96 protein-coding genes and 1 tRNA gene (1 of these 97 only partly in view) are annotated in these 115,343 nt (G+C 37.3%); 36 read left to right on the top strand and 61 right to left on the bottom strand.

The window, feature by feature from the left end; genetic code table 11:
- The 7 genes from H1R81_RS04540 to H1R81_RS04510 form a co-directional block, all read right to left on the bottom strand.
- Nucleotides 1–1,278 carry the 5' portion of a heparinase II/III family protein gene (locus tag H1R81_RS04540; RefSeq protein WP_181839477.1) on the bottom strand. It extends 585 nt beyond the left edge of the window, so the window shows 1,278 of its 1,863 coding nt (coding positions 1–1,278); it begins with the start codon at nucleotides 1,276–1,278; its stop codon lies off the left edge, out of view.
- A gap of 219 nt (nucleotides 1,279–1,497) precedes the next feature.
- Nucleotides 1,498–3,114: a RagB/SusD family nutrient uptake outer membrane protein gene (locus H1R81_RS04535; RefSeq protein ID WP_181839476.1), complete on the bottom strand. Its 1,617-nt coding sequence runs from the start codon at nucleotides 3,112–3,114 to the stop codon at nucleotides 1,498–1,500.
- Between the two features lie 40 nt (nucleotides 3,115–3,154).
- Nucleotides 3,155–6,616, bottom strand: coding sequence for a SusC/RagA family TonB-linked outer membrane protein (locus tag H1R81_RS04530; RefSeq protein WP_229251046.1), 3,462 nt, complete (start codon nucleotides 6,614–6,616; stop codon nucleotides 3,155–3,157).
- A gap of 348 nt (nucleotides 6,617–6,964) precedes the next feature.
- Nucleotides 6,965–7,999, bottom strand: coding sequence for a FecR family protein (locus H1R81_RS04525; protein ID WP_181839475.1), 1,035 nt, complete (start codon nucleotides 7,997–7,999; stop codon nucleotides 6,965–6,967).
- 320 nt (nucleotides 8,000–8,319) lie between these two features.
- On the bottom strand, nucleotides 8,320–8,895 hold the full coding sequence (locus H1R81_RS04520; RefSeq protein ID WP_181839474.1) for an RNA polymerase sigma-70 factor: 576 nt from the start codon (nucleotides 8,893–8,895) through the stop codon (nucleotides 8,320–8,322).
- A 153-nt stretch (nucleotides 8,896–9,048) separates the two neighbouring features.
- Nucleotides 9,049–9,567 carry a gamma carbonic anhydrase family protein gene (locus H1R81_RS04515; protein ID WP_181839473.1) on the bottom strand — a complete coding sequence of 173 codons (519 nt, stop codon included), beginning with the start codon at nucleotides 9,565–9,567 and terminating at the stop codon, nucleotides 9,049–9,051.
- 219 nt (nucleotides 9,568–9,786) lie between these two features.
- Nucleotides 9,787–10,788 carry a YitT family protein gene (locus H1R81_RS04510; protein ID WP_181839472.1) on the bottom strand — a complete coding sequence of 334 codons (1,002 nt, stop codon included), beginning with the start codon at nucleotides 10,786–10,788 and terminating at the stop codon, nucleotides 9,787–9,789.
- A gap of 142 nt (nucleotides 10,789–10,930) precedes the next feature.
- Here H1R81_RS04510 and H1R81_RS04505 point away from each other — a divergent pair, with 142 nt between their 5' ends.
- The 9 genes from H1R81_RS04505 (at nucleotide 10,931) to H1R81_RS04465 (ending at nucleotide 21,692) form a co-directional block, all read left to right on the top strand.
- Nucleotides 10,931–11,695, top strand: coding sequence for a ThuA domain-containing protein (locus H1R81_RS04505; protein ID WP_181839471.1), 765 nt, complete (start codon nucleotides 10,931–10,933; stop codon nucleotides 11,693–11,695).
- A 6-nt stretch (nucleotides 11,696–11,701) separates the two neighbouring features.
- Entirely contained in the window at nucleotides 11,702–12,451 is a 750-nt protein-coding gene (locus H1R81_RS04500) for a ThuA domain-containing protein (RefSeq protein WP_181839470.1), read from the top strand.
- Between the two features lie 19 nt (nucleotides 12,452–12,470).
- Nucleotides 12,471–13,814 (top strand): sigma-54 dependent transcriptional regulator, encoded by a 1,344-nt coding sequence (locus tag H1R81_RS04495; protein ID WP_181839469.1) that lies wholly within the window; start codon nucleotides 12,471–12,473, stop codon nucleotides 13,812–13,814.
- A 393-nt stretch (nucleotides 13,815–14,207) separates the two neighbouring features.
- The gene (gene kdpF / locus H1R81_RS04490) at nucleotides 14,208–14,285 is read left to right on the top strand and encodes a K(+)-transporting ATPase subunit F (protein ID WP_181839994.1); all 78 of its coding nucleotides are present in this window, start codon (nucleotides 14,208–14,210) and stop codon (nucleotides 14,283–14,285) included.
- Between the two features lie 4 nt (nucleotides 14,286–14,289).
- Nucleotides 14,290–16,017, top strand: a complete 1,728-nt coding sequence (gene kdpA / locus H1R81_RS04485; protein WP_181839468.1) for a potassium-transporting ATPase subunit KdpA — start codon at nucleotides 14,290–14,292, stop codon at nucleotides 16,015–16,017.
- Between the two features lie 8 nt (nucleotides 16,018–16,025).
- Complete coding sequence (gene kdpB, locus H1R81_RS04480; protein WP_181839467.1) at nucleotides 16,026–18,068, top strand: potassium-transporting ATPase subunit KdpB; 2,043 nt, start codon at nucleotides 16,026–16,028, stop codon at nucleotides 18,066–18,068.
- 7 nt (nucleotides 18,069–18,075) lie between these two features.
- Complete coding sequence (locus H1R81_RS04475; protein WP_181839466.1) at nucleotides 18,076–18,636, top strand: K(+)-transporting ATPase subunit C; 561 nt, start codon at nucleotides 18,076–18,078, stop codon at nucleotides 18,634–18,636.
- A 106-nt stretch (nucleotides 18,637–18,742) separates the two neighbouring features.
- On the top strand, nucleotides 18,743–19,888 hold the full coding sequence (locus H1R81_RS04470) for a sensor protein KdpD (protein ID WP_181839465.1): 1,146 nt from the start codon (nucleotides 18,743–18,745) through the stop codon (nucleotides 19,886–19,888).
- Nucleotides 19,889–19,955: 67 nt separating this feature from the next.
- Nucleotides 19,956–21,692, top strand: coding sequence for an ATP-binding protein (locus H1R81_RS04465; protein WP_181839464.1), 1,737 nt, complete (start codon nucleotides 19,956–19,958; stop codon nucleotides 21,690–21,692).
- A 9-nt stretch (nucleotides 21,693–21,701) separates the two neighbouring features.
- Here the strand turns inward: H1R81_RS04465 and H1R81_RS04460 are convergent, their stop codons facing one another.
- From H1R81_RS04460 to H1R81_RS04435, 6 genes are all read right to left on the bottom strand, one after another.
- Nucleotides 21,702–21,995 (bottom strand): hypothetical protein, encoded by a 294-nt coding sequence (locus tag H1R81_RS04460; protein WP_181839463.1) that lies wholly within the window; start codon nucleotides 21,993–21,995, stop codon nucleotides 21,702–21,704.
- Between the two features lie 54 nt (nucleotides 21,996–22,049).
- On the bottom strand, nucleotides 22,050–22,292 hold the full coding sequence (locus H1R81_RS04455) for a hypothetical protein (protein ID WP_181839462.1): 243 nt from the start codon (nucleotides 22,290–22,292) through the stop codon (nucleotides 22,050–22,052).
- A gap of 137 nt (nucleotides 22,293–22,429) precedes the next feature.
- Nucleotides 22,430–23,062, bottom strand: coding sequence for a hypothetical protein (locus H1R81_RS04450; protein ID WP_181839461.1), 633 nt, complete (start codon nucleotides 23,060–23,062; stop codon nucleotides 22,430–22,432).
- A gap of 128 nt (nucleotides 23,063–23,190) precedes the next feature.
- Complete coding sequence (locus tag H1R81_RS04445; RefSeq protein ID WP_181839460.1) at nucleotides 23,191–23,823, bottom strand: hypothetical protein; 633 nt, start codon at nucleotides 23,821–23,823, stop codon at nucleotides 23,191–23,193.
- Between the two features lie 76 nt (nucleotides 23,824–23,899).
- Nucleotides 23,900–24,526, bottom strand: coding sequence for a hypothetical protein (locus tag H1R81_RS04440; RefSeq protein ID WP_181839459.1), 627 nt, complete (start codon nucleotides 24,524–24,526; stop codon nucleotides 23,900–23,902).
- A complete protein-coding gene (locus tag H1R81_RS04435) occupies nucleotides 24,523–25,419 on the bottom strand; it encodes a DUF6588 family protein (protein WP_181839458.1) in 897 nt (298 codons plus the stop codon). Before H1R81_RS04435 ends, H1R81_RS04440 begins: the two co-directional genes overlap by 4 nt.
- Nucleotides 25,420–25,551: 132 nt before the next feature.
- Between H1R81_RS04435 and H1R81_RS04430 the strand changes: the two genes are divergently transcribed.
- The gene (locus H1R81_RS04430) at nucleotides 25,552–27,459 is read left to right on the top strand and encodes a 7TM-DISM domain-containing protein (RefSeq protein ID WP_181839457.1); all 1,908 of its coding nucleotides are present in this window, start codon (nucleotides 25,552–25,554) and stop codon (nucleotides 27,457–27,459) included.
- On the opposite strand, the gene H1R81_RS04425 is transcribed toward H1R81_RS04430, so the two are convergent.
- Together H1R81_RS04425 and H1R81_RS27580 are read right to left on the bottom strand one after the other, a co-directional pair.
- Nucleotides 27,438–28,076 (bottom strand): response regulator transcription factor, encoded by a 639-nt coding sequence (locus H1R81_RS04425; RefSeq protein ID WP_181839456.1) that lies wholly within the window; start codon nucleotides 28,074–28,076, stop codon nucleotides 27,438–27,440. The two genes, H1R81_RS04430 and H1R81_RS04425, sit on opposite strands and share 22 nt — an antisense overlap.
- Nucleotides 28,060–28,188 carry a hypothetical protein gene (locus tag H1R81_RS27580; protein WP_255463014.1) on the bottom strand — a complete coding sequence of 43 codons (129 nt, stop codon included), beginning with the start codon at nucleotides 28,186–28,188 and terminating at the stop codon, nucleotides 28,060–28,062. The genes H1R81_RS04425 and H1R81_RS27580 overlap by 17 nt, the downstream gene beginning before the upstream one ends.
- A 14-nt stretch (nucleotides 28,189–28,202) precedes the next feature.
- On the opposite strand from H1R81_RS27580, the gene H1R81_RS04420 reads away from it, so the two are divergent.
- Nucleotides 28,203–30,908: an alpha-L-rhamnosidase gene (locus H1R81_RS04420; protein WP_181839455.1), complete on the top strand. Its 2,706-nt coding sequence runs from the start codon at nucleotides 28,203–28,205 to the stop codon at nucleotides 30,906–30,908.
- Nucleotides 30,909–31,066: 158 nt separating this feature from the next.
- Nucleotides 31,067–33,655 (top strand): cation-translocating P-type ATPase, encoded by a 2,589-nt coding sequence (locus tag H1R81_RS04415; protein WP_181839454.1) that lies wholly within the window; start codon nucleotides 31,067–31,069, stop codon nucleotides 33,653–33,655.
- A 106-nt stretch (nucleotides 33,656–33,761) separates the two neighbouring features.
- Here H1R81_RS04415 and H1R81_RS04410 read toward each other — a convergent pair whose 3' ends face one another.
- The 4 genes from H1R81_RS04410 to H1R81_RS04395 form a co-directional block, all read right to left on the bottom strand.
- The gene (locus H1R81_RS04410; RefSeq protein ID WP_181839453.1) at nucleotides 33,762–35,297 is read right to left on the bottom strand and encodes a M20/M25/M40 family metallo-hydrolase; all 1,536 of its coding nucleotides are present in this window, start codon (nucleotides 35,295–35,297) and stop codon (nucleotides 33,762–33,764) included.
- 149 nt (nucleotides 35,298–35,446) lie between these two features.
- Entirely contained in the window at nucleotides 35,447–36,286 is an 840-nt protein-coding gene (locus tag H1R81_RS04405) for a maleylpyruvate isomerase N-terminal domain-containing protein (RefSeq protein WP_181839452.1), read from the bottom strand.
- A gap of 111 nt (nucleotides 36,287–36,397) precedes the next feature.
- Entirely contained in the window at nucleotides 36,398–37,951 is a 1,554-nt protein-coding gene (locus tag H1R81_RS04400; protein ID WP_181839451.1) for a serine hydrolase, read from the bottom strand.
- Between the two features lie 198 nt (nucleotides 37,952–38,149).
- Entirely contained in the window at nucleotides 38,150–41,608 is a 3,459-nt protein-coding gene (locus H1R81_RS04395; RefSeq protein ID WP_181839450.1) for an immunoglobulin domain-containing protein, read from the bottom strand.
- Nucleotides 41,609–42,461: 853 nt separating this feature from the next.
- Between H1R81_RS04395 and H1R81_RS04390 the strand changes: the two genes are divergently transcribed.
- On the top strand, nucleotides 42,462–44,912 hold the full coding sequence (locus tag H1R81_RS04390) for a glutaminase family protein (protein WP_181839449.1): 2,451 nt from the start codon (nucleotides 42,462–42,464) through the stop codon (nucleotides 44,910–44,912).
- Nucleotides 44,913–45,137: 225 nt separating this feature from the next.
- The gene (locus H1R81_RS04385; RefSeq protein WP_181839448.1) at nucleotides 45,138–47,618 is read left to right on the top strand and encodes a DUF5916 domain-containing protein; all 2,481 of its coding nucleotides are present in this window, start codon (nucleotides 45,138–45,140) and stop codon (nucleotides 47,616–47,618) included.
- 56 nt (nucleotides 47,619–47,674) lie between these two features.
- On the opposite strand, the gene H1R81_RS04380 is transcribed toward H1R81_RS04385, so the two are convergent.
- The 14 genes from H1R81_RS04380 to H1R81_RS04315 all read right to left on the bottom strand — a co-directional run bounded on the left by H1R81_RS04380 (nucleotide 47,675) and on the right by H1R81_RS04315 (nucleotide 62,217).
- Nucleotides 47,675–48,025: a hypothetical protein gene (locus H1R81_RS04380; RefSeq protein ID WP_181839447.1), complete on the bottom strand. Its 351-nt coding sequence runs from the start codon at nucleotides 48,023–48,025 to the stop codon at nucleotides 47,675–47,677.
- A gap of 320 nt (nucleotides 48,026–48,345) precedes the next feature.
- Nucleotides 48,346–49,584, bottom strand: a complete 1,239-nt coding sequence (locus H1R81_RS04375; protein WP_181839446.1) for an MFS transporter — start codon at nucleotides 49,582–49,584, stop codon at nucleotides 48,346–48,348.
- A gap of 114 nt (nucleotides 49,585–49,698) precedes the next feature.
- Nucleotides 49,699–50,997: a Gfo/Idh/MocA family protein gene (locus tag H1R81_RS04370; protein ID WP_181839445.1), complete on the bottom strand. Its 1,299-nt coding sequence runs from the start codon at nucleotides 50,995–50,997 to the stop codon at nucleotides 49,699–49,701.
- A 233-nt stretch (nucleotides 50,998–51,230) separates the two neighbouring features.
- Nucleotides 51,231–52,001, bottom strand: a complete 771-nt coding sequence (locus H1R81_RS04365) for a 3-ketoacyl-ACP reductase (protein ID WP_181839444.1) — start codon at nucleotides 51,999–52,001, stop codon at nucleotides 51,231–51,233.
- Nucleotides 51,998–53,449, bottom strand: a complete 1,452-nt coding sequence (locus H1R81_RS04360; protein WP_181839443.1) for an NADH:flavin oxidoreductase — start codon at nucleotides 53,447–53,449, stop codon at nucleotides 51,998–52,000. Before H1R81_RS04360 ends, H1R81_RS04365 begins: the two co-directional genes overlap by 4 nt.
- An 18-nt stretch (nucleotides 53,450–53,467) precedes the next feature.
- Nucleotides 53,468–54,853: a glycoside hydrolase family 88 protein gene (locus tag H1R81_RS04355; RefSeq protein ID WP_181839442.1), complete on the bottom strand. Its 1,386-nt coding sequence runs from the start codon at nucleotides 54,851–54,853 to the stop codon at nucleotides 53,468–53,470.
- A gap of 10 nt (nucleotides 54,854–54,863) precedes the next feature.
- Nucleotides 54,864–55,721, bottom strand: coding sequence for a sugar phosphate isomerase/epimerase (locus H1R81_RS04350; RefSeq protein WP_181839441.1), 858 nt, complete (start codon nucleotides 55,719–55,721; stop codon nucleotides 54,864–54,866).
- A gap of 89 nt (nucleotides 55,722–55,810) precedes the next feature.
- A complete protein-coding gene (locus H1R81_RS04345) occupies nucleotides 55,811–56,740 on the bottom strand; it encodes a sugar phosphate isomerase/epimerase (RefSeq protein WP_181839440.1) in 930 nt (309 codons plus the stop codon).
- 131 nt (nucleotides 56,741–56,871) lie between these two features.
- Nucleotides 56,872–57,360: a CAP domain-containing protein gene (locus H1R81_RS04340; RefSeq protein WP_229251045.1), complete on the bottom strand. Its 489-nt coding sequence runs from the start codon at nucleotides 57,358–57,360 to the stop codon at nucleotides 56,872–56,874.
- A gap of 83 nt (nucleotides 57,361–57,443) precedes the next feature.
- Nucleotides 57,444–58,865 carry a serine hydrolase domain-containing protein gene (locus H1R81_RS04335; RefSeq protein ID WP_181839439.1) on the bottom strand — a complete coding sequence of 474 codons (1,422 nt, stop codon included), beginning with the start codon at nucleotides 58,863–58,865 and terminating at the stop codon, nucleotides 57,444–57,446.
- Nucleotides 58,866–59,129: 264 nt separating this feature from the next.
- On the bottom strand, nucleotides 59,130–59,960 hold the full coding sequence (locus H1R81_RS04330; RefSeq protein ID WP_181839438.1) for a DUF4097 family beta strand repeat-containing protein: 831 nt from the start codon (nucleotides 59,958–59,960) through the stop codon (nucleotides 59,130–59,132).
- Between the two features lie 2 nt (nucleotides 59,961–59,962).
- On the bottom strand, nucleotides 59,963–60,829 hold the full coding sequence (locus H1R81_RS04325; protein ID WP_181839437.1) for a hypothetical protein: 867 nt from the start codon (nucleotides 60,827–60,829) through the stop codon (nucleotides 59,963–59,965).
- A 16-nt stretch (nucleotides 60,830–60,845) separates the two neighbouring features.
- Nucleotides 60,846–61,697 (bottom strand): HEAT repeat domain-containing protein, encoded by an 852-nt coding sequence (locus H1R81_RS04320; protein ID WP_181839436.1) that lies wholly within the window; start codon nucleotides 61,695–61,697, stop codon nucleotides 60,846–60,848.
- The gene (locus H1R81_RS04315) at nucleotides 61,672–62,217 is read right to left on the bottom strand and encodes an RNA polymerase sigma factor (RefSeq protein ID WP_181839992.1); all 546 of its coding nucleotides are present in this window, start codon (nucleotides 62,215–62,217) and stop codon (nucleotides 61,672–61,674) included. Before H1R81_RS04315 ends, H1R81_RS04320 begins: the two co-directional genes overlap by 26 nt.
- 362 nt (nucleotides 62,218–62,579) lie before the next feature.
- On the opposite strand from H1R81_RS04315, the gene H1R81_RS04310 reads away from it, so the two are divergent.
- On the top strand, nucleotides 62,580–63,533 hold the full coding sequence (locus tag H1R81_RS04310) for an aldo/keto reductase (protein WP_181839435.1): 954 nt from the start codon (nucleotides 62,580–62,582) through the stop codon (nucleotides 63,531–63,533).
- A gap of 3 nt (nucleotides 63,534–63,536) precedes the next feature.
- Here H1R81_RS04310 and H1R81_RS04305 read toward each other — a convergent pair whose 3' ends face one another.
- From H1R81_RS04305 to H1R81_RS04280, 6 genes are all read right to left on the bottom strand, one after another.
- Nucleotides 63,537–63,836, bottom strand: coding sequence for a hypothetical protein (locus tag H1R81_RS04305; RefSeq protein WP_181839434.1), 300 nt, complete (start codon nucleotides 63,834–63,836; stop codon nucleotides 63,537–63,539).
- Between the two features lie 46 nt (nucleotides 63,837–63,882).
- A complete protein-coding gene (locus H1R81_RS04300; RefSeq protein WP_181839433.1) occupies nucleotides 63,883–65,205 on the bottom strand; it encodes an acyclic terpene utilization AtuA family protein in 1,323 nt (440 codons plus the stop codon).
- Between the two features lie 10 nt (nucleotides 65,206–65,215).
- Nucleotides 65,216–66,511 (bottom strand): CitMHS family transporter, encoded by a 1,296-nt coding sequence (locus tag H1R81_RS04295; protein ID WP_181839432.1) that lies wholly within the window; start codon nucleotides 66,509–66,511, stop codon nucleotides 65,216–65,218.
- 245 nt (nucleotides 66,512–66,756) lie between these two features.
- Complete coding sequence (locus H1R81_RS04290) at nucleotides 66,757–68,727, bottom strand: alpha/beta hydrolase domain-containing protein (protein ID WP_181839431.1); 1,971 nt, start codon at nucleotides 68,725–68,727, stop codon at nucleotides 66,757–66,759.
- Nucleotides 68,728–69,054: 327 nt separating this feature from the next.
- Nucleotides 69,055–70,659, bottom strand: a complete 1,605-nt coding sequence (locus H1R81_RS04285; RefSeq protein WP_181839430.1) for a carboxylesterase/lipase family protein — start codon at nucleotides 70,657–70,659, stop codon at nucleotides 69,055–69,057.
- 126 nt (nucleotides 70,660–70,785) lie between these two features.
- Nucleotides 70,786–72,423: a carboxylesterase/lipase family protein gene (locus tag H1R81_RS04280; RefSeq protein WP_181839429.1), complete on the bottom strand. Its 1,638-nt coding sequence runs from the start codon at nucleotides 72,421–72,423 to the stop codon at nucleotides 70,786–70,788.
- A gap of 121 nt (nucleotides 72,424–72,544) precedes the next feature.
- On the opposite strand from H1R81_RS04280, the gene H1R81_RS04275 reads away from it, so the two are divergent.
- Nucleotides 72,545–73,249, top strand: a complete 705-nt coding sequence (locus H1R81_RS04275) for an NrtR DNA-binding winged helix domain-containing protein (protein WP_181839428.1) — start codon at nucleotides 72,545–72,547, stop codon at nucleotides 73,247–73,249.
- Between the two features lie 46 nt (nucleotides 73,250–73,295).
- Here H1R81_RS04275 and lepB read toward each other — a convergent pair whose 3' ends face one another.
- Nucleotides 73,296–74,453 (bottom strand): signal peptidase I, encoded by a 1,158-nt coding sequence (lepB, locus tag H1R81_RS04270; RefSeq protein WP_181839427.1) that lies wholly within the window; start codon nucleotides 74,451–74,453, stop codon nucleotides 73,296–73,298.
- Between the two features lie 200 nt (nucleotides 74,454–74,653).
- Between lepB and H1R81_RS04265 the strand changes: the two genes are divergently transcribed.
- Nucleotides 74,654–75,202 (top strand): DNA-3-methyladenine glycosylase I, encoded by a 549-nt coding sequence (locus H1R81_RS04265; RefSeq protein WP_181839426.1) that lies wholly within the window; start codon nucleotides 74,654–74,656, stop codon nucleotides 75,200–75,202.
- A 41-nt stretch (nucleotides 75,203–75,243) separates the two neighbouring features.
- On the opposite strand, the gene H1R81_RS04260 is transcribed toward H1R81_RS04265, so the two are convergent.
- Both H1R81_RS04260 and H1R81_RS04255 read right to left on the bottom strand, forming a co-directional pair.
- Complete coding sequence (locus H1R81_RS04260) at nucleotides 75,244–75,750, bottom strand: SRPBCC domain-containing protein (protein WP_181839425.1); 507 nt, start codon at nucleotides 75,748–75,750, stop codon at nucleotides 75,244–75,246.
- A complete protein-coding gene (locus H1R81_RS04255; protein WP_181839424.1) occupies nucleotides 75,731–76,081 on the bottom strand; it encodes a helix-turn-helix transcriptional regulator in 351 nt (116 codons plus the stop codon). The genes H1R81_RS04260 and H1R81_RS04255 overlap by 20 nt, the downstream gene beginning before the upstream one ends.
- Before the next feature lie 187 nt (nucleotides 76,082–76,268).
- On the opposite strand from H1R81_RS04255, the gene H1R81_RS04250 reads away from it, so the two are divergent.
- Together H1R81_RS04250 and H1R81_RS04245 are read left to right on the top strand one after the other, a co-directional pair.
- The gene (locus tag H1R81_RS04250; protein WP_181839423.1) at nucleotides 76,269–77,291 is read left to right on the top strand and encodes an SDR family NAD(P)-dependent oxidoreductase; all 1,023 of its coding nucleotides are present in this window, start codon (nucleotides 76,269–76,271) and stop codon (nucleotides 77,289–77,291) included.
- A gap of 77 nt (nucleotides 77,292–77,368) precedes the next feature.
- Nucleotides 77,369–78,181, top strand: a complete 813-nt coding sequence (locus H1R81_RS04245; protein WP_181839422.1) for an AraC family transcriptional regulator — start codon at nucleotides 77,369–77,371, stop codon at nucleotides 78,179–78,181.
- A gap of 160 nt (nucleotides 78,182–78,341) precedes the next feature.
- On the opposite strand, the gene H1R81_RS04240 is transcribed toward H1R81_RS04245, so the two are convergent.
- From H1R81_RS04240 to H1R81_RS04225, 4 genes are all read right to left on the bottom strand, one after another.
- Complete coding sequence (locus H1R81_RS04240; protein WP_181839421.1) at nucleotides 78,342–78,680, bottom strand: potassium transporter KefB; 339 nt, start codon at nucleotides 78,678–78,680, stop codon at nucleotides 78,342–78,344.
- Nucleotides 78,681–78,914: 234 nt separating this feature from the next.
- On the bottom strand, nucleotides 78,915–79,121 hold the full coding sequence (locus H1R81_RS04235) for a hypothetical protein (protein WP_181839420.1): 207 nt from the start codon (nucleotides 79,119–79,121) through the stop codon (nucleotides 78,915–78,917).
- A gap of 56 nt (nucleotides 79,122–79,177) precedes the next feature.
- The gene (locus H1R81_RS04230; protein ID WP_181839419.1) at nucleotides 79,178–79,516 is read right to left on the bottom strand and encodes a potassium transporter KefB; all 339 of its coding nucleotides are present in this window, start codon (nucleotides 79,514–79,516) and stop codon (nucleotides 79,178–79,180) included.
- Between the two features lie 125 nt (nucleotides 79,517–79,641).
- Nucleotides 79,642–80,979: a serine hydrolase gene (locus H1R81_RS04225; protein ID WP_181839418.1), complete on the bottom strand. Its 1,338-nt coding sequence runs from the start codon at nucleotides 80,977–80,979 to the stop codon at nucleotides 79,642–79,644.
- A gap of 441 nt (nucleotides 80,980–81,420) precedes the next feature.
- Here H1R81_RS04225 and H1R81_RS04220 point away from each other — a divergent pair, with 441 nt between their 5' ends.
- From H1R81_RS04220 to katG, 3 genes are all read left to right on the top strand, one after another.
- Nucleotides 81,421–81,726, top strand: a complete 306-nt coding sequence (locus H1R81_RS04220) for a hypothetical protein (RefSeq protein WP_181839417.1) — start codon at nucleotides 81,421–81,423, stop codon at nucleotides 81,724–81,726.
- Between the two features lie 24 nt (nucleotides 81,727–81,750).
- Entirely contained in the window at nucleotides 81,751–81,963 is a 213-nt protein-coding gene (locus H1R81_RS04215) for a hypothetical protein (RefSeq protein ID WP_181839416.1), read from the top strand.
- Between the two features lie 324 nt (nucleotides 81,964–82,287).
- Nucleotides 82,288–84,567 carry a catalase/peroxidase HPI gene (gene katG / locus H1R81_RS04210; RefSeq protein ID WP_181839415.1) on the top strand — a complete coding sequence of 760 codons (2,280 nt, stop codon included), beginning with the start codon at nucleotides 82,288–82,290 and terminating at the stop codon, nucleotides 84,565–84,567.
- Nucleotides 84,568–84,640: 73 nt separating this feature from the next.
- Here katG and H1R81_RS04205 read toward each other — a convergent pair whose 3' ends face one another.
- The 3 genes from H1R81_RS04205 to H1R81_RS04195 all read right to left on the bottom strand — a co-directional run bounded on the left by H1R81_RS04205 (nucleotide 84,641) and on the right by H1R81_RS04195 (nucleotide 86,570).
- Complete coding sequence (locus H1R81_RS04205) at nucleotides 84,641–85,696, bottom strand: proline iminopeptidase-family hydrolase (protein ID WP_181839414.1); 1,056 nt, start codon at nucleotides 85,694–85,696, stop codon at nucleotides 84,641–84,643.
- A 175-nt stretch (nucleotides 85,697–85,871) separates the two neighbouring features.
- Nucleotides 85,872–86,369, bottom strand: a complete 498-nt coding sequence (locus tag H1R81_RS04200) for an SRPBCC domain-containing protein (protein WP_181839413.1) — start codon at nucleotides 86,367–86,369, stop codon at nucleotides 85,872–85,874.
- A gap of 127 nt (nucleotides 86,370–86,496) precedes the next feature.
- Nucleotides 86,497–86,570: transfer RNA gene (locus tag H1R81_RS04195), tRNA-Arg, on the bottom strand.
- 183 nt (nucleotides 86,571–86,753) lie between these two features.
- On the opposite strand from H1R81_RS04195, the gene H1R81_RS04190 reads away from it, so the two are divergent.
- The 4 genes from H1R81_RS04190 to nth all read left to right on the top strand — a co-directional run bounded on the left by H1R81_RS04190 (nucleotide 86,754) and on the right by nth (nucleotide 91,157).
- A complete protein-coding gene (locus H1R81_RS04190) occupies nucleotides 86,754–88,163 on the top strand; it encodes an MBOAT family protein (RefSeq protein WP_181839412.1) in 1,410 nt (469 codons plus the stop codon).
- Nucleotides 88,164–88,316: 153 nt separating this feature from the next.
- On the top strand, nucleotides 88,317–89,303 hold the full coding sequence (locus H1R81_RS04185) for a hypothetical protein (protein ID WP_181839411.1): 987 nt from the start codon (nucleotides 88,317–88,319) through the stop codon (nucleotides 89,301–89,303).
- A gap of 80 nt (nucleotides 89,304–89,383) precedes the next feature.
- A complete protein-coding gene (locus H1R81_RS04180; protein ID WP_181839410.1) occupies nucleotides 89,384–90,361 on the top strand; it encodes an NAD-dependent epimerase/dehydratase family protein in 978 nt (325 codons plus the stop codon).
- A gap of 133 nt (nucleotides 90,362–90,494) precedes the next feature.
- On the top strand, nucleotides 90,495–91,157 hold the full coding sequence (nth, locus tag H1R81_RS04175; RefSeq protein WP_181839409.1) for an endonuclease III: 663 nt from the start codon (nucleotides 90,495–90,497) through the stop codon (nucleotides 91,155–91,157).
- Between the two features lie 5 nt (nucleotides 91,158–91,162).
- Here nth and H1R81_RS04170 read toward each other — a convergent pair whose 3' ends face one another.
- From H1R81_RS04170 to H1R81_RS04160, 3 genes are all read right to left on the bottom strand, one after another.
- The gene (locus tag H1R81_RS04170) at nucleotides 91,163–92,347 is read right to left on the bottom strand and encodes a glycosyltransferase (protein WP_181839408.1); all 1,185 of its coding nucleotides are present in this window, start codon (nucleotides 92,345–92,347) and stop codon (nucleotides 91,163–91,165) included.
- A 106-nt stretch (nucleotides 92,348–92,453) separates the two neighbouring features.
- Entirely contained in the window at nucleotides 92,454–93,569 is a 1,116-nt protein-coding gene (locus tag H1R81_RS04165) for a glycosyltransferase family 1 protein (protein ID WP_181839407.1), read from the bottom strand.
- A 226-nt stretch (nucleotides 93,570–93,795) separates the two neighbouring features.
- A complete protein-coding gene (locus tag H1R81_RS04160) occupies nucleotides 93,796–95,112 on the bottom strand; it encodes an MFS transporter (protein WP_181839406.1) in 1,317 nt (438 codons plus the stop codon).
- Between the two features lie 242 nt (nucleotides 95,113–95,354).
- Between H1R81_RS04160 and H1R81_RS04155 the strand changes: the two genes are divergently transcribed.
- Together H1R81_RS04155 and H1R81_RS04150 are read left to right on the top strand one after the other, a co-directional pair.
- On the top strand, nucleotides 95,355–95,717 hold the full coding sequence (locus H1R81_RS04155; RefSeq protein ID WP_181839405.1) for a BlaI/MecI/CopY family transcriptional regulator: 363 nt from the start codon (nucleotides 95,355–95,357) through the stop codon (nucleotides 95,715–95,717).
- Nucleotides 95,714–96,976: a M56 family metallopeptidase gene (locus tag H1R81_RS04150; RefSeq protein ID WP_181839404.1), complete on the top strand. Its 1,263-nt coding sequence runs from the start codon at nucleotides 95,714–95,716 to the stop codon at nucleotides 96,974–96,976. The genes H1R81_RS04155 and H1R81_RS04150 overlap by 4 nt, the downstream gene beginning before the upstream one ends.
- A 142-nt stretch (nucleotides 96,977–97,118) precedes the next feature.
- Here the strand turns inward: H1R81_RS04150 and H1R81_RS04145 are convergent, their stop codons facing one another.
- The 3 genes from H1R81_RS04145 to H1R81_RS04135 form a co-directional block, all read right to left on the bottom strand.
- Nucleotides 97,119–97,877 (bottom strand): LamB/YcsF family protein, encoded by a 759-nt coding sequence (locus H1R81_RS04145; RefSeq protein ID WP_181839403.1) that lies wholly within the window; start codon nucleotides 97,875–97,877, stop codon nucleotides 97,119–97,121.
- An 11-nt stretch (nucleotides 97,878–97,888) separates the two neighbouring features.
- Complete coding sequence (locus H1R81_RS04140) at nucleotides 97,889–98,845, bottom strand: biotin-dependent carboxyltransferase family protein (protein ID WP_181839402.1); 957 nt, start codon at nucleotides 98,843–98,845, stop codon at nucleotides 97,889–97,891.
- 90 nt (nucleotides 98,846–98,935) lie between these two features.
- Nucleotides 98,936–99,742: an alpha/beta hydrolase family protein gene (locus H1R81_RS04135; protein WP_181839401.1), complete on the bottom strand. Its 807-nt coding sequence runs from the start codon at nucleotides 99,740–99,742 to the stop codon at nucleotides 98,936–98,938.
- Between the two features lie 456 nt (nucleotides 99,743–100,198).
- On the opposite strand from H1R81_RS04135, the gene H1R81_RS04130 reads away from it, so the two are divergent.
- Nucleotides 100,199–101,317 (top strand): SulP family inorganic anion transporter, encoded by a 1,119-nt coding sequence (locus tag H1R81_RS04130; RefSeq protein WP_181839400.1) that lies wholly within the window; start codon nucleotides 100,199–100,201, stop codon nucleotides 101,315–101,317.
- Nucleotides 101,299–101,709: a SulP family inorganic anion transporter gene (locus H1R81_RS04125; RefSeq protein ID WP_181839399.1), complete on the top strand. Its 411-nt coding sequence runs from the start codon at nucleotides 101,299–101,301 to the stop codon at nucleotides 101,707–101,709. The genes H1R81_RS04130 and H1R81_RS04125 overlap by 19 nt, the downstream gene beginning before the upstream one ends.
- A gap of 40 nt (nucleotides 101,710–101,749) precedes the next feature.
- On the opposite strand, the gene H1R81_RS04120 is transcribed toward H1R81_RS04125, so the two are convergent.
- From H1R81_RS04120 to H1R81_RS04100, 5 genes are all read right to left on the bottom strand, one after another.
- Nucleotides 101,750–102,856, bottom strand: a complete 1,107-nt coding sequence (locus tag H1R81_RS04120) for an alcohol dehydrogenase catalytic domain-containing protein (RefSeq protein WP_181839398.1) — start codon at nucleotides 102,854–102,856, stop codon at nucleotides 101,750–101,752.
- A gap of 93 nt (nucleotides 102,857–102,949) precedes the next feature.
- Nucleotides 102,950–103,606, bottom strand: a complete 657-nt coding sequence (gene pxpB / locus H1R81_RS04115; protein ID WP_310588055.1) for a 5-oxoprolinase subunit PxpB — start codon at nucleotides 103,604–103,606, stop codon at nucleotides 102,950–102,952.
- Between the two features lie 33 nt (nucleotides 103,607–103,639).
- Nucleotides 103,640–105,652: a thioredoxin domain-containing protein gene (locus H1R81_RS04110; RefSeq protein WP_181839397.1), complete on the bottom strand. Its 2,013-nt coding sequence runs from the start codon at nucleotides 105,650–105,652 to the stop codon at nucleotides 103,640–103,642.
- Between the two features lie 162 nt (nucleotides 105,653–105,814).
- Nucleotides 105,815–107,407: a T9SS type A sorting domain-containing protein gene (locus tag H1R81_RS04105; RefSeq protein WP_181839396.1), complete on the bottom strand. Its 1,593-nt coding sequence runs from the start codon at nucleotides 107,405–107,407 to the stop codon at nucleotides 105,815–105,817.
- A gap of 120 nt (nucleotides 107,408–107,527) precedes the next feature.
- Complete coding sequence (locus H1R81_RS04100) at nucleotides 107,528–108,214, bottom strand: NUDIX hydrolase (protein ID WP_181839395.1); 687 nt, start codon at nucleotides 108,212–108,214, stop codon at nucleotides 107,528–107,530.
- A 172-nt stretch (nucleotides 108,215–108,386) separates the two neighbouring features.
- Between H1R81_RS04100 and H1R81_RS04095 the strand changes: the two genes are divergently transcribed.
- From H1R81_RS04095 to H1R81_RS04070, 6 genes are all read left to right on the top strand, one after another.
- Nucleotides 108,387–109,673 carry a hemolysin family protein gene (locus tag H1R81_RS04095; protein ID WP_181839394.1) on the top strand — a complete coding sequence of 429 codons (1,287 nt, stop codon included), beginning with the start codon at nucleotides 108,387–108,389 and terminating at the stop codon, nucleotides 109,671–109,673.
- 129 nt (nucleotides 109,674–109,802) lie between these two features.
- A complete protein-coding gene (pyrE, locus tag H1R81_RS04090) occupies nucleotides 109,803–110,429 on the top strand; it encodes an orotate phosphoribosyltransferase (protein ID WP_181839393.1) in 627 nt (208 codons plus the stop codon).
- 652 nt (nucleotides 110,430–111,081) lie between these two features.
- A complete protein-coding gene (locus tag H1R81_RS04085) occupies nucleotides 111,082–111,522 on the top strand; it encodes a hypothetical protein (RefSeq protein ID WP_181839392.1) in 441 nt (146 codons plus the stop codon).
- Between the two features lie 258 nt (nucleotides 111,523–111,780).
- Entirely contained in the window at nucleotides 111,781–112,428 is a 648-nt protein-coding gene (locus tag H1R81_RS04080) for a hypothetical protein (protein ID WP_181839391.1), read from the top strand.
- A complete protein-coding gene (locus H1R81_RS04075) occupies nucleotides 112,407–113,210 on the top strand; it encodes a sensor histidine kinase (protein ID WP_181839390.1) in 804 nt (267 codons plus the stop codon). Before H1R81_RS04080 ends, H1R81_RS04075 begins: the two co-directional genes overlap by 22 nt.
- 185 nt (nucleotides 113,211–113,395) lie before the next feature.
- Complete coding sequence (locus tag H1R81_RS04070; RefSeq protein ID WP_181839389.1) at nucleotides 113,396–114,070, top strand: response regulator transcription factor; 675 nt, start codon at nucleotides 113,396–113,398, stop codon at nucleotides 114,068–114,070.
- 74 nt (nucleotides 114,071–114,144) lie between these two features.
- Here the strand turns inward: H1R81_RS04070 and H1R81_RS04065 are convergent, their stop codons facing one another.
- Entirely contained in the window at nucleotides 114,145–115,236 is a 1,092-nt protein-coding gene (locus H1R81_RS04065) for an acyl-CoA desaturase (protein ID WP_181839388.1), read from the bottom strand.
- Between the last annotated feature and the right edge of the window lie 107 nt (nucleotides 115,237–115,343).

The following is a 115,343-nucleotide window of genomic DNA, read 5'->3' as shown; positions in this document are numbered from 1 at the left end:
CTCCAGAGACTCATACTCCTGCATTCCGAAATCCATCGACCAACGTTCGCCATTTGCATCCATTACAAATGAACCAACATCCATATGACCATGGCTCACAGAAGGAGACCCTGTCTTGAAACCCACGTAAATTGCATCAGGGTCTGTCCATGAAGTACGCATCAAAGCTACAGGGTTTCTCCCCTGCCCTACCCAAATGAATTGCTCAGGAGCTTTGGCATTATTAAGCGATAAATCCTTACCCCATATCATCGCAGCCGGAAGCAAACGATCTCTACCAATTGATTTACTGTCATTCACATAGTTATTTTCAGTATATAATAGGCTATTATCCTTATTTCTATCCGCAAACCAGAACATAGCCGGGCTTAAATCTGTACCATTTCCGGCATCCGAATAGTTGAAGTTTTTTCCAGAGGTTCCAACCATGTGCTGAAAGTATCCGGCTGTTTTCAGGAAACCTTCTGTTTCTGACAAAGCAAAATCAGTTTTAAATACCTTCTGAATAGCACTGATAAACATTATATTAAAACTTGTACCATAACCCCAATAACTATATCCTTCAGGATACGCCCCTTCAGGCTTGTAATCACCCATTGGAATTTTGATAGACTCAACAGCTCGATCAATAATTTGTCTGGCTAAGGCCGGGTTTTCTTCGTAGATTGCTAATGCACCGTAACTCATTCCGGCGTTACACACCTGATTCCAGTTATTCGAGTTTTTCAACCAGTAATTATATTTACTATTGAGTGAAGGTTCGATACCTTTTTTTAGGATAGCCTCTTTAATAATTTCTTTTGATGATTGTTGTAAATCTTTAAATAACCAGTCATAACCGATGGCTACACCCATAGTCATCTCTGCAACATCTAAAAAATGGCTTGGATTCCAATCGCTAAACTGTGAAACTTTTACTAATTCTTCCTCTGCTCTGGTCAGATATTTTTTATCATTAGTAATACGGTAGGAATAGGAAAGATAAAATATTCTGCGAAGACACTCTCTTGAAGTAGCCAGGAGCCTGCGACCTATCTGTATTCTTTCTAATACTGGTTGATTGAGAAGACGATCACTTTCAGCAAGAATTACCAGATGAATTTTCTTCCAATTACTGTCAGAAGCAATATTTTTCAGAATAGTTGTTTCCTCACCTTGCAAAAGCAGAATGCGAGGATGATTAGATACTTTTACATCCTCTTTTAGGTGAAGTAACTGTGAGGAGGTATTAAATGCAATGAATATTAGAACCAGAAAAATGAAATACTTTTTCTTCATTAGATTGGTTGATTAGGGTTGAATCGATCAGTTTTGTGTGGCAATTTGAAGAGCAAAATTAACAGACCAGATCGGCATTTAATTAGTTAAATATCAATATACCTGTTATAGAAAACAAATCTACTTTCTTTATTAATTATTTCTAACCACAGTATTAAATATAATTATGCTTTAAAGAATAATCCCGATGAGAGTCGGGATTATTCTAAATATTCTATTTTACCACTTAGGATTTTGCTTTAGATTGGAGTTCAAAGAAATTTCATTGATTGGTAAAGGCCATAAATAATCTTTCTCGGGGTCGAATTTACGGAAGCTGGCTGCTTGCACCAGAATGAAGTTTTCAGGTGTCAGATTTACAGTAACTGAAGTCCCGAACTCAGTTTTGAAGAAATAATTACCCAAAACCGGTTTTGGCAGTTCTACTTCAGCAATTTTCCAACGGATAAGATCCCAATAACGAAAACTTTCTTGTGCTAACTCCACACGTCTTTCTCGTCGGATTTCATCGCGCATATCTAAACCATTTTCCGAAACAAATGCATTAGATAGTTTAGCAATGTTGGCTCTTTTGCGCAATAAGTTGATAGAAATTTCTAAATCTGCATCACTGATTTGATTTTCTAATTCAAATTTAGCTTCTGCATATACCAATAAAACTTCTGCATAACGTAAAACAACACGGTCCATTAAAGAATTTTGGGTTGTCCAGTCATCAATATTAGAGTATTTACGAAAAGTAAATCCGGTTTTATTAAATACTAAAGGAGCGATATCAAATACAGGTTTCGTACCCATATAAGCGTCTCCTCTTTTCATAAAAGTAGCCGACATCCGTTCGTCGCGATTAGCAAATACATCCAAAGAAGCCTCAGGAGTTTTATACAATGGTGATTTTGTAATTGGTAGGCCGTCTTTCATTAGATAGGCATCAGCCAAGCTCTTGGTTGGACTCAGATTACCATTCTCTAAACTTCCTCTGAAATAAGAATGTGTACTTACACGTTCTGTTGCCGAAACACCGTATTGTCTTACTATAATATTTTCACGATTCTGCCGTCCTTCACCTTCATATTGAAATAAATTGAAGTAACTGGCAAACAAATCATGTTGTTTACTATCCATTACGGCTTTGGCGGCTGCCACAGCCACAGTAAGATGTGCGTTCGGGTCTCCATATTTATGAAATTTTGAACGAGTGCCCTCAAAAAGCCCCACTCTTGCTTTGAGTGCTAAAGCAGCAGTATTTGAGATCCGGCCATAATCTGCTGAACCCAAAGCAGTTGGGGTTGGCAATTTGCTTGCAGCAAAGTCTAAATCCTGATAAATCTGAGTATAAATTTCAGCTCTTGAGGTAGCCGTAGCTGTTAATTCAGGAGAGTTGTCTTCCAGAGTTTTTAGAATTAATGGCACATCCCCATATTTCTGAACCAACGAAAAATATGCCCATGCTCTGAAGAATCGGGCTTCGCCAATATAGCGATCAATAACTGCCTGTCCGGCTGATTCTGCTCGGGGAGCTTTTTCGATAATATTATTGGCCGCTCTGATTAACCCGTATGGACTACTATAGTTGCCATCAGTAGCAGGTGCTAAACGAGAGCCATCACTGATATTATTAGAGGCAAGACCTACTGCATCGTCAGACCATACATCTTCAGTATTAAAGCCAGGCAAAAAAGTATATAGATAGTTTGCTGCCGATTTAAGGTCAGCTTCCGAACGCCAGAAAGTGGCATCACTAATGTTTGTTTCAGGAAGTCTGTTTACATCACAAGCGGTTACTCCTACCAAAACAGCTACACCTAAAGTTATATATTTTATGAATGATTTCATATGTAAAAACGAGTTGGATAATTAAAATTAATACCCCTGATTAAAATGAAAGGTTTAAACCAATTGATGCCGTAGCAAAGAATGGATAGTCGTTATCTACATTATCGCGGTTTTCCGGGTCAAATAAGCCTTTGAATTTACCCAATGATGAGATAGTAAGAAGGTCTTGACCAGAGAAGAAAAATCTCGCCCTTGAAATATTAATTTTAGAGGTCCAGGTTACTGGTAATGTATAACCTACCTGAATGTTTTTCAAGCGTGCATAACTCGCATTTAAAACCCATTTGTCAGATGATACATAGTTATGCGTAGCCCCTACATAAGGTCTTGGATACAGCGCATTCGGATTTTCAGGAGTCCAGTAATCTTTATGCACACCCAATGCTTGTTTCCAGGTAACAAGTAATGGAGCTATATTTTCCGTAGTCGGACGGTAATTACGTTTCCCTACCCCTTGCACAAACGCCGAGAAGTCAATATTTTTCCACTGGAAACCAAGCGTAACTCCAAACAAGTAACGGGGTTGGGTGGTACCCAACAATACAAGATCGCCATGATTGTCAATATTACCATTACCGATAGTCAGTCTTCCATCGCCATTTTTGTCAATATACTTTATATCTCCTGCACCTGTGCGGTTATCCTGGAAAGCCCAGGCTTTAACTTCATCAGCACTTGTGAAATAACCCGCCGTTTCATACCCCCATATAGTATTGAGTGGATAACCCTCAATCAATCCGTTAGTACCGGCAGCAATTACTCTGCGGCCTGAGAAATTGATTAATTTGTTCTGGTTGTCAGACAGGTTCGCTGCAACATTATACGAGAAATTACTACCAATTGCTCCTCTGTAACGCGCTTCTAACTCCCATCCCCACGATTTCAGCTCGCCATTGTTTTTACGCGGTGTTCCTATTCCGATCACAGCTGGTAATTGCTGTGGAGTAAGCATATTACGGTTATATTTCACGTAGTAATCGGCAGTGACCTGTAGTTTATTCTGGAAGAAACCGAGATCAGCACCAATATTTGAAGTCTCAATGGTCTCCCACGATAGTTGTGCTGAAGGAATTGAGCTTTGGTAAATATAAGAAGTACGAGAATCACCTAATACTAAATTATTATTTCGGCTTAATTGGTTCAGGTAGTCATAGTAACCCAACGTATTCCCCAAAGCACCCCCTAAACGACCCCACGACGCTCTTAATTTTAATTCAGATATGAATTTTAAGGAATTTGAAAACCATTCTTCACGGTGGATATTCCAGCCCGCTGATGCAGAAGGAAATACCTTTACACGGTAGCCTGGTGCCAGTCTTGAACTTTCATCAGAACGCAACGTACCCTCAATCAAATATTTATCGGCAAAGCTGTAATTTACTCTACCGAATACTGATTGGTAAGCATAGGCATAGATACTCTGGCTATTGCTCTTGGTTTTGTCATCCCCTAAGTTTAGAGTTGGCAAATCGTTACTTACTAAGTTTGAAGCAGAAGTAAAGAACGAAGAAAAGCGAAAGTCTTCCCATTGATACCCTGCAAATAAACCAAGTGTATGCTTACCAAACTTTCTATCATAATTAGCCAGAAACTGTAAGTTTGTATTGGTAGTTAACTCATTTGTTAACTGAAAAGAATTAACCTGATTCAGATAGCTAAGAACTCTTGATTTACCCCAAAGTGGCACAGTACGATAAAAAACTTCTCTGTCGCCTCGGCGATATTGTGTACCTAAAACTGCTCGTAGGTTTAGTCCTTTAATAATCTCAGAGGCTTTTAAAGTAAATACTCCATCAAAATAATTACGTTTGTATTCATTATATCCACCCGACTCCAATGAGGCATAAGCAGTAGCTGCTGACCCGGCACCATTATAGCGCCCTTCTGGTGTAAAGAATGGTGTACGTGTACGCAAACGGTATATCTGATAAATTAACCCTTGTCCGTTCAATCCTGCGGACGAAGCCTCCTGCTTGTCGTTAGTGTAAGAAAGTCGAGAATCAAGAGAGAAAATCTTAGTTAACTGAGCTCCAAGATTCAAACGAAGATTATAACGATTATAGCTATCAGGCCCAACTTTAAATATTCCGTTTTTACCATAGTACCCACCCGAAAGCAAGAAATTAAGTTTTTCAGTTCCGCCTCTTACAGTCAGATTGTGCGTACGCATGGATGAGTATTTTTTTAATATCTGGTCTGCTAATGGTACCTGATTATAGAAAAGATAGGTACTTGTATCAGCGGGATTGACTACATAAGGAATACCATCTTTGATACGTTGAATGTCATCTGCCGAATACTCAGGTCCACTTCCGGAATTAGCACGAGCCAGATTAGCAAATTCAGCTTCTTCCAGTAAAGACATTCTTTCAGGCACATTAATTGACCAGTCTGTGCCTTGTTGCGCCAGATAATCAAAAGTAACTTTTCCGGCTTTTCCCTTCTTGGTTGTAACAAGAATAACCCCACCTGCTGCTTGAGCACCATAGATAGCTGCTGCTGCAGCATCTTTCAGAACACTGATACTCTCAACGTCGTTAGGGTTCATTGTCTGTAGAGTATTGCTTGGCACCGCTACCCCATCTAATACAACCAATGGGCTCACTGAACCATTGGCAGTAGTTGCTCCACGAATCTGGATACCTATATCTTCACTTCCGGGCTGTCCGCTTGTGCGGGTAATAATCAATCCTGGGCTCATTCCCTGCATAGCAGTAGCTAAGTTACTGGCAGGACGATTTTCTATTGCAGCCGCATCAATACTTGACACAGCCCCGGTCATATTTGCTTTTTTCTGAGTACCATACCCAACTACCACAACCTCTTCTAAGGCTTTCATGTCAGAGCCAAGTGTTACATTAATTGTTGTTTGGGCCCCTACAATGATTTCCTGTTTCTCATAACCCAGGAAACTATATACCAGTACCGATTTGTCGTTAGGTACTGCTATTGAATAGTTGCCTTCAGCATCTGTTGTTACTCCGCGAGTTGTCCCCTTAATCGTAACACTGACACCAGGTAAACCCATCCCTCCATCCTTATCGGTCACCTTTCCTTTAACCGGTTGGTCAATTGTCAGCATAAGATTTTCTTTATCAATCATTGAAGGTGCCTCAATTCCGTTCAAAAGGGTCTGTCTGTCTTCCCAATTAAGAATAATCTGTCCGCCAATGACCCTGTAATTTACCTTCATAGGCTTCAATAGCGATTCCAATACATCAGAGAGTTTTCGTTCAGCTGCGGTATAGCTCACTTTACGGTCGGCATGAATAGCTTTTGAGCTATAAACAAACTTCACATCGGTCTGCTCTTCAATCATACTCAACACTGCGCGAAGGCTCTGGTTTTCTGCATTTACTGAAACAGGCTTATTCAAAAACTCCTGAGCTTTTGAATCATAAGCATATGAAACAGTAGCGAAAATCATTGCCAATACAAGCTGAACAGCAGAAATTTTCATAGCAAGTAGCAAGATTTTACTTGTTTGTAATCTTTTTTTCATACATTTGAACAATTTTGTTAGAGGTAAGAATTTGACAAAAGAAGCCCTTGTTTTCACGAGCAGCGAAAATAATCTCAGGGCATATTGGGCTGACAATGCTGGTACCATTGTCAGCTTTTTTTATTTTACATAGATTGAACTTATTTTTTAATCATACTTATACAATTGGGTTTGCGTTAAATAGACCTCAGCTTTTTACTTATATTGCTAAGGTTAAATAGATGGCTTAGTTAATAAGGGAGCATGTTTGCTTGTCTTGATATAACGTTTAAACATACTCCCGGAGCTAAATAGATGGTTAGTTTATTAAGGTTGAATAGATGCTTTATTCAGTAATTAATTATCTCCTTACTCACACCCTTTTCCACTTATCAGAATTGTCGTTCCTTTCACTTCATATCGTCCATTAATTGTTGCACAAATTATATCTAACTTGGTATATAAAGGTTGTCGAGTAATATCAGCCGTAAGTGGGCATGTACTTAATTTTTCATTTTCAAGCTCAATATCAATTCCATATACCCTTTCTAACTTATTCAACACCTCTCCGATGGGTGCATCATCAAATTCAAAAGTTTCAGGTTTATTTTCTATTGTCTGAATCTGAGGTAATGGCTTTTGCACCAGACCCGTGATAAAATGCTTTTCAGCTATAAAAAAAGTAACCTTATGATTCGGAGTCAATACAACACCAGGGTTTTCATTATTTACTTTTTCTTTTTCGTACACTGACACTTTACCTGTCAGTACTTCTACTTCTACTTTTTTTGTAGCTTCGACCGTACGAACATAAAAACTGGTACCTAAAACTTTGGTAACAAGTTTATCAGTTAGGACATAAAATGGTCTTTCCGGGTTTTTACTTACCTCAAACAGGGCCTCACCTGTGAGTTGGACTTCTCTTTTGTTCGCAGCAAAGTGATTGGGATACTGAAGTTGGCTGTGTGGACTTAGTGTTACGGTGCTCCCATCCTCAAGGCCTATTCTGATAGGCTTGGAAGAGGTATTATCTATGAATTTTAATTCGTTTTTTTCTTGTTGTGTGGATAAAATAGTTGATTTTTTTTCATCTTCATTAAGATACCACCACATACCTAAACTTAATAGTATAGTTACAGAAGCAGCAATCCCAACACGATAAGAACGCCAGAAACTAAACATCTGTGACGATTCGGTATAAATATCTGCTGGCTCAAAAGACTTGTCCTCAATTCTCCGCCATAATTTATACTTTATCTCTTCCCATTCTCTGTCAGAGTAATCTTGTCTTGGCTCTTCATCAATTAGTTCATACCACTGCTCAACCAATTGCCTTTCAGACTCACTACATTTTCCCTCTAAGTATTTCTGGAGAAGTCTCCCAAAGGCTTTACGGCTTTTCATCAGATAGTGTCTCTTTTCTTGTCTTTATTTACTATGTCTGATAATGTCATAAAAAACCGCAAATAGTTTTGAAATTTCTTTAAATAATACCAGAATAAATGGCTTTTTATAAAATTTTCTTTAAAAAATACAATAAAAAAGAAAGATTAAACAAAAAGTAAAATGACAAATTCAAAGCCGGAAAAGATATCTATGAATAGAACCTTCGGTTAACAAAATCTGGCAGGATTAAATAGGATTGAATGGCAAAAAATAATTTGAATATTAGCAAGTAGAGGAAGTGTAGATACACCACTCAGGCAATATCTCATCGCCTTTTACTAACGAATAAATAGCAGCATACCCCAGGTAAGAAACTCCTTCAGGTGCTCGCGCATAAATCTGAGAGATTGAGAAATATGATATTCTACCGTGCGCTCGGGAATATTAAGAATCTCTACAATTTCTTTGGTACTTTTACCTTCTAATCGGTTGAGACGAAAAATGTGTTGAGTTTTTTCAGGTAATTGCTCAATTGCCTGTTCTATTGACCGGGTTAAATCATCATAAGCAATTTTTTCTTCAAGGCTATTTTCTTCTTCTTCACTTTCGGCGGTAGTAATTGCAACGAATTTTTCCTTCAATACCTGTTTCTTAATATGAGTAATGATCTGGAATTTGAGTGCTGTAAAAAGATAAGGCTCCAAAGTCTGGATTTTTTGCGAAGCACGCTTTTCCCAAAGAGTCACAAAGAGGTCTTGAACAATTTCTTCAACAACCTCTTTTGCATAGATTTTTCGTTGGGCTTTCTGAAATAATTTACGCCAATATCGACTGTAAATCTCTCCAAAAGCCTCTTTATCTCCCAAACTCATCAGTTTGACTAATATGTCATCTCCTAAACCTGCGTACTCCACCTATTGAGCCTTTTTTAAGGCGCAAATATAGCGTTTCTAAAGAAAAACAGGACAAAAAAAAGGGTGTTTTTATGTAATTTTGGCTATTTTGTATCAGTTTGAGTCAAAATATGCATAGTCAAGCGTTTTAGCAAAAGAGTAAATTTAATACTGTCAATCTGACACTTTAAACCACTCTGCATACATTACATAATTGTTAGCAGTACGCATAAATACCTCTTCTAATTCGGGGGTAACAACTTTGAGAAATTTTGCCGGGTTTCCAGCGTAGATAGAGTTAGGTGGTACAACCATATTCTGGGTTATGATAGCTCCTGCAGCAATAATTGAGCCTGAACCAATTACTGCACCATCCATAATAACAGCCCCCATACCCACTAAAACTTTATCTTCAATAGTACATCCATGAACAATCGCATTATGTGCAATACTGACATTGTGCCCAATAATGGTTCGGGTCTTTTGATAAGTACAGTGAATCACTGCTCCATCCTGAATATTAACTCTATCACCTATAATGATAGAATTTACATCGCCACGAATCACGGCATTAAACCAAACCGTGCAATCTTTTCCCATCGTTACGTCGCCAACAATAGTCGCATTTGGTGAAAACCAACAATTTTCGCCCCAAACTGGGCTAACTCCCTTAACAGGTAAAATAAGAGCCATTTTGATTTGTACTTTTGTGCATCAATTTATTTATGTACAAAAGTACAGAAGAGTTCTGAGATTATATTGAGTAAATCGTCTTGAACTTTGATTTAACCGATTAATAGATTTCACTGAAATTACATTTTAGACACAGCACTCGATGTATAATCAAGACTGATTCAAGACAATTTAGTGTTAGCGAAATCAGGTCAATCAGCTAATTCACAGTTCAGCCAATTAATGCGGTACAGAGCGTTTCTTGATCATTCCACCTTTGGTATCTTTAATACTGGTCATAATCACAAAAGCATTCGGATCAATTTTTTCAATCTCTAAATTCAATTTGCTGACCTCCAGGCGGGTAATCACGGTATAAACAATCTTCACTTCTCCTTCCGAATAACCAGTTTTACCAAATCCTCTTTCACCCTTATAAACAGTTACTCCTCTCCCCATTTCTTCAATTATCATCTTTTTTACTTCCATAGCTTTAAGTGAAATAATAGTAACACCAGTATATTCTTCAATACCCTCAATTACGAAATCAACAGTTTTTGACGCCGACAGATAGGTCAACATAGAATATAAAGCTGTTTCTATAGAAAGCACATAGGCAGCTACCGAAAATATAATTACGTTAATTACTAAAATTACGTCTCCAATTGTCAGCCCCATTCTCCGGCTAAGGGTAATTGCCAGCACCTCCGTTCCATCAATTACTCCCCCACCTCTCATGGCCATTCCTATGCCAAGTCCTAAAAAGAAACCTCCAAAAACTGAAGTAAGTAATTTATCATGAGTAATTTCGGGATAAGGTATGGTCGCCACTGCAATAGCCAATGCGGCAATACCAATAGCTGTTTTAATAGCAAATTCTTTACCTACAACCCTTAAACCTATAATAATAAATGGAATATTAACGATAATCAACATCAATGAAAGCGGATACCCCGTAACGGCCGTAATGAGGAGGGAGATACCAGTAGCACCACCATCTATAAACTCATTAGGCAATAAAAAACCATCCAGCCCAAAGCCAGCTGAAAGTACACCAACAGAAATTAAGAAAAAGTCTTTAATGAGTCTTTTAACCGTAACCTTAACTTCTCTTACCTCTTTGGCAAGCTGGTATTTAGAGCGATCTGTATATTTTTCGTTATCGTCTTTAAGTAGATTTAGTAGTGCATTTAAAATAATTTTAGGTAATCTCAGGAAAACATTTTCTTTTTCTTTTCGCATAAGTTTTATCTTTGGTGGGTAAAAGCGAAAATAATTCTTTTTAAGGACTTTTCCTCGAGCCTTATAATTAATAATTTCTTAAAAAATAGACCTGATATTAAAGATTGTCCTTAAAAAATAGCAAATTTCAATCAAATCGCCTATGAATCGCCTGTTAAAATTGTATTGCTTATTCTCTCTTTCAGGTGCTGTTCTTATAACCCTTTTATCGGCGCATCACAAACCTAAATTTAAAGCTTTGGTTGTAGCTTCGAGGGCTAAAGACCACCTGAAAATGATAGCTGCTGCCAAACCTTTTTTTGAAAAAATGGCTGCAGAAAATAATTTCAATCTTGAATTTACTGACGATACAAGCCTTGTAAATGAAGTAAATCTGATGCAATATAAAGTATTTATTCAATTGCATTTAGCTCCATTCGATATGTCACAGGCTCAACAGGCAGCCCTTCAGCAATATATTGAAAATGGTGGTGGCTGGGTAGGCATTCACGCTGCTGGATTAACAGGAGCCATGTTTAAATCTCCAAAAAGAGAATATTGGCAATGGTTCGAAGATTTTATGGGGGGTATTGAATATTCTCCGCATCCCAAATTTCAGAAAGGAACATTTATTGTTGAAGACAGAAAACATCCAGCCACCAATCATTTGCCAAAGCGAATTGAGGTAGCCGATGAATGGTATGAATTTAACAAAAGTCCAAGAGCAAATGTAAGAGTATTAGCTTCAGCAAATGAATCTACCTATACACAGAATAAACCGATGGGAGACCATCCGCTAATCTGGTGTAATGAAAAATATCCCCACACCATCTATATTGGTATAGGACATGATGCCTCGCTCTGCAACAATAAAAATTATACTACCTTAGTCCGTAATGCAATTTTATGGGCAGGTTCAAATCACTAAAGATTAATGAAAAAAATAGGTTTATCTTACTCTCTTGTTTTTATCTGTTTCATCACTCAGGCTCAGTCTAAATTTAAAGTTTTGGCTATTGCTGAAAACGGAGGGCATCATATTCAATATTCCACACGTGCCAGAATGTGGTTGAATCAACTCGCGGCAGACAGTAGTTTTTCGATTGATTATCTACAGAATACTGATACAATAGATGAGACCTTACTGAATCAATATCAACTTTTTATTCAGTTAGATTATCCCCCATATGGTTGGAAAGAAAAAGCGGCCCAGGCGTTTGTCAAATATATTGAAGGAGGTAAGGGTGGTTGGATTGGTTTTCATCATGCCACTTTATTAGGTGAGTTCGATGGATTTCCGATGTGGCAATGGTTTTCTGATTTTATGGGAGGCATACGATATACCAATTACATAGCCACTTTTGTAGCCGGAACAGTAAAAGTCGAAAACAAACAACACCCGATTATGAAAGGGATACCAACATCATTTATGATTGATAAAGAAGAATGGTACACCTACAATAAAAGTCCCCGATCCGGTATAAGTGTGATAGCCAGTGTTGATGAAAGCACCTACAAACCTGACACCAAAATAAAAATGGGAGACCATCCTGTAGTTTGGTCAAACGAAAAAATGAAAGCACGGAATGTATATATATTCATGGGGCATTCGCCCGAACTATTTGATAATGATGCTTACAAAGCTTTGTTTAAGAATGCTATTTTCTGGGCTGCAGGTAAATAGAAGATATTCAGATTAAGGCATGAAAACAATATTAATTATTGATGACGAAGAAAAACTCAGAACCTTATTGGCTCGTATTTTACAGTCTGAAGGCTTTGAGGTGTTAGAAGCTGCAGATAGCCGATCTGGTTTGAAAAAATTAGAACACTTTGCAATAGATGTAGTACTTTCAGATGTAAAATTGCCTGATGGAAACGGTGTTGATTTACTGTCTAAAATCAAATCAGCACATCCATTAATAGAAGTGATTTTATTGACTGCCTATGGAAACATCAACGATGGGGTTCAAGCCATGAAAAATGGTGCTTTTGACTATTTGGTGAAAGGCGATGATAATGAAAAAATAGTTCCTTTACTCCATCGGGCTCTTGAAAAAGTACAATTGCAGAAGAAAATACAAGACCTTGAAAGGCGAGTAAGTGAAAAGTTCTCATTTGATACCATAATTGGCAAATCAAAAGTTATTCAACAAGCAATAGATTTAGCGAAAAAAGTAGCTCCAATTGATACGACTGTTCTGCTGACTGGCGAAACCGGCACAGGAAAGGAAGTTTTTGCTCAAGGCATTCATCAGGCAAGTTCAAGAGCAGGTAAAAATTTTGTATCGCTCAATTGTAGTACTTTCAGTAAAGATATTTTAGAAAGTGAATTGTTCGGGCACAGGCAGGGGGCATTTACAGGAGCGATAAAAGATAAAAAAGGGTTAATTGAAGAGGCCAATGCTGGAACTTTACTTTTAGACGAAATCGGAGAAATGCCCTTAGAGCTTCAGGCTAAACTATTAAGGGTATTAGAAACGAATGAGTTCATTAAATTAGGTGATACTAAACCCACTAAATCAAATTTCAGGCTGATAGCAGCCACTAACAGAGATTTAAAACAGGAATATGAAGTTAATCATTTCCGTCCTGATCTTTATTTTCGATTGAGTGTATTTGAGATTCATTTACCACCTCTAAGAGAACGCATAAAAGACATTGAATCTCTAACTTATTATTTCATGCAACAGTTTTCGGCAAAAACTAACAAACGAATTGAAAAAATTGAAGAAGATTGTCTTGAAAAATTAGAGAGCTATAAATGGGTTGGAAATATCCGTGAATTGAAAAATATCATTGAAAGAGCAGTAATTTTAGCTGATACCAATACTTTAACTACTGATTTGTTACCATTTGATATCCAACATCCCGAGCGTGGATCAAACAAAAGTACTCTATCTGCATTTTCTTTGGCAAGCGTAGAGAAGCTACACATTCAGAAAGTACTTAACTACACAAAAGGCAATAAAGCTGAAACAGCCAGATTACTCGAGATTGGAATTGCTACTTTGTATAGAAAGATTGAAGAGTATGGGTTGTTATAAATCATTTCAACAATTAAAAATCATTTGCCTCAATTAAATTAGTCTCAAGTTTTACAAAGTTATTTTTATCATTTATGTTAAATTCCTTACCAGCCTCATAGCCTCCACGTCATTCAATTCTATATCGTTTAATTGATTGTCCTACCCTGCTATTTTGAGAAAAGCTTATCATTTTGATAGGCTTTTTTTTATACCTGCAATTTTACAAACCCAAATAACAGACTGACAATCAATTACTTATCAAAAACAACATCAAATCGGCATAAACATTGGCATATACCTGCCAGAACTAAATTTTAAAAACGATGGTAACACTCATTTTAATCATTCTTGGTGCAGTCTTATTTGGAGTCTGTTATAAATCAATTCAGTTTTTTGAAAAAATATAGAACCATGACAACATTGTTAATTTTATCAATTCTGGTTTTCGGATACCTGGTATATGTATTACTGAAACCTGAAAAATTCTAAATTTATGAACACTGAAATCTTAGGCATTTTGGCCATGTTTGTGGCTACGCTAATAGTGGCAGTTCCACTCGGAAAATATATTGCCAGGGTTTATGCAGGGGAAAAGACTTTTTTAGACCCTTTATGTAATCCTGTAGAAAAGTTTGTTTTTCGAATCTGCAGTATTGATGCCACTTTGGAAATGAACTGGAAAAAACATTTAACTACCTTATTAGGAATTAACTTTATCTGGTTCTTACTGAGTATGTTTATTCTATTGAACCAGGGTTGGCTACCTCTGAATCCTGACAATAACCCTTCTATGTCACCTGACCTGGCATTTAATACAGCTATCTCATTTATAGTTAATTGCAACTTACAACATTATTCAGGCGAAACCGGAGTGTCTTATCTGACACAACTAACCTGTCTTATGTACCTCCACTTTGTTTCAGCGGCTACTGGTATGGCAGCTTGTGCCATTGTTTTCAATGCGCTAAGCAGACGGCAAACTCAAAAATTAGGTAATTTTTACAATTATTTTCTTAAAAGTTGTACTCGTATCCTCCTTCCTCTTTCTTTTTTAGTGTCAGTCATTCTATCATTTAATGGCATTCCTATGACATTTAATGGCAAAGATACTGTCACTACATTAGAAGGAAATTCCGTTCAGATTTCAAGAGGTCCGGCAGCGGCCTTCGTGGCTATCAAGCATTTGGGCACAAATGGTGGAGGTTTTTTTGGCGCAAACTCTACTCATCCATTTGAAAATCCCAGCTATTTTACCAACATGGTAGAAATGATTTCTCAGATGATTATTCCTTTTGCTTTCATTTTCGCATTAGGGTATTATCTGAAACGCAGGAAATTAGCCTGGACAAATTTTGGAGTTATGACAGCCGGTTTTTTATGCCTTGTTATTCCAACCATTTTTTCAGAAATTAATGGAAGCCCTACCATCCAGCACTTGGGCATTGCACAGCCCACCGGAAGTATGGAAGGTAAAGAAACAAGATTTGGCACGGTTGCATCAGCATATTGGAGTATCGCTACAACCGTTATTTCAACAGGTTCGGTCAATAGTATGCACGATAGCAGCATGCCTCTTTCAGGTGCCATGCAACTATTATCAATGATGATAAATGCTTTTTATGGCGGATGTGGCGTAGGCATTCTCAACTATTTCATTTTCATAGTTCTGGCTGTATTCATCTCCGGGTTGATGGTAGGCCGTACACCAGAATTCCTGGGTAAAAAAATTGAAGCAAGAGAAGTAAAAATTGCGGCAGTTATTGCCATTTTTCACCCATTCCTGATTTTAGTTGGTGCTGCTTTATCATCTTACTTAACAGCTAAAGATGCGCAGATGGGTTGGTGGTTTAATGGAAACGCTACCGGATGGTTGAATAATTCTGGCTATCATGGTTTTTCTGAAATGCTTTATGAATACACCTCAGCCTCTGCAAATAATGGAAGCGGTTTTGAAGGATTAGTGGATAATAATCCATTCTGGAATATCACCACAGGTATCATACTTTTATTAAGCCGTTATTTACCAATTATTGGTCCGGTAGCCATCGCGGGTTTGCTGGCGGGTAAAAAGTATATTCCTGAAAGTGCCGGAACACTAAAAACAGATACTTCAACTTTTGCTATCATGACCTTCGCTGTAATAGCCATTATTGCTGCCCTATCGTTTTTTCCTGCTTTGGCCTTGGGTCCATTAGCAGAATATTTTACTCTCTCTAAATAAGTATTCATATGACCCGAAATAATCATATCCCATTATTTGACAGACTATTGGTAAAAGAGGCTATTGGCCAATCTTTCATCAAACTTAACCCTTGGCTAATGTTTCGAAATCCTGTCATGTTTACAGTCGAAATCGGAACGGTTATTATGTTAATTGTCTGTATTGCTATTTTTTCAGGTGCTGCTAATCAGGGCAGCCTGACTTATAATAGCATTGTATTTTTCATTCTTTTATGTACATTGCTCTTTGCCAACTTTGCAGAAGCCCTCGCAGAGGCACGTGGTAAAGCTCAGGCCAACAGTTTGCGTAAAACCCGTGAAGAAACACCTGCTAAAGTGATTCGAACAGTAGGTGAAATGTATCTGAATGAGATTCAGGTAATATCTTCTTCCGAACTAAAAAAAGGTGACGTATTTATTTGTGAACCAGGAGACATTATCCCTGCAGATGGTGAAATAACTGAAGGTTTAGCAACTATCGATGAAAGTGCTATTACTGGAGAATCAGCACCGGTAATCCGGGAGTCAGGGGGCGATAAGAGCAGTGTTACCGGCGGTACTAAGGTGTTATCAGACAAAATAAAAGTAATTGTTACTACTCAGCCTGGCGAAAGTTTTTTAGATAAAATGATTGCATTGGTTGAAGGAGCAAGCCGTCAGAAAACACCTAATGAAATTGCTTTAACAATCTTATTAGCTGCTTTTACCATTATCTTTATTATAGTCTGCATAACACTCAAGCCTTTTGCTGATTATGCTCAAACACCAATCACAATTGCAGCCTTTATTTCACTTTTCGTATGTCTTATACCAACAACAATCGGGGGGCTTTTATCTGCCATAGGAATAGCCGGTATGGATAGAGCTTTGCGTGCAAATGTCATTACTAAATCAGGAAAAGCTGTTGAAACTGCCGGAGACATTGATGTGCTCCTATTAGACAAAACCGGAACAATTACTATCGGAAACCGAAAGGCTACCCGCTTTTATCCGGTCAAAGGTATCAATGAGAAAGATTTTATAAAGGCTGCGGTTTTAAGCTCAATGGCAGATGAAACACCAGAAGGCAAATCAATTATTGAGCTGGCGAATGTGAACCCGTTAATATACAACGTCAATAAGCCTGTTTTTATAAGGTTTACAGCAGAAACCCGTAGTTCAGGAATTGACTTTGAAGGCTTACGCATACGCAAAGGAGCTTACGATGCCATTATGAAGATGGTAGAAAAAGCCGGAAATGTATTTCCGGCAGACATAACCGAGATGGTAAAAGGCATTTCGAGCAACGGCGGCACACCACTGGTTGTTTCAGAAAATGAAAAGGTCTTAGGAGTAATCGAATTACAGGACATTATCAAAACAGGCATTCAGGAACGTTTTGAACGTTTACGCAAAATGGGCGTAAAAACCGTAATGGTAACTGGTGACAACCCATTAACGGCCAGATACATTGCCGAAAAAGCAGGTGTGGATGATTTTATTGCAGAAGCCAGACCCGAAGACAAAATGCAGTATATCAGGAACGAACAACATTCGGGCAAATTGGTAGCTATGATGGGTGATGGCACCAACGATGCCCCTGCCCTTGCACAAGCAGACGTAGGTGTTGCCATGAATAGTGGTACACAAGCAGCTAAAGAGGCCGGAAATATGGTCGATTTAGATAATGACCCCACCAAGTTGATTGAAATTGTTGAAATTGGTAAACAGTTGCTTATGACACGTGGTACACTCACTACTTTTTCAATCGCTAATGACGTAGCCAAGTATTTTGCCATTGTGCCTGCTTTATTTATTGCAACAATTCCGGCTTTGCAGGGTTTGAATATCATGAATTTACATAGCCCTGAAAGTGCAATCTTATCAGCCGTTATTTTCAATGCAATCATAATTCCACTATTAATTCCATTGGCATTAAAAGGCGTTTCTTATAAACCTATTGGTGCAAGTGCTATTCTTCGCCGTAACCTATTAATCTATGGTTTAGGGGGCATTGTTATACCATTTATTGGCATTAAAATTATTGATATGGCCGTTTCACTTTTTATTTGATACAATCATGAAAAACATATTTTCATCAATCAAACTTACTATCGTAAGTATGGTACTATTTGCAGTTATTTATCCGCTAATTATCACAGTTGTAGCACAGTTTTCTCCGAATCGCGGAAAAGGGGAAATTATTCTGACAAGGGGTAAAGTAGTTGGCTATAAAACAATAGGGCAATCATTTACTGATAATAAATATTTCTGGAGTCGTCCGTCAGCAGTAGGCTATAATGCAACCACATCAGGCGGAAGTAACAAAGGCCCTGCCAATGCTGAATATCTGACAACCTTACAAGCAAGAATTGACACTTTTATGGTGCATAATCCGTCAATACCAGAATCACAAATTACTGCCGAAATGGTAACTGCTTCTGGTAGTGGCTTAGACCCTGATATTTCTCCTGAATCTGCTAAAATTCAGATAAAACGAATTGCTGATGCAAGAAATATCCCAGAAGATAAAATCCTATCCCTTGTTGAATCACAGATAAAAAAACCAGTTTTGGGGTTATTTGGCCCTGAAACAATTAATGTCCTTGAATTGAATATCAGGCTTGATGAATTAAAATAATTAGCAGTCTGTTGAGGTCTGCTAATAATATACCTTAAAGAAGCATTTAAAATCTTTATCACTTTAGCCGATTGAAATAATCCTGCAAAATCGTTTCATTGCTATTATGTCAACAACCGATAACAAAGAAGAAAACGTACAGCATTTCCTGGATTTAATCAGGAAATCAAGACAAGGGAAGTTTAAAATCTATATTGGCATGAGTGCCGGGGTGGGTAAAACTTTTCGTATGTTACAGGAAGCACATTCTTTGCTACGGAATGGCATTGATATAAAAATAGGGTATATTGAAACTCATTTCCGTAAAGAAACCCATGATTTACTCGATGGGCTACCAATTATTCCTCGTCGTAAGATTTTTTACAGAGGCAAAGAATTAGAAGAGTTAGATGTCCAGGCAGTAATTAATCTAAGACCAGAAGTAGTGATTATTGATGAGTTAGCTCATACAAATATTGAAGGCAGCAAGAATGAAAAACGATGGCAAGATGTATTAGAGATTCTGGAAGCGGGAATTAATGTAATCAGTGCGGTAAATATTCAGCACATCGAAAGCCTCAACGAAGATATAAAAGAAATTACAGGCATTGAGGTAAAAGAACGAATACCTGATCGCATTGTAGGAATTGCCGATGAGGTGGTGAATATAGACCTCACAGCAGATGAATTAATAACACGTTTGAAAGAGGGTAAAATATATACACCCGAAAAGATTCAGATGGCTTTAAATAATTTCTTTAAATCAGAACAGATTCTCCAGTTAAGAGAATTAGCTTTAAAAGAGGTTGCCAGCCAGGTTGAAAGAAAGGTTGAGACTGAAATATCCAAAAATACAACCATCAGACATGAAAGATTCTTGGCCTGTATAAGTAGTAATGAACAAACTGCTAAAACAGTCATCAGGAAAACTGCACGTCTGGCGAGTTATTACAACAGCAAATGGTTCGTACTATATGTACAGACCCCTGATGAAAAACCTGATAAAATTGCATTAGATAAGCAACGACACCTGATTAATAATTTCAAATTAGCTACGCAATTAGGAGCTGAAATCATAAGAGTAGAGAACAAAAATATATCAAAAAGCATTATAGATGTGGCCGAGCAAAGACAAATCACCACTCTGTGTATTGGCAAACCCCATTTGAATCTATTTAATGTGATATTATCGACCAATATATTTAATGAGTTATTAAAGAAATTGTCTTTTACTGATATTGATGTGGTGATTTTGTCGGCTCCCGTTATCTGAAAGAAATTACGCAAAAACTCATCTCCAGTCTCTACCTTTGATGGAGTCAAGTAAATAAACTACTTAAATGAAAATCCGGACTAAACTGACCTTAGGAGTAGGTCTGCTTTTTATGCTTATTACTTTACTTACGTATGTAGGTGCAAAGTCTATCAATGCCTTGAAAAATGATACCGATAATATATTGGTGGCAAATTACAACACACTTGAGTATTCTCGTAATATCTTAATGGCCCTCGATGAATTAGTTACTGATAAAAGTGCCATGAATAAAATTGAAGAGAACCTGCTTAAACAAGAAAGTAATATTACTGAGATTGGTGAACGAGAAGCGACCCAACAACTCCGCCAGCATTTTACAATCCTGAAAATCAACAATTTCGACAGAACAACTCATTTTATAATAAGAAAGGATATTGCTGAAATTATGCGGTTGAATATGGAATCCATCCAGCGCAAAAGCAATGTAGCTAAACAAACAGCTGCATCGGCCACTATATGGATCGCTCTTAGTGGAACACTCTGTTTTGTAATTGCTTTTACTTTACTGATTAACTTGCCAGGCAACATCGCCAGCCCGATCAGAAAACTTACAGAAAGTATTAAACGAATAGCTGCAAATGATTATTCACAAAGAGTTTATTTTCAGGATCATAGCGAGTTCGGTGAATTAGCAAGGTCTTTTAATAGAATGGCCGAGAAATTAGAAGAGTACAACAATAGTAATTTATCTCAGCTACTTTTTGAGAAAAGGCGAATCGAAACGCTAATCAATAATATGCACGATCCGGTGATAGGATTAGACGAAAATAAAAAAATAATATTTGTTAACAACCAAGCACTGAAAGTAATAGGGTTAAAACCTGAACAATTGATAAATCAACAGGCACAAAATGTATCATTAATCAATGATTTGATTCGTTCCTTGGTGAAAGACCTCATAATGCCCGAATCTATCGTTATTGAAGACAAAAAAAAACCAGTCAAGATTTTTGCTGATAATAAAGAAAGTTATTTTGAAAAAGACATAATTGATATTGCCTTTGTCCCTACTGGTGAAAAAGAACTACAACACATTGGTCATGTAATAATACTCAAAAACATTACCCCATTTAAAGAATTGGATTTTGCCAGAACCAATTTCATTGCCACAATTTCTCATGAACTGAAGACCCCCATCTCTTCAATCAAAATGAGCATACAATTGTTGGAAAAACAACAAACAGGGACTATCAACGAAGAGCAAAAACAATTGATTGACAGCATAAAAGAGGATAGCCAAAGGTTATTGAAGATAACAAGCGAATTATTGAATCTTTCACAGGTTGAAACAGGTAATATTCAACTGAATATTCAGAAAAGTACTCCCTACCAGATTCTGAAATTTGCCACGGAAGCAGTAAAAGTTCAGGCGGAGCAAAAACAGATTAAAATTCTAAGTGAGATAGATGAAAACCTGCCCTTGGTAAAAGCAGATACCGAAAAAACAGCATGGGTACTAATCAATTTCCTGACTAATGCTATCAATTACTCTCCAGAACAAAGCAAAATCAATATCAGAATCTCACTGCAAGACCAATTGGTTAATTTTTCAGTTAGCGACCAGGGAAAAGGCATTGAGAAAAGATACAAGGATAAAATCTTTGACAAATATTTTCAGGTGCCCGGTAGTGTAAAAACCGGCACCGGATTAGGCCTTGCTATCAGTAAGGAATTTATTGAAGCACAAAATGGTACTATTGGCGTTGAGAGCGAAATCGGTATGGGTAGTACCTTTTACTTTAAATTGGGTATAGTGAGCTAAGAATTTTGCTTACTCACTTTCTTCGTCTACAAAGTCTAAAAATATAGGAACATACGATTGTTCGCAATACCAGTACTCAATATTACATTTAATATTCAGTTTTAAATCTGCTATTATCTTGGCAGATTCCGGAGACGTGAAGCCGGCTATTGTCACACTTAATAAACCGTTAAATCCTTTATTGTTAATAGTTTCTTTCAGAAATCCGTTCATCACATTAACTCCTTCTATTGCGAGATGTGTATTTACAAGAATATTTCCGTCTCCTTCCCCAACACCTATTACCTGATCTCTGAGAAGCATCGTCTGGCTGGTGGCATTTTCTCTTGATACGGTTGATGTTAAAGTTCTTAAACCCTAAGCACCATTTCCAGCCTTAGGAATCAGAGTAAGCTCAATACTCTGAATAGTTATTGTATAGCCAAAACGATCTCCCTGAAATTCTTTATTATTGGTTAATGTCTCAATTAATTGCCTTGAATTTATTTTTCCAATTTCTAATATGATTCTGGTTTTATCTACATGATAAATTAATTCTGTTGATTTGCTAAAGCTTTTCTCCACCCTCATGTATGTAAGTTCCTCATCGCACGAAAACATAGTAAGAGAAAGTCTTCATTTCTTTAGATTGATTTATTTATAAACCTGCAACCTTCATCCTTAATTTGATATGATAGAAATATATTTGTTCAACAAGCACTTTTTATCAGAAATCCGAAATCACAAACCATAAAATATTATCTTTTACACCCATCCTCCTCAATATCTACTAACAAGGGTATAATCGACTCCTGGCAATACCAGTACTCTAAATTAAAATTAAGCTTTAGTTTTAAATCTGCAACTGCCTTTGCATTTGTTGGCACTGTATTACCTGTAACTTGTACGAATAGTGTTTTTAGCCCTTCATCACCGATAGCACCTTTTAAAAAGTTGTTTAGTCTTTCTACACCGGCAATAAGAAGGTGAGAATTGATAAGTTCATTGGCACCTTCCCCCATGCCTATAGGCTCGTCACTAAGAAGCATTGCTTCGCTATCCAATGTCACATAACTTGCTAATGCCGTAGTAGTATTTAAACCCGAAGCGGTATTTCCTGCCTTGGGCAATAGAGTTACTTCAAGAGATTCAACAGTCAATCGTGTTATTGTATAATCGTCGGTAAAAAACTCCTTGTCATCAGTTAATTCATCAATCAATGCTTTAGCACTTATACTTGCTACTTCGTTAATATGTCCGGCCGTATTAAAATGATAGATTAACTCCTTTGATTTGCTTAAATTTTTCTCAACCTTAATTGAAGTTGAGCCCTCCTCGCATGAGAACATGGCAATAGTCGGTAGAATAAGGGCTAAAAGTATTTTTTTCATCGGTTCATTTATTTTCACTCATGTAAAAATGGTAAACTTTAGAATTTGCAAGAGGTAAATCGACAATAATTGAATTATATCAACTTATTAGATAAGCCCTCTTGCCATCTCCGAATCAAATGAGCTTATTACATAACGCATTCATCCAACGGGTTTATTAATAAAGGAAAAACAAATTCACAATAATAATACTCCATTACAAAAGTAATATTCAAGGTCAATGTAACCGCAACTCTCGTATTAGCCGGAGATGGGTTCCCTTTAATCGTAACATCTATTACAGGCTTGCCCTCGCTTTTTCGGATTGCTTCATCCAATGCGGTATTGATTTCTTGTACTCCTCCTAAAGTCAGATAACCAGTTAATGCTTTTGGAGCAAATACATCATCAATAGTTTCATTATGTGCATTTATTAAAGAGACTGAACCCGGACCAGAAGTTTTTGTAACAAATGATTCCAGACTGAAGCTTGCAGCAGTATTAGGTGAGGCCTTGTGAATATTTGCACTTATCCAACTGATTTTCAAAGATCTTATTGTATAATCTTTTACTCCCTCGTTTTTTACTTCACTGCTTAATGTATTTATAAGATCATTTGTTGATAAACTGGACGTTGAATTAATAGACCCAGTTGTATTAATAACATAGGTCAAGGTTTTAGTTCCTTTCGCTACTTTCTCAACTGCGGCGTACTGTGATTGATCTTTACACGAGAAAACACCTATCGAACAAATGAATAATAGAAATAATATCCTTTTCATGATTTTTTAGTTTAACATTAGTAAGAGTTCAAAACTTGTGAAACAAAAATTCGCTTTTAAACATGTCAAACGAATTTTACTTACCACATTTAGGGCCATCAATGACAAACAAAGATTCTTCGCAGTAACTGTAAACCAGATTAAAAACAATTTTTAATTTCACGGTAATATTTATTCTCGAATTAAGTGGTGTCCCTCTTCCCCTGATATCGACACTCCAAACAGTATTATCATCTCGGTTTTTAACAGCAGCTGCCAATGATTTATTAATAGCATCAACGCCTGGGAAAAGTAAATTTGCACTTTGCGGTACAATTGAAGTCAATCCAATAGGAATACTCGTTTCCTGCATAAACGGAATTGGTGCGGCAGTATAGGCAGGCTTTACTACTACCGATGAAATATATAAAGTATTAGATAAGTTACCTTGGTTAGCTATCACTTCAAAGTTGGCTGACTGGATACTTAATTCCTTAATCGTATAGTCTTTCTTTTGCAATTGACCGTCCTTATTTGCGGATAGTTCATTAACTATACTTATTACACCTACAAATGCTGTTTCATTAATTCCACCTGCTGTATTGATATTATAGACAAGGGTCTTATTTCCGCTTACACTCTTCTCCACATATATGAAAGGTATTTCATCACAGGAAAGCATCACTATGGATATAATAATGGCTAAAATCAACCACTTTGTCATGGTTTCACTGGTTTTGATTTTGACTGAAACCTGAATCCGATATTGCCGAAAGCTATGATAGGCTTTACACCGCCTACCCCCAGCGTAAGAGAAAGAAAGCCTAATTGAATATGGGTACCTACACCTACCAAAACAGGGAACTGGTTTTTAAGGTTAACTGTCTCTGTTTTATTATCCTCACCTGTATAAGACACATCAAAATTGCCCATCTGATACCCCCCGTAAACAAACGCCCCGATATTTTTATTGCCTACTCCTGCCTGAAGAAAGGCATAATTACTTTGTAGTTTAATGTATTTACCAATATCTGCTTTATTGAACTGATAGCCGATATTAATATCGAAAGGACTGTCTTTTTTCAGGAAGTACTGGCTGATTGAATGACGCAACCCTACTCCTAACTGGCTGAACTTACCAAAATCGGTATCGGCATTACCGAATGTCATAAAACGAAGTGAAATTTCAGAACCGAAAAAACCGCCGAAACTTAGCTGAGGAGTTACCCAACTGAGTCTGGTTATTCCATATCCTCCTGAAAATGCGTAGGAAGTACCATTTACACCTGCTACTCGTACATTTTTAGGGTCACCAATAATAGTCGGTACTTCAGTGGTGGTTTTTGGAGTAAATTCATCCGGAGTTACGCCCATAAAAGTTTTTTGTGATTTATCCGGGAACATACTTACAGTATTTAGTGTAAGCCGGACATTGAATCTGTCCCCTATCCTGATAGAGGGCTGTATCCCTGTGTTTAACCCACCAATGGTTAAATCTGCCAATGGCTGTAAGTAGCCTTGCGCATTTGTACCAATATACGCGTCAAAAAAATTGTTTACGTTCTGGCAACGAGCGGAATAATTGAGTAAGGATAAAAATAAGATCAGGTATTTCATAATAGGAGTGTTTTTACAAAAATATCCCCTAAAAAAAGTAGAATCAATCCCCTTATGAGGGGATTTTTTTATATATTTGAGAAGAGTATGCTCGTTAATTACTCTAAGCCAACCCACCTATTATTCCTTAAAATGAAGCTATTTCTTAAATATTACTGTATTTGGGTTTTTATATCTATTCCATTCAATTTACGAGCCCAGGAAACTGTAGTTGACAGGAATTTTATTTTAACAAATCTGGCCAGACATACTGAAGTGTTCGAGGATAAAAGTAAAAAAATAAGTTTTGAAGAGGCTACAAGACAGAAATATTCCCTTCATACCAACGAATCAATCAATTATGGATTTACTAATGCCTTTTACTGGATCCGGTTCCGATTAAAAAACACAGATAGCATTCCGCTTAAATTATTGGTAGAAATACCAAATGCCCACATTAACAAACTTAGGTTTTACAGTAAAGATCAATCCGGCAAATGGCAATCATCTCTCACCGGCGATCATTACCCTTTCAGGCAAAGACCTATTAATCATCCTCATTTTGTTTTTCCAATAATCTTACAAGCAAAGGAAACCGCTGAATATTATTTATGGGCCGATAAACACGGAGAACAAATACAGGTACCCATGCACTTGTATTCTGAGGCTGGATTTCAGGATTACTCCAATAAAGTCTTTATTTTTTATGGAGTGATGCTTGGTATTACTGGTCTGTTTGTGATAGTAGGTTGTTTCCTGTTCCTGTTTTTCCGTCAAAAGATCATCCTTTATTACTGGCTTTATACGACTTCAATCTGGATTTTTATGCTGGCACAACCTGGTATAGGGTTTCAGTATATCTGGTCCGAATCCAGTTGGTGGGCAAGTTCTGTCCGGCCTGTATCACTCACATCCTTTTATCTTTTCTCATTATTGTTTACCCGGCAGTTTTATCCTGATATAAGTAAAGCCAGATTTCTGGACATAACCATCAAGATATTTATGGTATTGCTACTTATTTATCAGGTTCTCTTTTTTTCTCAGAATCCTGCATTTGGTTTATTTAAGAATCCATGGTATAATCCGGTTTATTATGAAGGTAATGATCTGATTGTAGTTATACAATCGCTAACCATTTTTGCATTGATTATTCTATGGTCAATTATCGGTATTGGGATTTACTTCTATATTCGTACCAGAAAGGCTGAAAACCTTTGGTTTGTCTTTGCCTTTTCAATGATACTCGTCGGAGGCACAACAGGGATTTTTGTTTTTTTAGGGATATTCCCCGACAATTTCATTACTCACAATCTCGTTTTTATAGCCAATCCTGTCGAAATCATCATTATGTCAGTACTTTTAGCCAACCGCTATCGTAACGTACACAAAGAAAATATCCGTATTACTTCCGAATTAGCCTCTCAAAGACAAAAAAATGCAATTCAGCTATTGGAGGGACAAATGATTGAACGCAGACGTTTGTCACAAGAGCTACACGATGGAATCAGTCTGATATTAGCCAATATCCGTCTCAAACTTTCTATATTAACTCAAAAAAATCCGATGCCTGAAATGTCCGAATTAGTTGATAAATTAGGAGAAGTAGGTCAGGATATAAGACAGTTCTCTCAGGCATTATCTCCCGTTATTTTAGAAAAATATGGGCTGACACAAGCCATCGAAGAATTAATACAGGCAACAAAAAATAGTCAGTCAAAAGTCAATGTTGAATTTTCTCATCATATAAGTAATGAAAATCTTTTACCAGCTTTAATATCGCAGACACTTTATCAGATTACCTTAGAATTATTGAATAATATACTGAAACACGCCCATGCTACTCATGCTCAGATTTCAATCATTGAAAATAAGAACCTGATTGTTTTGAAAGTAGCTGACGACGGGCAAGGCTATGAATCAACAGGTAAGTCAGGGGGCATTGGCATTCAGAACATCAAAGCTCGAACTCAGTCATTAAATGGTAAATTTAGCATTTCCCATCAGAAAAAAGGCATGATCCACACAGTTCAACTTCCGGTTCATACTAAATTGTTTTCATAAACAAAACGTACTAAATCTGCATTTGTATGTAGATTTAATTTTTTTAGTATGTTCTTTTTGTGAGAGTGCACCGTATGCTTACTAATATGAAGTGTCTCCGCAATCTGCTTTTCAATCATTCCATTTACAATCAGATTCATTACACGTTTTTCCTGTTCCGAAAGCGTAGCCAACTGTGAAAAACTATCAGTCTCAAAGGCTGTATCTTTATGATTTTTTCTGATAGATTTGCTTAAATAAATATTTCCTTCGGCAATAGCACCCAACGCATCCGACCAATCAATTAAAGTAGCATCTTTCAATAAATAACCATCAATACCCATTTCAATAGCTTTTTTTACCAGTATTGGAGTTTGATAGGAAGAAAAAATAAGAATTTTCATATACTCGAACCTGCTTTTTAATTCGGGCACACTATCAAGACTATTCTTACCACCTAAATTCAAATCTAAAATCAGCACATCAGGGTGCATTTGTGTGCAAACCGAAATAATTTCTTTCTCTGAAATGGCCACTCCAACAATTTCATAATCAGACAGTTGGCTAAAAAGCAATTTCACCCCATCAAATACAACCGGGTGGTCATCAGCAATCACAATTTTAATAGTCTTCGGCATGAAAAGTATCTGATATAAGTATTTTATTATTCCTTCTGACATTTCCGGAAAAAACTCCCGAACATTCTTTTACATTCTTTATTTTTACACCAATATAGATAGAATTTCTCATTCAACCTTCTACTTATGAAATATACGCTGACTTTTCTCTGCTTTATTTTTACCACCTCAATCTTACATAGTTTTGCTCTTCCTCTGGTTCAATCTGATAATCTTAGATGCGAATATCTAACAAATCCTTTGGGTATTGATAACCCTGCACCACGTCTGACATGGCTAATGATTGATAGCCGCAAAGGAGCAAAACAGACAGCATATCAGGTTTTGGTCGATTCCGATTCTATGAAAATAGCCAACGAAACCGGTACCGGCTGGAATACAGGTAAAGTAATTTCGGGCAATAATTTAATAGTCTATAAAGGCAAAGCATTACAGCCTTTCACCAAATACTATTGGAAAGTCATTATATGGGATAAAGATGGGATAAAATCTATTCTGGCACCAATAAACAGTTTTGAAATGGGCATGATGAATATGCGCAATTGGAAGGGGGCATGGATAAGTGACAGTCATGATATAAACATAAAACCTGCACCTTATTTCAGAAAGGGTTTTTCGGCTGAGAAAAAAATAAAATCTGCCAGAGCATATATAGCGGCGGCAGGTTTATACGAATTATATATCAATGGACAGAAAATCGGTAATCACCGCTTAGACCCCATGTACACCCGTTTTGACCGCCGGACTTTATATGTTACCTATGATGTAACAGCATCGTTACAAAATGGAAAAAATGCCATAGGTGTATTATTGGGTAATGGATGGTATAACCATCAGTCCACAGCTGTGTGGTACTTTCATGATGCTCCCTGGAGAAATCGTCCTACGTTTTGTCTCGATTTGCGAATTACTTATGAAGATGATACTCAGGAGGTAATCTCAACTGGCAAAGGTTGGAAAACAGAACTTAGTCCTATTATTTTTAATAGTATTTATACAGCAGAGCATCAGGATGCCCGTCTGATAAAAGAGGGCTGGAATACACCAGAATACGACGATAAAGACTGGAATGATGTTATTTTCAGAGCCTCGCCTTCTCAGAATATTGTAGCTCAGGCAATGACTCCAGTCAGAAATGTAGAAGAAATTCAAACAAAAAGTATGAAACAAATCAATGATACTACCTACATTTTTGATTTGGGGAGAAACATTTCAGGGGTAAGCCAGCTAAAAGTAAAAGGAGCTTCAGGAACAGTAGTAAGATTAAAACACGCCGAACACTTATACCCAAACGGTTTGGCTGATATGTCAAATATTGATATTCACTATCGTCCTACCGACAATCAAGACCCTTTTCAGGTAGATATTTATACATTAAGTGGCAAAGGTGAAGAAACCTTTATGCCTCACTTTAATTATAAAGGTTTTCAATATGTAGAATTAACTTGTCAACAACCACTTGAGCTATCTGAAGAAAGTCTGAAAGGTTACTTCATGCACAGCGATGTAACACCTGTCGGACAGGTTACTACATCAAATCCAACGATGAACCAAATCTGGTGGGCAACAAATAATTCATATTTATCCAACCTGTTCGGCTACCCTACCGATTGCCCACAACGTGAGAAGAACGGTTGGACTGGTGATGCTCACATAGCCAGCGAAACAGGTTTATATAATTTTGATGCGATTACCGTATATGAGAAATGGCTCGCTGACCACCGGGACGAACAACAAGCAAATGGGGTTTTACCATCAATTATTCCAACTGGTGGATGGGGCTATGAATGGGGTAATGGCCCTGACTGGACAAGCACAATTGCTATTATCCCATGGAATGTATATATGTTTTATGGAGACACCAAAATATTGGCTGATAACTATGACAACATGAAACGTTATGTAGATTATATACAGACCATTGCGCCAGAATACCTTACAACCTGGGGCTTGGGCGATTGGGTTCCCGTAAAATCAAAAACTCCTGTGGAATTTACTTCGTCTGTCTATTATTTTGTAGATGCCACTATTGTTGCTAAAACAGCCAGACTTTTAGGTAAAACAGCTGATGCAAAAGTGTATGCAACTTTAGCACAAAAAATTAAAAACGCTATCAACGAGAAATATTTAGACAAAGAAAAAGGTATTTATGGAGAAGGTTTCCAGACTGAACTGAGTGTGCCATTACAATGGGGCATTGTGCCCGATGATATGAAAACCAAAGTAGCGGCAGCACTTGCTGAAAAAGTAAAGAATGATAATAATCATATTGACGTGGGCTTATTAGGAACAAAAGCTATTCTGAATGCACTAAGTGAAAATGGCTATGCTGATTTAGCCTATACCGTGGCCTCGCAGGAAACTTTTCCTTCCTGGGGCTGGTGGATTAAAAATGGGGCAACAACCCTTTATGAAAACTGGCCGATTGATGCAAAATCAGATATTTCAATGAATCATATCATGTTTGGTGAGATCGGTGCATGGATTTACAAAGCATTAGGAGGAATTAAGCCAGACGAAAAATTACCGGGCTTTAAAAATGTACTATTAGAACCTCATTTTGTGAGAGACTTATCAGGTTTTGAAGCGAAACATGAGAGTCCTTATGGTACAGTTGTATCAGCATGGAAAAGACTTGAAAATACAATTAATTATAATTTTACTATTCCTGCAAATACAACAGCTACTTTACGTTTAAATATTGCGGCAAATCAGCTGGTATATGAAAATGGAAAAGAACTGAGAGGAAGTGTAATTAAGAGTGACGATGAGAACTTGAAAACAATAGTTTTTATTTTACCTGCCGGTAGCTATCAGTTTGAAGTAAGATAAAATCTCTCTTTTGAATTAATTAAATGAATAATTGACAAATTACCCTAACATTTCAGCCTCATTCATGGTATATATACTATATTCAATATTATTATGTTGAAAACACACCTCACGACACTGCTGTTGACGTAAATCCAATTAAAGCACAATAAACTTTCATGAAAAAAACCAACAAAGTTCTCTTCTATCAGGAGAGCATTGATTCACTGTTCAAACAATTTAACACCTCAAACGCTGGATTATCAACCGCTGAATCTGGTAATCGATTAAAGGTGGACGGTTATAATGAATTAGCAGAAAAAAAGAAGAAACCTCTCCTTATACTATTTCTGAATCAGTTCAAAGATTTTATGATATTAGTGCTGGCTGGTGCGGCAATCCTATCGGGCATTTTTGGTGATTTAGCAGATACAATTATAATCTTTATCATTATAATTCTTAATGCAGTTGTGAGTTTTATACAGGAATTCAGGGCCGAAAAAGCTATGGAAGCCTTAAAGAAAATGAGTATCACCAAAACACAGGTAATAAGAGATAACAAACCCCATGAAATTGAATCCAAAGAATTAGTACCTGGTGATATTGTAATACTTGAAGCAGGAAATGTAGTTCCTGCTGACCTCCGTCTTTATGAAGTAAATGCCTTACGAATTGATGAATCGTCTCTGACAGGTGAATCAGTTCCTGTCGATAAATCGCCTCATACTTTAGAAGAAAATAACATTCCCTTAGGTGACCAACTGAATATGGCATTCAAAGGCACATTGGTAACTAATGGTAAAGCTGAAGGTTTGGTAGTAAGCACAGGTATGAATACCGAATTAGGTAAAATAGCCGGACTTTTGCAGGAAAAAGAAGCAATTACTCCTCTGCAAGCCCGAATGACTAAATTTGGCAAAAATCTTTCCTATATTATTTTGGGCATCTGCCTGGTACTTTTTATTTCAGGTCTGGTAAGAGGCGAAGATACTTTTAAAATCCTCCTTTTATCTGTAAGTCTGGCAGTAGCTGCTATCCCGGAAGCATTACCAGCGCTGATCACCATAGCACTTTCAAGAGGAGCGTCAAGATTAGCAAAACAAAATGTTTTGGTAAGAAAATTACCTGTAGTTGAAACTTTAGGCTCCGTAACCTATATATGTAGTGATAAAACAGGCACATTGACGCAGAACCAAATGCATCTCGTAGAAATCCATGAACAAGAAATAGAAACTTTAGAAGAAGGGTTATCAATGTTAAAATTAGGAATGCTATTGAACCACGAGGTAAAGTTTGAAAAGAAAGATAAACCCATTGGAGAAGCAACCGAATTAGCTTTAATTAAGCATATCACAGAACAATTATCCTATAAGAAGTATGATACTCTTTTTAAGAAATACAAACGAATTAGTGTCGTCCCGTTTGATTCAGAGCGCAAGCTCATGACTACAGTGCATCAATATGATAAAAAATATCTGGTTATTAGTAAGGGAGCAAGTGAAGCAATTGCTGAAATTATTAATGATAAAAACGATGAAAAAACGCTTAAGGATATTTCAGAAAAATGGGCAAAAAAAGGGATTAGAGTCTTGGCCTATGCCTATCAGTTATTAGACAAATTGCCTGAAAAAATCACACCTCAAAATACAGAGAAAAACCTGGTTTTTGCTGGATTAGCCGGACTCATTGATCCACCACGCGAAGAGGCAAAAATGGCAATTAGCGAATGTAAAGCTGCGGGAATAAGACCAGTCATGATTACAGGAGACCATCCCGCTACCGCACAGGCTATTGCCAGTGAATTAGGTATATTAAACGAAGGCGATTTTACGATTACAGGTCTGGAGTTAGAAAAAATGACTGAGAAAAAATTTCTTGCGCAGATCGAAAATACAACCGTCTATTCGCGTGTTTCTCCTGATCAGAAATTGCGCATTGTCAGGGGCTTACAATCAAAGAATCATTTTGCTGCAATGACCGGAGACGGGGTGAATGATGCTCCCTCACTTAGAGCCGCCAACATCGGTATAGCAATGGGTATTAATGGCACTGATGTAAGTAAAGAAGCCGCACACATGATTTTGTTAGATGACAACTTCGCAACAATTATAAAAGCTATAAAAGAAGGCCGTAGAATTTTTGATAATATCCGGAAGTTTGTAAAGTACATTATGACCTGCAACAGTGCAGAGATATGGGTTATTGCAGTAGCCCCATTTTTAGGATTAGAAAATCCTCTTTTGCCGATTCATATTTTATGGATAAACTTAGTAACCGATGGTCTGCCAGCCTTGGCATTGGCCAATGAAAAGGCTGAAACAAATATCATGAAAAAAAAACCAAGAGACCCTGATCAAAGCCTTTTTGCAGAGGGAGTAGGTTATCATATTATATGGATGGGCATATTGATGGCTGCTATCACATTAGGGGTCGAAACCTGGGCTTTAAAAAACAACCTTGAACATTGGCAAACAATGGTATTCACAGTACTAAGTCTTTGTCAGTTAGGGCATGTAATAGGTATCAGAAGCAATAGGTCAGTTTTTCAGCAAAAAGGTTTATTCTCTAACCTATCCTTAATTGGATCAGTACTGATTACACTGCTATTACAACTTACAGTAGTTTATATCCCTTTTATGAATACTGCTTTTAAAACTCAACCTTTATCACTTCAGGAAGTCGGAATTTGTGTATTAATGGCCTTCATGGTTTTTATAGCAGTAGAAGCTGAGAAATTAATTAAATTGTTGATTAAAAAGAATCATTAAACCGCTGCCAATCTCAAAATAGAATTAGTAGAATTACAATACGCTACTAAACGAAGATACTCATTGATGCTATCAATGAGTATCTTCGTTTTATTTAGTACCTATATTATTTCTTTCTTGGTAATTTTTCATCACGCATAGCCGCATTATACACGAATGAAGCAACAATAGTAGCCGCCTGTTTTAAATCATCAGGTTGAAGGTGGTCGTATGAATCCATATTAGTATGGTGTGTACGCGTATTATATTCAATTTCATCCTGAATAAACTGGAAACCAGGAATACCAACCCCAACAAAAGCCAGATGGTCAGTACCTCCGGTGTTACGGATTGTAACTGTTTTAGCTCCTAAATCATGAAACGGCTCAAACCATTTATTAAATATCGGGCGGCATGCATCATTACCTTGTAAATAAATTCCTCTGATTTTACCAGTTCCATTATCAACGTTGAAATAGGCCGCAACTTTATCACCTTCAGTATTACTCTTTTTGGTATTAGGATCGGTAAAGTGGTTTTTTACATAGTTTCTTGAGCCATGCAAACCTTGCTCTTCAGCACTCCATAAACCAATGCGGATGGTTCTACGTGGTTGTATATTCAGCGTTTTCAATATTCTTACCGCTTCAAGCATTACCGATGAGCCCGCTGCATTGTCTGTTGCGCCTGTAGCACTTTGCCATGAATCCAGGTGAGCGCCGAGCATCACCACTTCATCTTTCAAAGTAGGGTCAGTTCCTTTGATTTCAGCCAGCACGTTATAGCCTTGTAAATCCTGTGTATAGAATTTGGTTTTTACATCAATTTCCATTTTAACCGGAATACCTGCTTTGGCTAATCTGCATAATGATAGATAATCTTCGGCTGCCAACATAATATCCAATAGGTTTTCAGGGTCTGAACCCTTATAAGAACCCCCACCTGAAACAAACAAAGTACCATCTTTCCCTCTGTTACTCATACTCAACAAGGCCAATGCACCTTCTTTCTTAGCCATTTCTTTGGTTTTGGTCGAAAGCATAGTACTTCTTCGCATAGCCGCCATCATTGATCTGAAAGCTGTATCTGGCTGAGAACGGGTTTGAGGTGCATCATTTGCCATTTTCTCCAACTCTTCGTCGGTATATCTATTTGCATCAGCCTTGAATGATGGCGTAATTTTATCGCTTTTATATAGTAAGATAATCTTGTCTTTCAGTTTACCTTTATAGTTTTCAAGGGCCGTAGTATCTGTTTCATCAATCAGAAAGATTTCAGCTTCTTTCAGTTTTCCTTTAGTTCCGGCTGTCCAAGTTTTTGGATAGGATATTAAAGGGCGATAGTACGGTGCTGTCATAGCAAGGTAACTTTTTTCTAACTCCCAGCCTTTGCCAAATTCACCCCACGGTTCTAATCTGGCATCTGTCAATCCCCATTCTGTTAATTTACCTTTGGCATAATTGGCGGCACGCATAAAACCCGGCGAGCCTTGTAATCTCGGACCGCTTACATCAGTAAGGTTAAACGCGATATCCATTACTTTAGAATTGTTTAAGCCTTCCTGACGGATTTTCTTAACCATTTCAAGATCAACTTTTTCATCCTGAGCACTAAGCCCGAGAGAAATACAGAAAAAGACAATTACAGGTAGTAATTTTTTCATGAGGAGATGTTTAGTTTGTTTATGTATTACAATTTGCTTTGAAACTTCTAAAATTAGGGATTCATAGACTTCCATCCAAAATATTGAGATTAATCTATCAGAATATGCGATTAACAGGGGCTGAAGGCTGATAAGCACTATAATTAAACTTAAGCCATTACAGCCAGCATATCAAATATCATCTCTCCTGCCTCCTGTTTTCCTTCAATACTTATATAGTTCCTGGCCTCCTGTTTTGAGATACCTTTGGTAAGCAATCGCCAGGCAATAGCTCCTTCAATTATTACCTTACAGATCGGCTCTGTGACATTTTCCTGCACTAAAAACCATTGACTATTTTCATGATACAAATTCCATGTTCCCCCACCCTCTCCGGTTACAACAAACTGAATCGTATCACCTTCGTCACCTGTTAAAGTCCTGTAATGATGTGGTAATGCTCTCATAGAAGTTTCAAGATGTGGCCAGTAAAACTCTTTAGCATAGAGTTCACCTTCTTTCCCAACAGCCAATCTGATTTGTTGTTGGTGATGCCACTTTTCGGTATATTCTCTTGCCACATGAAACCATGTTCTTGACTCCTCTTCCCCTGCCCAATTCACCGGAAATATTGCTTTATCAAAAGGGTTCAATTGGGTTATATATTCACAATACTGCCTTCCACTAATCTCTAAAAGTTCTACTAATATTTTCGGACTCATTCTTTTAAATGCTATTACCCAATCAGCATTGAGCTTATTCAGGTAAAAAACTAAATCCTGATACGTATTTACATTATCTGGTTGAACACCATAATAACCATCTCTGGCCATAGAAAGTGAGCGGATATTACCATCTAAAAGGTGAACCGCTATGTCTTTTACTGTCCAGAGAGGGGCTATAGATTGTTTATTCCAGTCATCGTCAGATAGAGATTGCAAAACCTCTATCAGTTTTTTATCTATTTTGTAAAATAAATCTGTGATAAAAATGGGCGACAAGGGAGTCATATAAGTCAGTCTTATAGTAAATAAAGTTGTGCATTTAAGGTTAATAAATCAGCAATGCAGAACCCCTGCCGGGTTTCTTTAGCTAAGGGTAATGCACATCTATAATGTATCTTATCTTAAGAATTCAAGATCCTGAAAATCAAAACTGAAATCAGTAAGTGGTGAAATAGCTTTCATTCTGAAACCAGAACCTTTACCATTATTATCGAGGTTAAACATTACATAGGCATCTGCATCCATGCTTCGGTCAACCCATTTCACAATATAGGTATTACCTTTATACGGAAACATCTCACCGTTTAACAAATGAGATCGCTTTGAAGTAAACCACAATTTACCATTCTTCGTGGCAATTTCCACATCGCCAAACCATTTATCGTGATAAGTGCCTGTAAAAAGACTATTATCTGATTTTACAGCACTTTTTTGTTGAGTTTCAATATCTTTCCATATCCCGTCAGTTATTTTCTTGGCATTTGCAAGTCCCTGAACTACTCTATCGCTATTTTCTTTTACCCTGTCAATACCTTTAACCCCTAAATAACTATCTTTGATTGTATTAGTAATAGAGGTAAAAGCGGCTCCCTGTTGCTGATTAGTAAATACAATAATACCTAATTTCAATTCTGGTATCAGAGTAACTTGTGTTACGATACCTGCCAGCCCACCTGTATGCGTTGCTTGTTTATAACCTTTTACATCGCTTAGTCCCCAGCCTAAGCCATAGCTGGCAAAGTGAGTATTGTAAGAATTTGTACCTCTTACAGGAAGTATAGTCTGTGGTGTCCACATTTCATCATGCACTTCTTCACTGAATAATTGTTTGCCATTACCATACTTACCATTATCCATCTGCATAATTATCCATTTGCTCATATCAACTATATTACTGTAAAGACCTCCTGCCGAATTGGCAACCTCGCTCCAATCTCTACGTATTACTTTTACTGTCCCGTCTACGGGTGCATGTGGGTCAATCACATTAGATTTATTTTTCAATCTGCGAAAAGATGCAGCCGTTTGTGTCATTCCTAAAGGCTGAATGATCCGTTGCTCAACAAAATCCTCCCACTCCATTCCTGAAGCGCGTTTTATTACTTCTCCTGCCACGATATATAATAAATTATCATAATCGTATTTGGTACGAAAACTCGAGACCGGTTTCAGATAACGCAGATTGTGGATAATATCCTGCTTGCTGAAATTATTAGAGTCAGGCCAGAACATAAGGTCTCCGGCACCTAAACCCAAACCGCTTCGATGTGTTAGTAAATCTTTAATCGTAAACTCTTCTGTTACAAAAGGGTCATACATCTTAAATTCAGGAATAAAATCACGGACTTTATCATCCCATTTTAGTTTCTTTTCATCAATCAATATCCCTAATGCAGCAGTTGTAAATGCCTTACTATTTGAAGCAATGCCGAACAATGTATTTTCATCTACCTTTTGATTAGTAATTAGCGAACGTACCCCATAGCCTTTTGAATGAATTACTTTGCCATCTTTTACAACGGCCACCGCAATACCTGGCACATCAAAGGTTTTAAGTGTTCGTTCCACAAGGTTATCAATTTCCGTAGAGGTAATAACTTGTGCCTGAATATTACTTGTAAATGCCATTAAAGCTAAAAAACACAAAAAGAGTAGTTGAGGCTTCTTCATAAGAAACAAATCGTTTGAGGTTTTGAGAAGTGAATTGGGTCAGAATTAAGCTATTTACAAAGATTATCGAAAACGGATAAAATAGCAAGAAAATACAGAAGGAATAGGTTTAATTAAATGTAATTGGATTAATTACATTTCAACCACCCCTCTTTTCTGAAAGAAAGGTGGTTGAAATGGCATATCATTATCAAATTATTAAGGGCAGGAAGGGCTGATTTTAGCAAGGAATATACTCCCGGGAGCTGCTTCAAAGCCTGGCCCTAACAATACATATTTATTACCTATCTGGTCAGATTTACCACCTGCTTCAATTTTATTAGTCGACTGAATATTTTGTGCAAAATAATTCGACACAACAGTATTTGCAACATCATTTGTCGGGCTTGTTAAAACAAGTGCAGACGGAATACTCGCGCCTGTTGGTAATACATCAACTACAACACTACCTGACAATGTTCTATTACATTTCCCAAAAATATTCACACTTACTAAATTATAGGTAGTTGGACCAACTATTGGACCAGTGCTTATGGTTGCTACACCGCTGCCATCTAATATCGTAAATGCTGAAAAACCATTTGATTCGTAGTGAACCTCAGCCCCGGGAGTTCCTGAAAGAACTACTGTTGCATTAGTTCCCGGACAAACCGGAGGGCCGGCAGTAATTGTAACGATCGCCTTTGGCAAAACTGTTAAAGGAGCATCCCCAGAAGTCGCTATCCCGCACTCACCCGTTACTTTCGCTCTATACAAAGCTCCATTATCAGCAAGTGTTCTATTAGCAAGGGTCAGAACCGAAATATCTGAAAAATCATTATTCAGAGGTGTGCCGAACCCACTTGAACTTGGTGTCTGTCGCTGCCATTGAAAATTGAGAGTACCTTCTCCCGTAGCTTCAACCATAAATACTGCTGTTTCACCAACACAAACTATTTGAGCATTCGGCCCACCAGTAATTTGGGTTGGAGCTTTTAAAGAAAGTTCTCCTATCACTTCAATTGTCTTTTCACAATTCGTAGCATTATTTTTCACTTTAGTAATATAGATATTCTTTGTATTGTTCGCCCATAATAAAGTTTCTGTAAATGTAGCTTTACCAGTCGAGTCAGGTGTAACAACTGTTGTTTTTTCTGTGCCAGTAAAATCAATTTTATAAGTAACCGTATATGTTTCAGTACTTGGAAAACCTGTAAGAATAAAGGTAGCTTTTTGAGATGAACAAATTGCCGCAACCTGTTGAACATTAGTTATTGCCGGAATTGAAGTAGACAGGCTATAAAAATAAGCTCCTCCTTTACTTACTTCAGGAGGGAAAGGCGACGAGAGAAAAGATGCACAAGCCAGTATAGAAGTTTTGCTTAATGCTACTGAGGTTCCAAATAGATCACCAATCACTAAACCGCTTGGTATTAATAATTTCTTCTGCACCCAGTTACCAGCAGTATTTCTTTCAAATACAACTGCCGCCCCTTTGCCAACAAAGTTTCCTGGTGCGCCAAGAACAGCGATATTATCACGAATGGCAATTGAATATCCTAAACCACCTTCATCGCTTATATCAGCACTTGAAAGTTTTGTTTTCGGAAACCAGTTTCCAACTGCATCTCTTTCAAAAACCTGAACTATGCTTTCACCAGTGGGGTCAACATAACCAGAAGCAATAATTGTATTTCCGCTTATAGCAGTTGCAAAACCAAAACCCGCCCCACTATCTAAATTGTCAGGCACGTATCTACCTATGGATTGCCATATATCAAATTCGTCTTTTTCGTAAACAAAAACTGCTCCTCCAGCGCCATCATCAGGCGCACCCACCACGAGATTTTTTCCTGAAATACTTACAGAATAACCATAATAGGTTGAGAAATTTTCAAATAGCTCAGTTTCATAATTCCATATTCCCATTTCGTCTCTTTTATAGATGAATACTGATTCCCAACCATCAGCACCAACCGCCAAAAGCCCGTTAGAAACTGAAATTGAACCACCAAAATAATCATCAGAGCTATGATTGGGTGATTCTATCTTATCTAACTGAATCCAAGTACCGTCTGTTTCCTTTGTGAATATATACACGGCTCCCATATCAGCGTTCTGACCAGGTGCACTTACAAAAACAGTATCACCCGAGATAGCAACCGCAGCTCCAAATGAATCATCAGGTAAAAGATCTGCCGGAGATAATTGTGCAATCTGCGACCATTTACCGCCAGGGTTCATCTTATAAACATAGGCAGCACCTTTATAGTTAGCCTTAGACCACGCCCCAACTACTGCAAGACTATCTGAAACGGCTGAAGCGTTGCCAAACTCATCTAAGATCGTAACATTTGCAGGAACCTCTTTATTTTTTGTAATAATAGTCTGAGGGAAAGAAAGGAATACTTCATCGGTATAAAAATCGCAGCTTCCCACTATATGACAGCGATAATAGCCCCGGTCTTCCAATGTCACATTACTTATAACAAGCGTATTTGTAATTCCGGCTGGTATATCTACAAAAGTGCCGTTATCTTGTTTTTTTTGCCACTGGAAAGTTGGCGTCCCGCTGACATCTACTACAAAAGTAGCATTGTCTCCTAAACAAACGAGAGTGGATACGGGCTGAGTTATGATATCAGAAGTTAATGTAATGGTTGTACTATCAAAAACGCTTGAACAGTCGCCGCTAACCTCACACCGGACTTTATACGTTACATCTGAACTTGGTGTAACAAGTAGATGAGTATTATCAATTTGTGTAATTCCATCGTTTTCATACCATACTACATCGGCACCTACATCGCAGGTAGCATCTAACAATATTGATTCGCCTTTACAAATACTCGTAGAGGTCGAAATAATTGCTGGGGCAGTTGCTGCATTTACCGTAACATTAATGTCAGTAAACGCACTCGGACATAAATCAAGGCTCTCACATCTTACTTTATAGGTTGTGCTTGTCGTCAGATTTGTAATCACCGGATTTATCTCAGTAATGCCATCGTTCAGATAAAAAAAAGGCTGAGCGGTTCCCGAACAGGTACCATCTAAAGTCAGACTTTCTCCAAGGCATATAGCCGGGCTTACAGTAACCCCTGTTGGATCATCATTCAACGTTGAGTAGACATAAATAGTAAATGTGTCAAACGGACTGATGCATGGTACATCACTGTCTGTTTTCTCACAGCGTACATTATAGGTTGTAGAATTATCAGGTGCAATATGAAATATAGGGCCTGTACTAATTGGGAATGTGGTGTCTGATCCATACCAGACAACATCTGCATTTGGGCAGCTTGCTTTTAAATCAAGTTCATCACAATGGCAGAGCGATTGTTCTCTTGTTACATTAAATGGTCTGTTAACTGTAATTGTAACCGGAACCCCAACACTAAAAACTGCATTATACAGACATTTTACAGTGTAGGTAGCTGTTTGTGTAGCATTAAAATTAAGGGCAACATTCGATAAAAAGACATTAGATTCATTATACCATTTAGCTATACCTTTAGAACAGGTAGCTGTTAAACTCATTGGTGTATCATAACAGACAATCTGGTCCGATGTTACTCCTGTCGGCGCAGGTGTCTGAGCAAAAGTTAATTGAAAGCTAAAAAGCAGACCACAAAAAACAAAGATTTTCTGATAGTTTGACAGGTAGATGTTTTCCATAAATTAGGGCTATATTAGGTGTAAAACTGTATGGTGTTACAAACATCTCTAACCCAAGGGTTGAGAATTTCAAAAGTAAATTTGAACGCAAAATTGTATAAGGAGCAGTTTGATAGTTTCACTCATGCCAAAGTCACTTAAACTTGTGCCTCTGGCATTACTTTTAAAAGGAATTTTGCCTGACTTAATCAAAAAAAAAGACACACCTCACAACAAAAAATATCTGCAATTTGACATCACAACAGATAGGTAGTTTAGTGCAGAAAGATAGTAAATTATTTACATCAAAGCTAAGTTATAAGCATTCTCAAAATTAGCTAAAAAACATATACTTTAGCAAGGGTTTTGAAGAAAATTATAAGGAATTATTAAATTTCAGAATTGTAGCTTTCCTGAACATTTTAATAGTTTATTTTATTGGTGCAATGCAATTATTAATGCTTTTCTCAATCCCATACATTTCTTAAAGATTGCTGGTTATAAGAATTAAGTTTAAACCGGTTCTTTGCTATACTCTTATTCAATAAAGTCTGATAAATTAGAGCTGATTATAGTAATGAAACTCTTTTTTAAAGTGATAAGTCAATCATGTTGTTTTAGTACCAGGCATGAACTGAGCCCTTGTTTACTATAAAACCTGTTACTTTGAAACACTATTTCCGACAAGGTCATTACAGAAAGTATATGAATGAAATACTAGTATCGTTTTTGCCACTAAACAAAAATCACCTCTATGATAAAGCGGTTTATACGGTACTATTTTCTTACAATTATGAATTTAATTTTAGTCCTAAAATCATATTTTCTTTAAATTGCGAACTTATCTGATTCGTTTTTATTTAACCCCCCAATCATGAAAACCAAACTTATAGGAGTACTTGTTTTTTTAAATTTCCATTTGCTTTTTGCACAAAACAGCAGGTTACCTGCTTACCCTTTAATCACACATGACCCTTATTTCAGCATCTGGTCCACTACTGACAACCTTACTGAATCTCCTACAAAGCATTGGACAGGCGCAGAGCATTCATTAATTGGGATGATTGAGGTTGACGGTACTGTCTATCATTTTTTAGGTAAAAACGGTGATAACTATGAAACAATTATTCCTGCCGGAGACGAACTCAATTACGAAGCAGCCTATACTGAAACTTATCCGGGAGATAACTGGATGAGTCCTGACCTTAATGACAGCCAATGGAAAAAGGGAATCGCCCCATTCGGAAATAACCCAACGATGTCAAAAACCCAATGGAATACCAGGGATATCTGGATGCGTAGAAAATTTATATTAAACGACCTGAATGCTCAAGCACTGTACCTGAAATTGAATCATGATGATGATGTAGAAGTCTATCTGAACGGTGAAGTGGTGTATAAAGTAAAAGGCTGGACTAATAAATATATATATGTACCAATTTCTGATATAGCCAAAAGTAAACTTAAAACCGGAGAAAACCTTTTAGCCATTCATGTAATCAATAATGTAGGAGGTGCTATTTTGGATGCCGGTATTGTCGAAAAAATAATTCCAAAAGAAAACCCCAAACAACAAACTGCAATTCAGAACTCAGTAAAAGTAAATGCTACACAGACCATTTATAATTTTACCTGTGGTAAAGTTGATTTAACGCTTACATTCACTTCTCCATTATTAATAAATGACCTGAGTGTTTTAGCTCGTCCGGTTTCTTACATTAATGCAACAATGAAGGCCACCGACAATCTATTGCATGATGTTCGTATTTATTTAGGCGCATCAACTGATATTGCCACAAATACTCCTTCTCAGGAAGTACAAGCTACTAAATATTCAGCCAACGGTCTTGCAATTTTGAAAGCTGGCACTACCTCTCAGAATATACTTAAGCTCAAGGGTGATGATGTACGTATTGATTGGGGATATATGTACGTAGCTGTGCCTAAAACCAATGTACTACAATCATTTGCCAAAAGTGCTGATATCTCTGAGGCATTCAAATATATTCCAGGTAATAATTTAGGCGGTAAACATTTAATGCTTAATACCTTGGTAAACATCGGTAAAGTCGGGAGTACCGCAAAAGAACAACTATTTTTGATTGGCTATGATGATATTCAGTCAATACAGTATTTCCACACAAATCTTTCGCCATGGTGGAGATTAGATAAAGGAGCTACCATTGAGGGGCAATTGGCCAGGGCATATAAAGACTATGCAGTTATTATCAAGAAATGCGAGGCTATTAATCGCATGATTTATAATGATGCGTTCAAGGCTGGAGGAGAGCAGTATGCTAAACTATGCGAACTGGCTTATCGTCAAAGCATTGCGGCTCATAAATTAGTCAAAAGTCCTACAGGAGAACTATTATTTCTGTCTAAAGAAAACTTCAGTAACGGCTCAATCAATACAGTTGATGTTACCTATCCATCTGCACCATTATTTCTGGCATACAATCCAGATTTATTAAAAGGCATGCTTAATGGTATTTTCTATTATAGCGAAAGCGGGAATTGGACAAAACCTTTTGCTGCCCATGATTTAGGCACTTATCCTTTAGCAAATGGTCAGACTTATGGCGAAGATATGCCTGTGGAAGAGTGCGGAAATATGATTGTTCTGACAGCTGCAATTGCCCGAATTGAAGGCAATGCACTTTATGCAAAAAAACACTGGAAAACGCTCTCAATATGGGCTGACTATCTTAGCAAAGAAGGGCTTGACCCCGCACTTCAGTTATGTACAGATGATTTTGCCGGACATTTAGCCCGAAATGCCAACCTGTCAATGAAGGCAATAGTAGCTTTAGGTGGGTATGCTCAAATGGCAGAACAGTTAGGGGAAAAACAAACTGCATTGAAGTATCGTAATATTACAAAAAACATGGCATCTAAATGGATGGAAATGGCTACTGATGGTGACCATTACTCTCTGACATTTAACGACAAAGGGACCTGGAGTCAGAAATACAATTTGGTTTGGGATAAGCTCTTGAAAATGAATCTTTTCCCGAAAGAAGTTTACGAAAAAGAAGTAGCTTATTATCTCACCAAACAAAATGCCTTTGGTTTGCCATTAGACAGCCGTAAAACATATACTAAGTCGGACTGGATAATTTGGACTTCCGTTTTAGCAAGCAGACCAGAAGATTTTAAAGCTATTGCAGAACCTATGTATAAATACGCTACTCAGACTATTTCTCGTGTACCTATTAGCGACTGGCACGAAACTACTACTGGAAAAATGGTAGGTTTTCAGGCAAGAAGTGTGGTTGGGGGGTACTTTATGAAAGTATTGGAAAATAAGCTGAAAGGAAAATAAAAACTCACTACTGATTTTTCAGAAGCCATCTATCATCATACAAGAAGCAGATTTTAGAAATCAAATAAAATCTGCTTCTATGCAACATTTTATCCTTTCTTCTGTCTTTTTATAGTCAATACTTCTCTTGATAACCTGAATAATCAGCCTTTTAACATAATTTAATAGAGGCTTAAGACAAATTGCTTTAAATTTGCCGGGTATTTATACGTATGATTAATCTTTATGAAAAAGCTATTATTACTCACTTTAACCTTTGCGGGTTATACTTCCCTGTTTGCCCAGATAGTACCTAAGCGATTAGAAGCCAGGCGTACTGACAAATCTGTTGTAATTGATGGTCGATTGAATGAACCTGCCTGGCAGGATGCCTCTCTTCTTGATGACTATACCGAATTTCGTCCGGTAATAGGTCGTAAAGAAGAATATGCTAATCGTACAGAAGCCTACCTGATGTATGATGACGCAGGAATATATTTTGGTGGCACCTGTTACGAACGAAGCCTTGACAGTATTTCAAAAGAGTTGGTCGGTCGTGATGGCTTTGGGGCAAACGATTATATCGGAATTATTTTCGATACATATAACGATAAACTCAACGGTTTTGAATATTTTATCACCCCCTTAGGTGAGCAATGGGATGCCAAGATGACCTCAAACACTAATAGCGATAATGGCGGGGAAGATTTTAGTTGGAATGCGGTCTGGAAAAGTGCCGTAGTGATACATGATAAAGGCTGGTCATTTGAGATATTCCTGCCTTATTCGGCTATTCGTTTCAGCAAAGACAAAATACAGGATTGGGGCGTAAATATTACCAGAAGAAGACGCAAAACTGAACAACAGAATACCTGGAGTGCAATTGACCCCAATGTAAACGGTTTCTTAACCCAGGAAGGCCTCTGGACAGGCATTTCAGATATAAAACCTCCGATTCGTTTACAACTCTCTCCTTATTTTTCTGTTTATGCCAATCATTTTCCATTGAATCAGGCCGACCAGAAAAACTGGACAAATCAGGTTTCAGGCGGATTAGATTTAAAATTAGGTTTAAGCCAGGCTTTTACTTTAGATGCTACCCTCATCCCGGATTTCGGTCAGGTTCAAAGTGATAATCGGGTACTCAATCTCACACCCTTTGAAGTAAAATATAACGAATACCGCAGTTTCTTTACAGAAGGCACAGAGTTATTTAATAAGGGAAATTTGTTCTATTCAAGAAGAATTGGCGGCTCTCCAATTAATTCTGGAGAAGCCTACAATAATTTAAAGCCTGAAGAGAAAGTAATTAAGAATCCAACAGAATCCAAATTAATCAATGCCTCCAAAATTTCAGGACGTATGAAAGGTGGGTTAGGCATTGGTTTGCTGAATGCCATTACTCGACCGCAATATGCCATTATTGAAAATTCTGAAACCGGAGAAAGGCGAAAAGTTGAAACCGACCCCACTACTAACTACAACATTTTAGTACTTGACCAGACCCTGAAACATAATTCAAGCGTGAGTTTCATTAATACCAGTGTATTAAGAAGCAACAATAATTATAATGCCAATGTAAGTTCAGGTTTGTTCAGTTTTTTTGACAAGAAAAATACTTATAACTGGACGGGCAGTGTTGCTATCAGTAATCTCACTTATAAAATACCAGATAAAAAGACCACAACCGGATATAGTCATTCATTCGGGTTTGCTAAAACAAGTGGAAGATTTAATTTTAACATTTCACAACAACTGACCGACACAAAATATACAAGTAACGATTTAGGCTATTTCACTAACAATAATTTCATTGACCATACTTTGTATGTAGGTTATCGTTACACAGAGCCAAAAAAATGGTATAATCGGCTATTTTATAATTTTAATGCCACGCTAAGTTCTCTCTACTCCCCGATTGGAGATATTAAATCAAAATACCAACAATCTAATATTAATGTAAATTTGAACGCCCAAACCAAGAAATTGCATTGGTTTGGTATATTTGCCAATTTTACGCCTAAACAAAATGACTTCTACGAACCTCGTGTAACTGGAAAAGTTTTTAAACGTGGAGCGAGCATGATGGCTGGTGCGTGGATTGAAAGTAACTACGCCAAAAAATATTCTGTAAATGCTCAGATAGCCGAAAGAGTATATATGAACTTTTATGACCTGAACGGAGCAGATATATTTTTCTCGCATCAATACCGATTCAACAGTAAGTTTTCAATCAGGCATTCTGTTGAATATCAAGGCAGACCAACTGGCCTTGGTTTTTCAACACTACTCGAGAACAATACTCCTTTGTTTGCTCTTAGAAACGTTAATTCCATTGACCACATATTATATTTGAAATATAATTTCACCAATAAAATGGGACTTACTTTCAGAGCCAGACATTATGCAAGTGTAGTAAAAACTAAGGAATTTTTCACGCTTACTGATAATGGTAAGCTAACACCCAAAAACAATATTACTGACAATCTTAACCGTAATGTTAATTTCTTTAATATTGACATGGTCTATACCTGGCAATTTGCTCCGGGAAGTTTCTTGAATATTGTATGGAAAGAAGCCGGTTTTATAGACTCTAAACTGGCTACCAACAACTATTTTGATAATTTACAAAATACACTCCAAACCGAGCAAAACAATAATTTCTCATTGAAAGTGATATACTTTTTAGATTATTTGCAGTTGAAGAAATTGAAGCGAAAAGAGTAGAATAAGTTCAATTTCCAGAAACACCAGGTGTTTCTGGAAATTGAACTTATCCGTATTTATTTCACAATTCCTACGTCCATTCCAGCTTTGAAGAGTTTCTGGGGTGGGTTAGTTTTAATAAATTTGGGCATTTGAAAACCTATCTGAAATCGCAAACCCATTTTCTTTTTATCTTTATTAGCCGGATCATTTACTTTTTCTTCCATATTGGTTATAGATAATCTGAAACCAAAACCCAGAAAATTAGTCATTTCATCTTTCAATTCATCGTCATTTTCCTGGTTTTCTTTAACACTCTTAGCCTCATAATTCACCTTCTCTGCTACAAAGAATTTCTTTTTTTTCTCTTGCGCACTTAAAGTACCTCCAACCAACAGTAATATTATCAGTAAAGCAAGCTTTTTCATTATATAATCCGGACTTAGTTATAATTCTATCGAGAAGTAAAAAAAACAATTATACAATCGAATTTTAAACTACAACAAATTTAGTTCGGCATTTTACACAAACAAAGAATTGATTCGGGTTTTTAGTAGAACATGATACACAAAGAAGCTGGCAATAATCTATAGATGTGAATTTTTTAAAAATTACATTAATTTCAGTTTATTGAAAACTGAAGTAAATCATTGGATTTATAGTTACCAGAAACAAAATATTTTATCGTTTTTCTGATTTAAAATCAGAAAAACGATAATCATGAATCCTCAGCGTATTTTCATAAAGATTATTCCACATAATCCATTTCTTTGGTAAAAGTCTCATCAATATTCCACAGCGCAATCAGGGCAATGGCAGAGGTACAAACACCAATTACCAAAGCTGCATACATAATACCCATATCAGGTTTAAGAAACTTGAAAATAGCTAATAACGGAATGGTTGCTCCACGAACAAAATTAGGTACTGTAGTGGCAACTGTTGCCCGGAGATTTGTACCAAACAATTCAGCAGCAATTGTAATGAATAGCGTCCAGTAACCGTTACAGAAGCCCAAAAAGGCACATATTACGTAGAAGCTATAACTACTGCTTACAGGAATTAAAAGATACACTAATACAAATGCCAATGAAAGTAAAATAAAAAGTAATATTACTTTCTTTCGGCTTTGCATATACTGACTCAAAAAACCACTTGCTATATCGCCAAATACTTGTCCCGTAAAGGTCAGCATGACAGCCTTACCGGCATTAATAGGCTCCACTATTCCGGCAGCTTTAGCAAATTCGGGTGAGAAAGTAATCAGGATACCAACAACGAACCAGATTGGCAAGCCCACAAGTATCGACATCAGGTATTTGATAAATCGGGTTCTATTATTAAAAAGCATCAGCAGATTCCCTCTCGAAACATGCTTATTTTTAGCATCAACAAATATTCTGGATTCAAATACATTGATACGCAAAATTAATAATAACAAACCCATACCACCTCCCACATAGTAAGAAACACGCCAGGCAAAAAGCTCGGCTACAAAATAAGCAGCTATGGCACCGACTAACCCTAAAGTAGCAACAATAGTTGTTCCATAACCTCTGATTTGTCGGGGCAATATTTCTGTTACCAGGGTCACTCCCGCACCTAACTCACCAGCCAGACCAACTCCTGCTATAAACCGGCAAATAGCATATTGCGGAATAGTACCAACCATGCCATTAGCAATATTAGCAAGCGAATAAATAATTATTGAACCAAAAAGTACTGATAAGCGTCCTCTTTTATCACCCATTACGCCCCAGATAATACCGCCAATAAGCATTCCTGCCATTTGTATATTAAGTAGTCTGGCACCCTCTTCAAATAATTGGTCCCCTTCAAACCCTAATTCTTTCAGGCTTGGTACTCTAACCACATTGAAAAGAAAAAGGTCATACATATCAACCAGATAGCCCAATGCGGCAACAAGTACGGGTAGTTGTAAGAGTTGTTTAAGTATATTTTGCGAGTTTGTCGTAGAATTGGTCATGAAAAGGTTATAGGATAGGGTTAAATAAGAATCCAATACCCTTCCCTGACAGTGAGGTTTCGGTTGTAATTTCCCCTCATTGCTCGGGAAGGTCGGAATACGGGATAAAAGTTGTTACACCTTATTAGGAATCAGATAAGGCGCACGATACCTGCGGGTTAGCATTGCATTTGCTTCCTTGTCACCAGGGAATGTTTCTGTTTTAGGGTCAAACTTTAAACTTCTGCCTAATCGATAAGCAATATTCCCAAGATGAGCAATGCTCGCAGCTAAATGTCCGGTTTCAATAGGGCCGTTTAACAATGATTTATTCTTAGCTCTCACTGCATCTACAAAGTTTTTGTAGTGGTCGCCTCCGGCATTTCTTGCAGGGCCCGGTTCACGGTTTCTTCCCAGAAAAGTCTTATAGTCATTGTATCCATTAATAACCATATAACCCTTATCTCCATAGAAAATATTTCCTACTTCTACCCCATCTTCTTTGTTGGTCATCCATGGGCGAACTTCAAACTGAATTACCTTACCTTGTTTTGGATAATTGTAGGTTGAAGTCAATACCTCTGGAGTCTCTTTACAGTCATTCCATAGATATTTACCTCCAGCAGAAGTAATTTCTTCCGGCAAACCTACATCTAACCCCCACATACAAAGGTCTGTTTCATGAATACCTTGGTTTCCTATGTCACCATTGCCATAATCCCAGAACCAGTGCCAGTTATAGTGAACATAATTTTTGCTGAATTCTCTGGCCTGAGCCGGCCCTTGCCATAAATCCCAGTCTAAGCCTTCAGGCACAGGCGAAGGTCCCTGATTACCAATATCCGGTCTCCATTTATACACGGTTCCGCGGGCCATATATACTTTTCCAATAAGCCCATCTCTTAAATGCTTAATGGCTTCCTGAATAGCTGCTGAACTTCTTAACTGTACCCCATGTTGTACGATTCTGTTGTATTTAGTAGCTGCTTCAACCAGTTTACGGCCTTCGTAAAGATTATGACAGGCTGGTTTTTCTACGTAAACATCTTTCCCGGCCTGACAAGCCCAGATAGCCGCTAAAGCATGCCAATGGTTAGGCGTTGCAATACTTACCGCATCAATGGTTTTGTCTTCATAAACTTTTCTTAAATCCTGTTCCATTTGCACTTTCTTTGAATATTTCTTCTCAAAGTCAGTAGCTCTTTCCTGCAACACAACTTTATCGACATCGCAAAGGGTAGCAACTTCAACATTTTCCTGCTTCATAAAACCTGAAATGTGGTCTTTCCCACGGCCGTTGATACCAATTACAGCTACCCGAAGCCTATCGTTAGCTCCAAAAGCGGTAGACGGAATAATAGTGGGAATAGACATGACTGCCAACGAGCCAGGTAGGGCTGTTTTAAGCATATCTCTTCTCGAGAATTTTTTCATAGTATAAAAAGTTAAAAGGTTGAAAGATTGAATTTATTTGGTGATTGAGTGAATGAGCGATTATTTTGTCTGAACGGTGATTTAGCTGATTGATTTGATTTCGCTGAAAATACTTTAACAAAATTAAGTGTTAATAACTTTCACTTTTCTCAGAATCAGTGAAATCAGGTTAATCCATTAAATCACAGTTCAGACTAACCACTCATTCACTAAATCACGCAATTATTAAATTCCTAAAGCCTCGCCAAAGTCATCCCTCCATCTACCATAAGTACCTGCCCCGTTGAGTAAGGAAAATCCCCTTTGGCTAAGGCTGTTACTGCTTTCCCGACATCGTCAGGAAACCCCCATCGTTTCTGTACACACAAACCATTTTCTATCAGCTGGTCATATTTGGCAGTCACTCCTGCAGTCATATCAGTTTTAATTACTCCCGGACGCACCTCATATACAGGGATGTTATACTCACCCAACCGAACAGCAAAAAGTTGGGTTGCCATACTTAATCCTGCTTTTGACAGACAATATTCTCCCCTATTGACCGATGCTACAGTGGCCGAAATAGAAGAAACATTGATAATGCAACCGCAAAATGTCAAATCCTTATTCCGTTGTTCTATCATCCAGTTGGCTACTGCCTGTGTTAAGAAGTAAGTCCCTTTCAGATTAGTTGAAATCACAAAATCAAAGCTTTCTTCTGTTGCATCTAAAATATCATTTCGCTGTTTTGGAGCTACTCCCGCATTATTTACTAATACGTGCAAATGACCATAATGGGCCTTTATTTGCTGAAGCATTATTTTTCTATCTTCAGCTGAAGCAATATCTCCCTGACAATAAATAACCTCGGCACCCAATCTTGATAAATTGATCATTATCTCTTTAACCGCGTCTTCCGGGCGCATACCATTAATAGCCAGATTAAACCCTGCCTTTGCCAGATGTTCGGCTATGCCAAGGCCAATACCCCTGCTTCCACCCGTAATAAATGCTACTTTTCTCACTGTTGTTCTTTAATTTTTTTTAAAGTGTCGGCAATATCCAAATTTTTGTATATCGGATCTAACGGAAAACAACCTGAAATCAAACCATTTCGAGGTGCTGTTGTACAGTCTGAGAAGGTACGACAAATCAATTTACGCTGCATTGGTCGGTTGTTCAATACATCATCGGGTAAGGTTGGATAGGATAATACCATCCTGCCTAAACCAATAAAATCGGCCATATTGTTTCTTAAAACATATTGACCAACGTTTGGCAACCAATCCTGAGCGTATGAATACGCCGACCCAACTATTACTAATTCAGGGAATGCCTGTTTCAGTTCGTTGGTTACATTGATTTGTCTTGCTACACCCAGAAATGGTTCTTCTGGCGGATAATACCCATCCGAAGGTGGAAATGTGGCCGGGCGCATCAGATGTGGGTTATAATAAGGACTACCCACTGTAATACATATCAACTGAATGCCTAATTCCTGTGCCAATGCCAGAAATGCTTTTGGTTCTTCTAAATCAATGGTTGTTCCTTGCCCAGTGCCGCCAAAGGCATAATGATATTTTTCACCTGCTGAATAATCAGGTTCTCCTTGCCCTTCGCTGTCTTTCTTAAATGGCACCCAATCAAAAGCACTCAAACGAATCCCCATTTCCAGCCCAGGTGCTTCTTTTTTTATTCCCTCAACTATATTTCTCAGGAATCGGGTACGATTTTCAAAGCTACCTCCATATTTACCTTCTCTATTGAACGAACTCAGAAACTCATGCCCTAAATATCCATGGCAATGCTTTAAATCTACAAAATGAAAACCTGCTTTTTGAGCCAATACAGCCGCTTTTACAAAATCCTTTACCAGAGCATCAATCTCATCATCGGTCATCAAGGGGTAATTTTCACCTAAATGATACTTTTTGTCCAATATAGGATGATTATATAAAATCTTAGACTCAAACTTTGTATGGCTATTAGGTTTACAGAATCTGCCCGAGTGTGTTAATTGCAAGCCAACCACCAGATCATCAGTACTTCCAAACTTCTCGGCGTGCTTGCTCATCACCATTTGGAACAAGGCTTCAAACTCTGGAAGATTTTCTTCATTAATCAAAAGCTGATTGGGGTTTGCACGTCCGTCATGCCGTACAGCAGCAGCCTCGCAACCCCATAATAATTTAGCCCCGCTAATGGCAAAATTCTCCCAGCGGCGTTTGGTATATTCACTTGGTTTGCCATCTTTCGTACCATCCCACCCTTCCATTGGAAGAATACAGAAACGGTTACCAATTAATTTGCCAGACTTGAGGGTTAAAGATTCTGCAAAGGGAGATTTTGCGGCATCTATCAACTCATCATCAAAATCTAAATCAACCTGCCCATCTTCCAGGTACTTCCGCAAATCGGCGGCAGTCTTTAATTGCGCTACTCTTGTATATTTTGGTTTAAACTTGCCACTCATATATTCAATCGTAAATGTTTATCTGTCTAAACAGTTATAAAACGTATAATAGATATCATTATCAATAATTTTCTGTAGATAAAGAGCCACTTCCCGGGCATGGTAATCGCCCCACATACTCGACTCCCCAAAAGCAATTTTGCTACCTTCCGGCACATAATCCCAACCATTGGGTTGGTGGTAAATAGAATGTAATAAAATACCCTGATGATCAGGATTGGTACTTAAATATGGTTCCTGAAAAATGGTATCCAGCACAGTTAAACCTGTCTGCCAGTATTTTTCCCCTGCTTCTACTTCACCTTTATTTATTAAATATCTACCCAGGCGTAAAAGTCCCTGTGCGGCAATGGCCGCGGCCGAACTATCCACAGGCTCATAATCATTGAACGGATTAGCAGGTTGATTTAAGTAATCACCTAATTTGTGTAGGTTCGGTGCACCGGTATCCCAATAAGGTACACCATCTATTGGAGTATATTCTATATAAAAATCACAAGTAGCACGAGCCGCTCTCAGCATATAATTCTCAATGACCGCTCTCCCACCATAAGGCTCTAATTCTTCATCGCTCAGAATACTCAGAAACTCCAGTTCTTCCGGGAAACCACAGATAGCCCAGGCCAAACCACGTGTCCATGTAGTGAATCCTGTATATCCCTGTTGTGAATTTGGACATCTGAAATTTCCATCTTTTGTATTGAATATACTTTCATGTGCCGTACGTCCCCAGATGTCGTAAGAATCACGGCCTTCCCCATAAAACACAGAGTAATCAGCAGTAGCTTTAATATGAGCTAAGGCTCTTTCTAATAAACTGATTTTCACATCTCCCTCTCCCTGAAACACATGGCCTAATTTATGGCTCAACATTAAGGCCCGACACGAGCGAATGGTATCTACAAACAATGAATGAGCACCATTAAAAGAATGAATAAAACCTCCTGTCTTTATGTTTGTCCAGCGGCTTGCCTGTACCGCCCCAGATATTTTCAGTGCTAATTCGTAAAAATTTTTTTCCCATTTATTGGTCTCAATTTTACTTTCCTGCATCAACCTCAATAAATTACCATAGGTGCTCACGTTATTAAAACCATGGTCATGTACGCCGATATGGCTGATATGCGGAGCCATTACTTCAATGGTTTTCTGACGACCCATTTCTAAAAAACTATTATCACCAGTAGCATCAAATTGTAGGATTGCTGAACCAAACTGAAAACCTTGTGTCCATTCAGTCCAGCCACGTGTTGTATATTTTCCATCGGCCGTAAATACAGGTGACCCCTTAGTAGCATCATAGTTTTGCTCGATCAAAGAAATTTTCTCACCTGAAAGCTCCCAGAATCTCTTCAATTTATCAGATAAGTCGGTAGGTTTAAGTTTGTAATTAATACGAATCATCAGATGGATATTATTTTTTTTTCAGATTTTTTAAGTAAGCAATGGTTTGAGGCACCTGAGTAGCAATACTGGAGCTTTCATCCTCTATATAATAATGTTCAACTCCTGCTTTTTTAGCTGCGATCAGAATCGCAGGTATATCTAATTGTCCGGTTCCCAAAGGCACATCATTTTCAGGTGATGTTCCGCCTGACATATTGCCTGCTACCCCTTTCTTCAAATCTTTCAGGTGCATTAGTTTAAACCGGTTGCCATATTTATTAAGCAAAGCAGCAGGATCCTGACCCGGAAAGAAAGTCCAGAGAATATCCATTTCAAAACTCACATAATTAGGATTGGTATTCTGAACAATATAATCAAACAGGGTACCTCCTTCGTGCGGTTGAAACTCATATCCATGATTATGATAACAGAAAGTGAGTCCATGTTCATCTTTTAGTATTTTGCCAAACCGGTTAAAATCTTCAACCGTTTTTTGTGCCATAGCAAGCGTAAAATCTCCTTGATGGGGAATCCATGCAACCCGAACAAAAGAAGCACCTAAAGTCTTGGCATTTTGTGCTACCTCGGTAATTTTATTTTGCAAATCAGGATAGCCAACACCATAAGAAGAACATTTAATACCTCTTGCGTCTAATAAAGCCCGCATCTCTTGTGCTGTTTTACCAAACAGACTCGAAAACTCCATGTCGGTAATTCCCAGGTTTTTGATTGTATCTAAAGTAGCGGCAGCATCTTTTGCAAGACTTTTACGATAAGTGTAAGATACCATTCCGGGCTTATCCGGAAAAATCAGTTTCTTTTTTTGTGCGGCCAACGGGCTGATGCTGACAATAAAAAGAATAACAGAATAAAGTAGTTTATTCATAGTAGAATTTTTAGGGGTGAATATTATTGAAGCTCTGCCTTAATGTTTATTAATCGTAAGTTGAGCTTTGGATAGTAGGATAAAATTATTTATAAACCAGTATCTTTCAGCCAGCCTTTAAAGACGGTCAGGTCTTTTTTCATGGCTGTGGTTACCTCTTTTGGGTCAATTGTGATGTTTTTTGCACCATTTTCAGCCCCACCCAATTTATACTCAAAGTGCATGGTAATAGGTACAGAAACATTGTACTGCTTTAATAATGATAAATATTTACTATAATTGACAACACCTTGTCCGAGAGGACAACCTTCTTTTACCAACTTGTCATCTTTTAATACACGTCTGAAATCCTTAACAGCAATTGATTTGATATAAGGCTCTATGATTCTGAACCCTATTTCCCAGGATGTTTCACTTTCGTGCGTAGCATGATGTACATCGTACTGACAACCCAATAACGGAGAATTGATTTTTTTAAGGATAGGTTCTAAATCCCAGATGGTTGCTCCCAAAAACAAGCCGGCGTGGTTCTGGTATTCGCCTGAAATATTATACTTTTTATTAAGAGCGGCTACTCCTCTCATTTTTTCTTCAAAAGTAGCTACCTGTGTCAGAATATCTTTTTTGACATCAAAACCATACCAACCCATCCGATAATGCTTGATACCCAATGATGAAGCCGTTTTCAGAACTAACTCCGAAATCGGATTCGCTTCTAAAATATTCGTAACTATCATCGGTACACTGATATTCGCCTTTTTGCAGGCTTCTACAACCTTCGGTAGGTCATCAGCTACTTTTTCAGGAAGTACGTGCCCATCAGGTCGGACCGTCAGATCAATACCATCAAAACCGATTCCGGCAACGGTTTCGGCCAGTTTGTTATAGTCTGGAATCCAATGAAGTGTTTTTGAAAATACACTGATTTTCATCTCATTGGCTGGTTTTGCAAAAACAATATTATTTTTTGCTAAAATACTACCAGTTATGGCTGTGCCTATAAAATGTCGTCTGTTCATGCTTAAAATTAGTAAAATTATTCTGATAGAAATACAATTTACCAGCTTAAAAATTAAAAGAAATGATATAGAAATAAAAAATCCCTGCCGACTTCGACAGGGATCAACAGAAATGTTTTTTGCCATAAATATTACATGGCTCGTTGATTTATAAATATCTGAGTAAAATAAGGATAACCATCTTTCCCTCTTACAACACCTATTCCAGTCAGGTTATAATTACCCTCAATATTCTTTCTATGCCCTGGGCTTTGTATCCATCTTTTTACAACCTCTTTTGCTGTAAATTTCCCAAAAGCTACGTTTTCTGCACAGGCATTGGCATTTTCAATCTTTCGCATGATTTTGTCCATGCGATTATCGAAACCATCATGTCCAAAAGGCACTCTACCCCTTCCCATATCTTTACTATGCTTTGTTGCTGCATCAGTTATAAGTGGCATCATCTGCAAGGGTTTCAATCGTTTAGTAGCCCTGTAAGCATTTACTTCTTCTAAAATAGACTGCTCCATTATCGAAAAATCTTCCTCAGAATCATTGCTTTGGGCACAAGAGGGTGATAAAAAGCCTAATAGCAAAATACAAAGAATATGGATTACTTTAATAGATTTGGTTTTCAATTTCTTCCTTGATTAATTTCAATCATTAACGTTTTACATGAGTGTAATTATTGTCTTAATCAATCATTATCACCCCAACCCATTTATTCTTTATCAAGTTTTTCAATCATTTGCTTCGCGTTGTCGTTGAGCGGATTTAACTGAAATGATTTTTTATAATTACTAATCGCTGATTCTTTATTTCCTTCATTCATGTAGGCTTCACCAAGGCTATCAAAGGCATTTGAAGATGTAGGATTTTCTTCGGTATTTAATGTAAAAAAAAGAATTGCATCGTTCAACCGTTTGTGATTCATCAGATAATAACCCAAAGAATTGACCTCACTTTCGCTGAAATAATATCTATTGTTCTCTTTATTGTTTTTATTTTGTTTAAAATTAGCAATAGCCTGTTCCATGCCAATAGTATTTGCCTCTTCAATAATCTTATTAGCCCAAGATTTTCCAGGGATCAAATAAGGCTTGCCCTTTAGAATATTATTAATTCCCTCACGTAACTGTCCGGTGATTGAATGCCTTACATTGCTTAAAAAAATTATGCTGTTACGTGATAGTGGCTGACGTTCGATGTACGAACGAAAACCTCCGAAGCCGCCATCATGCTGTATAATTTTTTTACCATCTTTCAAAGAGACAAACCAGCCAAAACCATAGCCTTTTACCCCATACATTTCATCAGGATTTGTTAATTTATCCCTCTCAAAGGCTTTTTCTAAGGTCTTTGCTGAAATAATAGTAGGAGCGTATAACATTTTATCCCAAAGATAAAGATCGTCAATAGTTGATACAACCGAAGCTGCTCCACCTATAAAAGTATCATAATTATTTTCATCACCAAATAAATAATACCCCACGGCTCTCTTTTTGTTGTGTGAAGCCGGGCTGTTTACGTAAGTATTTTTCATACCCACAGGAAGAAATACATTTTTTGTAAGAAAATCATTAAGAGATTCACCTGATACTTTTTCTATAATCATACCCAGTAAAGTGTATCCGGCATTGCAGTACTCAAATTTTTCACCCGGATTAAAATGCAGACTTTGCTGTTTCAGCAGTATATCAAACACGTCTTTTTCGTTCATATCAGGAAAATCGCCGAACAAGGCTAAGCCGCCAGAATGATGAAGCAAGTGTAAAATAGTAACCTTTTGCATACACACAGGTAAATCTGGGAAATAACTACGGATAGACTCATCATAGCTCAGTTTCCTTCTTTCCTGTAAAATCATAATCCCCATAGCTGTAAACTGTTTGCTGACAGAGCCTATATAGCAAGGAGTAGCCGTTGTAAAGAGTTCTTTGGTTTCTCGGTTAGCGTACCCAAAGCCTTTTTTATAAATAACTCTACCTTTTTCAACAACCAGCAATCCTCCTGAAAACTGCCCATCTCTATGTATCGTTGAAATAAAGGTATTAATCTGTTTACTTTTACTTGGTTTTTTCTGGGCATTTGCCAAAAGGCAGATGTTGATAATTATACTGAGTATAATGATTACTTTTTTCATTTCAGGAAAAATACATTTGGGTTCAGGTAAAAATCAGGATTTTTGTCAGGAGATGCTACAATAATGACGGCAAATTTGTCTACCTGAAAAAAATTAACCCCATCTCGGTTTTTAAAGAAGGGGTTAAAGGTAATCCATTATCTTCTAAATTGAGTTAAGTTGTGCAGACATAAACCAATAAAATCTTTATAATGGTGCAATCCGGCTTCTAAAATCCCGGATTGCACCGTTTTTCATAATTTTGTAGAGGAGTTTAACACTGTATTATTTAGCCTTGCGGATATAAATATTTCCGTGCATATTTTTCATCATTACTTCGCTACCGCCACCATTCACTTTACCTTGTATCCACTCTTCGATACTTACTTTGTACATGCCATTCTGGTTGCTTCGAACTCCTTTAGGTGCAGATTTGTCAATATCCATGTCGAAATCGCTGTAAACTTCTCCACGATCAGATTTTACTTTAACGTTCATTTTAGCATTTGACGGAAAAGTGACATCAACATTTCCATTCAGGGTTGTAAACGCCATTGGTGCATCAGTTACCGTTTTGAAATTGGCCTTAATGATGCCATTTACAGTGTTTGCAACGGCTGACCCTGCAACATTGGTCATAGTAATGTCTCCATTTACATTAGTAATTTCCAATTCACCAGTTACATTGTCGATCACAATATCTCCATTATTGACAGTACTTACTTTTAAGGAAAATTGTTGTGGTACCTTGATTGCTAAATTAACAGGTTGGCGATGGCTACTTGAGCTTACATTTACCTTGTTATTTTTCTCTTCAGCAGATAATTCAAGACCTCCCCGAGGGTTAATGCGTTTCATACCGGTTGCCGACTCATCTACTTTTTCCTTTTTATTGGTTATAGGAGTAGTTTCAGCATCAATAACAACCTCTTTTCCGGCATATCCTGTTACCTTTATAGACCCATTGATTAATCCTACGTTTAATGTCCCCGATTTGGCAGGGTCGCTTAATGGTACCACTAACTGCTCTTTGATTTCATTCTGAGCAAATACAGGTGTGATTATACTCATTGACATTAGCACTAAGACTGCGATGATTGCTTTACTATTTTTCATTTTTACGATTGTTTTTTAATATAAATGTTTCCGTTGAACGTTTCAAATTTGAATTTTCTGCCTCCGTTGCCAATGCGGATAGAGGTCTTTTTGTCGAGCTTATAGACAGTGCCATCGCCTCTATGCTCTATATTTTTGGTAACTTCCGGTGCTAATAATTGGGTATCCGGGAAATCAGTAAAGAACTGCCCATTAAAACTCTTAAACTGTAAGTCTCCTGAAAAAGACGCCGGATAAGTTACTCTGATATTACCGTTAAGGGTATAATAAGATGATTTTTCAGGAGGACTCGCCAGGTAATTGATGGTTACATCGCCATTGATAGTATGCACCTCGGTAGCACCTTTAGCATTGCTTAATGAAATACCTCCATTGATATTATTAGCTTTAATCGCCCCCGTTACATCCTTTACCTCAATATCACCATTGTTGATAGTTGAAACATGAAGATTAATATCGGCTGGTACTTTTACAGTATAATTCAAGGTACTTCGATACTCAATTCTGCGATTCCAGTTACGGTTTCTTTTTTCTCGGTCAGGCCTTGTATCATAAGGTTCAGTAATGTACACCAGAATACTATCGCCTGTTTCTGCAAATTCCAGCTTAAACTCTGCTTTGCCTTCGTCAACAATATCCTGCGTTTTACCAGAAATCGTTTTATCAATTTCTATCATCACTTTGTTGCCAGCATAGCTTTCTACCTTAATAAACCCATCTACATTATAGATGCCTAATACAGTTTGGCTGGCTGGTTTTTTCAGGTCAAATTGCTTACTTAAATGCTCTTTAAATTGTGGCTTCTGAGCCGTAGCAGGGGCACAAGCAAGCACCACTCCTGCTAAAAGTAGGATTAACAACTGTTTCATATTTTGTATGTTTATTTTATACTCTGTAAGACAATGCCTTGAGGGTCTCTTTGATTTTGGTCTTCACTATCACGTCTGTATCGTCTTTTTCCAATAGCCGTTGTAAAGGTTTAATTGAGCGTTTTTCTTCCAGTTTAACCATTACATCGGCAAGGGCAGCCTGTACTAATGGGGTATCCTGTTTTAAAATAGATTGAACCAGCCCTTCTCTTACTCTCGGGTTATCAGCCAGTTGCGCCAGTGCTTCGAGAGTTACTAAACGTACATTTACGTTTTCATCATTATTTAGTGTGCTCAAGAGGGCTTCAAGAACTTTTCCATCTACCTTATCAATTTCTTTGGTATAACTTACCGCTTGCAGACGTTCGGTAGCAGAAGAGTTCTCATTCTCCAATAAAGTCAGCATCATCTTCTCATTCATCTCCTGTACCTGATTAGATAATTCCTTAATCTGCGCCTGATAGTCAGGCGTTTGTTGCCTGCTTAAAAAATAACCGCCACCCAGGCCCAACAATAACAAACACATACTATAAGATACTCTCAATAATAATCTTGGTGTAAAAAACGACTCTATTTTATATTTCAGGTCATCCCAGAAAGCAGTTTTCTCTACTTTCTTATTTTCAGTTCCCTTAAAACCTTCAAGCATAGTATAGAACTGAATCGGAAGATTATCACTTGGTTTTGGTATGGTTACATTCCCCATTACCTCCCAAAGCTGGCGGGTAGCCTTTAATTCTCTCTGGCAATCGGGGCACTCGTTCAGGTGGACTTCAAAAGCTGCCCTCTCAGCTGCAGGCATCTGGTTATTCAACCAATCTACCATCATTTCACTGGCGTGTTCACAATTCATGAGCTTTGCTTCCATTTTCAATTTTTAAAAAGTGTTTTTTTAATTCATTCATGGCACGGTGCACTCTTACTTTTATGGCACCTTCGGTAGTATTCAGAATCGTTGCAATTTCTTCATACTTTAATTCCTGATACCTGCTCATTATCAATACTTCTTTGTGTTCAGGACTTAACTTATCTATGGCGCGTTGCAACATTTCTGTCTCCTGCCTTTTTTCTAATTCTTCATCGGCAGCTATGCCCCCCCCAACCCTTTCTGCATAATTCTCTAAAGCATAATGCTGCGATGAGTGTTTGTTCTGTCTGTAAGAATCATTCATCACATTGCGTGCTAAATGATACATCCAGGTATGAAACTCCCCCTCAGCCGTAAAAGTGTGTCGATATTTCAACATCCGATAAAATACATTCTGAACCAGGTCTTCACTTGTCTGGGTATCACCTGTCATGTGATACAAAAACCCAAACAAAGGGCGGTGATACCGCTCAAACAGCAGACCCATTTTATCGAGGTCGCCCGCCTTTACCTGGAGCATTAATAGATTATCTTGTGTATTCACACGTTTAAGATATGTTGGTTATCAAATTCGTAGTGGAAACCCTGTAAAGAAAGAAAGGTTACATAGAATTTTAAAAAAAGTAATAAAATTTTATTAAAATTAGCGCACTCAATTGATAATAAACAATTTACAGAAAAAATATTTTCTGTAACCTGTGTTAAATTAGTAAAGAATTTATCCGGGAGTTTGAAAATGCGCACAGTTGGGTGAATGTCGTACGGATTAGTTATACAACTCACAATGAAGCCCTGAATTAAACTGTTAACAACAAAGACGTTAATTTTTTTTATAAAGACATTTCAGTATTTTCGCAAAAATCTAACCCCTAACTTAAAATAATGAAATATCTACAATTCAGCAACGGTGATTTAATGCCCGCCATAGGCTTAGGAACCTGGAAATCAACCAAAGGAGAAATTTACCAGAATATCAGGACTGCCATTGAAATTGGCTACAGACATTTTGACTGTGCACATATCTATGGCAATGAAGAAGAAATAGGACAAGCCATTGCTGACGCCATTAAAAATAATGAGGTAAAACGCGAAGACCTCTGGATTACTTCAAAACTCTGGAACAACCGCCACCGAACACAAGATGTGCAGCCTGCCATTGAAACGTCATTGAAAAACCTGCAAATAGATTACCTGGATTTGTACCTTGTCCATTGGCCTGTTGCCTTGGTGTACGGTGTGAATTATCCGCAAAAAGCCGATGATTTAATAAGCCTGGATGATTTACCCTTAAGTAAAACATGGCAAGCCGTGATTGATTTAAAAGAAAAAGGCTTAGCTAAACATATAGGCGTTTCTAATTTCAGCATCCAAAAAATCAGCCAGTTAAGAGATGAAGTGGGTGTTTTACCGGAAGCATTGCAGGTGGAATTACAACCCTTTCACCAACAAAAACCCTTAGTAGAATTTACCAGACAAAATAATATAGCCATTACAGGGTTTTGTCCTTTAGGTTCAGCAGACCGTCCTGCAAGCAGGGTTTCACCCAATGAACCAAAGTTATTTGAAAACAAAACGATTTTGAATATTGCTCAGGAAAAAGGATGCTCTCCAGCACAGGTGATGTTGGCATGGGCAGTAAACAGAGGCACTTCTGTGATTCCGAAATCGGTTAATCCAACTCGTTTGAAGGAAAATTTAGAGGCCGCAGATATTGTGCTTTCTGCAGGACAAATGGACAGAATGAGTCAATTAGACAAACATTATCGTTATATTAAGGGAGATTTCTGGTGTCTGGAAGGAAGTGATTATACTTTGGCGAATCTTTGGGATGAGTGAGATTCAGACCTCCATCTCTAACAATGCATAACTCAAAGCCTTCCCATGCGTATCAATCGCTAGTGAAGTAGTCACACCCCCTAAAAGCGCATTATGGCAAACAAAAAGTAGAGAATGAATATTCGGCAATTCATACCGAATGATTTCACCTGATACAATCGCGGATAGATGATTTTTAACAGTCTCAGCAGTTACAGTTTTGCAAAGCATAGGGTAATCAGATTCTTTATATGGAATCAGAGAAAGTGTAAGTGTATTGCCTTTGTCTCCTGCCCGGCTATGAGCTATTTCATAAAGTTTCATGTTTCAATTGTGAATAATGAATAGCAAATTGGTGAATGGTGATTAACTAAGATTCAAATACTTGTATTTGGGGTTGGATATTTTGTCTGTCTATCAGAGTTGATACTATGCCCATTACCTCTGTTACATATTTCCTTGCACCTCCGCCTCCGGCCGGGCCGTTGGTGTATAGGGCTTCTACTTCTTCACCTACTAAGGCTGCATCAGTTGGGTTACTGGCTTTTCCTGCCACTCTTAATCGTATTTCATAAGGAATTGCAGTGTTACCAAAATTAGTTCTGTGAATAGCTTTGCTGCCTATATAGTCAATTCTTAAATCATGAAACTGGCTTTTAAGTCTTTTTCCAATGATTTCTCCAGCTAATTTTGCTCGCTCTAAAGCTGATGCGCCAGCGTAGGCAATTTCTCCTTCTCCTAAATAAAAGGCTTTGTAGCCAACGCTTACTTTATAGGCTTGTGGTTTGGGTGTACCGGTTCCTCCTGTTACCTGTACCTGGTTCTCTCCTATTTCTTTGAGATAAACTGTCGTAAAATCAGCGATTACATCAGGTGTATAGTATTCGTGCGGATTAATCACTTCGTACAACAACTGTTCTTTGGCAGTTTGTAAATTTACCACCCCACCAGTTCCTTCAACTTTACTGATAATAGCCGATCCATCTTCAAACACATCCGCAAAGGGATGACCCAACTTATCCATGTCCTCCACTGGCTTTTTCACAGGGTCGGCAAAATAACCACCTGTGATATGTCCGGCACATTCCAATAAATGCCCTATTACTGTTCCTTTGCCCATTAAATCATAATTATCCGTCTTCCAACCAAATTCATGTATCATAGGGGCAAGAAATAAGGATGGGTCGGCGACACGGCCTGTGATTATAATCTGCGCGTCTGCTTGCAAGGCTGATAGAATACCTTCAACCCCTAAATAAGCATTGGCAGAAACTAACTCTCCACTTTGTATTAAAGGCTCGCTTGTTTCAATAGCCAATGTATCTTGAGAGATATACTCAAAAACATCATCACCATAAACTGCTGCTACTTTTATTGATAAGCCTTTCTTTTGGGCTATTTCTACGATTTTCTTTGCTCCAGCTATAGGATTGGCCGCACCCATATTCGTAATCAGGCAAATATTGTTCTGAATCAATAGTGGCAACAGACTATCAATTCTCCTTTCAAGCAATGGGTCATACCCCTTGGATTGGTCTTGAAGTTTACGTTTTTGTGCCAGTGCGATGGTGCGCTCCGCAAGACATTCCAACACCAGATAATTAAGCCCCCCTTTTTCTGCAAGCACAATAGCAGGCTCCAATCTATCGCCAGAGAACCCTGCGCCACAACCTATTCTTATTTTTTGTTTCATAGCTACCTGTTTAAATATGCAATGAACCCGTCAATAAAGCAACAATAGTCATTACAATCGTAGTGCCCCACGCCCATTTAAAGATAAATTTCTGATGCTCGCCTAATTCAACCTCCGACAAACCTATTAATAGAAACGTCGATGCAGTTAAAGGGCTCAGTGGAAAACCCACAGTCATTTGTCCAAGCAAAGCTGCCCGACCAATTTCTAATGGGTCAATACCAAATTGGGTAGCAGTTTGACTCAGAACAGGCACTACCCCAAAATAATAGGCATCAGGTGTAAAAAGCATACTTGCTGGCATACTTGTCAATGCTGTCAGGGTAGGTAGCCAGCCTGCATGATGCTCAGGTATAAAAGAAACTAAAGTAGTTGCCATTGCCTCTATCATTTTAGAACCCGTAAGGATACCTGAAAAAATACCTGCGGCAAATATCATACTCGATACCATGAATATATTTGTTCCATGACTCTTCAATACCTTTTGCTGGTCAGATAATTTGAAATAGTTCACTAACAAGGCAATCATACTGGCAATTACGAATAAAACAGGCGCAGGAACCCACCCTTTCATCAGCGTAATAATCAATGCAATAGTCATCATAGCATTAACCCATATCAGTTTGGGCCTTCTTAATTCTTTCTGTGTATCAGTAAGGTTTTTTTGATGATTATATTCAAAATCAAGAACTCCCAAACGTTTACGCTCTCTTTTACCGAGAATATACGCTACAAACAAAACCCAGATAATACCTCCAAAAATAGCCGGAATATTAGGATTAAATATATGTACTGCATCAGATTTGAGTGTTGAAATAGCTCTTGCAGAAGTACCCGACCAGGGAACTAAATGCAATGGCCCCACACTAAGAGCTACTATCCCCGACAACACCAGTCGATTTATTTTTAATTGTTTATAAATTGGCAGAAACGCAGAAAGAACTATCATAAAAGTAGCAGTACCATCACCATCTAAATGCACAATCATAGTCAGGATAGCCGTTCCGATGATAACTTTCATAGGGTCACCTTTTACGGAGCGAATAATAAAAGCGATAACAGGGTCAAATAATCCTGCATCAAGCATGGTTGCAAAATATAAAACCGCAAACATTAACAGAATACCCGTTGGCGCCACTTGTTTGATACCCGTTAGCATCATCTCGCCTAATTCCTTAGGATTAAAACCAGCAATCAGTCCGAACATAATAGGAATGATAACTAAGGCAGTGATAACCGACAGCCTTTTTGTGATTATTAAAAATAAAAAAACAATAATGGTTGCAAATCCTGAAAGGGCAAGCATAGTAAGGTTTTAAAATTAGGTTAATAAAAATTATTCTTTTAGAAACTGTTTAAGTTAAATTTTGAAAATAAAAAGAGTGATTTTTCATTCAATAAGATTAACTCAAACAGTTTCTTAGACTTTAATGTGGCAGGTATCTTTTGAAAATGTCTTTGTCTCAGTATCACCCAAAAATGTAAAAGGGTTCTCCGTGGTGAAGCCGAAGCCAAAATCCGGCCAGTCATCCAACTCAATAATTCCCGGCATTAAAACAATTTCAAGTTTTCTGCTTTCTTAATTTCCCGGTCCGCATCTTCTGGCAACATCAACCTTTGTTTCACCATTCTCTTTGCTGCTTTCTTTACCTTTTTTACATAATTTTCATTTGATTGATACCGTTCCTCCAGAGATAAACGTGTATCACTATTTACCAGTCTCTCAGCTTTTGTTCGGGCAAAAGGTATATACATACCTTCTAAAACCGCCAGATCGCCTTCTCCATAACCAGCTTTGCGTAAGCTCCAGCCAGTATAAGTCCCTAAAGGAACTCGTAAGGTAAGAGAAGCTAAACCACCTGTTTCGTTATTATCTTTATCTACTTTTGGCACTAATACAGTATATTTTTTATCATGTTTCACCACCGGATTTTCGCCGACGATACCTGACATCATTTTTTCGTCAAATTGTGGGCCGAAATCCCTTACCTGCAATTCGTTCACCAAACCTCTGAAAGGCACATTAAACATAGTTTGCCAACCGATTTCATTCGCTCTAACCAAGGTTTTGCTACCTATAGTAGGATAAATGCTTTTTGGAGGCATCTTCCCGGTTAAAACCCATTGTTCTAAAGCTATCTGCAAGGCTCTCCATGAATCCATATAAGAGTTCGGGTTTGATGGGAATCCTGTTAGTTTATTAATATTTGAGTTAAAAGCCGGCGTATGCTGAGTACTTGAAAATAAGTAAATTCTTACATTTTCAGGTATCCTCAGATCTGTAGTACCATAAACATCAGTAGTACGCAATGACATACGGGATTGCCAGTATTCTGTTGAACTTAAGGTATGCATAATTTTAGGCATAAAACCCTGCCTCTGGCAGGCATCTAAAATACCTCCCTCTATTTCTGAAAGAGGATCTAAAGTACTTGACCAGGTAAATGGTGGTTCATTACCCGGAAAAAACACTTCTTCGTGTTGCATACCTCCGCCACCTGGACGACCGAACCGAACATTGAGCGTAATTCTTCTTGGGCCTATATGTACATTCATCCCTTCAAAAACAGGTTTATTATCTTCATCTGCATTGAAACCTAAATGTAGGAAACTGCGCAGAAAATTACCACATTGCGATACGCCTACCGCAATAGCTGCTTCAGTTTGATTAGCTAATGGATTTTCAGCTTGTTGAGTATATCTGAAAAAAGACACAATATCGCGGGTTGCAGCAAATCCTAACCCAAGAATTAGGGGATTTTTGGCTGTATAATCTAATTCGTAAATATAATCAGGGGTAAAGCCACCTTTTACTGAAACCTGAGTGGTACTGGGCTTGCCCGGAAATACTTCTTTACTACAATCAGCAAAAGCCCAGTCCGAATCTGGTATTCTGATAGGTTCATCAGAAGCATGAATACGTCTGGTCAAGATGGCAGTTGCGTTGTCTAACGAAACAGTTTCATAAGCTTTGTGAAATTGTGCACTAAAAGCACCCCCACTGAGATTTTGCGTAGGTGTATTTTCACTTACAATCAGTTCAGCGTGGAGTCTCCCGATAATCTCTTTACCATTTTCAGTAGCGATCGGAACTTTAATTTTCAGTTTGTTATCACCAATAATATCTCCTTGCCAACCTCCCCACAGATAAATATATCCTCTTTTCAGAAGTGTAGTATCTGCCGGAAAAATATTACCACGATTAGGGACATTATAAAATAAAAGATGATTGCTCCTGCTTAGGTCAACAGGTTTCAAGAGTACAAATTCCATTTCATATGCTACCATTCCTCTCTCGTTGAGAGGTGCTAATGCAATATCTTGTATAATAGCATTGTGTATATCTGTAGGACTTACCTCTCCGAAAGCTCTCCCTGTTAACCGTTCATATTTTCCGGTTTTACCAAATAGTTTACCGTTGGCATAAGGTTCAGTCTTATCAATCACAATTCTGATAATCTTAGCTTCGCTAAAGACTACCCAATGACACAGGAATACTAATATCGGAAGTACTTTTTTCATAGGGGTAAGAAAGTTTGATTGTAACAAATAACTCTCTGACCAAAAAATTAGCAGAGAGTTATTTAAGAATGAATCAGCGAATATATCTGCTGAAGAATAAGAAACCAAAATATTAATTGACGGAATCTGATAAGTTCAGCCATCAAATATATTTAATCAACCAAGCGTATGAAATATGTTTTGTTTTTAATCTTGAACAATGATTTACCTGACTAAATGACTAATCAGATTTTTACTCAAAAATGATAATGCTGAATATTACAATTCACTTTTACAAACAATCAGCGAAATCCTTCAATCATGTAAATCATAGTTTGAAGATTACTTTTAAGGTTGCGCCACTACTTCTAATAATTCTTTATCATGGTGGTAGCGGATAGTACTTGTATTATCAAAAAACATGGTTGCGCCCTTTTCAGCTGTGTAAGGCTCCCATTTCGGTAGACCATTTGCATTAGGGTTGCCAGTTTTGGCAAAGTTTATCCACGATTGACTCATTTTATCGGCTAAGGCATGGGCCTCTTTGCCGCCACCTGTCATTTCCTCGCAACGGGCAATATTATTGAATACAAAAGGTATTTCCATGCAGTGTAGAGCTTTGTACTTCCCTCCTAATACAGGCGATTGCCAGGCGAAAAGATACATATAAACAGGTGCTCCGCCAGCCGAAGATTTAGCTTTAGCTTGTGTAACAGCACCAGGACGGAACATCATGTCAATATCCATCAAATCAGTTGGTTTTGTATCATTTGGAAATGCTTTTTTAACAGCGGCAATGTAAGCATCAGTTTTATCTTTATATCTGTTTTTCAAAAAATCATTTACCTTATCAGCACTTGCATTTGACATTCCGCTGAATAATGAAGCCATAAATTCATTTTTAACCGTACCAATCAATAGTGGAATATTTTTAGATAATTCCACTGCCTGTGGGTCAGTAAACTGATAAGGTAAAAACTCACCATCACGGCTTGGTCCCCAGCTTAGCCCCCCAAAAGCACCTAAGTTTTTGCCTTCGGCTTTCAGTTTATCACCTACTATTTTCAGAGCCTTATTTCCCGCTGCTACCAGGTCAGCATAAGCCACTTTTTGTATATTATCAATCTGGCCAGGCTCAATGTTTAAGGCTTTCAATACCTCTACACCAACTAACTGTGTATCTGATTTTTCTAAAAGTGTTGTCCGGAATGCCCCACTCTGATTAACCGCTTTGTGGAACAATCCTTTGGCTGACGGTGTAGCCATCAGGGTATTCACTTTAGCACCACCACCTGATTGACCAAAGATAGTTACGTTATTAGGGTCACCACCAAAATTGCCTGCATTCGCTTTTACCCATTCCAGAGCCGCAACCATATCCACTATACTCAGGTTTGCCGATTGTTTGTATTTATCTCCATAAGCTGATAAATCAAGATAGCCTAAGATATTCAGGCGGTGATTGATAGATACTACCACTACATCGCCTTTCTTCGCCAGGTTTTCACCATCATAAGAGGGTAGCTCCTGAGATGAACCTGCTGTAAAACCACCCCCGTGTATCCAGAATAATACTGGTCTTTTTTTACCATCATTAATGCCGGGAGTCCAGACATTAAGGCGCATACAGTCTTCACTTGTATAACCCCAGTCATGATGAAATACGAATTCTGATTCGTCTTGAACAGTTGTAGTTGGTACCATTAAAGGAGCTACAGGGCCATAAGTCAAAGAGCTACGAACACCAGACCAGGGTTTTGGTTTTTGTGGAGACTCAAAACGTTTGGCTTCTGCATATGGGATACCTTTATAAGTGTAAATGCTATTATGTACATAGCCTCTGACTTTACCGGCATCTGTATTAGTTACAGCTACGTCTTCTCCGGTTTGTAATTGCGCTGAAGCACCTGCTGTAATGTAGAATGCTAATAGTGAAATGATAATTTTTTTCATTGTTTAAGGATAGATATTGAGTGATATTTGAATTTCGGTTAACCTGATTTTGAGAGACAAATCAATTCAAGATTCCAATCTGAAATGCATTCAGCAAAATCACGCTGATTCAAAATTCAAGATATTTTATTTATTATTTCCGTAAGCCTTATCCAAAAACAGATAACGTGCATCATCTTTGGCGTTTTCTGTTTTCGATTCTGCGTTTAGTATCATCACCGGTGGGGTTGTATCACCTGCTTTAGCCGCTGGCCAATCAGGTAATTTAGCTCCATTCGGGTTTCCGGTTTTGATAAAATTAGCAAAATAGTTCATCATAGTTTCAGATACCTTGTAGTCATCGGCAGTCCAGGCATATTCTTTAATCAAATGCAGATTACCCATACAGTATTCAATCTCGCAGGCATGAGGTGCGCCAACAGGTTCTGGAGCTTTAGGCGTACTACCATCTTTTTTAACAGTACCCCCTGCTAAACCTGATGCCAATGTCTGATCAACCAACGGCGGACGCACTTTGCTATATAAATATCTGTAAACAGGCTGAGAACTATTGTTACGGTGCAGATCAAACCATTTCCATGTACTGTAGGCAATGAAACGGTCAGAAGCCAGAGCTGTAGCAGACAATTCAATTTCTTTCTCTGACCCATGCGGATACAATTTCAGCACTTCCTCTGAATCATTCGGATATTCTTTTTTCACACGGGCTATATAAGCATCATCTTTATATGGCTGACCGAACATAAAGGCTGCCCCGGGAATTTCGGCCGAGTTCCAACCCAGAAGAAGCGGTACTTGTGCCTGCTCTCTGGCATTAAAGATTTGCGGAATGGTTTTAGGATAAAAATAGCCATCGATAACAGTAGGGAAACCGAATCTTTTTGATTCATTATAAATCTCATAAACCTCTCGGGTGCTTAATGCTCTTAATTTTGCTAACGATGGGTAACCAGCATTTTTTGCAAACTCTGCCCCTACTTTCTCTGCTTCTGCCAATGGTACAGGGGCAAGTGTTGGGTTGATACCTGCGCCGCTTTCACCGATAGCACCTGCAATTAAATTTCTTGATAAAGGTGAAGCCATTTGTGCACTTACTGAAATAGAACCTGCAGATTCTCCGGCTATAGTTACCTTTTTAGGGTCTCCACCAAAGGCAGCAATATTTTTCTGAACCCATTTCAAGGCAGCAGCCTGGTCTAACAACCCATAATTGCCAGATGCCTTATAAGGTGCTTCTGCGCTTAGTTCAGGATGAGCAAAAAATCCGAAGATATTCAAACGGTAATTTACTGTCACAGCAACAATTCCTTTTTTTGCCATTGCTTCCCCATCATAACGTGGTTCAGAGGCATCACCTGCCACAAAGCCACCTCCAAAAAAATATACCAATACAGGTAAATCTTTAGTATTGCGTTTGGCAGGTGTCCAGACATTCAGATAAAGGCAATCTTCACTTACACCGTTCGAGCGCGAATTCATATCACCAAACACAACCGTCTGCATTGGCCTTGCCGAAAATTTTTTAGTTTCTTTTACTCCTTTCCAGTTTTCAACAGGTTGGGGCGCTCTCCATCTTAAATTCCCCACAGGTGGTTTGGCAAATGGTATCCCGAAATAAGTCTGAATACCTGTCTTGGTATCATAATTCCCTTCAATTATACCGTTTTCGATAGTAGTCTGTACGGCAAATGCATTATTATTCTGTGCCTGTGCCATCATGTTACACGCAAAAAACAGGCTAATCAAATAGCATATTTTCTTCATTTTTTTTAATAAAATTTAGTTATTGTCTCAATTCGTGACAATAATAATTGGTTTTTTGAAATAATCATACTTATTTTTGAAAAATTTATATTCGTATCTGATTTAAACACACCTCAGAGAAGTGGAAGAGAAAAGATATTTACCTCATATTGCTTACGATTCTGTGATTTTTGGATTCTCAGGTAACCAGCTTAAAATACTGATTATGAAATACCATAATACTGGTTTATTTGCCTTACCCGGTGGATTTGTAAAGATTGATGAAGACCTCAATGCAGCTGTAAGAAGAGGACTGAAAGAACGAACCGGATTAGATAATATTTATCTGGAGCAGTTTTATACATTTGGAGATGTATCCCGGTATCAACCAGAGGCCATGAAAACCATATTAGAAGCCAATGGGCATGATGTACCTGAGAATCACTGGATGCTTGATAGATTTATTTCAATAGCATATTACGCCTTAATCAACTTTGAGAAAGTAGTACCCACACCTGATGCTTTATCTGACTCGTGCGATTGGTATTCACTGAATAAGCTCCCTGCACTCATGCAAGACCACCAGCTAATAGTAGAAAAAGCCTTGCAAACCTTACGAGATAATCTTGAAAGAAAATTAGTTGGAGTGAATCTTTTATCACCCCTGTTCACTATGAACGACCTACAGAAAGTATATGAAGCAATCTTAGGAGAAAAGCTACGCCGAACCACTTTTCAACGCAAAATGCTAAGTCTGAATATTCTGCAACGCCACGACAAACAATATTCCGGCAAAGCGCATAAGGCACCTTATCTCTATAGTTTTAAACAAGAAACCTTGATTTGAGTTTATCGGTATGCTATGTTTAATATTCTGAAATGCATTCTGGTTTTTATCTGATAATACTAAACAGCCGATTCCAACGGATTTTATTGAAGAAACTGCCTTTTTTGTCGAGTGACATCCACACCATCACGGCTTTACCCACAATGTGGTCTTCGGGCACAAATCCCCAGAAACGAGAATCATCAGAACCATGCCGGTTATCACCCACCATAAAATAATAATTCTGCTTAAAAGTATAAGAAGTAATAGGCCTGCCATTGAGCACAATCTGCCCGTTTATGTATTTGGCATCATCGTTTCCATCAAAAGTGGTAATGATACCCTTATACATAGCAATGTTTTTTTCATCTAATTTAATCGTAACACCTTTCTTCGGTACAGTAATAACAAAATTGTCACGATTGTATGGGAATAGGCTTGAGTTATACGGAAAAATATTATAGTTAGGGTTAGAAATATCCCCTTTCGCTTGTACAACTGGGGTTATGTTCTTCACAAAATCAAGACTTTTCATTTCATTAACAGACTGCTCAGTAGCTTTTACTAAATAAAGAGTTTTATCCTCCGCACTTAGTTCCTGCGCAAACTCAATAATACCATATTTTTGAAAAACTTTGTCGCTTACCTGAGTATTAGTTTCAATTTCATACTCCATCTGCATTCCTATAGTATTACTGAAAACCTTCCCGTTAACAAAAGTCTGCCCTTCTTGCATTTCAACAACATCACCCGGAATACCAATGCAACGCTTGATATAATTAGTTCTTAAATCAACTGGATATTTATCATATCCGCCAAAGTCATCAGGCCTTTCAGGGCAACCCGGATAGTTGAATACCACAACATCACCATTTTTTACATGCGTAAAACCAGGTAACCGATATTGTGGTAACTGAATCCAGTCCAAAAAAGAAGGAATCTCAGTAAACCATATTTTCTGATGCGTCAACGGGATCTGTAGAATCGTTTTCGGAGTGCGTGTACCATAATGGAATTTACTCACAAAAATAAAATCATCTGTCAGTAGGCTTTTTTCCATAGAGCCACTGGGTATTGTATAAGGCTCAAATAATAACCATCGGATAAGCGTGGCTGCAACAACAGCAAACACAATAGAGTCGAGCCATTCACGAAAAGGAGACTTCTTTTTTTTTGCCTTTACCGGCGGTTTTGGAGATTCTAAGGTAGATGTCTTGTAGGTCATTCGCTTTTAAATAAGATTGTCAGGCTTTGACAAAGAAGGTTGAGAATGGTTTAGTTTCAGGTGAGAATTTATTTTTAAATGGCAGTTGAGCCTGAATTTCGTTGACAATATCTTGCGGAGAAATCGGAGATAACTATACGTTTTGTGTAGCGTTTTTTGTCTTATAGGGTCTATCTTTGCATTTCTAAACCTTATACGAAATGTCTTATTGCTTTGCTATTGACCGCATGAGTGGTGCGCAGAAAGAGCTTCATAAAAACTACCACGACAACCATTACGGTTTCCCGATTCATGATGATAATGAGCTTTTTGGCAGATTGATACTGGAAATCAATCAGGCGGGTTTGAGTTGGGAGACTATTCTGCGTAAAGAGCAGTCTTTCAGAACGGCCTATGATAATTTTACCATAGAAATAGTAGCCAATTATACCGAAGCCGACCGGGATAGGCTTATGGCTGATGCAGGAATTATCAGAAACCGATTAAAAATCAATGCCGCTATTGAAAATGCCAGAACAATCCTAACTTTACAACAATCTCACGGGTCATTTGAAAAATGGCTGGAGGCCAATCACCCACGTACTAAGGATGAATGGGTAAAGTTGTTTAAGAAAACTTTCCGTTTTACAGGCGGCGAAATTGTGAATGAATTTTTGATGAGCATAGGCTATCTGCCTGGCGCCCATACTGCCTCCTGCCCTGTTCATGAAAAGATTTTAGTGGAAAAACCCCTTTGGAGCCAGGTATAAAAGCAGTTCTCTGATAGCTGTCAGAGAACTACCGCTACTTTTTAAGCATTTGATTTATCTAAATAAGTGGCTAATTGAGTAAAAGAAGCGCCGAAGCCTTCTTGCATACCTTTATTAATAGAAATAAATCCTACTTCCTGCTCTGGTGTAGCATCAACAGGCTGGCCAGTCATGGTAATAGTAGTTTTGCCATTATTCTCAGTAAAAATTATCCGGTAAAAGATTCGGTCTGGTATTGATATATCAAAAGGTGCAGGCACTACATTGGCATGTTCGTCGGCAAATGAGTTGGTAAATTCAAGGAGGTCATAGGGTTGAATTTTGCCAAAGACAAATCTTCCGTAGTTTGTTCCGCCGGGTGATTCCATCTTAAAATGAAAAATACCGCCTGATTTGAATTCGAAACTTACTACACTGTTTTTAGTTTGTACAGGTCCCCACCATTCGTTTAGGGCTTCTGCTGTACTGAATGCATTAAAGACTTTTGCTTTAGGTGCATTAAACTCATAGCTGATAACGAAATCCCTACTATTGTTCTGTGCTGTCATGATCTGAAAGTTTATTAGATTGTATTTTTGTAAGATATTTGTCTAACTCACCGAATTGTTCTTTCCAGAACTGGCGGCAATAATTCACCCATTTAGCTACCTGATTGAGTTCTTCTATTTTAACTTCGCAATACCGCTCTCGGCCTTGTTTTTTTATTAAAATAAGGTCGCATTCGGCCAAAATTTTGACATGTAGAGAAACTGCCTGGCGTGTAACATCAAAGTTTTCGGCTATTTCATTTACATTCAAAGGTTTCTTTAACAACATTTCTATTATCTGTCGACGTGTCGGGTCTGCAATCGCCTGAAAAACATCTCGTCTTGATTCCATAAAATATGCAAGTATTTGCTTGCAAATATATATGCAAGCATTTGCTTGCACAAATTTTATTTAAATTTTTTTTCAGCATTATTCCATTAATAAAAAATTTGACGCTTAGAACAAAGTAATTTGACTTTCTGAGCAAAATGCGTTTATGAGGTATCCGCTAATTTTGTCTTATTAAATAAATAACAAGATGGAATTAAAAGATAATTACAACGGAGTTCTACAAGAACCCATTCAGTCGGGCTTTAATGCTCAATCTACAACTCAGGATGTAATAAAAGGCATCAATTTAAATGGCAAAATAGCCATAGTAACAGGTGGCTATGCTGGCATAGGCTTAGAAACCGTAAAGACTTTTGTAGAAGCAGGCGCAAAAGTAATTGTACCTGCCAGAGATGTAGAAAAAGCAGCTAAGAACCTGAATGGCATACCAAATATAAGCATAGAGCCGATGGATTTGATGAATACTGGTTCTATTGACACTTTTGCAGAAAGATTTCTAAAGTCCTTTCATACCCTTGATATTCTTGTAAATAATGCCGGTATTATGTGGGTGCCTTTAATACGGGACAAACGCGCGTATGAATCACAACTGGCGACTAATCATCTGGGACATTTTCAGTTAACGGCCAGACTTTGGCCTGCGCTTAAAGCGAATGGCGGTGCAAGGGTGGTTAATGTATCTTCATTCGGGCATCAGATGGCACCGTTTAATTTTGAAGACCCGAATTTTCTGCACCGGGAGTATGAGACGCTACAAGGCTATGGTCAATCCAAAACCGCTAATAATCTTTTTACGGTTGAGTTAGACCATCGAGGAAAGGACTTTCGGGTAAGAGCTTTTTCTTTACATCCGGGCTCGGTGAACGGAACTGACTTAGGCCGTGTTGCTCCAATGGCTTTGTTTCAACAGATGGGTACACATGATGCAAACGGAAATATCAAACCAGAAGTAGCTGCCAGACTCAAAACTATTCCACAAGGAGCCGCTACAACTGTGTGGTGCGCTACCAGCCCTCAGCTCAATGGGTTTGGAGGGGTTTATTGTGAAAATGCCGATATTGCCGAACTCGATGAAGGAAACCTGAATATCAATTATGATAACCCTGTAACACTCCGAGGAGTAAAACCATATTCGCTGGACGCTGAAAGCGCTAAGCAATTGTGGACATTAAGTGAAGAGTTGACAGGAGTTTCTTTTCTTGTAAATTAAGAGAGGAATAATATAAATCATCAAACCAGGCCGGGCAATTACGTTCGGTTTGGTTTAATTTGTACATATACCGAACCATGGAATTTGAGACCCATTATATTGCACCCGATATTAAACTCTCAGAGTTTACAGGCAAGTTTTTTAAGACAGAAGTGATGTTTGAACATCATATTCTGGTATGGTTCATCTCTGGTGAAACCAAAATTATACAAGCAGATGCTGTCTTTACGTTTAATGCCGGAGATGTATTTCTGATTCCGCGTAATCAACTGACCACGGTTATTAATTACCCGAAAGACGGGAAGCCTCATAAGGCTGTGGCTATGTATCTGACTCTGAAAAAACTAAAGGATTTTTATTCAACACATAAAGCTATCGGGCGTACACACCCTTTACAAAAGGTATATAGTTTCAATAAACATCCTTTACTGGAAAGTTGTCTGGCCTCATTAATTCATTATTTTGATTTGGGTGAAAATCTTCCGTTAGATTTAGCCGATATTAAGATTAAAGAGGCTATTAGTATTCTAAGATCCATTGATAGAAGCGTGGATGGTATATTAGCCGATTTTGAGGAGCCTGGTAAAATCAATTTATCTGATTTTATGGAGCGACATTATATGTTTAATATGAGCCTGAATAGATTTGCTTATCTGACAGGTCGAAGTCTGGCTACTTATAGGCGTGATTTTGTAAGAATTTATCAGACTACCCCACAAAAATGGTTGCAGAAAAAGCGGCTGCAACTGGCGCACTACCATATTGTAGTGAAACAACGGAAACCCAGCGATGTATATATTGAAGTAGGGTTTGAGAATCTTTCACATTTCTCCTATGCCTTTAAAAATCACTTTGGTTACCCTCCTCAAAGCTTAATCAAATCAGTTTAGGCTTAATAAACAATCTATTTGGGTCGGCATTCTATTTTTGGGTATTGCACAATCATATATATTTAAATGATGGTTGCTATCTTACAATAATAAAAAAGCCTCTTCAATACCGAAGAGGCTTGATTGCATTTACACCAAAAAATCAAGTTTCAACATAATCTTAATTCCACATAGTGCCATGTAAGCCTAAAACAATGCCCATCCAAAGACCTACCATGTATATAAGCACAGCCAGAATATTAGCCACTATTTTTTGGGTGCCACCCTCTTTGCGTAGAAAATCCAGAAAATGATTACACAATCCTGCTGCTGCCCCTGCCAGCGGCGTAACGACCAATGGTTGAACCAACCAGTATTGTCCCCAATCGGGGTGATTCGGACTTACCCTTAATACAAAAAAGAGAATTACGGCAAGGCCAATAGCTGCACCAATCAGTACACGTTTGATTAACAGAGCAGTAATAAAGCTCTGTGATGTTAAATTGTTTTTCGCTGTCATATTCGTAAAGTATTTTATTATTCTTAGAAACTGTTTGAGTTAAATTTTGAAAATAAAAAGAGCGGTCCGCCGACGCGGCGATTTTTGCTTCAAGACAAGATTTAAAAACCGGAGTTTAACAGAGCTAAATGAGGATTTTTAAAGCGCAGTATTGAACAAAAAGCGACTTTTTTAGTTCAATAAGATTAACTCAAACAGTTTCTTAAAGTTTATCTATCAGATTCTTATTAAAATTCAGGCTTTGCTCTTTCTCAGATAGTTTTGAACCAGATTACCCGTAAATCCAAATAGCACGCCACTTATTACCGCCATAATCATCACCATCCCCGGAGCAAGTTCGTCTGCCGGAGACGTTTTATCAAGAATCAGAATCTTGAAAAGAAAGAGAAAACCAGCCATACCAATGGCGAACCCGATGATTTTACCCGCAATGTTTTTCATAATTGTATTTAATATAAATGTTAAAAAATTTTCTAAAACTATAAGAATCTACAATATTAATCCCACAAAGTACCATCAAGACCCAATACAGTACCCAACCATAACCCAATCAGATATATAACTATCATGAGAATGCTGGCTATTAACTTTTTAGAACCTCCCTGATTACGTAAAGCATCCAGCAGATGATTGCATACACCCGCCATTGCACCGGCCAAAGGAGTAATAATTAATGGTCTTATCATCCAGTACTTCCCCCACTCTGGCTTGGGATTTTTAGTAATTAACACAAAAAATAATATAATTGCCAAGCCGAGTGCAGCACCCAATAGTACACGTTTTACTAATAAATTTGTCTGAGAACCTTGGGCTGTTAAATTGTTTTTCGCTGTCATAATAGTTTTATTTTGTATCTGCTTTAATTATTCTATGTTCATTATCTATTTAGAAACTGTTTGAGTCAATCTTATTGAATGAAAAATCACTCTTTTTATTTTCAAAATTTAACTCAAACAGTTTCTTAATCTTCTTTTATAAATGTTCTTTCTCCATTACGCCGCTTTATTGTCATTTGTTTTTTTGTTGAGTCGAACTCAACAACAATCGCCCCCTCTATTTGAAATCTGTTTTCTGAGATAGCTTCAAGAGCAACAGGAGCAGACTCTCCGGGTGGCTTAAAGAAAATTTCCTCTCCTTTTCTTGTAATAGTAAATTTTACCGGAGCCTCAATACTTGCATAAACTCCAACATATTTATCAAGAATTTCGGTGCTAACTGCAAATGATTCAAAAGTCGGAATTGTAAAGGGTTTATTAAAATAAATATCGGCTATACCGTCGAGGATTTTACCCACTGGATAAACCTTTGCGTTTGTGGTATAAGAAAACACCAGTTGTTCTTCTGGCAAATAAGCTAACCATGATCCATAATTGTCAACCCCGCCCGTATGCCCGTAAAAGGTTCTTCCGGCAAAAGTAAAAGGTTCCATACCTAAACCATCGCCTTCTTTTATTACCATCATTTGCTCAAGACTTGACTTTGATACGATTTTACCATCGAACAATGCCTGAATGAATTTAGCCATTTCAGCTGGCGTAGAAACAATAGCACCTGCACTGAAAAGCATACTTGGATGTGTTTCAGGCAACTGTTTCCACGCATTTCCAAGATTCATATAACTAAGCACTTCGTTTTTAGTCACATCTATATTTCCGGTTGCCAGATAAGTATCTTTGAGCCCGATTTTTGAGATAATTCTTTCATTGAGAACCTCCTCATAAGATTTACCTGTTATTTTTTCAATGACAAAACCTAAAACAAGATAGGCCGAATTACTGTAGGAATGTCTGGTATCAGGCTCAAAATCAGGCGTGGCTCCGACAATAAGAGCAAGCATTTCTTCTTTGGTTATTGGCAATGTATTTACATTTTCTTGTTCATTCTGAACTCGTTTTACATTAGGAATACCACTGCGATGCCTCAGTATATGCAGAATAGTGATTTTATGAGCGTTCGGCATCTGCGGTAAAAATCTATCAAGGTTCTCATTCAGTTTTAATTTTCCTTCCTCAACCAGTTGCATAATTATAGCGGCTGTAAACATCTTCGTTATTGACCCAATTCTGAACCGACTCTTCTCAGTCAATAGTTTTTTATCGTTTACGTTAATCATGCCATAACCAATAAAGCGTTCATATTGTATTTCGCCATTTTTAGCAATGACAAGGCTGCCCATTGCCTTGTTTTTATCGTTAAGTCTGTCAAAAAACTGGTCAAGTTTAGCTTTATCAATTGGCTGTCCGTACCCTGCCCTACACAATGATAGCATAAGAAAAAAGACAATGAAAAGCTTTTTCATTCTCTCGGTCGGGCTTAGAACATTTAAAAATAATGAACAATAAAAAGTCTTGTAATGCTTTTTCATATCTGATAAGAGATTTTACTTAAAAAAACAGGTTTGCTTATTCAAAGAACTTTGCACCACAAAGTTAAACAAAAGTACTTTGTATTTCAAAGTAAAAATTTAAAAAAAATTTACCAATACCATATACTCATAAACTGAGCTTTTCAGAAAGGCTTTTGACTAAGTTCTGATAGATTCTTTATCATTTTTATGCTCATGCCTTTAGAACTATTTTTTAGACTTTACTGTACGGGATATTGAAGAAAAGCATAACAGTTTGATTATTCCGAAAATCTTGCTAAGCATTTTGAAAGCACAATCTAAAACCGGAAATTTAGAGGATAACAATTGACAAATAGTCGTCCGCATGTAGCGGTTTTCATAACAACTATTTATATGACTGAAAAAAGAGAGGAAAATAAGAGAAGAGACAAAAGCCTGGCTAACTATACCCCCGGATATGTATGGCAAGCCGCCGATTATTGCCTGATTGGCGCAATCAGTAAGACCCTCATCAATCTCTTGGGAATGTTTTCTACTACTATAAAAAAATATACACAGAATAATACGCACTTTCAGGAGTCTGTGAGAAACAGAAAAAGTCTGGCCGATATAAAGGTGGCAGAAAGGTTGTTTAGAAGAGCAATTGACCCTTCTTATCACCAGAGATTTTCAGAAATTGTAAAAGTAAAAATCATTTAGGCAGAATCTCAAAAGGTTACCAATATGGTGGGAACCTTTTTGACAGAGAACCCAGAAAAGATTACCAATTCGGTTGAAATCTTGTTGAGAAACGACTTTAAAAGACTGATTTTATTCTATTTAGCCATTAAAGAGCAACCTAAAAAGGTTACCAATATGGTGGGAACCTTTTTATTAGAATTGCCTATGGTAGCTTTAAAAAATAAGCTAATAGAAATACAAGGTGTGATTTTATAATGCTTAAATTTAAAAATAAGAAAAGATAGTAGTATAGACAAAATCTATTAAAGTATAGAATTTATCGATTTTGATTATACTATTAAAACCCATAATTTTACTGCCAGATAAAACACTACCCAGGAACGGTTTTCCATAAATCTATTTTAGAATATGGCTAACAGGATAAATATCATGGGTGCGCATAATGGTTATCATAAATAATACCCTCTGATAAAATTACTATTGTAATAATTCAGCTTTCGTATAAGGTTTATAATTTTATACGAAACAAAGTAATTCAGATACAATCACAATTCATAAATCTATAAACTTTTCAAAAGTATGGGACAAGAATCCGGCGACATTAGCAAATGCCCGTTTCATAATGGTACAATGAAACACAATACTGCAGGTGGTGGCACAAGAAACCGCGACTGGTGGCCTAATCAGCTAAAAGTAAGCATCTTGCGTCAACACTCTGATAAATCAAATCCGATGGATGGTGATTTTGACTATGCTGAGGAATTTAAAAGCCTTGACCTTGAGGCCGTAAAAAAAGATCTTCACGCGCTGATGACTGACTCACAGGATTGGTGGCCTGCTGACTTCGGGCACTATGGTCCTTTATTTATTCGCATGGCATGGCATAGTGCCGGGACCTATCGTGTAACTGATGGCCGTGGCGGCGGTGGTGCAGGCCAACAACGCTTTGCACCATTAAACAGCTGGCCAGATAACGTGAGCCTTGATAAGGCTCGCAGATTGCTGTGGCCAATTAAGCAAAAATATGGTAGAAAAATTTCATGGGCAGACTTGATGATTCTTACCGGAAACATAGCACTGGAATCAATGGGCTTTAAAACTTTTGGCTTTGCCGGTGGACGTGCCGACGTATGGGAACCAGATGAAGATGTCTATTGGGGCTCTGAAAATACCTGGCTGGGTGGAGATATACGCTACGCCGACGGCTCAGATGGTGTTTCGAAAGAACATGGCGTTGTTTCTTCGGATGATAATGCTGATGGCCATATTCACCATGACCGCAATCTGGAAAATCCATTGGCGGCTGTACAAATGGGATTGATTTATGTGAATCCGGAAGGACCTGACGGTAACCCAGACCCTATTGCTGCTGCGCGGGATATTCGTGATACTTTTGGTCGCATGGCCATGAACGATGAAGAAACCGTTGCCTTAATTGCGGGCGGCCATAGCTTTGGTAAAACACATGGTGCTGCTCCGGCAACCCACGTAGGTAAAGAACCAGAAGCAGCTGACCTGGAATTGCAAGGATTAGGATGGAAAAGCAGCTATGCCTCTGGCGTAGGTGCCGATGCCATTACAAGTGGACTGGAAGTAATTTGGACAACTACTCCGACCCAATGGAGCAATAATTTCTTCGAAAACCTATTTGGGTTTGAGTGGGAATTAACCAAAAGTCCAGCGGGTGCGCACCAATGGGTAGCAAAAAATGCAGAAGGTATAATACCGGATGCTTTTGACGGGTCCAAAAAGCACCTGCCTCGTATGCTTACAACCGACCTTGCTTTAAGATTTGATCCGGTTTACGAAAAAATATCAAGAAACTTCCTTGAAAACCCTGATGCTTTTACAGATGCATTTGCCCGTGCCTGGTTTAAATTAACACATCGCGATATGGGCCCACGCGCTCGTTATCTGGGTCCTGATGTACCGGAAGAAGTATTACTATGGCAAGACCCGATTCCGGCAGTAAACCATACTTTGATTGATGATAACGATATTACAGCCCTTAAAGCAAAAGTATTGGAGTCAGGGTTAACAGTATCTGAATTAGTTGCTACTGCCTGGGCTTCTTCTTCTACTTTCCGTGGGTCTGATAAACGCGGGGGTGCTAATGGAGCACGTGTTCGTTTAGCTCCTCAAAGGTACTGGAGAGTAAACAACCCTACTCAGTTGCAAAAGGTATTAAGCGTATTGGAAGGCATTCAGAAAGAATTTAATGGTGGACAATCAACTGATAAAAAGGTTTCAATAGCAGACCTTATTGTTTTGGCAGGGGTGGCAGGTATTGAAAAAGCGGCCAAAGATGCAGGTTATGCTATTACTGTTCCATTTACTCCTGGCCGTATGGATGCTTCTCAAGACCAGACTGATGTAGAATCGGTTGGTTTCTTAGAGCCTGTAGCTGATGGTTTCCGTAATTATCGTAAGTCTCAAATGCGGGTTTCTACTGAAGAACTATTGATAGATAAAGCACATTTGTTGACACTGACAGCGCCCGAATTAACCGTATTGTTGGGTGGAATGCGTGTATTAGATACTAATTTTGATGGATCCAAACATGGAGTATTTACAGAGCGTCCGGGTGTACTGACCAACGATTTCTTTGTTAATTTATTGGATATGAGTACAGCATGGAAAGCGACATCGCCTGATAGAGAAATCTATGAAGGTAGTGACCGTAACACAGGTGCTGTAAAATGGACAGGAACGCGTGCAGATTTAGTCTTTGGTTCTAATTCAGAACTCAGAGCTGTTGCCGAGGTATATGCCAGTTCAGATGCGCAAGGTAAATTCATCAAAGACTTTGTAGCAGCCTGGACAAAAGTAATGAATCTTGACAGATTTGATTTGGTTTGAATCCAAATTTGATTATAAGTAAAAACAGCCTTCTTATCGGAGGCTGTTTTTGCAGAAATAAAGATTTATGGTTTTACAATACCACTTTCTTCTTCCCATCATTTGTACCTTTCAGGAATTTAATTAGTCCTGCCATATAAGTTTGCTGGTCATCATACATAGCCATGTGGCTTCCATTCGGACAAAACAGGTAGCTTCCGTTTTGCACTTGTGTGCTCATCCATTGCATATGATTAGGATCCATTGTATCATGTTTGGCACCGATAACCAGTGTTGGTATGCTAATATTTTTTAATTGAGCTTTGCGGTCCCAATTTGCCAGATTTCCTCCAATACCAAACTCACTTGGGCCTTGCATGGTAACATACAACGAATTGTTCATCTTGCTGAATGTACGATTTACTGGCTCAGGCCATTGGTCAAGCGGCATGCGGCAGATATGCTTGGTGTAGAAATTGGGCATGAGTAGTTCCATATATTCAGGGTTGGAGAAGTCTTTTTTAGCTTCTATTTCTTTAATTCGTGCCAGTACTTTAGGGTCGAATTGTGGTGCTAAAACACTATCGGCATACTTACCATATTCAGGACAGCTACTCATCATATTAGAGATTATAAGACCCTTGATATGTTGCTGGTATTTCAATGAGTACTCCATAGCAAGAATCCCTCCCCAGGAATGTCCGAGAAGATAAAAATTAGTATTGTCGAGTTTTAATGCCTGTCGCACCTGCTCCACCTCTTCAACAAATCTTGGCAACTGCCAGAAAGTAGTGTCGTTTGGGTTATCAGAATTACCACAGCCCAACTGATCATAGTAAATCAATTCAATACCTTCGGCAGGTAGAAAACTTTCCATACATTCAAAATACTCGTGCGTACCACCAGGCCCACCATTGAGTACCAATAATTTAATACCTGGATTATTACCGATTCTTTTAGTCCATACATTAAATTTCCCGTTGGGAGTGTTAATACTTACAATCTGGATACCTCCGGTTTTAACACCTGAAGTTGAGTCTTTAAAATACTCGCTAAGTGTTGTATTTTGTGTTGAGTCTGACTTCTGACAACTATTTAAGTAGACTGCACCACTAAAAAGCAGCGCAAACAAAAGAAGTTTTTTTAGCATAACGGTAGAGTTTAGTTGATTTATACAAAGATATAAAAAACAAGTGTATATCGTTGTGAATCAACAAAATGAGAGGCATCAGGTGTATGTGAAGGACAATGATGAGAAGTAGTATAAAAGAAAAAGTCGCCAATGACTGACGACTTGCAATAAACAAAAGAACATAAAACAATACTTATCTTCTCAGCAATAACTCTTCCAGGTTATCTAATCCCATTGTAAAGCCTTCTTTAAAGCCCATGTCCAGCACCGCTTGCATATCTGTAGAGCTTTCGTGTTGTATAGTAATATCAACTGTTGTATTTCCATTTTCCTCGTTGAAAATAATAGTCCAGAACGAACCAGCCATGCCAGTATTTTCCTCTCCATCTTCATCGCAGAAGGCATCTTTCCATGAAATGAATCTTTTCTCTTTGATTTTCTCATATTTAGCTTTACTCCAGTGCTTTTCGTTCTCAGGGCCAATCATAGCATATAGCCATATCCCTCCTTCTTCAAAATCAAATCGTTTGGTTTGTGCCCGCCAGGGCTTTGGAGCCCACCATTGGTCGAGAAGTCCGGCCTTAGTCCAGGCATCCCAAACTGTTTCGAGGTCTGCGGGGAATTCACGTGTTACATCAACGGTACTGTTGTCTTCGTTTACCGTAAAATCGAATACTAAGTTTGTTTTCATACTTTTTTCAGTTAATATTCTGTCTGAATACTATTAACTATTAAAGTACGTACCTTGTTTATTCCATTTACAAATTTAAAAGTATATAAAACAAAAAAGCCGCTATTAAGCGGCTTGAGTATTAATGTGAACCCGGCAGGATTCGAACCTGCGACCCACAGATTAGAAATCTGTTGCTCTATCCAGCTGAGCTACGGATCCATTCCGGGTGTTTTCCCGAATGTGGGTGCAAATATAGCGGTTTCATTTTATCTTCCAAAACTCATTTTAAAAATCCTTTTAGAAATTTACTCCCAATAAATATTCTCTACAAAAATACCTTTGAAACTTTGATAATTACTGTGAACTTTGAAACTTGATTTCTGAACTAACAAAACCCTTTGGATGCTATTTAATTCATTACAGTTCATATTCTTTTTTATCGTTGTTACTTTAGCTTATTTCAGTTTACCACATCGGGGCAGAATCTGGTTGTTGCTCCTGGCAAGTTGCTATTTTTATGCCGTTTTTAAGCCTATATATATCCTTATCCTATTTGTAACAATTGTTGTTGATTATTTTGCAGGTATCCTTATTGCTGATGCCACAGGCAAAAAACGCAAGTGGCTGTTGATTCTGAGTCTTATAACCAATATTGGTTTTTTAGCTTATTTTAAGTACTATAATTTCCTTAATACCAATCTCGCTATTATTCTTTCAAAATTCGATACCCCTACTCCATTTGCTTTCTTAGACTTTGCGCTCCCAATTGGTTTATCATTCCATACTTTTCAGGCCATGAGTTATACGATTGAAGTTTATAGGAGAAATCAGAAAGCTGAAAAAGACTTTATAATTTATGCACTTTATGTAATGTTTTATCCACAATTGGTGGCCGGACCAATTGAGCGACCGCAGAACCTGTTATGGCAATTTCATAGCTATTTTAAATACGATTTTGGTAATCTGAAAGAGGGTTTGATACGTATTGCCTGGGGTATGTTCAAGAAAGTTGTAATAGCCGATCGGTTGGCTTTAATGGTTGATTATTGCTACGATAACCCACAAGATCATAATGGATTAACGCTACTTATAGGTACGATTTTCTTTACTTTCCAGATATATTGTGATTTTTCGGGTTACTCTGATATTGCTATTGGAACTGCCCGGGTTATGGGTTTTAAACTGATGGAAAATTTTGATACCCCTTATTTTTCTACCTCCATTTCTGAGTTCTGGCGTAGATGGCATATATCATTATCGGGTTGGTTCAGAGACTATCTGTATATTCCAATGGGTGGCAATAGAGTAGGTGAGAAACGTATGTATTTCAATCGTTTCTTCGTTTTTATGATGAGTGGGCTTTGGCATGGTGCTGCCTGGACATTTGTAATCTGGGGAGCTTTGCATGGTTTATATCTCATTCTGGCACAAATACGGGATAAATATTTTAAACTCAAAACTTCTATCCTACCCCGCTTTCTAAGTAAGCCTATTAATCTGATATTTACCTTTATTTTAGTAATGCTTACCTGGGTATTTTTCCGGGCAAAAGGTTTAACCAATGCAAAAATTATTCTGCAAAAAATATTTTCATTTGGCAACTATGGCAATACTATCCACTCGCCATTAAATAATGTTGAAATGATTTTCTGCTGGTTACTCATTGCTGGTCTATTATTAAAAGAAAAGTTTTATAAAATTATTGATACTACAAATACCCCAAGATTTTATCTATTATTTATCGTTTTAATGATAGTTTGCTATTTCTTTGGGGTATTTGAATCAAATCAGTTTATTTATTTTCAGTTTTAAAACTAACAAGGATTAATTGTGATATTTCTCACAATACCTTCCGGAACCTTGAAATATATTTGCAAAGAAGTTTCAAAATACCATAAATTTCCTACTATATATTTCTTCAAAATTAGAGTAAATCACAAATTATAGTAATGGGATATAATTTTAATGAATACTAAAATACTAAAATATACAGCTCTAATCGTCTTTTCCTTATTATGGTTGTTGGGATTCTCGACACATATTTCTAAATGGCTCTACGAAAAAGGACTAATCAAAGACGATTATCGTTACGGAGATTTATATCGTTTTTCTAATCTACCACAATTCAGAGTTCTGAAACAACCTTGCATATCCGAAAAAAAAGAGGTCAGTCAACCTAATACGGCTCTATATCTGATTGGAGATAGTTTTACAGAAGAAGGTCGTATCGAAGCTCAGGATTTTATAAGTGGTAGTTTTAAAAGGTTCTTTATCGGGCATCAGCCATATATTAAATTAGACAAAACTAAGAAAAATGTATTGATTATAGAAACTGTAGAACGCCATTTCAGAGAGCGGTTTGCAACACCTTATAAAAACCTGACTTTTAAAGAACCAAGTACGAAACAAAATCTGGATGCGAAGCTGAAACAGTTAAAATCAGACTTCTGGTATAATACCGAACGCCATGAGTCCGTTTTGTTTGCATCTGATTTTTTCCTGACTATTAAAGAATGGAAGGCTATTCTAAATGACAGATTGTTTGACAGAACTGATGGTAATGTGGTAGTATCGAAAGACAAAAAGAACATTTTTTATGAACTGGACGCCCGATCGAATGGCATTACCTCTACGTTTGATAAAATTTCTGACAAAGAAATTGCGCTTTTGGTAGAAAATGTCAATCGTACATACGATTTTTACAAACAGAACGGCTTCGATGAAGTATATCTGACGATTGCACCTAATAAGAGTTCTATTCTGGGTAAGGATTTAGGTGAATACAACCACCTTATTGAACGCATTCAGAAAAACCCTTCTTTACATATGCCAATCTTCGATATTTATACACCTTTCAGCACTTCAAGAAAAATGCTATATGATGTAGGCGATACTCATTGGAACTGCGAAGGCAAGGAGATATGGATTAATGCTGTAAATCAGAAACTATAATATTTTTTTTATACGGCTACGTTCACTAAATTTGTACTTTATTTAGATGTTTATTTTATAAATAATAGCATAATTTTTCTATGAAAAGAGCATTAGTTTGTGGAGCAGGTGGTTTTATTGGTGGCCATTTGGTTAATCGCTTAAAGAGTGAAGGGTATTGGGTAAGAGGAGTCGATTTAAAATATAATGAATACGGTAACGGAAATGCAGATGATTTTGTGATTGGTGATTTGACAGATCCGGTAGTTTGTAAAAATGTTTTAGAAGGTGGATTTGATGAAGTATATCAATTAGCGGCTGATATGGGTGGTGCAGGATATATTTTTACAGGTGAGAATGATGCTGCCGTGATGCACAATTCAGCACTTTGTAATTTACATATGCTGCATGCAGCACAACAGGCAGGTGTGAAAAAAATCTTCTATTCATCTTCAGCTTGTATGTATCCTGAATACAATCAGCTTGACCCTGAAAACCCTAAATGTTCGGAAGAATCAGCTTACCCTGCTGCTCCTGATAGCGAATACGGTTGGGAAAAACTATTCAGTGAACGCCTGTATCTTACTTACCAACGCAATTTAGGCATCACAGTAAAAGTAGCCCGTTTTCATAATATCTTTGGCCCGCAAGGCACTTGGAAAGGTGGTAAAGAAAAAGCACCTGCAGCTATCTGTCGTAAAGTGATTGAAGCAGAAGACGGTGGTACTATCGAAATCTGGGGTGATGGCAAGCAAACCCGTTCGTTCTTATATGTTGATGAATGTGTAGATGGTGTACGTCGTTTGATGGAATCTGATTTCTCTGGCCCGGTGAATATAGGTTCAGAAGAAATGATTTCTATTAATGATTTCGCAAAAATGATTGCTGAAATTTCTGGCAAAAAAATAACTATCAAAAATATTCCGGGTCCACAAGGGGTGCGTGGTCGCAACTCAGACAACGCCCTGATTCAGGAGAAACTGGGTTGGGCACCTTCTCAATCATTGAAAGAAGGCATCACCAAAACTTATCAATGGATTGCAGAACAAGCAAATAAAGAAGTAGTAGAATTAGTTTAAAATACTGTTGACGATATTTTTATCAAGGTGGTTGAGGTAATCTCAGTCACCCTTTTTTATATAAATGCCTTTATAAACGTGGCACGTATTTTTGTTATTCATATCGTGTTTATAATAAAACTCTTTATATGATATGAAGCCAGGCTTTAATCTTGATTTGATGCTTGCCCGTATTGAAGAAGCTATCAGGCCGTTTCCGAAAGCTGCCATGTTTGAATTGGTTGAACGAGGATATACCTCATTATTTGAACAGTTAATTTCTTGTATCATCTCTATTCGTACATTCGACGAAACAACCATTCCTGTTTCTCTGAGGCTTTTTGAAGTAGCCAGAACTCCAGATCAAATGCTGAAATTAAGCCCTACAAGATTAGTTGAGTTACTTTACGGAAGTTCATATTCCGAGCAAAAAGCTTACACTATGCTTGGTATTGCTAAAACCGCAATTGAACAATATGAAGGAGAGTTACCTGCTGATTTTGAAAAACTAACTGAGATGAAAGGTATTGGGCCTAAATGTGCTAACCTTGCATTAGGGGTTGCTTCAAAGCAAGCTGCCATAAGTGTAGACATTCATGTACATCGGGTAGTGAACAGGTGGGGGTTTATACAGGCAAATCAACCTGAAAAAACATTAAAACAATTAGAAGCCAAAGTGCCCGTCAAACAATGGATTGACATCAACAGGCTCTTAATGCCATTTGGAAAACATATCTGCACTGGCAATTTACCTAAATGCTCCACCTGCCCCGTATTGGAATTTTGCGAGCAAGTTGGAGTAACGATGCACAGATAGAGTTTTTATAATTCTAACAGGGTCCTAATAAAAGCCTCACCGGTATGGTCTTTTATGAATTGTCCGGCTTTTTCTGGATAGACTACTTTTGGTGTATAAAGAAAATATTGAAAGGCCTCTTTTATTTCTTCAGGTTTGTGCCCATCTACGGTCAAACCTAATTTGTATTCACGCGTTTGGTCTCCCACCACCCCAAACTTAGTAGCAATAATAGGTTTATTGTGGCGGGAAGCCAATCCTATGACACCGCTTGATGAATAGAAATTAATATATACTAAGGAGATGACATCACTTTGTTGCACAAAAGACTCCATTTCATCATCATCAACAAATCTACTCTCTGAAACCACGAGTAATTCTGGTCGTAGTTTTTTTGCTTCTCTAACAGCTTCAGTTAATAAATCCTGATACTCTGGTCTCACTTTTCCTACTATAAGCAAACAGCTATTAGCCGCTTCCTCAGCCGATAATTCCTGTAAGGCCCTCAGTAAATTAACTACATTTTTTTTACTGTCTATCATGCCAAAAGCCAAAAGAATTTTCCTGTTTGGATCAATCTTGTATTTCTCTCTGATCACTAATCCAGATCTTGAAGGATAGTCATATACTGGATCGGGCAGATAGGTAAATATTTTTGTACCTAATGTTTCATTCATGGATTTGACCGTTTGCTTATCATTAAAGATAAATACTTTCTTTAACTGTTTATTCCGAAGCATCCACCAGGAAGTGAACAATTTACGGGCCTTGGTAACAGCTGTTTGTTGCTTGGCACGAAGTGTACCCAGGGCTGGAATTACCCTTGGATATGGATTAAACATGATACCGGTAATTTCGCACGACGATCGACTACTCCCAATAGTATGCTGAAACATATCAACCATCATTAATAGCAATTTGTCTGCTTTCCAGTCACTGACATATTTCATTATTGATTTCCACAGGAATTGGGTTGATTTTATCAGGCTCATACCTGAATTATGTGGAGCAAACTCTTCCTCAGTGAAGAAAATTATTTGTATATTTTTTGCAGAGGTGCGTATTGAAGGAATACTTTTGGCTTCTGGGTTCAGTAAAAAAACGTATTCGGTCTCATCAGGATTTAATTCTAAAAAGCGTAAGATATTTTGAATATGTCCTAAATTATGCCCCACTAATTTCACATATATATCACAGATAATAATTCGCATAATTTGTCTGATGAAATCTGATTAATAATAAAATAATTACGAAAATTCGTAATATTGGTAATAAATTAAGTAGTTTGGTGATAAAGTAGCAGAAACGGAATGCCATTTATCTATTAAGCACACTTCGATAGACATCCAAAGTCTTTTTTGCTGTATTTTCAGGCGAAAAATCTTTTAATCTCTGGTAGCCCTTCTTAACTAAATTCAATCTTAATTCTGCACTATCAATCAGTCTTTCAACTCCAAAAGCAATACTTTCAAGATTGTCAGGGTTAAAGTATATGGCTGCATTTTGCGCAACCTCAGGGAAACAGGAACGATCACTCAATGCAACAGGGCAACCGCAGGCAAAGGCTTCCAGAATAGGTATGCCGAAACCTTCATATAATGAAGGATAAACAAAAGCAATTGCCTTCTGATAAACTCTGAACAATACTTCATCATTCTGTATTTCATAATGCAGAATCTTTGTACTAATACCTAACTCATTGAATAGTTTCTGCTCATTATCATTAAAACTATAGCTTCCGGCACAGAGCAGGTATAGATCAGATTGCCTTAGAAGAATGGGAGCAATGGCTTTAAGAAATACATCGAAGTTTTTATAGTTTTCACGATTACCAACATACAAAAGATACCTTTCAGGAGTAGCAATATCAAAATCATCTGCCGGTTTATATGTAGCAAAATGGGTAGAATGATGAATAACCTCTATTTTTTCAGGAGCTAAATGAAAAATATCTAATAAATCATTTTTTGTGTTTTCCGAAACTGCAATGATTTTTGCCGCTTTGTCTAATACACGTTGTTTATAGGCTTTATCAAAACCGTCAAGTTCGGCGTATTGTGTCGCAAATTTTTCAGGAATAGTATCATGATGCGTAATAACATAAGGCTTTTTTCCCAAAAAATTCAGAAAATAATCGTTAAAATAGGTTGGATGAAATAGGTCATAATTATGTCTTGTTATCTGAAATGCACTATTTGCCCGGTTAACATGAGAGAAAAATGTATTGGTAAGCCCATACCCTAAAAAATAACTAAAAGGGAAAACCTTTTTTACATCGGCACTTTTCAGATATTCGTTATTGGAAAAAAGCAAAGACAGGCTCACCTCAACTTCCTGATGATATTTCAGATTGTGCATCAAGTCATAAAAATATCTTGCTACACCCCCAAATTTTGCCCCGGAAAATGATTGATGATCAAAAAGGACTCTCATAAAAAAAGGTCAAGTATGTAGGATATATCGTTGTTTAGGAAAACATTAAAAGCAAAATTACCTACACATTATTTAAACTACTTAAAAATATTAAACATTATGATAGAAAAGTATATTCTGACAAAACTAACTCGCTATCCGTTAATACTGGCAAAAATAATAAAAAAGAGAACATTTCTGCTATAAAAGTATAGGTAATAATTTCCCGAAATACTCGAGCAATTCTCTAATTATAAATCTTTTTTGACGGAATACGCATCAACAATAAAAAGCCAACAATAAAAAATACCAGAATTACGAGTACCGAATTTCTCATATTGCCAGTTATTTGTTCTACAAAGCCAAATAACAATGTTCCAAGAGTAATAGCCATTTTTTCAACAATATCATAAAACCCAAAATAAGAAGCAGTGTCTTCAGTATTTTCCGGAATCAGTTTGGCGTAAGTGGAGCGTGAAAGCGACTGAATCCCCCCCATTACTAAACCAACTACAGCGGCAATTACATAAAATTCCTTTTCGGTGGTTGTAAAATAAGCCGCCAAAGGCATCAAAGCCCATACAAAAATCTCTATCAACAGGGCTTTGGTGTTACCTAACTTGCCCGATAACCATGAGGCTAAAAACGACCCGGGAATTGCAATTAACTGAATTAACAGAAGTGTCACAATAAGTCCTGTTTTTTCAATATGTAATTCTTTATCAGCAAAAATAGTGGCAACATAAATAACTGTCATTACTCCCATATCAAAGAAGAAGAAGGCTAATAAAAACTTGGTAACCAATTTGTTTTGTCTCACTTCTTTAAGAACTTTACCCAATTCATGAAAACTACTGCTCAACCAATTGCCTTGTAATGGTTTCACATGGTCTTTGGGCAGATAATAAAAGGGAATCTGTGCAAATAAGGCCCACCACAATCCAACTGTGAGAAAAGAAATCCGGGCCGTAAACCCTGAATCACTATCTGCTTGTGAGAGGCCGACAAACTCCGGTTTCATGATCATAACAAGATTAAAAATCAATAATAATACACTACCTATATAGCCCATCATAAAACCTCGTGCACTCAGATTATCAAAACGGTCTTCAGTAGCAATTTCTGGCAAAAATGAATTATAAAAAACAATACTCCCGCCCCACCCTACAACAGATAACCCAAAAGCAATAACTACCCATGAGACATTATCTTTGGTAAAAAAATAAAAATATGCACAACTGGCCGCCCCTAAATAACAGAATAGTTTCATGAAAAACTTGCGACGCCCGCTGGAATCGGCCAAAGGTGTAAGAATGGGGTTCAATAAAACCAATAATAAAGTGCCCCCGGAAATAGCATAAGAATAGAGAACAGAATTCTGGACATGAAAACCAAAGAAATTTACCACATCGTCAATAATTTTCCCTTCTGCATCCTTAACAGTGGTTGTTGCTAAAAAATACATCGGGAAAACAACAGTAATAATAACGAGATTGTGTACCGAATTTGCCCAGTCGTACATAGTCCAGGCAGTCAGTACTTTCTTCTGATTCTTTTGAAACATTTCTAAGGTAGGTATTTAGTTTTTACATATAGCCGGCAAAAACGAATGATATTTCTTTACCGACGAAGCAATTTATTAAAAAATAGTATACTAAACTAACAGAAAACAAAAACGTTCTCCACAGTGCATTTTAAGCATTTATTTGGGCAAAAAATAGATGCTAAACATGAATAAAATATTTATTACGAAATATTTGCATAATCTACGAAAATATCGTAGATTTGAAAAACAATTCGTAGATTATGCAAAAACTTACGTTACAAGAAGAGGAAGCCATGAAAGTGATATGGCAGTTGGGAGAGACTCACATAAGAGCTATTTTAGACCAGGTAGGTGAAGAAGAAATTCCCTACACTACTCTTGCCTCAACAATTAAAAACCTTGAAAAGAAAGGTTTTCTGAAAAGCCGTAAAATTGGAAACGTAAGCTTATACACCCCTCTTATTACCGAGACTGTCTATAAAAACTCATTTCTTAATCGATTCGTTGAAGATTATTTTGATAGCAGCTATCAGCAGATGGTTAACTTTTTTGTGGAAAACAACAAACTAACCCCTGGTGAGTTAAAGGAAATTATTTCAATGATTGAATCTGAAAAAAAATGACAACTATCTTACTTATATTATTGAAATTCAGCCTGAATATAACGGGTATTTGGGTTTTCTATAAACTGTTTTTAGAAAAACTCACTTTTTTCAATTCAAACCGTTTTTTCTTTCTGATTACTATATTCTTTGCTTTTTTCTTAGCCGTTGGACACTTTAACTGGATTGGTGTTTTATTCAACCAACATTTTGGCACTACTGATTTAGGTCAATATGTCCCTTCAGTTCAGACCTCAGGCCAGCACTTTTTTAATCCAATTACCAAATTGATTGTCTTAAGCCCGATTTTTTTGATTATCTATTTTTCTGGTATAACTGCTTTCAGTATTCATCAGGCTATTCAGTACCTATCATATCTGAAACTTAAACGGAACGCCTATATAAAAGAAGTTTGTGGGCTAAAAGTGTATGTAGTACATCACGACATTCTACCATTCTCTTTTGGAAAGTCGATATTTATTTCGGAGAGTGCTTTGACAAATTCTGAAATTACAAAAATTCTTTTGCATGAGTCTATACATATTCAACAGAATCATAGTTTAGATGTACTATTAGCTGAGTTTATCAGAATTGTTAACTGGGTTAATCCATTCGCCTGGTTTCTAAAAAATTCAGTTAGAGACAATCTTGAATTTTTAACAGATGCTTTAGTAATTGGGAAAGGTATTGACAAAAAATCCTACCAGTATTTGCTTCTGCATTTTTCCGGCAATAATTATTTTAGTTTAGTAACCAATTTCAATTTTTATTCACTTAAAACCAGAATCAGTAAAATGAATCAGAACAAATCGAATCAATTGCAGTATTCGAGGTTCCTGCTTTTTATCCCTTTGATTTTAGTTTTGATGTTTGTGTTCAGTTGCATGAATGATCAGACAACTGAGATACCACCAGAACTCAAAAAAATGGACGAAGCAATTACCTTGAAACTTAAGTCGGACCTAAGAGATCCAGAAATAGAATTTGACTCTCCGACTCAACTTCAACTAAAAAAAATAGACGAAACTGAACTTGTTCAGTTTAAGTCAAAACTTAGTAGAGAGTTTGTATTAATGCCTGATGGTCAGGCTCAGAAAAGGCTTATGAAAAAGGAAGGAGCCAAAGAAGTTGAATTTATCGCGACAAAATTAGTATTAGATAAACCAGCTCAGGACCAACCAAAACAGACTCTACTTCTTCAAAAGGTTAAAAAATCCTCACAAGGAGCAACAGAGCAACTTCCGCCCCCTCCACCGCCTCCTGTGCCAACAAAAGAATAATCAGATAAAATTACTTTAAATCCCTATTTCTGAAATATTACTCAGAATGTAAGAGAAGACGTGTGCTTAAAAATGAACTTCCGGATAAACTAATTTCTATTCCGGAAGTTTCTTTTTCAAATAAAGTACCATTCACTTATATCTATAATGTCTTCACTTGCAATCCTTCTGTTCTGAGTCTCCTGTTCAAGGCTTTGGCAAATTCAACAGCATGGGTTCCATCACCATGTAAACAAATAGTATCAGCTTTAATAGTAACAATATTTCCATCGGTTGAAACAACTGTTTTCTCTTTGACCATTCTGATAATCTGATTCACAGCATCGTCTGTATTTTCAATCATAGCATTGGCTTGCGTGCGTGGTGTAAGACTACCATCATTCTGATAGGTTCTGTCAGCAAAAACTTCTGAAGCGGTCTTCAAACCTATTTTTTCGGCTTCCCTAATCAGAAAACTACCAGATAGACCATAAAGAATTAAATCGGGATGACTGTCCTTGGTGGCCTGTGCAATAGCGTTTGCTAATTTTACCTCTTTTGCCCCCAAATTATACATTGCCCCATGAGGCTTTACATGATGTAAGGCTGTACCCAAAGCTCTTACCACATTTAGCATCGCTCCTATCTGATAAATACATATATCATAAACTTCCTGTGCATTTAGGTGCATATTTCTGCGACCAAAACCCTGTAAATCTGGAAAACCCGGGTGAGCACCAATAGCAACACCTTTGTGCAGAGCAAACGCAGCAGTCTTTCTCATAATGGTAGCATCTCCTGCATGAAAACCGCAGGCAATATTTGCCGATGAAATGTAATTCATCAGTACTTCATCATTACCCATTGTCCAAATCCCGAATGACTCACCCATATCACAGTTCAGGTCAATACTTTGGTTCATTATATATGTTGTTATTTAATGCTGTTTCCGCTTAAAAGGCTAAAGGTTACCTTTAGTTTTCTTATCTCTTTTTCTCTTAAAATTAACAATTCCTCAGCTTCGGATAAAGAAATAAATCGAAACTGAATTGTATCCTGTGCTCCACATTGGGCTAAAATCGGGAGGTCAACAGAAACTACATTGCCTAAACGAGGATATCCTCCAGTGGTTTGATGGTCTGCCATCAGAATAATCAACTGGCCATCTGGTAATAATTGAACAGTACCGAAATCTACTGCAGACGAAATCAGTTCTAATTTATTTTCTAAGTTTAACGCCACCCCCTCTAATCTGATCCCCATACGATTGGAGTTTAGACTGATACCAAATGGTTGGTTTTCTAATAAGGTCTTACTTTCATGAGTTAATAAATCATATTCATTGCCTTTGATAAGTCTGATAATGGGTGAGTCCGAATAAGGTGGTAGAAGAGAAAAAGCTAAATATGGGAAAAAATCAGGCTTTGGAAACAATTGAGTATCAATCTGACTATTGGCCTTGATAGTATTGAAATCAAGCAATCCATTGGTACTTTTACTTCCTAACCACTCTTTTACAGATGCACCGCCTTTGATCGCAATATAAGCTCTTTGCCCAAAGGAACGTTTTTTAAACTTCAATATGCTTCCTGCTGACACCCATGTACATTGCCAATTATTCATTTCTACTATTTGTTTGCTATCCGTAATAAGAAAGGGCGAAAAATCAGCACCTCCGATGGCAATAAGGGTATCTTTTTCAAAAAAAATTTCAGGACCTGGAAAATGTATTTCAATAGCCGCTTCTTTTTCAGAATTCTGCAAAATAATATTCAACAATCTAACAGCTATTATATCCATAGCACCATTCGGATTAATGCCTGAATAGCAATAACCTTTCCTTCCCGAATCCTGATAGGTACTTAGTATGCCGGATTTTAAGAATTGCACAGTTAAATAATTGATTGAACGATTAATATTACGTAAAATAACTTCCTATCAGAAAAGTCAAAAAGTGAGCCTATTCTCTTAATTTCTAAATCACTCAATAAATTTGCTGAAAAACAATAAAGTGTCTGTTATATGCCCTTGCCAGTAAGGCCAATCATGCGATCCTTCATACTCTTCATAAATATGAGGGATACCATTTGACTCTAATTCCTGATGAAGTTTTCTGTTAGGCTCAACTAATAAATCATCTTTACCACAATCGAATCTAAAAAGAGGCAACTGGCTTTTATGGGCTAATATCCATTGCAAGGTATTTTCTTCGGCCAATACATTTTCTTTTAAAACCGAATCGTCATTATTTTCTAAAAACTGTCTGAGCTGCGAAAACTCTGTGATTGAAGATAAACCTGAAAAGGACTTGAATACTTGTGGATATTTAGCACCTAATCTCATGGCACCAAAGCCTCCCATCGACAACCCTGTGATAAAAAAGGGCAAATCAGGCTTTAAATCAGATTGAATTTCATGAATAAGATTTTTCAGGTCCTCCACAATCCATTGTTCATAGTTTTCTGTATGATGAGATAAGTAACCACTTCCATCACCAAATAATCCATCAGACGGCATAATTAAGAGCATGGGTTGTATCTTAAAATCATCAATCAATTTTTGTGTAATTCTGTGCACGCCCCCTTTCAAAGACCAAGCCCAATGTGAGCCATAAACACCATGTAATAGAATAACTATTCCTTTAATGTCTTGGGGTACTACTCCTTTCGGAATAAAAACACTTACATCAGCTCTTTTTTTAAGGGCATTGCTCTTGACAGTAACCCAGCGGAGATTATCAAACTCATAAATGGGGTCAGATATTTCTATTGTGAAGAAGTTTGACATTGTAAAATTTAAAACAATTGACAAAATACTCAATTATTACATAAGTTATCGTAATAAGCCTACCACTTATTCAGCAATAAATTAATTCAAATTTCCAAATTAATCGAATTATCTTTCAACTTAATAGTCTTCTTGCTCAATATATGACAAAAATCATAAAATAGATTTATTTAGTTTATTACTTTTAGCCGATTTTTAATCACACAGCACAATTAGCTGGAACTCATTCCACTATATTGGAGCTGGCTGATATTTAAATTTTGCCTGTCTGAATATTTACACTTCAATTTTTTCCAGAAATGAGTCTAATTTCTGTTTATTTCAATCCGTATCAGGTTACGTAAAATTTGCCTCTCCTTCAGATTTAGGCTATCCTTACCAATTGCTGAAGGAATTTCTGCCCGAATAAACTTTTAACAAAACACTCCACATAAAATCTTATCAGTCAGTTTATTAATGAAACGAACACTCAAATACTATCGGTTTCTTTGGATCAGGCATGACCTCCCGGCTGGTCTGTCAGTTTTTTTAGTAGCCCTACCCTTATGCCTTGGAATTGCCCTGGCCTCTGGGGCACCACTATACAGTGGACTCATATCGGGAATCATCGGAGGATCTGTAATTTCATTATTAAGCGGTTCAGAATTAAGCGTTTCCGGTCCTGCTGCTGGTTTAAGTACGGTTGTCGCAGAGGCAATACTCTCGTTGGGTGACTTTCCTATGTTTTTACTTACTGTTATTATTGCTGGTCTCCTTCAGCTATTGTTAGCAGTATTAAAACTTGGGATAATTGTCAACTATTTTCCTTCCGCAATTATTAAAGGTATGTTATCAGTAATCGGGATAATTCTGATTTCAAAACAAATACCTATCATGCTTGGCTTCGACCAGGCAGATTTCTGGCATACATTCTTTTTAAATAGTTTCTCAAATGCAAATGTTGGTGTCCTACTAATTTCCATCATCTCACTAACGCTTTATATGATATTAGAAAAGCTTCAGTTCAAAGTTCTCAAAAGCATTCCACTTCCTTTATTAATTGTCATTGTTGGTATAATTATTAGTAATCTTCTTCAGATTTACTTCCCTCATTTTCAGCTTAAGCCGCATCAGTTTGTAAATGTTCCCAAAAACAGCATTACTAATATTCAATATCCTGCATTTTCAAAAATATTCTTACATACAGAAATATGGCAATTTGGTTTAACCATAGGCCTTTTAGCAAGTATAGAAACACTCTTAAGTGTTGAAGCCATTGATAAACTGGATAGACACAACCGGATCACACCAGTAAACAGAGAATTATTTGCCCAGGGTATCGGGAATATATTATGCGGATTGCTTGGGGGGATTCCGGTTACTGCAGTAGTTGTTAGAGGTGCGGCCAATATTGATGCTGGTGCAAAAACAAGATTTGCGGCTTTAACTCATAGTATTTTTTTACTGCTTACCGTAAGCCTTGTTCCGTTTTTATTAAATATAATACCATTTGCTTCGCTTGCCTCAATACTCTTGGTAACCGGATATAATCTGAGAAAGTCAAACTTTATAAAGATATGTGGAGCCTGGGCTTGAAACAGTTTCTGCCTTTTATCATTACAATCGTAACTATTCTCTTGACAGACCTCTTGATTGGTGTCGGTATCGGGCTTCTTTTAAGTGCTTATTTTATTATACAGAATAATTTCAAGGCTGAATATAAAATTACGACATCTATACAACAGGGGATATCACATTATTACATCAAACTAAACACTAATGTTACTTTTTTAAACAAGGTAAATTTAAGAAAATCACTTGACCAGATTGAAGAGTATAGCGTTTTAACTATTGATGGTAGTGAGTGTAATTTTATTGACTATGATATTGTCGAAGCGATTAGTGAGTATGAAAATAAAGCTAAAGACCGACATATTGAAGTTCATCTGAAAGGCATTAAAAAAGTAAAAATTATGGCCGTTCATTGAGGTTTCAATTCTTTCTCAGGATTTCGCATTACTTATTTTGCTAAAATACAATCACACCTTTGGCATTCAAACCCTGGTGCATATCGGAAAAAGCAATATTGAGCTCATAAAGGCTATAAGTTTGTGTTACCATTTTGTCCAAAATTAAATCACCTTTTTTGTAAAGTTCCTGTAAAACCGGGAAATCAATTTGTGGACGGGCCTTGCCATAAAGCGGGTTAATGTATACCTTATCCCACTCAAAAAGATTCATATCTATATTAATTTCCTGCTCAATACCACTAACCTGAACTGCCATACCTGCATTACGTACCATTGCCAAAGGGGCTGCACCTAAGGCTGGAATAGCAGTACACTCAAATGCATAATCTGCTCCACGATGTGTGAGTTCTTTTACTTTTTTTGCTGCCTCTATTAGGCCAATATCATCTTTTGAGGCTAATATTGTATGCGTGGCTCCATATTCCACTGCCATTTCAAGCCGGGAAGGATTAATATCAATAGCTATAATTTTGGCGGCTCCAGCAATTCTTGCACCCTGTATCACATTTAACCCCACTCCGCCTGTACCTAATACTACAACAGAAGAGCCTGGTTTTACTTTAGCGGCATTCACCACTGACCCATAGCCTGTCATAACTCCACAACTAATAATGGCCGCAGAAGCAAAAGGTATATCCACATTTATTTTTACACAAGCAGCTTCACGAACTAAGGTATATTCTGACATGGTTCCAAGGCTAAAAGAACGCTCGACTGGAATAGCATTAAAAGTTGAAGCTTCTAAACGAGCATGCCCACCTGAAACTTTATTACCTGCTGTAACAGGTGAATTAACTTCGCAAATATGCTGATTACCTTCCTGACATTGAAAGCATTGGTAGCAAGGAATCGCCCAATTGAGTATCACTTTATCACCTACTTGTAGATTTTTCACTTCCGGGCCTACTCTTACAATTATTCCTGCTCCCTCATGCCCCATAATCAGAGGTTTACCCCATGATTGAGAATCCCAATCGGTATGGCATATACCTGCGGCTTTTACTTGTATTAATACCTCATCCCATACCGGTACATCATCAACTTCAATCGTTTGAATAGAAAAATCTCCTCCTCCGTTTGCAATAGCGGCTTTTGCATGTATCATAGGTTATTAGTAAATAGAGTTGATAGGCTCAAAGATAGTTGAATTTTTTATTAATAATTTGATAAAACTAATTTCTAACAATAGACATTATGACTACTCAATTTTTATAAACCTCACTAAATCTCCAGCCTTCAAAAGTGAGGGTGATGCAGACTCTCTATCAAATAATGACAATGAAGTTTTACCAATCAATTGCCAACCACCAGGGCTTTCGAGGGGATAAATGCCTGTTTGTTTACCTGCTATGCCTACACTCCCAGCAGGCACTTTAGTGCGTGGGTTTGACTTTCTTGGGGTAGCAATTCTTTCATCCATACCACCTAAATAAGCAAAACCGGGTAAAAAGCCAATCATATATACACGATAAGTGGATTGGGCATGTATTTGTATTACGTCTTTTATACTTAATTGATTATATTCTGCTACAAAAGCCAAATCCTCCCCATCATATAAAACAGGGATTTCAATTAATTCTGGTTCTTTTATTTCCGATAGATTTAAGTTATCCAAAGCAATCGTCAAATAATTTTCAACAATAGCATACGATGTATTAGCAAATATACAGGCATTTCGTACTTCTATAACATCATAAAAAATTGTCAAAGAAGCATAAGCTGGCACAGCTTCAATAAAACCCTTAAATGGGCGATTTTTACAATAATCAAATAGCTTAGAAACAAGCATATTAATGCCGACATCAATTACTGCACCGAAGTCGATAGTGATTGAAGAGTCACTTAACGGAAATATTTTATAAGGTGGTATCAGTCTTTAAATAGTCGATCAGTTCATCAATTTAAGTGCTTGGCCAATGTCTGATGTCGGTAATTGGCAGGTTTTGTCATAGCAGACATATATCATTGTTTCTGCATTTTTAGCAGTCCGGTTTTGCAGCAATGGTAATTCCGATGCATATTCGGCACCGACATATACTTTATTAGGAGCATAAGTTTCATCCAAAATTGCTCTTACATTCTGCAAATCTTTACCTACAATCGCTACTTCGGCTGTAGGTCTGGCGAGTTGGGTAGCTAAGGTTGCCCAATTGGTGAGCCATTGGGTTTCGGTCAGCACCAGTTTCTTCATTTTACCCAACATTTTTTTACTTATTGCTAAAAAATCCTGACGATCAAGAATCAACCCTAAATTATAAAGATTACTCGCCATAATTGAATTTGAAGCTGGAATCACATTATCAAACAATTCTTTCTTCCGGGCTATCAATTGCTCACCTTGGCTATCAGTAAAATAGAAAAATTCATCTTCAGCATCATAAAAATTGGCAATGGTATAGTCAGCAAGCATTTCTGCTTCTCTGAGCCATTGTTCGTCAAAAGTTATCTGATAAAGTGCCGTATAGGCATCTATTACACTTGCATAGTCTTCCAGATAAGCAATTAGTGTGGACTTACCATTTTTATAATTATGCCATAAACCTCTACCCTCTTTGCCTTCTTCAGTTAAAACCTTTGAAGTCATTTTTTCTTTTAAAAAATTAGCATTAGCTATTGCCAGCCTTAAAAACTCAGGGTTATTAATATAACGATAAGCATCAACCAACCCTTTCATCATCAGTCCATTCCAAGAGCAAAGTATTTTGTCATCCAGTCCCGGTCGTACTCTTGTATTTCTTTGTTTTAATAATTGAGCATATAGTTTATTCCATTTAGCAGTATCTACAGCCCAAAGGCGATCTTCCAAATGCAGAATATTGTTTCCATGCTCCCAATTTCCCCCTTCTGTTATGCCAAATACTTCACAAAACTCTTTCGACTGCTCTGCCAATATATAATCAATTTCCCTTTTTGACCAGATATAGTATTTGCCCTCTTCTCCTTCGCTATCAGCATCTAAAGCTGAATAAAATCCATTTTCTTCACTGGTCATTTCTCTTTCTATCCATTCAATAGTCTGAGTAACTTTATCTTTATATAGATGATCTTTTGTAAGGGCATAAGCTTCTGAGTAAAGAGAAACTAATTGACCGTTATCATAGAGCATTTTCTCAAAATGTGGCACTTTCCAGTCTTCATCCGTCGAGTAACGTGTCCAGCCACCGCCTAAAATATCATATATGCCTCCTAATGATAATCTATCAAGTGTCAACGAAATATGTTGTAATGCTCTTTCATCTCTGGTAGCAGCATAATAGCGAAGCAGAAATTTCCAGATACTTGGCATCGGAAATTTTGGAGCGCGGTTCATACCCCCTTTTTCATAATCAAAATCTACTCTGATTCTATTAAAAATCGTCACCAGCTCTTCTTCTGTAAAAGTCAGTTCTTCATCGGCACTTAATCCATACTTCTCTGACTCTTTAAAAAGCATATTCTGTGTAAAGCCCTCAGCTGACTCCTGCAATTTATCATAGTTTTCGTCAAAAGCACGTTTAATACTCACCACTAAATTAGCCCAGTTTTGTGGCGGAAAGTAAGTGCCGCCATAAAATGGTTGTGCATTGGGCATCAGAAATACATTTAATGGCCATCCTCCTCTTACTCCCATTGATTGCAGCGATTCCATATAAATGGCATCAACATCAGGGCGTTCTTCCCTATCCACTTTTATACATACCAAATGCTCATTCATTAAAGCAGCTATCTGATTATTTTCAAACGATTCTCTTTCCATTACATGGCACCAATGGCAAGCCGAATAACCAATACTAACTAATATTGGTTTATTTTCAGTCTTAGCTTTAGTTAACGCCGCCTCACCCCATGGATACCAGTCAACAGGGTTGTGTGCGTGTTGTAATAGATACGGACTTGTTTCATGAATGAGTTGATTGGGCATATTTTAAAAGGAATGGTTTAGATGTTAAAACATCACAAAATTTGATTTGTTCAGTTTTCCATAGCAATTAACTCGTTTTTCTATTTACTCAATTGCCGCAAAGCATAGTTTTGTATTTCAGCCCGGTTTCGTACATAGGTTATGGAATTTTCTATTAAGAAACTACTCTTTAATAAATTTCTTAGTAGACTCTAAAACTCTCACAAAATATGTTCCACTTAGATAATGACTAATTTTAATTGTCTTATTATTTTCACCCGGTTGTAAATCAATATTTTCCTGATGTAAAATTTCACCTTTTACATCAACAATTTCAAGTTTTCCGGTTTGATAAAGTAAACTATTGATTTTGATTGTAAGACTTTCTTGTGAAGGATTTGGGAATACATTAAACAATGAAAGTGGTTGCTCAGGCTCATTGGCCAGTAAGGTCATATCAAATTTACAAAGAAAAACCTCATACCCTTTAAGAGTTATATTTACTTTCCAGTTATTGTAAGTAGCTTCAACAATCACAATTTCATTTTCATCTTTTGCATATGGATTATGCGCCACTACTAAAAAATCTGTTCCTTTGGCAATACCTCTCCAGATAGGTTTTCGTTTATCAATATAGTTGTGAGCAGGTTGCGGAATTACCAGTCGATAATCTCCTGCAAACATATCTTTATATTTTGACAGACGATAGAGTCCATTAATAAAATACTCGTAAGTGGCAAAATTTTCATTATTGGCAAACAAAGCCGGGTCATCCCATAACCATAACCCATTGGCACCTGAGAAAAAAGGGAAAATCGCAGTAGCCTCTGCCATAAAAGGCTTAATGAATTTTCTGGCCGCATCTGTTACATAACTATATCTTAACCATACAAAAGGAATGATAGATTTATCTGGTGCCCAGGCCTTGTTTACTTCAATCTGAAACAAAAGATAAGCCAGATAATCAGGCGCTAATGGGTTAGGATAATCATAGTAATAATACGCTGATGGGCTGAAAAAATCCTGTCGGTCAAAAACCTTCCCCCCTATTTTATTGCCTGAAAAATCATAAAACAGGTAATTCAATAAACTTGGATCAGTTATCCATTTTTGCCAGGAATTGCCCGGAATATTAATGTAAGTATTTAGAATCGGGGAATCTGAATACCCAGCTATCCGGGCCGATTTATTACTCTTTGTAAAACCAAAAGCTTCAGCATAAAGGTTTTGCAAATCTTGTTTATACTGAGTTATAAAAGAGTTATTATCCAGATTCTGATAAGCTAACGGAGTAGCCGAATGGTTTTTCAGCACAAGAATAGAATCATTTGATTTGATTTGGCGCTCAATATCAGGAACTAACAAATCAACCTCTGGCATGGTGGCGAGTTCATGGTGCCATTTGGCCTTATAGCCTTCAAGATTATTATTCCAGGGGCTTCTGACACTCTCCCAAGGTTGATTTGTACCTGTATAAGCTACACCATACCATACTAATGCTCTTTGGTTCTTAGGCAAATTATCGTCGGCGCCTTCAAAAGTAGCCAAATGACTAAAGCCATGTTTGAGTGGCTGCCTTTGAGTATCATTAAATCTTGGCCCTCCATAAATTACCTGAAAAGGAAGATTAAATTCCGGAAATTTCTGCCATTCTATGGTTTTGTTTTGTGTACTTGGGCTTAATTGAAAATCAGAGGGATTGCAGGATTGGGCATTGACGCTTTGTAAAATAGCAAAAAACAATAAACTATTAATCAAATGGATAGACTTGCCCATTTGATTAATATTCAATTTTATTATTTTGTTGTGGGTTATCATTCAAAAGATTTATAATAAACATAGTTCATTTAATAGATTCGACTTCAACTCTGATCTGTTGATATATATGCAAAAAAATCAAAGCTCTTTTTCCCGTTTCCTCAACTCATCAAAAACAAAACGAATAGAACTATAAGAATTAAGCAAAGCCTTTTGAATCTGCTTATCATCCATCCATTGTAGCTCTTCAATATCTTCTTCTAATTGAGGTCTCATTTCAGAGTCATCTATGCAATTCATTCTATACCATTTGGTGCGTTTAAGTATTCTGCTGCCTCCCATAGCATAAGTATGCCAGGTAGTGCAAATTTTTTCACCCAAAACCACAGTAATGTTACATTCTTCGGCTACCTCTCTTACCGCTGTATCTTTCGACTTCTCATCGTCATCGCGTTTACCTTTAGGCAGATCCCATTTGCCAAGACGGTGCATCATCAGAATTTTGTTTTCATGGTTAAATACCACGCCACCGGCTGCTTTTACTACTCTGTAATAGCTCTTAATCTGCTCTTCAATAGCCTCCTTATCGTCTACTATGAACACTATTGATTGATACTCAAAATCTTTTGCTGCTCCTAACAAACGGAAGAATTTTTCAATGGTGGCCGCCGAGGTATTTAATACAATTACATGGCCTTTAAGTTTCTTTTCATTTAACTGCTCTAATCGGGCATCTATGATAGTATCAAAATCACTCCCATGCAGGTGTTGAAACTTTTTTTTACTAATAATTTTTACAGGTTTGTCGTCAATGAAGATAACCATTTGTTTTGTTCAGGCAGATTTGATTCAGACAACAAAGTTCGTAATTTTTTTGGAAGTAATAGAAGTCATAAAAAAATTATAATACGCTTTTCGTTTACAATATCTGTAAAAGGTATTATTTTGCATTTTAATCACCATCTGGCTTGCAAATTGTAAAGCCAAAACCATTTAAATGGAAATTTTAATTATCCTTTTTTTAGTGATACTTAACGGAATTTTCTCGATGTCTGAGATTGCCTTGGTATCCTCCCGCAAAACAAAACTCGAAATATTAAGTAAAAATGGCGATAAAAGAGCTCAGGCCGCGCTCGATCTTGCAAATTCACCCAACCGTTTCTTATCGACCGTTCAAATCGGTATTACCCTTATTAGCATCTTAACAGGTATCTTTTCTGGTGATAGCCTGACAAAAGAGCTAAAAACCACTTTAATGAGTTGGGGTTTAGCACAACAATATGCCGATGAAATCGCTGTAGGTTTAGTAGTGTTAATCATTGGTTTTGTTCAATTGGTTTTAGGCGAACTGGTGCCGAAACGCATTGGTATGGCAAATCCAGAGGCCATTGCCAAAGTAATGGCAGCTCCCATGAATATCCTTTCAAAAATCACTTCTCCGTTTATTTGGTTACTTACCATCTGTAGCGATCTTATTTTCAAGATTTTGGGCATTCAGCAAACCGAAAACTCAGTAACAGAAGAAGAAATCAAATCAATGATTCAGGAAGGTGCTACCGGAGGAGCAATTGATGAAATTGAACAGGAAATAGTGCAGAATGTTTTTCATCTTGGAGATAGAAAAATCACAACCCTGATGACCAGCCGGAATGAAATAACACTTCTTGATATTGATGATTCTCTTGAAGAAAACAGAGATAAAGTTATTGAATACAAACATTCTGTTTATCCTGTATGCAAAGATGGAATAGATAACATTATAGGCTTACTCTACATAAAGAATTTATTAGGAAAGGATTTAGATACAGAGCTTCAGAATTTAGAATCAAATCTAAAAGAACCATTGTTTATTCCTGAAAATAATCATGCTTATCAGGCATTGGAGAAATTCCGTGAAGAACGTATCCATATGGGTATTATTGTTGATGAGTATGGAAGTGTATTAGGTATCATTACACTTAATGATATTTTAGATGCCTTAGTAGGAGACATTTCAGTAGACGACGAGTTTGAGTACGAAATTCATGAGCGTGAAGATGGTAGCTTTCTGGTTGATGCCTCCTTACCTTTTGACGATTTCCTTAACCATTTTGAAATCACAATTAATAATCGCAAAGAATATACAGGTTTTGATACCCTTGGTGGTTTTGCTTTGAATATCCTGAAAGAAATACCCGATACTGGGGATAAATTTGAATGGGGAGATTATGAATTTGAGATTATCGATATGGACAAAAACCGTATTGATAAAATTTTAGTCATGAAAATTCCAAAAGAAGAATGAGTGATCAATTGATTAATTTAATCACTCATTTTTAATTTACCCTTTAAATTAGTTAGAAATCTGATAATAACTCAATCATACATTCACTCAATATTTTAAACTAAGCCTTCATAACATATTTTATTTTAAATGAATACTTCCCACAAAATTGCTTCTTATTTGTTATCAACCAAAGCAGTAAAATTGAACCCTGGACAACCGTTTAAATGGAGTTCTGGGTGGAATTCTCCTATCTATTGCGATAATCGTGTAACATTATCTTATCCTGAAGCAAGAACATTTATTAAAAAATCCCTTGCAAAAGCAATAAAAAAACATTTCCCTGATGCCGAATTAATAGCAGGTGTAGCGACTGCTGGCATTCCACAAGGTGCTTTGGTAGCAGAAACATTAGGTTTACCTTTTGCTTATGTTCGTCCGAAACCAAAAGAACATGGTATGGGTAACCAGATTGAGGGGCGTATTGAAAAAGGTCAGAAAGTTGTAGTAATTGAGGACCTGATTTCTACAGGCGGAAGTTCACTTAAAGCGGTAGATGCGTTAAGAGAAGCCGGAATAGAGGTAGTAGGCATGGTGGCTATTTTTACTTATGGTTTTAAAATAGCCGATAAGAATTTTGCCGACAAGAATGTACCTTTGGTAACATTGAGCAATTATAATGCTTTAATTGATGAGGCAATTAAACAAAATTATATCTCTGCCGAATCTCTGGTATCTCTTAAAAAATGGCGCAGAAAGCCCGAAACATGGGGTTAATAAGAATACAATTCTTGTAAAGGTGGAATCTGTTTGCAGGTTCCACCTTTATTATTTTTATTCACCAAGGATTTTATAACGAATCAAGTAAGTAACAGTTATTCTGATATGAGAAGGTAAATATTAAACCAGCGACATAAAAGCATTTGCCGGATTTGTAATTGAGCAACTTTGAGAAAACAATCTTGAGAATAAGAAACATTGTGAAAAGAATAAAAGAGAAAGAAATGTTTTACTAAATTAAGTAAGCATTTGCTGGTGTTGTTTAGGCCAAACCCTATTTTATTCTTACTAAAATCTTTTGCTGAGTGGAATCCTTTCCGATAGTTAAGCAAACGTTATTAAAAATAATAGTATAGCTTCACTACATTCGTTTTTATAATATTGATAGTGGTTAGGTGTATCAATTTTATAAAAATTATAGCTCTTTATCGTGCTAAAAATCAATACCCAAAATTGAGAAGAAAAACAAAACTGTAAATGCGTAAAAATACCTGTTTTTAATTTTGCCTTCTTTTAAAGAAATACTCTTTTTTATTTGGCTTGCTTTTTGAATATGGATTTAGGTAATTTTTCACCTCTGCAAAAACAGGTATTTTTACGCATATCAGCGGTTATAAAAGCACCTAATTTTGCTTAACCATCAAACAAAATGAACTTAGATGTAAAAAACACAAACGCTCCGGTAAACGGGCCAACAGCAAATCCAGATCCTTACAAAATCCCTTTAAAAACCGCCAAGGAATGGATAAACAACTGGTTGGAGTTCGATTTGCAAAAAGCCAAGATTCAACCAAATGAAATGAAAGCTTTTGCAATCAGAAAGCAAGATATACAGGATTTATCTGATCTTGCCCCTGATGCTAACTGGATACGAATGTATATTGGTTTAGAATTGCTTGATACTGGTATTTACCAGCCACATTTATTGATGGTAAATGCTATAGGGCCTGAGAATGTAAGTGCAGTTACTCGTCTGAAAATAAAAGATCTTATTAACTATGATCCGGAAACTTTGCAAGACCAGTACGTAAATGATTTCTCAAAAGTTTGCCCACCATACTGTGACCCAGATAGTGACTTAAACAATTGACAATTGCAGAATAACAAGCGTAATGTCGGTTCATGATGCCTTATATTAACCTTTAACCCTGGTAAAAGAGGTATTTGTCCGAAAATGTTTCCTGAGTTTTTAGTTGATTCAGTCGCAATTACGCTTTGTTAATTTATTGATGAATGCTGAAAATGTCCTCGATGCACTCAAAACGACCTTTGCTGCCTGTTATTAAAATTTAGCTCTACAAATCTGTATATTTGTAGAGCTAAAATTTATCTGATAAACCTACCCAAAATGCTTAGAACAATTGGTGATTTTTTGGTAACCTACGTAACTGTCCTCCTGTTTTTTCCGCTGGCAATTGCGATTTACCGACGAAAGTACTTAAAAGGAGAGCTAAAACCTATCTTTTATTATCTGCTTTTTGCTCTGTTTTTCCAATTGATAGCTATCGTTTCAGTTAGATTTGTTAAGAATAATTCACCATTTCTGCATGTTTACACAATTGCGGAATTCGGCTTGATTTCATGGTTTTATAAAGAATACCTTGGCGACTTTCTAAATAAAAAAATCATTTATGGTATTTTCATTATGTTTACCACATTTGCAATTCTATACGCATTTGTTATTCAATCAATTTTTGAGCAAAACGCTTATCCCCGCGGCTTAGAATGTCTCCTTGTAGTATTTTATGCCATTACGGCCTATTATAAAACACTTAAATCTTTAGAAATAATTTCAATAGAAAAATCGCCTTTGTTTTGGATTAATGCCGGATTTCTGTTTTACTTTGCAGGTAGTCTCTTTTTATTTGTTCTCGGCAATTTAATCTTAACCCAAGACATACAGCTAAGTTTATTATCATGGGCCATTCATGCCTGTGTGTTAGGCTTAATGTATATTTTTATCGGAATTGGTCTATGGCACAGTCCTCGCAAGTAGGTGCATCGGTTGATATGTATGTGATGATTATCGGTGGCACCATAATGCTTTTTTTATTAGCCAGCGGCATTATCATCTTTATGGTAATGTATCAAAGAAGAATGCTTGAGCATAAAATGAGTGTGCAGATAGCCGAAACCAAGCATCAACAGGAGTTATTTTATAGTACTCTGGAAGCAATTGAAGATGAGCGCATACGAGTTGCTCGTGACTTGCACGATGAAGTTGGTGCATCTTTAGGTCTCATGCGTTTACTTGTAGGCCAGATGCCAACTACTAAAGTACCCGAGATACAAGAAACGAATACACAATACAAGCAATTGATTGACAGCACCATTGATAATGTAAGACGAATTTCGAACGACTTACTTCCTCAGGGCTTAGAAGAAGCCGGGTTAGCATTTGCTATTGAAAGTTTGTGTGAAAAAATACTAAGTATATCAGATTTAGATATCGCCTTAAATATTGATACGAATGTAACTAATCTCGGTAATATTATTAATCTGGCTTCTTACCGCATATTACAGGAATTGCTTAATAATGCGGTAAAACATTCGGGTGCTACATTAATAGAGATACGTATGAGTAAAGAGAGCTCGATATTGAAAATTGATTATGCAGATAATGGGAAAGGGTTTGATTTTGAACAGGCATATAAGAAAAAAAGTCTCGGTCTGAAAAATATCGAAACCCGAACCAAGGTACTGAAAGGTACTGCCACATTTGAAACGCAACCAAATGCTGGATTAAAAGTGAGAATTGAAATTCCACTTATACATTAACTACCAAACACCTATTTACTTACCTAAAAACATTGCCTCGAAGAATGTTATTCTTGGTGAAGTATCCTTTTTGCCAGGTTTTCTTTGAGGACCAACGCAAAGTACACTGAACTTACCTTGCTCTGCTGCTGACTGAATTTTAACGAAATTTACCAATCAATAAACGATATTGATTATTCATATTTATGAAAAAAATTAATGTAGCTATTGCAGACGACCAGATTCTGTTTCGTAAAGGAATGACTGCTATTATTAATAGCCTTGACGATACACAGATAACTATCGAGGCTGACAACGGCAGAACCCTACTTGAAGCAATTGAAAGCAGTGAAACAAAACCGGATATAGTTTTACTTGACCTATCCATGCCAGAACTTAACGGTGTAGAAACTACTAAAATACTTCATAGTGATTACCCAGACATCAAAATTATCATCTTGTCGGTACATAGCGACGAGCGATTTGTTGCACATCTGATGGAGTTAGGTATCAATGCTTATCTCTTTAAAAATGTTGAACCTTCCGAGGTTGAACGGGCTATTTTAGCTGTAGTTGAAAAAGGATTTTATTTTAATGAAGTATTTCTTAAAGCCATGAAAAACCGAATGCTTGGCAAAAAACCACGTTTGTTGATTCAGGACAATATCCCGTCAACACTTACTCAACGTGAATTAGAGGTATTAGATCTGATTTGCCGACAATACACTGCACAAGAAATTGCGGAAAAATTATTTATCAGTACTCGTACAGTTGATGGCCACCGCAACAATCTCTTAGAAAAAACAGGTGTAAGAAATACTGCAGGCCTGGTAGTATTTGCCATAAAAAATAACTTGCTTGACCCTTCTGCACTACTATAATTGGCAGAGAACCAGAATTGGCCTGCAATTTTCAAACTGCTCGTAATAAAGGTAACAGAAATTAAATAATCACTTTAATTATTGCCTAAGTATTTTAACATTCTGATGTGTGAATCAAGCCCGTTTGCAAAAGATGCTTTATCATTATATGGAATGTTGAATTCCAGAGCGGTGCTTCTTACAATTGGTGAAATGGCACGGTAATGAATATGTGAAATATGAGGAAAAAGATGATGTTCAATCTGATAGTCAAGCCCACCAATATACCATGAAAGAGCATAATTTCTACTGGCAAAATTTGAGGTAGTATTCAATTGGTGAATAGCCCAGGTATTTTCAATAGTACCTTTTTCATCTGGCGAGGGTTGGCTTGCCCCCTCTACTACATGTGCTAATTGAAAAATGGTACTTAAAATAAGCCCTGCTACGCAGTGCATCGTCAGGAAGCCGACTATCCATTGTCCAAAGCTCAATTCGAGCAGATAAATAGGCAAAACAGCTATAAATAATATGTAAGCAAACTTCCCGACAATTAAGAAAATAATTTCTTTTCTTGGAAATGATTTCACTAATCCAGTTTTTGACATTTGGTTATAGAGTGAAATCTCTTTAAAATCTTTCCATAAAAAAGAAATAGTCATTAAACTATATAAGAAAAAGGCATATATATGCTGAAACCGATGGATAGCCTTCAATTTGTCACCACAGGAAAGTCTTAAGAGAAACTTACCCGTAATATCTTCATCAACATCATGAATGTTCGTATAAGTATGATGCAAACGATTATGCTGTATCTCCCAGTTATATACATTACCTCCTAAAAGGTACAAAGAAGCCCCGAATAGTTTATTAATCCATGTATATTCTGAAAATGACCCATGAATAGCATCATGCATTACCGACATACCCACACCGGCTACCCCAATCCCCATCAGAACGGTTAAACCTAACATCTGCAAGTCCGAAAACTGATCCGTCAGTATCAACAAAAAAGAACCAATATATAAAGTCAGCATACAAGCCGCCTTAATTAGGATTGTTTGTCCACCTGTCTTGGATATTTGATTATCATGAAAGTAAGCATCTACATTGTGGCGCAGTACAGAGAAAAAGATAGATTTATCCTTATTCAGGAATTTTACTCTTGCGTATTTTGAGGGTTTCATTAAAGGGTATCGATAGGTTAGGATCGTAATTTTTGACAATCTACCATTTTTTCTTGGAACGATATAATTTTAATACGCTTTTCTGAAAAAATTATTACCCTTGATGC

Source organism: Emticicia sp. BO119, assembly GCF_013912375.1.
In the GTDB taxonomy this organism is placed as follows: domain Bacteria; phylum Bacteroidota; class Bacteroidia; order Cytophagales; family Spirosomataceae; genus Emticicia.
The sequence above is the reverse complement of the archived record's forward strand: the minus strand, read 5'-3'. Positions and strand labels throughout refer to the sequence as shown.

Bases quoted from the DNA above. Each gene is read 5' to 3' on its own strand.
- H1R81_RS04375 (WP_181839446.1), bottom strand. From the start codon at position 49,584: ATGACCAATTCTACGACAAACTCGCAAAATATACTTAAACAACTCTTA.
- nth (WP_181839409.1), top strand. From the start codon at position 90,495: ATGAAGCCAGGCTTTAATCTTGATTTGATGCTTGCCCGTATTGAAGAA.
- H1R81_RS04330 (WP_181839438.1), bottom strand. From the start codon at position 59,960: ATGAAAAATAGTAAAGCAATCATCGCAGTCTTAGTGCTAATGTCAATG.
- H1R81_RS04460 (WP_181839463.1), bottom strand. From the start codon at position 21,995: ATGCTTCTCAGAGATCAGGTAATAGGTGTTGGGGAAGGAGACGGAAAT.
- H1R81_RS04070 (WP_181839389.1), top strand. From the start codon at position 113,396: ATGAAAAAAATTAATGTAGCTATTGCAGACGACCAGATTCTGTTTCGT.
- kdpB (WP_181839467.1), top strand. From the start codon at position 16,026: ATGACCCGAAATAATCATATCCCATTATTTGACAGACTATTGGTAAAA.
- H1R81_RS04250 (WP_181839423.1), top strand. From the start codon at position 76,269: ATGGAATTAAAAGATAATTACAACGGAGTTCTACAAGAACCCATTCAG.
- H1R81_RS04185 (WP_181839411.1), top strand. From the start codon at position 88,317: ATGAATACTAAAATACTAAAATATACAGCTCTAATCGTCTTTTCCTTA.
- H1R81_RS04370 (WP_181839445.1), bottom strand. From the start codon at position 50,997: ATGAAAAAATTCTCGAGAAGAGATATGCTTAAAACAGCCCTACCTGGC.
- H1R81_RS04065 (WP_181839388.1), bottom strand. From the start codon at position 115,236: ATGAAACCCTCAAAATACGCAAGAGTAAAATTCCTGAATAAGGATAAA.
- H1R81_RS04165 (WP_181839407.1), bottom strand. From the start codon at position 93,569: ATGAGAGTCCTTTTTGATCATCAATCATTTTCCGGGGCAAAATTTGGG.
- H1R81_RS04390 (WP_181839449.1), top strand. From the start codon at position 42,462: ATGAAAACCAAACTTATAGGAGTACTTGTTTTTTTAAATTTCCATTTG.
- H1R81_RS04335 (WP_181839439.1), bottom strand. From the start codon at position 58,865: ATGAAAAAAGTAATCATTATACTCAGTATAATTATCAACATCTGCCTT.
- H1R81_RS04535 (WP_181839476.1), bottom strand. From the start codon at position 3,114: ATGAAATCATTCATAAAATATATAACTTTAGGTGTAGCTGTTTTGGTA.
- H1R81_RS04075 (WP_181839390.1), top strand. From the start codon at position 112,407: ATGGCACAGTCCTCGCAAGTAGGTGCATCGGTTGATATGTATGTGATG.
- H1R81_RS04160 (WP_181839406.1), bottom strand. From the start codon at position 95,112: ATGTTTCAAAAGAATCAGAAGAAAGTACTGACTGCCTGGACTATGTAC.
- H1R81_RS27580 (WP_255463014.1), bottom strand. From the start codon at position 28,188: ATGAGAAATTCTATCTATATTGGTGTAAAAATAAAGAATGTAAAAGAA.
- H1R81_RS04230 (WP_181839419.1), bottom strand. From the start codon at position 79,516: ATGACAGCGAAAAACAATTTAACAGCCCAAGGTTCTCAGACAAATTTA.
- H1R81_RS04125 (WP_181839399.1), top strand. From the start codon at position 101,299: ATGTGGAGCCTGGGCTTGAAACAGTTTCTGCCTTTTATCATTACAATC.
- pyrE (WP_181839393.1), top strand. From the start codon at position 109,803: ATGAATACTTCCCACAAAATTGCTTCTTATTTGTTATCAACCAAAGCA.
- H1R81_RS04150 (WP_181839404.1), top strand. From the start codon at position 95,714: ATGACAACTATCTTACTTATATTATTGAAATTCAGCCTGAATATAACG.
- H1R81_RS04235 (WP_181839420.1), bottom strand. From the start codon at position 79,121: ATGAAAAACATTGCGGGTAAAATCATCGGGTTCGCCATTGGTATGGCT.
- H1R81_RS04205 (WP_181839414.1), bottom strand. From the start codon at position 85,696: ATGCTAAAAAAACTTCTTTTGTTTGCGCTGCTTTTTAGTGGTGCAGTC.
- H1R81_RS04095 (WP_181839394.1), top strand. From the start codon at position 108,387: ATGGAAATTTTAATTATCCTTTTTTTAGTGATACTTAACGGAATTTTC.
- H1R81_RS04265 (WP_181839426.1), top strand. From the start codon at position 74,654: ATGTCTTATTGCTTTGCTATTGACCGCATGAGTGGTGCGCAGAAAGAG.
- H1R81_RS04450 (WP_181839461.1), bottom strand. From the start codon at position 23,062: ATGAAAAAAATACTTTTAGCCCTTATTCTACCGACTATTGCCATGTTC.
- H1R81_RS04395 (WP_181839450.1), bottom strand. From the start codon at position 41,608: ATGGAAAACATCTACCTGTCAAACTATCAGAAAATCTTTGTTTTTTGT.
- H1R81_RS04145 (WP_181839403.1), bottom strand. From the start codon at position 97,877: ATGAACCAAAGTATTGACCTGAACTGTGATATGGGTGAGTCATTCGGG.
- H1R81_RS04170 (WP_181839408.1), bottom strand. From the start codon at position 92,347: ATGCGAATTATTATCTGTGATATATATGTGAAATTAGTGGGGCATAAT.
- H1R81_RS04415 (WP_181839454.1), top strand. From the start codon at position 31,067: ATGAAAAAAACCAACAAAGTTCTCTTCTATCAGGAGAGCATTGATTCA.
- H1R81_RS04430 (WP_181839457.1), top strand. From the start codon at position 25,552: ATGAAGCTATTTCTTAAATATTACTGTATTTGGGTTTTTATATCTATT.
- H1R81_RS04080 (WP_181839391.1), top strand. From the start codon at position 111,781: ATGCTTAGAACAATTGGTGATTTTTTGGTAACCTACGTAACTGTCCTC.
- H1R81_RS04320 (WP_181839436.1), bottom strand. From the start codon at position 61,697: ATGGAAGCAAAGCTCATGAATTGTGAACACGCCAGTGAAATGATGGTA.
- H1R81_RS04085 (WP_181839392.1), top strand. From the start codon at position 111,082: ATGAACTTAGATGTAAAAAACACAAACGCTCCGGTAAACGGGCCAACA.
- katG (WP_181839415.1), top strand. From the start codon at position 82,288: ATGGGACAAGAATCCGGCGACATTAGCAAATGCCCGTTTCATAATGGT.
- H1R81_RS04200 (WP_181839413.1), bottom strand. From the start codon at position 86,369: ATGAAAACAAACTTAGTATTCGATTTTACGGTAAACGAAGACAACAGT.
- H1R81_RS04225 (WP_181839418.1), bottom strand. From the start codon at position 80,979: ATGAAAAAGCTTTTCATTGTCTTTTTTCTTATGCTATCATTGTGTAGG.
- H1R81_RS04260 (WP_181839425.1), bottom strand. From the start codon at position 75,750: ATGACAGCACAGAACAATAGTAGGGATTTCGTTATCAGCTATGAGTTT.
- H1R81_RS04350 (WP_181839441.1), bottom strand. From the start codon at position 55,721: ATGAATAAACTACTTTATTCTGTTATTCTTTTTATTGTCAGCATCAGC.
- H1R81_RS04470 (WP_181839465.1), top strand. From the start codon at position 18,743: ATGTCAACAACCGATAACAAAGAAGAAAACGTACAGCATTTCCTGGAT.
- H1R81_RS04405 (WP_181839452.1), bottom strand. From the start codon at position 36,286: ATGACTCCCTTGTCGCCCATTTTTATCACAGATTTATTTTACAAAATA.
- H1R81_RS04475 (WP_181839466.1), top strand. From the start codon at position 18,076: ATGAAAAACATATTTTCATCAATCAAACTTACTATCGTAAGTATGGTA.
- H1R81_RS04355 (WP_181839442.1), bottom strand. From the start codon at position 54,853: ATGATTCGTATTAATTACAAACTTAAACCTACCGACTTATCTGATAAA.
- H1R81_RS04425 (WP_181839456.1), bottom strand. From the start codon at position 28,076: ATGCCGAAGACTATTAAAATTGTGATTGCTGATGACCACCCGGTTGTA.
- H1R81_RS04220 (WP_181839417.1), top strand. From the start codon at position 81,421: ATGACTGAAAAAAGAGAGGAAAATAAGAGAAGAGACAAAAGCCTGGCT.
- H1R81_RS04530 (WP_229251046.1), bottom strand. From the start codon at position 6,616: ATGAAAAAAAGATTACAAACAAGTAAAATCTTGCTACTTGCTATGAAA.
- H1R81_RS04385 (WP_181839448.1), top strand. From the start codon at position 45,138: ATGAAAAAGCTATTATTACTCACTTTAACCTTTGCGGGTTATACTTCC.
- H1R81_RS04110 (WP_181839397.1), bottom strand. From the start codon at position 105,652: ATGCCCAATCAACTCATTCATGAAACAAGTCCGTATCTATTACAACAC.
- H1R81_RS04465 (WP_181839464.1), top strand. From the start codon at position 19,956: ATGAAAATCCGGACTAAACTGACCTTAGGAGTAGGTCTGCTTTTTATG.
- H1R81_RS04105 (WP_181839396.1), bottom strand. From the start codon at position 107,407: ATGGGCAAGTCTATCCATTTGATTAATAGTTTATTGTTTTTTGCTATT.
- H1R81_RS04120 (WP_181839398.1), bottom strand. From the start codon at position 102,856: ATGATACATGCAAAAGCCGCTATTGCAAACGGAGGAGGAGATTTTTCT.
- H1R81_RS04100 (WP_181839395.1), bottom strand. From the start codon at position 108,214: ATGGTTATCTTCATTGACGACAAACCTGTAAAAATTATTAGTAAAAAA.
- H1R81_RS04305 (WP_181839434.1), bottom strand. From the start codon at position 63,836: ATGAAACTTTATGAAATAGCTCATAGCCGGGCAGGAGACAAAGGCAAT.
- H1R81_RS04420 (WP_181839455.1), top strand. From the start codon at position 28,203: ATGAAATATACGCTGACTTTTCTCTGCTTTATTTTTACCACCTCAATC.
- H1R81_RS04360 (WP_181839443.1), bottom strand. From the start codon at position 53,449: ATGAGTGGCAAGTTTAAACCAAAATATACAAGAGTAGCGCAATTAAAG.
- H1R81_RS04130 (WP_181839400.1), top strand. From the start codon at position 100,199: ATGAAACGAACACTCAAATACTATCGGTTTCTTTGGATCAGGCATGAC.
- H1R81_RS04310 (WP_181839435.1), top strand. From the start codon at position 62,580: ATGAAATATCTACAATTCAGCAACGGTGATTTAATGCCCGCCATAGGC.
- H1R81_RS04300 (WP_181839433.1), bottom strand. From the start codon at position 65,205: ATGAAACAAAAAATAAGAATAGGTTGTGGCGCAGGGTTCTCTGGCGAT.
- H1R81_RS04215 (WP_181839416.1), top strand. From the start codon at position 81,751: ATGGTGGGAACCTTTTTGACAGAGAACCCAGAAAAGATTACCAATTCG.
- H1R81_RS04295 (WP_181839432.1), bottom strand. From the start codon at position 66,511: ATGCTTGCCCTTTCAGGATTTGCAACCATTATTGTTTTTTTATTTTTA.
- H1R81_RS04190 (WP_181839412.1), top strand. From the start codon at position 86,754: ATGCTATTTAATTCATTACAGTTCATATTCTTTTTTATCGTTGTTACT.
- H1R81_RS04495 (WP_181839469.1), top strand. From the start codon at position 12,471: ATGAAAACAATATTAATTATTGATGACGAAGAAAAACTCAGAACCTTA.
- H1R81_RS04445 (WP_181839460.1), bottom strand. From the start codon at position 23,823: ATGAAAAGGATATTATTTCTATTATTCATTTGTTCGATAGGTGTTTTC.
- H1R81_RS04155 (WP_181839405.1), top strand. From the start codon at position 95,355: ATGCAAAAACTTACGTTACAAGAAGAGGAAGCCATGAAAGTGATATGG.
- H1R81_RS04505 (WP_181839471.1), top strand. From the start codon at position 10,931: ATGAATCGCCTGTTAAAATTGTATTGCTTATTCTCTCTTTCAGGTGCT.
- H1R81_RS04290 (WP_181839431.1), bottom strand. From the start codon at position 68,727: ATGAAAAAAGTACTTCCGATATTAGTATTCCTGTGTCATTGGGTAGTC.
- H1R81_RS04315 (WP_181839992.1), bottom strand. From the start codon at position 62,217: ATGCTCCAGGTAAAGGCGGGCGACCTCGATAAAATGGGTCTGCTGTTT.
- kdpF (WP_181839994.1), top strand. From the start codon at position 14,208: ATGACAACATTGTTAATTTTATCAATTCTGGTTTTCGGATACCTGGTA.
- H1R81_RS04245 (WP_181839422.1), top strand. From the start codon at position 77,369: ATGGAATTTGAGACCCATTATATTGCACCCGATATTAAACTCTCAGAG.
- H1R81_RS04515 (WP_181839473.1), bottom strand. From the start codon at position 9,567: ATGGCTCTTATTTTACCTGTTAAGGGAGTTAGCCCAGTTTGGGGCGAA.
- H1R81_RS04180 (WP_181839410.1), top strand. From the start codon at position 89,384: ATGAAAAGAGCATTAGTTTGTGGAGCAGGTGGTTTTATTGGTGGCCAT.
- H1R81_RS04280 (WP_181839429.1), bottom strand. From the start codon at position 72,423: ATGAAGAAAATATGCTATTTGATTAGCCTGTTTTTTGCGTGTAACATG.
- H1R81_RS04400 (WP_181839451.1), bottom strand. From the start codon at position 37,951: ATGAAGAAGCCTCAACTACTCTTTTTGTGTTTTTTAGCTTTAATGGCA.
- H1R81_RS04440 (WP_181839459.1), bottom strand. From the start codon at position 24,526: ATGACAAAGTGGTTGATTTTAGCCATTATTATATCCATAGTGATGCTT.
- H1R81_RS04380 (WP_181839447.1), bottom strand. From the start codon at position 48,025: ATGAAAAAGCTTGCTTTACTGATAATATTACTGTTGGTTGGAGGTACT.
- H1R81_RS04135 (WP_181839401.1), bottom strand. From the start codon at position 99,742: ATGTCAAACTTCTTCACAATAGAAATATCTGACCCCATTTATGAGTTT.
- H1R81_RS04325 (WP_181839437.1), bottom strand. From the start codon at position 60,829: ATGAAACAGTTGTTAATCCTACTTTTAGCAGGAGTGGTGCTTGCTTGT.
- H1R81_RS04285 (WP_181839430.1), bottom strand. From the start codon at position 70,659: ATGAAAAAAATTATCATTTCACTATTAGCATTCTACATTACAGCAGGT.
- H1R81_RS04255 (WP_181839424.1), bottom strand. From the start codon at position 76,081: ATGGAATCAAGACGAGATGTTTTTCAGGCGATTGCAGACCCGACACGT.
- H1R81_RS04525 (WP_181839475.1), bottom strand. From the start codon at position 7,999: ATGAAAAGCCGTAAAGCCTTTGGGAGACTTCTCCAGAAATACTTAGAG.
- H1R81_RS04345 (WP_181839440.1), bottom strand. From the start codon at position 56,740: ATGAACAGACGACATTTTATAGGCACAGCCATAACTGGTAGTATTTTA.
- H1R81_RS04510 (WP_181839472.1), bottom strand. From the start codon at position 10,788: ATGCGAAAAGAAAAAGAAAATGTTTTCCTGAGATTACCTAAAATTATT.
- H1R81_RS04435 (WP_181839458.1), bottom strand. From the start codon at position 25,419: ATGAAATACCTGATCTTATTTTTATCCTTACTCAATTATTCCGCTCGT.
- H1R81_RS04455 (WP_181839462.1), bottom strand. From the start codon at position 22,292: ATGTTTTCGTGCGATGAGGAACTTACATACATGAGGGTGGAGAAAAGC.
- H1R81_RS04410 (WP_181839453.1), bottom strand. From the start codon at position 35,297: ATGAAAAAATTACTACCTGTAATTGTCTTTTTCTGTATTTCTCTCGGG.
- H1R81_RS04240 (WP_181839421.1), bottom strand. From the start codon at position 78,680: ATGACAGCGAAAAACAATTTAACATCACAGAGCTTTATTACTGCTCTG.
- lepB (WP_181839427.1), bottom strand. From the start codon at position 74,453: ATGACCTACAAGACATCTACCTTAGAATCTCCAAAACCGCCGGTAAAG.
- H1R81_RS04500 (WP_181839470.1), top strand. From the start codon at position 11,702: ATGAAAAAAATAGGTTTATCTTACTCTCTTGTTTTTATCTGTTTCATC.
- kdpA (WP_181839468.1), top strand. From the start codon at position 14,290: ATGAACACTGAAATCTTAGGCATTTTGGCCATGTTTGTGGCTACGCTA.